123 protein-coding genes and 1 tRNA gene (1 of these 124 running past the window's edge) are annotated in these 107625 nt (G+C 57.4%); 63 read left to right on the top strand and 61 right to left on the bottom strand.

Annotated features, from left to right (window positions below; all coding sequences use genetic code 11):
• On the top strand, positions 1–504 hold the 3' portion of the coding sequence (locus tag EYC79_RS17795; protein ID WP_130978815.1) for a glycosyltransferase. 738 nt of this gene lie to the left of the window's left edge; only the last 504 of its 1242 coding nucleotides appear in the window; its start codon lies beyond the left edge, outside the window; its stop codon occupies positions 502–504.
• Between the two features lie 43 nt (positions 505–547).
• Here the strand turns inward: EYC79_RS17795 and EYC79_RS17800 are convergent, their stop codons facing one another.
• Entirely contained in the window at positions 548–1003 is a 456-nt protein-coding gene (locus EYC79_RS17800; RefSeq protein WP_130978816.1) for an NUDIX domain-containing protein, read from the bottom strand.
• Between the two features lie 247 nt (positions 1004–1250).
• Here EYC79_RS17800 and EYC79_RS17805 point away from each other — a divergent pair, with 247 nt between their 5' ends.
• Positions 1251–2552: an O-antigen polymerase gene (locus tag EYC79_RS17805; protein ID WP_130978817.1), complete on the top strand. Its 1302-nt coding sequence runs from the start codon at positions 1251–1253 to the stop codon at positions 2550–2552.
• Here the strand turns inward: EYC79_RS17805 and EYC79_RS17810 are convergent, their stop codons facing one another.
• From EYC79_RS17810 to EYC79_RS17850, 9 genes are all read right to left on the bottom strand, one after another.
• Positions 2553–3470, bottom strand: a complete 918-nt coding sequence (locus EYC79_RS17810; protein ID WP_165457070.1) for an ATP-grasp fold amidoligase family protein — start codon at positions 3468–3470, stop codon at positions 2553–2555. It lies immediately after the preceding gene.
• Positions 3471–3511: 41 nt separating this feature from the next.
• Complete coding sequence (locus tag EYC79_RS17815; RefSeq protein ID WP_130978819.1) at positions 3512–4786, bottom strand: lipopolysaccharide biosynthesis protein; 1275 nt, start codon at positions 4784–4786, stop codon at positions 3512–3514.
• A gap of 33 nt (positions 4787–4819) precedes the next feature.
• On the bottom strand, positions 4820–6961 hold the full coding sequence (locus tag EYC79_RS17820) for a GumC family protein (RefSeq protein ID WP_130978820.1): 2142 nt from the start codon (positions 6959–6961) through the stop codon (positions 4820–4822).
• A 267-nt stretch (positions 6962–7228) separates the two neighbouring features.
• Positions 7229–8272, bottom strand: coding sequence for a Gfo/Idh/MocA family protein (locus EYC79_RS17825; protein ID WP_062423962.1), 1044 nt, complete (start codon positions 8270–8272; stop codon positions 7229–7231).
• 6 nt (positions 8273–8278) lie between these two features.
• Positions 8279–9064 (bottom strand): ThuA domain-containing protein, encoded by a 786-nt coding sequence (locus tag EYC79_RS17830; protein ID WP_062423961.1) that lies wholly within the window; start codon positions 9062–9064, stop codon positions 8279–8281.
• Positions 9065–9120: 56 nt separating this feature from the next.
• Positions 9121–10149 carry an ABC transporter ATP-binding protein gene (locus tag EYC79_RS17835; protein ID WP_130978821.1) on the bottom strand — a complete coding sequence of 343 codons (1029 nt, stop codon included), beginning with the start codon at positions 10147–10149 and terminating at the stop codon, positions 9121–9123.
• A gap of 10 nt (positions 10150–10159) precedes the next feature.
• Positions 10160–10993 (bottom strand): carbohydrate ABC transporter permease, encoded by an 834-nt coding sequence (locus EYC79_RS17840; protein WP_112953046.1) that lies wholly within the window; start codon positions 10991–10993, stop codon positions 10160–10162.
• Positions 10990–11958, bottom strand: coding sequence for a carbohydrate ABC transporter permease (locus EYC79_RS17845; RefSeq protein ID WP_130978822.1), 969 nt, complete (start codon positions 11956–11958; stop codon positions 10990–10992). Before EYC79_RS17845 ends, EYC79_RS17840 begins: the two co-directional genes overlap by 4 nt.
• A gap of 63 nt (positions 11959–12021) precedes the next feature.
• A complete protein-coding gene (locus EYC79_RS17850) occupies positions 12022–13290 on the bottom strand; it encodes an ABC transporter substrate-binding protein (RefSeq protein ID WP_062445067.1) in 1269 nt (422 codons plus the stop codon).
• Positions 13291–13549: 259 nt separating this feature from the next.
• Here EYC79_RS17850 and EYC79_RS17855 point away from each other — a divergent pair, with 259 nt between their 5' ends.
• Positions 13550–14566 (top strand): substrate-binding domain-containing protein, encoded by a 1017-nt coding sequence (locus tag EYC79_RS17855; RefSeq protein ID WP_112953474.1) that lies wholly within the window; start codon positions 13550–13552, stop codon positions 14564–14566.
• Positions 14567–14720: 154 nt separating this feature from the next.
• Here the strand turns inward: EYC79_RS17855 and EYC79_RS17860 are convergent, their stop codons facing one another.
• The 5 genes from EYC79_RS17860 to argH all read right to left on the bottom strand — a co-directional run bounded on the left by EYC79_RS17860 (position 14721) and on the right by argH (position 21899).
• Positions 14721–15890, bottom strand: a complete 1170-nt coding sequence (locus tag EYC79_RS17860; protein ID WP_062444889.1) for a zinc-dependent alcohol dehydrogenase — start codon at positions 15888–15890, stop codon at positions 14721–14723.
• A gap of 162 nt (positions 15891–16052) precedes the next feature.
• Positions 16053–18740 (bottom strand): TIGR02302 family protein, encoded by a 2688-nt coding sequence (locus EYC79_RS17865; protein WP_130978823.1) that lies wholly within the window; start codon positions 18738–18740, stop codon positions 16053–16055.
• Between the two features lie 175 nt (positions 18741–18915).
• A complete protein-coding gene (gene lysA / locus EYC79_RS17870) occupies positions 18916–20184 on the bottom strand; it encodes a diaminopimelate decarboxylase (RefSeq protein WP_062444885.1) in 1269 nt (422 codons plus the stop codon).
• 12 nt (positions 20185–20196) lie between these two features.
• The gene (gene lptM, locus EYC79_RS17875) at positions 20197–20391 is read right to left on the bottom strand and encodes an LPS translocon maturation chaperone LptM (protein ID WP_062423954.1); all 195 of its coding nucleotides are present in this window, start codon (positions 20389–20391) and stop codon (positions 20197–20199) included.
• Between the two features lie 107 nt (positions 20392–20498).
• The gene (gene argH / locus EYC79_RS17880) at positions 20499–21899 is read right to left on the bottom strand and encodes an argininosuccinate lyase (protein WP_130978824.1); all 1401 of its coding nucleotides are present in this window, start codon (positions 21897–21899) and stop codon (positions 20499–20501) included.
• Between the two features lie 22 nt (positions 21900–21921).
• Here argH and tlpA point away from each other — a divergent pair, with 22 nt between their 5' ends.
• Entirely contained in the window at positions 21922–22590 is a 669-nt protein-coding gene (gene tlpA / locus EYC79_RS17885; protein ID WP_130978825.1) for a thiol:disulfide interchange protein TlpA, read from the top strand.
• On the opposite strand, the gene EYC79_RS17890 is transcribed toward tlpA, so the two are convergent.
• The 7 genes from EYC79_RS17890 to EYC79_RS17920 form a co-directional block, all read right to left on the bottom strand.
• Positions 22591–23472 carry a 3-hydroxybutyryl-CoA dehydrogenase gene (locus tag EYC79_RS17890; RefSeq protein WP_130978826.1) on the bottom strand — a complete coding sequence of 294 codons (882 nt, stop codon included), beginning with the start codon at positions 23470–23472 and terminating at the stop codon, positions 22591–22593. It lies immediately after the preceding gene.
• Positions 23473–23636: 164 nt separating this feature from the next.
• Complete coding sequence (locus EYC79_RS17895) at positions 23637–24566, bottom strand: electron transfer flavoprotein subunit alpha/FixB family protein (protein ID WP_130978827.1); 930 nt, start codon at positions 24564–24566, stop codon at positions 23637–23639.
• Positions 24567–24589: 23 nt separating this feature from the next.
• Positions 24590–25336, bottom strand: a complete 747-nt coding sequence (locus EYC79_RS17900) for an electron transfer flavoprotein subunit beta/FixA family protein (RefSeq protein ID WP_062423950.1) — start codon at positions 25334–25336, stop codon at positions 24590–24592.
• A 180-nt stretch (positions 25337–25516) separates the two neighbouring features.
• A complete protein-coding gene (locus tag EYC79_RS17905; RefSeq protein WP_130978828.1) occupies positions 25517–26293 on the bottom strand; it encodes a rhomboid family intramembrane serine protease in 777 nt (258 codons plus the stop codon).
• A 29-nt stretch (positions 26294–26322) separates the two neighbouring features.
• Positions 26323–26910, bottom strand: coding sequence for a cob(I)yrinic acid a,c-diamide adenosyltransferase (locus EYC79_RS17910; protein ID WP_112519508.1), 588 nt, complete (start codon positions 26908–26910; stop codon positions 26323–26325).
• A gap of 1 nt (position 26911) precedes the next feature.
• Entirely contained in the window at positions 26912–27109 is a 198-nt protein-coding gene (locus tag EYC79_RS17915) for a twin transmembrane helix small protein (protein ID WP_062423947.1), read from the bottom strand.
• A gap of 94 nt (positions 27110–27203) precedes the next feature.
• Complete coding sequence (locus tag EYC79_RS17920) at positions 27204–28037, bottom strand: SDR family oxidoreductase (RefSeq protein ID WP_130978829.1); 834 nt, start codon at positions 28035–28037, stop codon at positions 27204–27206.
• A 172-nt stretch (positions 28038–28209) separates the two neighbouring features.
• Between EYC79_RS17920 and EYC79_RS17925 the strand changes: the two genes are divergently transcribed.
• Positions 28210–29118 carry a YihY/virulence factor BrkB family protein gene (locus EYC79_RS17925; protein WP_062423945.1) on the top strand — a complete coding sequence of 303 codons (909 nt, stop codon included), beginning with the start codon at positions 28210–28212 and terminating at the stop codon, positions 29116–29118.
• Here the strand turns inward: EYC79_RS17925 and gluQRS are convergent.
• A complete protein-coding gene (gluQRS, locus tag EYC79_RS17930; RefSeq protein ID WP_130978830.1) occupies positions 29089–29970 on the bottom strand; it encodes a tRNA glutamyl-Q(34) synthetase GluQRS in 882 nt (293 codons plus the stop codon). The genes EYC79_RS17925 and gluQRS overlap by 30 nt on opposite strands.
• Positions 29971–30023: 53 nt before the next feature.
• On the opposite strand from gluQRS, the gene EYC79_RS17935 reads away from it, so the two are divergent.
• Positions 30024–30668, top strand: a complete 645-nt coding sequence (locus tag EYC79_RS17935) for a DNA-3-methyladenine glycosylase family protein (RefSeq protein ID WP_130978832.1) — start codon at positions 30024–30026, stop codon at positions 30666–30668.
• 99 nt (positions 30669–30767) lie between these two features.
• Complete coding sequence (locus EYC79_RS17940; protein WP_062423942.1) at positions 30768–31325, top strand: HNH endonuclease; 558 nt, start codon at positions 30768–30770, stop codon at positions 31323–31325.
• Positions 31326–31601: 276 nt separating this feature from the next.
• Here the strand turns inward: EYC79_RS17940 and EYC79_RS17945 are convergent, their stop codons facing one another.
• Positions 31602–32117 carry a disulfide bond formation protein B gene (locus EYC79_RS17945; protein WP_130978834.1) on the bottom strand — a complete coding sequence of 172 codons (516 nt, stop codon included), beginning with the start codon at positions 32115–32117 and terminating at the stop codon, positions 31602–31604.
• A 332-nt stretch (positions 32118–32449) separates the two neighbouring features.
• Here EYC79_RS17945 and EYC79_RS17950 point away from each other — a divergent pair.
• Positions 32450–32534: transfer RNA gene (locus tag EYC79_RS17950), tRNA-Leu, on the top strand.
• A 34-nt stretch (positions 32535–32568) separates the two neighbouring features.
• Here EYC79_RS17950 and EYC79_RS17955 read toward each other — a convergent pair.
• The 10 genes from EYC79_RS17955 to EYC79_RS18005 all read right to left on the bottom strand — a co-directional run bounded on the left by EYC79_RS17955 (position 32569) and on the right by EYC79_RS18005 (position 38827).
• Positions 32569–33714: a tyrosine-type recombinase/integrase gene (locus EYC79_RS17955; RefSeq protein ID WP_236769470.1), complete on the bottom strand. Its 1146-nt coding sequence runs from the start codon at positions 33712–33714 to the stop codon at positions 32569–32571.
• A gap of 297 nt (positions 33715–34011) precedes the next feature.
• A complete protein-coding gene (locus EYC79_RS17965) occupies positions 34012–34317 on the bottom strand; it encodes an HNH endonuclease signature motif containing protein (RefSeq protein ID WP_113176064.1) in 306 nt (101 codons plus the stop codon).
• A 29-nt stretch (positions 34318–34346) separates the two neighbouring features.
• Positions 34347–34907, bottom strand: a complete 561-nt coding sequence (locus tag EYC79_RS23625; RefSeq protein ID WP_205654422.1) for a hypothetical protein — start codon at positions 34905–34907, stop codon at positions 34347–34349.
• Positions 34904–35491 carry a hypothetical protein gene (locus tag EYC79_RS17975; protein WP_130978836.1) on the bottom strand — a complete coding sequence of 196 codons (588 nt, stop codon included), beginning with the start codon at positions 35489–35491 and terminating at the stop codon, positions 34904–34906. The genes EYC79_RS23625 and EYC79_RS17975 overlap by 4 nt, the downstream gene beginning before the upstream one ends.
• 2 nt (positions 35492–35493) lie before the next feature.
• A complete protein-coding gene (dnaN, locus tag EYC79_RS17980) occupies positions 35494–36618 on the bottom strand; it encodes a DNA polymerase III subunit beta (RefSeq protein WP_130978838.1) in 1125 nt (374 codons plus the stop codon).
• Positions 36611–36970, bottom strand: coding sequence for a hypothetical protein (locus EYC79_RS17985; RefSeq protein WP_130978840.1), 360 nt, complete (start codon positions 36968–36970; stop codon positions 36611–36613). Before EYC79_RS17985 ends, dnaN begins: the two co-directional genes overlap by 8 nt.
• A complete protein-coding gene (locus EYC79_RS17990; protein ID WP_130978842.1) occupies positions 36967–37248 on the bottom strand; it encodes a hypothetical protein in 282 nt (93 codons plus the stop codon). Before EYC79_RS17990 ends, EYC79_RS17985 begins: the two co-directional genes overlap by 4 nt.
• Complete coding sequence (locus EYC79_RS23935) at positions 37248–37373, bottom strand: hypothetical protein (protein ID WP_280956488.1); 126 nt, start codon at positions 37371–37373, stop codon at positions 37248–37250. The genes EYC79_RS17990 and EYC79_RS23935 overlap by 1 nt, the downstream gene beginning before the upstream one ends.
• 65 nt (positions 37374–37438) lie before the next feature.
• Entirely contained in the window at positions 37439–37633 is a 195-nt protein-coding gene (locus tag EYC79_RS17995; protein ID WP_130978844.1) for a hypothetical protein, read from the bottom strand.
• Between the two features lie 498 nt (positions 37634–38131).
• Entirely contained in the window at positions 38132–38827 is a 696-nt protein-coding gene (locus tag EYC79_RS18005) for an XRE family transcriptional regulator (protein ID WP_113265442.1), read from the bottom strand.
• Positions 38828–38912: 85 nt separating this feature from the next.
• Here EYC79_RS18005 and EYC79_RS18010 point away from each other — a divergent pair, with 85 nt between their 5' ends.
• The 34 genes from EYC79_RS18010 to EYC79_RS18165 all read left to right on the top strand — a co-directional run bounded on the left by EYC79_RS18010 (position 38913) and on the right by EYC79_RS18165 (position 67161).
• A complete protein-coding gene (locus tag EYC79_RS18010) occupies positions 38913–39131 on the top strand; it encodes a YdaS family helix-turn-helix protein (protein ID WP_245495314.1) in 219 nt (72 codons plus the stop codon).
• Between the two features lie 222 nt (positions 39132–39353).
• Positions 39354–39848, top strand: coding sequence for a hypothetical protein (locus EYC79_RS18015; RefSeq protein WP_130978849.1), 495 nt, complete (start codon positions 39354–39356; stop codon positions 39846–39848).
• The gene (locus EYC79_RS18020; protein WP_130978851.1) at positions 39845–40072 is read left to right on the top strand and encodes a hypothetical protein; all 228 of its coding nucleotides are present in this window, start codon (positions 39845–39847) and stop codon (positions 40070–40072) included. Before EYC79_RS18015 ends, EYC79_RS18020 begins: the two co-directional genes overlap by 4 nt.
• Positions 40072–40404 carry a DUF2312 domain-containing protein gene (locus EYC79_RS23845; protein WP_130978852.1) on the top strand — a complete coding sequence of 111 codons (333 nt, stop codon included), beginning with the start codon at positions 40072–40074 and terminating at the stop codon, positions 40402–40404. Before EYC79_RS18020 ends, EYC79_RS23845 begins: the two co-directional genes overlap by 1 nt.
• The gene (locus EYC79_RS18030; RefSeq protein WP_130978853.1) at positions 40401–41966 is read left to right on the top strand and encodes an MT-A70 family methyltransferase; all 1566 of its coding nucleotides are present in this window, start codon (positions 40401–40403) and stop codon (positions 41964–41966) included. The genes EYC79_RS23845 and EYC79_RS18030 overlap by 4 nt, the downstream gene beginning before the upstream one ends.
• A 41-nt stretch (positions 41967–42007) precedes the next feature.
• A complete protein-coding gene (locus tag EYC79_RS18035; RefSeq protein WP_130978973.1) occupies positions 42008–42709 on the top strand; it encodes a hypothetical protein in 702 nt (233 codons plus the stop codon).
• Positions 42706–43713, top strand: a complete 1008-nt coding sequence (locus EYC79_RS18040) for a phosphoadenosine phosphosulfate reductase domain-containing protein (protein WP_205654424.1) — start codon at positions 42706–42708, stop codon at positions 43711–43713. Before EYC79_RS18035 ends, EYC79_RS18040 begins: the two co-directional genes overlap by 4 nt.
• Positions 43710–44276, top strand: coding sequence for a hypothetical protein (locus tag EYC79_RS18045; RefSeq protein ID WP_130978855.1), 567 nt, complete (start codon positions 43710–43712; stop codon positions 44274–44276). The genes EYC79_RS18040 and EYC79_RS18045 overlap by 4 nt, the downstream gene beginning before the upstream one ends.
• Complete coding sequence (locus tag EYC79_RS18050) at positions 44273–44566, top strand: hypothetical protein (protein WP_130978857.1); 294 nt, start codon at positions 44273–44275, stop codon at positions 44564–44566. The genes EYC79_RS18045 and EYC79_RS18050 overlap by 4 nt, the downstream gene beginning before the upstream one ends.
• Positions 44563–45783, top strand: coding sequence for a helix-turn-helix domain-containing protein (locus EYC79_RS18055; RefSeq protein ID WP_130978859.1), 1221 nt, complete (start codon positions 44563–44565; stop codon positions 45781–45783). Before EYC79_RS18050 ends, EYC79_RS18055 begins: the two co-directional genes overlap by 4 nt.
• Complete coding sequence (nusG, locus tag EYC79_RS18060; RefSeq protein WP_130978860.1) at positions 45770–46423, top strand: transcription termination/antitermination protein NusG; 654 nt, start codon at positions 45770–45772, stop codon at positions 46421–46423. The genes EYC79_RS18055 and nusG overlap by 14 nt, the downstream gene beginning before the upstream one ends.
• Before the next feature lie 185 nt (positions 46424–46608).
• Complete coding sequence (locus EYC79_RS18065; protein WP_062600187.1) at positions 46609–47181, top strand: hypothetical protein; 573 nt, start codon at positions 46609–46611, stop codon at positions 47179–47181.
• A gap of 154 nt (positions 47182–47335) precedes the next feature.
• Entirely contained in the window at positions 47336–48070 is a 735-nt protein-coding gene (locus EYC79_RS18070) for a MerR family transcriptional regulator (protein WP_165457072.1), read from the top strand.
• A complete protein-coding gene (locus EYC79_RS18075) occupies positions 47985–49763 on the top strand; it encodes a phage terminase large subunit family protein (protein ID WP_062600189.1) in 1779 nt (592 codons plus the stop codon). Before EYC79_RS18070 ends, EYC79_RS18075 begins: the two co-directional genes overlap by 86 nt.
• 2 nt (positions 49764–49765) lie before the next feature.
• Positions 49766–49960: a phage head-tail joining protein gene (locus tag EYC79_RS18080; RefSeq protein ID WP_062600190.1), complete on the top strand. Its 195-nt coding sequence runs from the start codon at positions 49766–49768 to the stop codon at positions 49958–49960.
• Complete coding sequence (locus tag EYC79_RS18085; protein WP_130978862.1) at positions 49960–51495, top strand: phage portal protein; 1536 nt, start codon at positions 49960–49962, stop codon at positions 51493–51495. The genes EYC79_RS18080 and EYC79_RS18085 overlap by 1 nt, the downstream gene beginning before the upstream one ends.
• Positions 51482–52132, top strand: coding sequence for an HK97 family phage prohead protease (locus EYC79_RS18090; RefSeq protein WP_130978864.1), 651 nt, complete (start codon positions 51482–51484; stop codon positions 52130–52132). Before EYC79_RS18085 ends, EYC79_RS18090 begins: the two co-directional genes overlap by 14 nt.
• A 97-nt stretch (positions 52133–52229) precedes the next feature.
• A complete protein-coding gene (locus EYC79_RS18095) occupies positions 52230–53891 on the top strand; it encodes a phage major capsid protein (protein ID WP_130978866.1) in 1662 nt (553 codons plus the stop codon).
• A gap of 69 nt (positions 53892–53960) precedes the next feature.
• Positions 53961–54281, top strand: a complete 321-nt coding sequence (locus EYC79_RS18100; RefSeq protein ID WP_062600194.1) for a DUF2190 family protein — start codon at positions 53961–53963, stop codon at positions 54279–54281.
• The gene (locus EYC79_RS18105) at positions 54282–54659 is read left to right on the top strand and encodes a hypothetical protein (RefSeq protein WP_062600195.1); all 378 of its coding nucleotides are present in this window, start codon (positions 54282–54284) and stop codon (positions 54657–54659) included. It abuts the gene before it with no gap.
• A 1-nt stretch (position 54660) separates the two neighbouring features.
• Positions 54661–55404, top strand: a complete 744-nt coding sequence (locus EYC79_RS18110) for a hypothetical protein (protein ID WP_130978868.1) — start codon at positions 54661–54663, stop codon at positions 55402–55404.
• Positions 55401–55961: a phage baseplate assembly protein V gene (locus EYC79_RS18115; RefSeq protein WP_130978870.1), complete on the top strand. Its 561-nt coding sequence runs from the start codon at positions 55401–55403 to the stop codon at positions 55959–55961. Before EYC79_RS18110 ends, EYC79_RS18115 begins: the two co-directional genes overlap by 4 nt.
• Before the next feature lie 14 nt (positions 55962–55975).
• The gene (locus tag EYC79_RS18120; protein ID WP_130978872.1) at positions 55976–56356 is read left to right on the top strand and encodes a GPW/gp25 family protein; all 381 of its coding nucleotides are present in this window, start codon (positions 55976–55978) and stop codon (positions 56354–56356) included.
• Positions 56353–57306, top strand: a complete 954-nt coding sequence (locus EYC79_RS18125) for a baseplate J/gp47 family protein (RefSeq protein ID WP_130978874.1) — start codon at positions 56353–56355, stop codon at positions 57304–57306. The genes EYC79_RS18120 and EYC79_RS18125 overlap by 4 nt, the downstream gene beginning before the upstream one ends.
• The gene (locus EYC79_RS18130; protein WP_130978875.1) at positions 57303–57971 is read left to right on the top strand and encodes a phage tail protein I; all 669 of its coding nucleotides are present in this window, start codon (positions 57303–57305) and stop codon (positions 57969–57971) included. Before EYC79_RS18125 ends, EYC79_RS18130 begins: the two co-directional genes overlap by 4 nt.
• A gap of 7 nt (positions 57972–57978) precedes the next feature.
• The gene (locus EYC79_RS18135; protein ID WP_130978877.1) at positions 57979–60240 is read left to right on the top strand and encodes a hypothetical protein; all 2262 of its coding nucleotides are present in this window, start codon (positions 57979–57981) and stop codon (positions 60238–60240) included.
• Between the two features lie 8 nt (positions 60241–60248).
• Positions 60249–60419 carry a hypothetical protein gene (locus EYC79_RS23520; protein WP_165457073.1) on the top strand — a complete coding sequence of 57 codons (171 nt, stop codon included), beginning with the start codon at positions 60249–60251 and terminating at the stop codon, positions 60417–60419.
• Complete coding sequence (locus tag EYC79_RS18140) at positions 60403–61980, top strand: hypothetical protein (RefSeq protein WP_130978878.1); 1578 nt, start codon at positions 60403–60405, stop codon at positions 61978–61980. Before EYC79_RS23520 ends, EYC79_RS18140 begins: the two co-directional genes overlap by 17 nt.
• Positions 61977–62306 (top strand): hypothetical protein, encoded by a 330-nt coding sequence (locus tag EYC79_RS18145; RefSeq protein WP_130978880.1) that lies wholly within the window; start codon positions 61977–61979, stop codon positions 62304–62306. Before EYC79_RS18140 ends, EYC79_RS18145 begins: the two co-directional genes overlap by 4 nt.
• A 105-nt stretch (positions 62307–62411) precedes the next feature.
• Entirely contained in the window at positions 62412–63875 is a 1464-nt protein-coding gene (locus tag EYC79_RS18150; RefSeq protein ID WP_130978882.1) for a phage tail sheath protein, read from the top strand.
• A 13-nt stretch (positions 63876–63888) separates the two neighbouring features.
• Positions 63889–64404 (top strand): phage major tail tube protein, encoded by a 516-nt coding sequence (locus tag EYC79_RS18155; RefSeq protein WP_062600205.1) that lies wholly within the window; start codon positions 63889–63891, stop codon positions 64402–64404.
• Between the two features lie 214 nt (positions 64405–64618).
• Positions 64619–64903: a phage tail assembly protein gene (locus tag EYC79_RS18160; RefSeq protein ID WP_130978884.1), complete on the top strand. Its 285-nt coding sequence runs from the start codon at positions 64619–64621 to the stop codon at positions 64901–64903.
• Positions 64900–65025 carry a hypothetical protein gene (locus EYC79_RS23940; RefSeq protein ID WP_280956489.1) on the top strand — a complete coding sequence of 42 codons (126 nt, stop codon included), beginning with the start codon at positions 64900–64902 and terminating at the stop codon, positions 65023–65025. The genes EYC79_RS18160 and EYC79_RS23940 overlap by 4 nt, the downstream gene beginning before the upstream one ends.
• Positions 65026–67161, top strand: coding sequence for a phage tail tape measure protein (locus tag EYC79_RS18165; protein ID WP_130978886.1), 2136 nt, complete (start codon positions 65026–65028; stop codon positions 67159–67161).
• Here EYC79_RS18165 and EYC79_RS18170 read toward each other — a convergent pair.
• Positions 67158–67709 (bottom strand): DUF4339 domain-containing protein, encoded by a 552-nt coding sequence (locus EYC79_RS18170; protein WP_165457074.1) that lies wholly within the window; start codon positions 67707–67709, stop codon positions 67158–67160. The genes EYC79_RS18165 and EYC79_RS18170 overlap by 4 nt on opposite strands.
• Before the next feature lie 80 nt (positions 67710–67789).
• Here EYC79_RS18170 and EYC79_RS18175 point away from each other — a divergent pair, with 80 nt between their 5' ends.
• The 10 genes from EYC79_RS18175 (at position 67790) to EYC79_RS18225 (ending at position 72958) form a co-directional block, all read left to right on the top strand.
• On the top strand, positions 67790–68254 hold the full coding sequence (locus EYC79_RS18175; protein WP_130978889.1) for a phage tail protein: 465 nt from the start codon (positions 67790–67792) through the stop codon (positions 68252–68254).
• Between the two features lie 6 nt (positions 68255–68260).
• The gene (locus tag EYC79_RS18180) at positions 68261–68473 is read left to right on the top strand and encodes a tail protein X (protein WP_062423898.1); all 213 of its coding nucleotides are present in this window, start codon (positions 68261–68263) and stop codon (positions 68471–68473) included.
• A gap of 2 nt (positions 68474–68475) precedes the next feature.
• A complete protein-coding gene (locus tag EYC79_RS18185) occupies positions 68476–69639 on the top strand; it encodes a phage late control D family protein (protein ID WP_130978891.1) in 1164 nt (387 codons plus the stop codon).
• A 24-nt stretch (positions 69640–69663) separates the two neighbouring features.
• Entirely contained in the window at positions 69664–69939 is a 276-nt protein-coding gene (locus tag EYC79_RS18190; RefSeq protein WP_130978893.1) for a hypothetical protein, read from the top strand.
• 175 nt (positions 69940–70114) lie between these two features.
• Positions 70115–70918, top strand: coding sequence for a hypothetical protein (locus EYC79_RS18195; RefSeq protein WP_130978895.1), 804 nt, complete (start codon positions 70115–70117; stop codon positions 70916–70918).
• Positions 70919–71098, top strand: a complete 180-nt coding sequence (locus EYC79_RS18200; protein WP_130978896.1) for a hypothetical protein — start codon at positions 70919–70921, stop codon at positions 71096–71098.
• A 55-nt stretch (positions 71099–71153) separates the two neighbouring features.
• Complete coding sequence (locus EYC79_RS18205; RefSeq protein ID WP_130978897.1) at positions 71154–71399, top strand: DUF7940 domain-containing protein; 246 nt, start codon at positions 71154–71156, stop codon at positions 71397–71399.
• A complete protein-coding gene (locus tag EYC79_RS18210; RefSeq protein WP_130978899.1) occupies positions 71362–71949 on the top strand; it encodes a lysozyme in 588 nt (195 codons plus the stop codon). The genes EYC79_RS18205 and EYC79_RS18210 overlap by 38 nt, the downstream gene beginning before the upstream one ends.
• Positions 71946–72329, top strand: a complete 384-nt coding sequence (locus EYC79_RS18215; protein WP_130978901.1) for a hypothetical protein — start codon at positions 71946–71948, stop codon at positions 72327–72329. Before EYC79_RS18210 ends, EYC79_RS18215 begins: the two co-directional genes overlap by 4 nt.
• 257 nt (positions 72330–72586) lie before the next feature.
• Entirely contained in the window at positions 72587–72958 is a 372-nt protein-coding gene (locus EYC79_RS18225; protein WP_130978903.1) for a DUF1515 family protein, read from the top strand.
• Positions 72959–73046: 88 nt separating this feature from the next.
• Here the strand turns inward: EYC79_RS18225 and EYC79_RS24080 are convergent, their stop codons facing one another.
• The 6 genes from EYC79_RS24080 to EYC79_RS18255 form a co-directional block, all read right to left on the bottom strand.
• Positions 73047–73484, bottom strand: coding sequence for a BrnA antitoxin family protein (locus tag EYC79_RS24080; protein WP_130978905.1), 438 nt, complete (start codon positions 73482–73484; stop codon positions 73047–73049).
• A complete protein-coding gene (locus tag EYC79_RS18235; RefSeq protein ID WP_130978907.1) occupies positions 73481–73729 on the bottom strand; it encodes a BrnT family toxin in 249 nt (82 codons plus the stop codon). Before EYC79_RS18235 ends, EYC79_RS24080 begins: the two co-directional genes overlap by 4 nt.
• 388 nt (positions 73730–74117) lie before the next feature.
• Positions 74118–76436 (bottom strand): P-loop ATPase, Sll1717 family, encoded by a 2319-nt coding sequence (locus tag EYC79_RS18240; RefSeq protein ID WP_130978909.1) that lies wholly within the window; start codon positions 76434–76436, stop codon positions 74118–74120.
• 122 nt (positions 76437–76558) lie between these two features.
• A complete protein-coding gene (locus EYC79_RS18245) occupies positions 76559–76888 on the bottom strand; it encodes a hypothetical protein (RefSeq protein ID WP_130978910.1) in 330 nt (109 codons plus the stop codon).
• Complete coding sequence (locus EYC79_RS23855) at positions 76888–77082, bottom strand: dehydrogenase (protein WP_130978912.1); 195 nt, start codon at positions 77080–77082, stop codon at positions 76888–76890. The genes EYC79_RS18245 and EYC79_RS23855 overlap by 1 nt, the downstream gene beginning before the upstream one ends.
• Before the next feature lie 60 nt (positions 77083–77142).
• Positions 77143–77382: a hypothetical protein gene (locus EYC79_RS18255; RefSeq protein ID WP_130978914.1), complete on the bottom strand. Its 240-nt coding sequence runs from the start codon at positions 77380–77382 to the stop codon at positions 77143–77145.
• 329 nt (positions 77383–77711) lie between these two features.
• Here EYC79_RS18255 and EYC79_RS18260 point away from each other — a divergent pair, with 329 nt between their 5' ends.
• Positions 77712–78545: a glycosyltransferase family 2 protein gene (locus EYC79_RS18260; RefSeq protein ID WP_062444869.1), complete on the top strand. Its 834-nt coding sequence runs from the start codon at positions 77712–77714 to the stop codon at positions 78543–78545.
• Positions 78546–78620: 75 nt separating this feature from the next.
• Here the strand turns inward: EYC79_RS18260 and EYC79_RS18265 are convergent, their stop codons facing one another.
• From EYC79_RS18265 to EYC79_RS18320, 12 genes are all read right to left on the bottom strand, one after another.
• On the bottom strand, positions 78621–79397 hold the full coding sequence (locus tag EYC79_RS18265; RefSeq protein WP_062444867.1) for a cephalosporin hydroxylase family protein: 777 nt from the start codon (positions 79395–79397) through the stop codon (positions 78621–78623).
• Positions 79398–79411: 14 nt separating this feature from the next.
• Entirely contained in the window at positions 79412–80224 is an 813-nt protein-coding gene (locus tag EYC79_RS18270) for an NAD-dependent epimerase/dehydratase family protein (protein WP_130978916.1), read from the bottom strand.
• On the bottom strand, positions 80221–80709 hold the full coding sequence (locus EYC79_RS18275; RefSeq protein WP_062444862.1) for an acyltransferase: 489 nt from the start codon (positions 80707–80709) through the stop codon (positions 80221–80223). Before EYC79_RS18275 ends, EYC79_RS18270 begins: the two co-directional genes overlap by 4 nt.
• 50 nt (positions 80710–80759) lie before the next feature.
• Complete coding sequence (locus EYC79_RS18280; protein WP_130978918.1) at positions 80760–81977, bottom strand: class I SAM-dependent methyltransferase; 1218 nt, start codon at positions 81975–81977, stop codon at positions 80760–80762.
• Positions 81974–82534: a dTDP-4-dehydrorhamnose 3,5-epimerase family protein gene (locus EYC79_RS18285; protein WP_130978920.1), complete on the bottom strand. Its 561-nt coding sequence runs from the start codon at positions 82532–82534 to the stop codon at positions 81974–81976. Before EYC79_RS18285 ends, EYC79_RS18280 begins: the two co-directional genes overlap by 4 nt.
• Positions 82531–83592, bottom strand: coding sequence for a CDP-glucose 4,6-dehydratase (rfbG, locus tag EYC79_RS18290; protein ID WP_130978976.1), 1062 nt, complete (start codon positions 83590–83592; stop codon positions 82531–82533). The genes EYC79_RS18285 and rfbG overlap by 4 nt, the downstream gene beginning before the upstream one ends.
• 2 nt (positions 83593–83594) lie before the next feature.
• The gene (gene rfbF / locus EYC79_RS18295; RefSeq protein ID WP_130978978.1) at positions 83595–84365 is read right to left on the bottom strand and encodes a glucose-1-phosphate cytidylyltransferase; all 771 of its coding nucleotides are present in this window, start codon (positions 84363–84365) and stop codon (positions 83595–83597) included.
• 424 nt (positions 84366–84789) lie between these two features.
• Positions 84790–85164: a hypothetical protein gene (locus EYC79_RS18300; protein WP_205654426.1), complete on the bottom strand. Its 375-nt coding sequence runs from the start codon at positions 85162–85164 to the stop codon at positions 84790–84792.
• A gap of 130 nt (positions 85165–85294) precedes the next feature.
• On the bottom strand, positions 85295–86032 hold the full coding sequence (locus EYC79_RS18305; protein WP_130978922.1) for a YrbL family protein: 738 nt from the start codon (positions 86030–86032) through the stop codon (positions 85295–85297).
• Positions 86033–86205: 173 nt separating this feature from the next.
• Complete coding sequence (locus tag EYC79_RS18310; protein WP_130978924.1) at positions 86206–87159, bottom strand: acetyl-CoA carboxylase carboxyltransferase subunit alpha; 954 nt, start codon at positions 87157–87159, stop codon at positions 86206–86208.
• Positions 87160–87222: 63 nt separating this feature from the next.
• On the bottom strand, positions 87223–88176 hold the full coding sequence (gene xerD, locus EYC79_RS18315) for a site-specific tyrosine recombinase XerD (protein ID WP_130978925.1): 954 nt from the start codon (positions 88174–88176) through the stop codon (positions 87223–87225).
• 14 nt (positions 88177–88190) lie between these two features.
• Entirely contained in the window at positions 88191–88343 is a 153-nt protein-coding gene (locus tag EYC79_RS18320; RefSeq protein ID WP_130978927.1) for a hypothetical protein, read from the bottom strand.
• A gap of 287 nt (positions 88344–88630) precedes the next feature.
• On the opposite strand from EYC79_RS18320, the gene EYC79_RS18325 reads away from it, so the two are divergent.
• Both EYC79_RS18325 and aroB read left to right on the top strand, forming a co-directional pair.
• Entirely contained in the window at positions 88631–89212 is a 582-nt protein-coding gene (locus tag EYC79_RS18325; protein ID WP_130978929.1) for a shikimate kinase, read from the top strand.
• A gap of 4 nt (positions 89213–89216) precedes the next feature.
• Entirely contained in the window at positions 89217–90347 is a 1131-nt protein-coding gene (aroB, locus tag EYC79_RS18330; RefSeq protein ID WP_130978930.1) for a 3-dehydroquinate synthase, read from the top strand.
• A gap of 31 nt (positions 90348–90378) precedes the next feature.
• Here aroB and EYC79_RS18335 read toward each other — a convergent pair whose 3' ends face one another.
• Complete coding sequence (locus EYC79_RS18335; RefSeq protein WP_113180105.1) at positions 90379–90660, bottom strand: BolA family protein; 282 nt, start codon at positions 90658–90660, stop codon at positions 90379–90381.
• A gap of 165 nt (positions 90661–90825) precedes the next feature.
• Here EYC79_RS18335 and EYC79_RS18340 point away from each other — a divergent pair, with 165 nt between their 5' ends.
• The 4 genes from EYC79_RS18340 to EYC79_RS18355 all read left to right on the top strand — a co-directional run bounded on the left by EYC79_RS18340 (position 90826) and on the right by EYC79_RS18355 (position 95610).
• Positions 90826–91452, top strand: a complete 627-nt coding sequence (locus EYC79_RS18340; RefSeq protein ID WP_062427625.1) for a J domain-containing protein — start codon at positions 90826–90828, stop codon at positions 91450–91452.
• Positions 91453–91515: 63 nt separating this feature from the next.
• Complete coding sequence (gene cobS / locus EYC79_RS18345; RefSeq protein WP_062427624.1) at positions 91516–92505, top strand: cobaltochelatase subunit CobS; 990 nt, start codon at positions 91516–91518, stop codon at positions 92503–92505.
• A gap of 155 nt (positions 92506–92660) precedes the next feature.
• Positions 92661–94568: a cobaltochelatase subunit CobT gene (cobT, locus tag EYC79_RS18350; protein ID WP_130978932.1), complete on the top strand. Its 1908-nt coding sequence runs from the start codon at positions 92661–92663 to the stop codon at positions 94566–94568.
• Positions 94558–95610, top strand: coding sequence for an esterase-like activity of phytase family protein (locus tag EYC79_RS18355; protein WP_418123237.1), 1053 nt, complete (start codon positions 94558–94560; stop codon positions 95608–95610). The genes cobT and EYC79_RS18355 overlap by 11 nt, the downstream gene beginning before the upstream one ends.
• Here EYC79_RS18355 and EYC79_RS18360 read toward each other — a convergent pair.
• The 4 genes from EYC79_RS18360 to ftsE all read right to left on the bottom strand — a co-directional run bounded on the left by EYC79_RS18360 (position 95599) and on the right by ftsE (position 98949).
• The gene (locus EYC79_RS18360) at positions 95599–96387 is read right to left on the bottom strand and encodes a lysophospholipid acyltransferase family protein (protein ID WP_062427622.1); all 789 of its coding nucleotides are present in this window, start codon (positions 96385–96387) and stop codon (positions 95599–95601) included. The genes EYC79_RS18355 and EYC79_RS18360 overlap by 12 nt on opposite strands.
• 154 nt (positions 96388–96541) lie before the next feature.
• A complete protein-coding gene (locus tag EYC79_RS18365) occupies positions 96542–97228 on the bottom strand; it encodes a YdcF family protein (RefSeq protein WP_062427621.1) in 687 nt (228 codons plus the stop codon).
• A 67-nt stretch (positions 97229–97295) separates the two neighbouring features.
• Positions 97296–98297: a cell division protein FtsX gene (locus EYC79_RS18370; protein ID WP_062427620.1), complete on the bottom strand. Its 1002-nt coding sequence runs from the start codon at positions 98295–98297 to the stop codon at positions 97296–97298.
• Positions 98290–98949, bottom strand: coding sequence for a cell division ATP-binding protein FtsE (gene ftsE, locus EYC79_RS18375; RefSeq protein WP_062427619.1), 660 nt, complete (start codon positions 98947–98949; stop codon positions 98290–98292). Before ftsE ends, EYC79_RS18370 begins: the two co-directional genes overlap by 8 nt.
• Positions 98950–99157: 208 nt before the next feature.
• Here ftsE and EYC79_RS18380 point away from each other — a divergent pair, with 208 nt between their 5' ends.
• Positions 99158–99829, top strand: a complete 672-nt coding sequence (locus tag EYC79_RS18380) for a DUF3426 domain-containing protein (RefSeq protein WP_113326184.1) — start codon at positions 99158–99160, stop codon at positions 99827–99829.
• 73 nt (positions 99830–99902) lie between these two features.
• On the top strand, positions 99903–100448 hold the full coding sequence (gene hpt, locus EYC79_RS18385) for a hypoxanthine phosphoribosyltransferase (protein WP_062427617.1): 546 nt from the start codon (positions 99903–99905) through the stop codon (positions 100446–100448).
• A 64-nt stretch (positions 100449–100512) separates the two neighbouring features.
• Here the strand turns inward: hpt and clpB are convergent, their stop codons facing one another.
• Both clpB and EYC79_RS18395 read right to left on the bottom strand, forming a co-directional pair.
• Positions 100513–103131 carry an ATP-dependent chaperone ClpB gene (gene clpB, locus EYC79_RS18390; RefSeq protein WP_062427751.1) on the bottom strand — a complete coding sequence of 873 codons (2619 nt, stop codon included), beginning with the start codon at positions 103129–103131 and terminating at the stop codon, positions 100513–100515.
• Between the two features lie 301 nt (positions 103132–103432).
• The gene (locus EYC79_RS18395) at positions 103433–103792 is read right to left on the bottom strand and encodes a response regulator (RefSeq protein WP_062427616.1); all 360 of its coding nucleotides are present in this window, start codon (positions 103790–103792) and stop codon (positions 103433–103435) included.
• A 148-nt stretch (positions 103793–103940) separates the two neighbouring features.
• Between EYC79_RS18395 and EYC79_RS18400 the strand changes: the two genes are divergently transcribed.
• On the top strand, positions 103941–104405 hold the full coding sequence (locus EYC79_RS18400; RefSeq protein WP_130978934.1) for a group III truncated hemoglobin: 465 nt from the start codon (positions 103941–103943) through the stop codon (positions 104403–104405).
• A 146-nt stretch (positions 104406–104551) separates the two neighbouring features.
• Positions 104552–105655 (top strand): TRAP transporter substrate-binding protein, encoded by a 1104-nt coding sequence (locus tag EYC79_RS18405; RefSeq protein WP_111847403.1) that lies wholly within the window; start codon positions 104552–104554, stop codon positions 105653–105655.
• A gap of 229 nt (positions 105656–105884) precedes the next feature.
• On the opposite strand, the gene katG is transcribed toward EYC79_RS18405, so the two are convergent.
• On the bottom strand, positions 105885–107625 hold a 1741-nt coding region (katG, locus tag EYC79_RS18410), incomplete at its 5' end, for a catalase/peroxidase HPI (RefSeq protein ID WP_130978936.1).

Raw genomic sequence — 107625 nt, forward strand, 5'->3', positions numbered from 1 at the left:
CCCGATTTGATCAAGGCCTTCAAGGCTTTGCCTGCAGGGAGCAATGCCCGTCTGGTCCTCGCGGGACGCGGTCGCCCGGGTGAGGAAGACCGTATCAAACGTCTTGGCTCAGTGGCCAATGTCGAGTTTCGCGGCTTCGTCACACCTCAGGAAATCTATCGCATCGCCGATGCTGTCGTCGTTCCCTCTCTCTGGCACGAGCCGCAAAGCCGTATCCTCGTTGAGGCTGGGGTCTATGGTGTTCCCGTCATCGGCAGCACGAGAGGCGGAACGCCGGAAATCATCGAAGCAGGAAAAACCGGCTGGTGCTACGATCCGGAGCAGCCGGGCGCGCTTGCCGGACTGCTGGCGAAAGCAGTCTCGATCGGCCCGGAGCGTTGGTGGCAGAGACGCGACGAGCTGTTCCCAGGGATCGCCTCATTTGATGGCACGGCGGAGCAATCCGGTTATTATGATAAGCTCGAGAAAATCCTAATGACGGCTGCCACTGGCTCCGCCGTGTAGTTTCTTCGACAAGAGCTACAGGTAAACTGCACTTCGCCAGAGCTTAGCTTTCCTCTTGATCACGTCCAAACAGCGATGACTTTGGATATGGCAGCGCCAACGTCGGCAACGCTCCCGAGTGGAAATAACGTATCGATCTCGTCTCAGTGTCAGGGATCGGCGCCTGTGGAGCCGTAACCTTGCACTTGAACAGCGTCACAACGTATTCAACCTCATCGCCGTTTGGATAAGTGTAGCGGAAATGCTTTCCGCCAAAAAGGTCGACGATCTCTTCGACAGCTATCGACAGGCCCGTTTCCTCGAATACCTCTCTAACGATGGCTTCCCGCGGAGTTTCGCCGGGCTCAATAGCCCCTGCTGGCAAGCTCCACCCCTCTCCAGACGACTTTTCCTGCAGCAACAACCGACCGTTCGAATCGTGAATCACCGCTGCGACCGACGGGCAGAGCAATAAGCCTTGGCCAAGCTTTTCGCGCAAAATTTGAATGTGAGATGTCATCCTAACGATCTCTCAGCAAGAGGGCTCGTCAAGCCAGAAATGCCCCGAGCGCCCAGAAGAAATCAGTAGCACAAAATCGGCAGAGATCGGAAATCCGATCATGATTGGCTGTGGACGTCCAACCAACAAACATGGTCAACAATATCTTAAGAGATTTTGGGCATGGTGATGGCAATGAAACGTAGCCTGAACCGAAGCGGGTTCAGCTGGCCGATTTTGCAGCCCGGCACGTGAACAAGGCTTGGAAATGTCCAATCTCGCTTGGCTCATCCTCATTCTCGGCTGGTTGATCTTCGTCCTCTATTATATCAGCTCCTTCTTGCGATGGGGGGTGCTGACACTCTCCTCCTATTTCTGGCTTCGTTACACCGTCCTGCCAGTCCTCATCATGCCCATCTTCGCCGGCTCGGAGAAGAACATGGAGGCTGTTGGTGGTGCAATCTTTGCCATCCGGCAGCACCTCGACCAGGCCTTCTTTCTCTCGGTGCTTGGCGTCGTCTTTCTCATTGTCGGCATGGGCCTTGCGACATTCAGTTCAGGCCGAAGCTACCTCTTCGACTTCATTGAAAGCGGTTACTCTTTCTGGCAGACGCGTACCGGCGCTTGGCTGTCCTTCCTCATCATTCTTCTGGCAACGGCGGGGCTGTTCGCTCTGGGAGTGAGGCCCTTCGAGGGTCGCGAATTCGCGTTCGAAAACCCCTCGATCCGCCCGGTCATCAATCTCTACGCTGTCATTCTTCCGACCACCGCGATCAGCCTGCTGGTCTATGGTTTTGCCGGGGGCCGGAAATTCATTGCCATGGGCCTCTTCTGCAGCGTGCTTGGCTTGATGATCGGTACGCGCGGCGCCAGTATCGAAGCGCTCTTCGCCTTCGTCATTTGCATCATCATTGCCTACCGATACCGCAACCTCCTCGTCTTCGGTGCTTCCGCCTTCGCGTTTATCCTCGTCGCCGTAGGCCTCGGCATATTGCGCTCGTCTACAGATGGCCAGGCGGCGCCCGACTTGATCGACAGCCTGAGCGCCCAGATCTTCTACGGCAACAACTTCTCGGATTTTCGCGACTACGCGTGGATCCTGAGCGGCTTCAAAGGCCAGTTCTACCACGGCATGACCTATCTGGCCGGCTACACCGCACTGATCCCGGCCTTCATCAGCGAGTTTAGAAACGACTACCGCACCGGCGTCATCACCACGACGCTCGCAGGGCTCGATCCCGAATTCCATGCAGGCCTGCGCCCTACCCTCTTCGGCGAGGCCTACCTCAATTTCGGCATCCCAGGCATCATTTTTGCCGCAACGCTTTTCGGCTTCTACTTCGGCAAGCTGCATCTTTGGGTCCACACGGACCTGCCACGCAATGGCTTAGGGGTGAGGCGCGTGGCCTGCGGTTACATCGCGTTCCTGTTCCTGTTCAACGCGGTCTTCACCCCGAGCTTCTACTACGTCTATGTTGTGTCGGCGTGGCTCCTGGGCGGCATCATCCTGTCGTGGCTTCTCACTGTCCCAGATCGCACGGACACCAACGACCTCCCTTCGGCAGGCTGATCACCCCTCCACCGATGTGCGAAATCGCCCTTTGGGATTAGCGCGCCAGAAGGTGCCCAGCCAGGCATCTGTTGATGGTGGACGGAAGGCGCCAAATCCCGACGTTGGAGAGAAGGTCATTTCCCCGAAAACCGGTCCTGACGGCTTGTCGTAAAAGTCGATGCGAACAAATTCGAAGCCCTGCGCCAGGGTGCGGGCCGCGGCGAGAATGGCATCGAGATGCGGAGGACGCGGCAATTCCTTGTCTTCCATCGGGTAGTAGTGGCCGAAGGACAGCTTATTCCAATGTTCGTCATAAAAGCAGCGGCGGTGATCGCTGAAGCGCGCCGTATCGATCTGGATGCAGGGAATATCGTCTTCGAAACAGAACAGCTTGTAGTCCACCGGCGCTTCGCCGTTTTCGCCGATAAAGGGTTCGATGAAGAGTTCCGGTTCGATATGGTTGTACCATTCTTCCGCAAGACGCCAGGCGGTACGTCCCTGGAGCCAGAGGTCGCATTTCTCCTTGGCGCCGACGAGATCGTCGGGCCCATAGACGAAGATGTTCCGATCCGAACCGTGATTGACCTTGATGACATAGGGAAACGGCAAGGGCGGACAATCGTCGAGGTTCTTGCCCCGCCAAAGCGTCGGTGTCACCCATTCATCGCCAAGCACCTTGGCGACATGCGCTTTGACAGCGATCTTGTCGCTCAGCATGATCAATCGCGGATCGTCCGCAGGTTCACGCCACGCGATCTTGCGCGCAACCAGATGTTCGTTGAGTGTCTTGGGGTTATTGATGTTGGGCCAAAGCCGGTGATAGCGGAAATACTGCAGTTGGGTCGCCTGTTTGATCGGCAGGCTGTGTATGGTGGCGTGATAGAGCGCCTTTAGAAGCTTCCCCAACACGGTTTTCTGCGGTTGACCGACTGCCATGCCCATCCCCTTTAGCCTGCCCCCAGCAGGCATCAATTGCTTTAAATATTCCTTGAAGCTCGCCACAGCATGAGCGCCGAAACACTCGCCGTTATCAGGGCCGTCACAAGCGCTGCGAGCCCCGCTCCCATGAAGCCCAAGGCGCTGATGAGAAGAAAGCTCATGCCGATCGAGATAATAACGCTGGAAAGATTGACGACGGCGTAATGGCCGTCCTTTCTGAGGCTGCTCATGCCAAAACCCATGAGATCGGTGCAGGCGCGAACCGCAGCCGTGACCAGCAGCAGGGCAAAAACACCCTCGTGCTCAATAAGCGCAGGCATGTTCATAACCTCCACCACTACACTTCCCGCAACGAAAATCGCCACGCCGAGAATGAGGCCAGCCACGGCAGTCTTGGTAAATTGCCGGACCATCATCCGCCGCCATTCCCCGGCCGAGCCGTCGTTGTAAGCCTTGAATAATTTTGGGATGGCGATTTGCAGGACAGCCGTCGAGATCAGCGTCTGCAACGCATTCGCCAGCGACCAGTAAAAGGTGTAGACGCCCGTCAATGACAGCGTCAGCAACAGCGAAATGATATAGCGGTCGGCATAGACAAGCCCGACATTGCAAATCTCGCTGATGTGGATCATCCAGGAGCGGCGCATGCGGCTCTTGATCCAGTCATAGCGCACCGGCGCTTTGGCGATGCGCGCAAGCGGCCAGTGTCGCAGGGCGTAAAACAGGCCGATAAACATGCCGATATACCCAAGCGACCAGCCGACGAACACTGTTTCCACGTTGCGAAACGCTGGGAAGGCAAGACCTAGAGCAATCACGGGCAAGACCCAGGACGTCGTTCGCAGGAAGAAAAGGATATTGGCGGCGCTTGCCATCTCCTTGGAGATCAAGGGCATGTGGATGTCACACGAGATCGTCTCCAACCAGACGATGATCAGGATAACGACATATAGAGGTTTGATCGGATAATTGAAGATGAACGCTGCGGCGACCGCCAGTAGCGTCATCAAGAACAGGGACGCAATCGTCACCGCAAGCCGTGTCTTCATATAGGCGCCGGTCACGCCGTTCGATTTACCACTGACATCACGGGCGATGAAGTAGTTGAGTCCCCATCCAAGGATCGCCGGCGCGGTGGTGACGACGCCGAGCGCCAGGCCATAGATACCCGCCGCCTCCAACCCCATGAATTTAACGATATAGAAGGAAAGCGCGAAGCGCAGAACGAGCGTCGATCCGCGAAGTCCGGTATTGAAGAGAATACTGAGGCCTGTGGCTCCAAGGCCCTTCTGCCAGAATGGGATGCGCTTCATGGCGAGATGCCTACTGTCTGCCAAGACCGGGCCTCAATAATGCAGGCCGGTACGGTCTTGGCGAACCACCCGTGCCTGCTTCAGCCCACTTTCTTCGAGAGCCACGAGCGAGAGAACGGTGCTTCCGGCATCGTCCTCATTTTGCATGAGAACGACCTCGTCGACCATCTTGGCAATCGGTGCGGAGATGGGATGCGCACTGGCAATCCCGCCATCGACAACGATAAGATCGAAAGCCTCGTTTTCCTCGCTCACCATTTTGCCCGACAGATGAGCCTGAAGATCAGCACCAGCGGGCAGGAATTTCATCAGCACCGTGTCTTCGAAATCGACAATTCCCCCACGCTCATCACTATCTGTGACAGCGTTGTCTGCGGCGGAGGAGGAGGCGTCCAGCAACATGCGCGTCAATGCCGGATCACGGCTTGCGCCGTCCGCCAACAGCACGCGCCGTCCCAGGCGCGCGGCAGCATGGGCCAAGTTGAATGCCGTATGCGAGGCGCGATTTTGAGGTCCGACGGCTGCCACGAGCACCGCATATCCCTGTGCCAAAGGAACCGAAGAGCACAGTTCCTTCACAAGCCCCGCATAGTCGTCCTTCTCATTGGCCAGAAGCGCGCGGCTGCGCTTGGCAGGTATGATACCTGACGCAAAAGTTACGGGTTCGGGAACAGGCTCTGGCAAAGCAACAGGTGCAACCGTCGAAACCGGCGTCGATGGAACAGTCTGAAGCTTTTCTTCAGGCGGCGTGATCGCAGGCTTTTCCGGCTTCGCCCTCTTGAAGCGATTGACAATGGAAGGGGTAGCAGCGGCGACCGCTGGCCTTCGTCCACCGAACTGGTCGCGCAGCACCAGAATACCGGCTGCCAGGATCATGCCGAAGAGTCCGGCACCGGTGGCCAGCAAGGCTCTCGGCGGTCCAGCCTTTTTCAACGGCGCCTCGGCAACGGAGATGATCCGCGAATTTTCCGTCGGCGTTCCCTGCTGCTCGGAAAGCTGGCGCGTCCGCAGCAGGAAGGATTCGTAGACGGCACGGTCGCTGTCGAGCTTGCGCTGAAGCTCGCGCAGTTGCACCATCGTGCTTTCTTCGCCGTTTTGATTGCGCGTCAGCCGGTCAAGATTGGCCTGAAGAAGGGCCAACTGGTTTTTCAACCGGTCGAGATTGCGCGACGTGGTGGTGGAGAAATTGCGAAGCTGGTCGTCCAAAATTGTGGCAAGCGACTGGGTTCTCGCTCTTGCTGCTTGAAGCGCTGGATGCTGCGCGCCGAGCGAGGTTGCGAGAACGGCCTGTTCCTCCTGGCTTTGCTGGTACCGGGCTCTGAGCGAAATGATCGAGGGAGTCAGCGACGAATCCGGGATCGAGCGCAGATATTGCCGGTCGTTACGCGCCTGCCTCAGTTCGGAGACGAGTGCCTCGTTCTCCGCAATCGTGCCTGAAAGACGCGCTATCTCCCCATTGGTGTCGGAAATCTGCTGCTCGATATCGGGACGCCCGGCGACATTGGCGAGGTTGTGGGTTGCCCTGTAGGCCTGAACGGCACGGTCACCATCTTCCACGGCCTTGCGCAGTTGCTCTAACTGTGCGGACAGGCCACCGCCCGTGCGCTTCAGCGTGTCGGCATTCATCTCCGAACGGAGTTCCAGATAGGTATCGGCAATCGTATTGGCGAGCTTTGCCGCCTGCTCCGGGCTGCTGGATCTCACAGTGACATTGACGATGAAGCTCTTGCCGACGATCGCAACAGACTCGGCCTTGCGCAGTCTATCGACCGCAAGCTGCGTGCGGCTTTTGCTGTCGGTATATTCGGAATTGTATGCACCGAAGTCTGGATCGTTCTGCAGATTTTCCTTTTCGACGACGCGGGTCAGAAGCTCATTCGACGTCAGCAGATATTGCTGGTTCAGCACGTGGGAATCGACCGCTCGCGGCTGGGCGGTTAGATCGCTGTCCAAAATCCTGGAGCCTTCCGGATCAAGCAGGATTTGAGTTGTCGCAGAATAGTAATTTGGGATGAGCAGCGACACGCCGAAGGCGGCAGCTGCCAGAAGCAGTCCGCTCAAAAGGATGATGAGGATATTACGCCATAGAAGAGCGAAGAGCCGCAGCAGGTTTTCCGGTCCATGCGTGGGTTCGCGATAGCTCGCCCCGTCCATCACGCCCTGATTCATCGCCATCTCAGTTCACCGGCCCATAACGCAAACACATAAAAGCAGACGAGGAACTGGTGAGGACAACATCACCATGACCCGCGCGACAGAGATGTCCAAGCTTTAAAGATGGCCGCTTCAGTATATCGGCGCTCCAGCACAGACACTCTCTGGATCACCCTAGAACAGCACCTGTTAACATACCGTTTGTCGGGTGTTGGCGAGCCTTAATGCAAGAAGGCCGCGGAGCGGGCGGCTCCTCGGCCTTCAATGTCTGTGCTGACTGTCGAAACCTCAGACGGCGATTTCGCGTCGCTCGCGATCGGTGATGATCGAGAGGTCGAGGATCTTCTGCAGGTTGGCCGCGTGACGGAAATCAGGATCGGCGACCCCACCCTCCATCACGGCCTTGGCGAATTTCTCGTAATTGGTCGGCACGGGTTCCGGCTCGATATCCCGCCAGACCGCCTTTTCGATATCCTCGCCAAGGCAACCGCGCAGCGTCGAATATTCCGGCGTATGGACGACCTCAAGCGCGCCCTTGTCGCCATGCAGGCGCAGGCGAAGCTCGTTCAGGTGGCCGGTCGCCCAACGGGTAGCGTGAATGACGCCCATGGCGCCGTTCTGCAATTCCGCCGTCATGGTGAAGCTGTCATTTGCATCGAGATCATAGACGTCGATCCGGTTACCCTCATACTTGTCGAAGGTCTTCAGACGCGTGAAGATGCGCTCCACATCACTTCCCGCACCATAGGACGCAAAGTCGAGAATGTGGATGCCGACATCGCCCAGCACACCGTTTGAGCCGTGCTTGGTCGACAGGCGCCAGAGCCATTTGCTCTCCGTCATCCAGTCGCCCCAGGCTTTCGACACCAGCCAGCTCTGGAGATAGGATGCCTCCAGGTGGCGAAGCTTGCCGATGCGACCGTCCAGCACCATCTTGCGCGCTTCCTGTAGCGGAGCAACATTGCGATAGGTGAGATTGACCATGGCAACGAGACCGGCCTGTTCGGCGGCATCCGCCATTTCGGCAGCCTTGCCATAGGTTTCCGCCAGCGGTTTTTCGCAGAAGACGTGCTTACCGGCAGCAAGCAGCTTGAGGCTGGTTGGGTGGTGGATTGCGTCAGGCGTGACGTTCGCCACCGCATCGAACTCGCCCCAGGCAAGGGCATCATCCAGCGAGGTGAAGGTCAGCGGAATGTTGTGGCGTGCGGCAAAGGCGCGGACGATTACCTCGTCCACATCCACTGCTGCAACGGTTTCCACACCGGAAATCTGAGAGAAATGGGTGGCGTGCGTGTTCGCCATGCCACCGGTACCGAGAATAAGAAGCTTCATGATGGATTACCTGTAACCTGCTTCACCAGCCTGGTGCAGTTTGGGGCCGCGCTCTTCGATAGGCTCAAGCGCCTTGTCGACCGGCACGTTCGGGGCATCGTGGATGCTCTTCAGCGCGCCTGCCGGATTGTAGGCCCATTTGACCGAGTTGCTGATGACCGTCTGAATATTGGCGTCGTGGTAGGTGGGATATGTTTCATGTCCCGGACGGAAATAAAAGATGTTGCCCGCACCGCGGCGCCATGTGAGACCGGAGCGGAAAACCTCGCCGCCCTGGAACCAGGAAATAAATACGGTTTCAAGGGGTTCTGGCACGGAGAACTGCTCCCCGTACATTTCCTCGTTTTCCAGTTCAAAATGCTCCGGCAGGCCGGCGGCGATTGGGTGACGGGGATTAATGGTCCAGATGCGTTCACGCTCGCCGGCTTCGCGCCACTTCAAGGCGCAGGGCGTGCCCATCAGCCGCTTGAACGGCTTGGAGAAGTGACCGGAGTGGAGAACGATGAGACCCATGCCTTCCCAGACGCGCTTGGCGACGCGCTCGACAATTTCGTCCTGAACGGCGCCATGGTCCTTGTGGCCCCACCAGACCAGCACATCGGTCTCGTCCAATCTCGCCTGCGAAAGCCCGTGCTCGGGCTCCTGCAGGGTGGCGGTCGTCGCATTGATCTCCGGGTCCTTGTTCAAGGCATCGGCAATCGTGTTGTGCATGCCGTTGGGATACACAGCACGAACCGTCTCATTGATATGCTCGTGGATGTTCTCGCCCCAGACGACGGTATTGATGGTCATAGATATGCTCCTTGATGAACCAGCGCGGGTTGTTAACGCCGGTGAAGTGAAATTGATCAGGCGGCTCCGCGTGTTTCTGCTCTTTTCAGAGCAACACCTGCCTGATCGAAACGGTGAATGTGCTCCGGCAAGGGCGAGAGCTTTAGTTTTTCGCCGGGCGCTCGGTGCGAAACACCCTCCTCGCGCACGACAAGCGGCTCGTCCGCGCCGATATCGACGTAGATGTAGCTATCGGAGCCGAGCATTTCGGAGTGAACGATTTCGCCCGTCCAGCCACCCGCTCCATCGGAAACCACGATATGCTCCGGCCGAATACCGATCGAATGGGCGCCATGGCTTTCGGCGAGATGACCACTGATGAAATTCATCTTCGGCGAGCCGATGAAGCCGGCGACGAAGGTGTTGACCGGGGTTTCGTAAAGCTCGAGTGGCGTGCCGACCTGCTCGACACGACCGTCCCGCAACACGCAAATTCTGTCTGCAAGCGTCATCGCCTCCACCTGATCGTGGGTAACGTAGATCATGGTCGTGTCATGCATGCTACGGTGGAGCTTGGCAATTTCAAGACGGGTCGCGACACGAAGGGCGGCATCCAGATTGGAGAGTGGCTCGTCGAAGAGGAAGACCTTGGGATCGCGAACGATAGCGCGTCCGATCGCCACACGCTGACGCTGGCCGCCGGAAAGCTGTTTGGGCAGACGTTCGAGATAGGGCGTCAGCTGCAGCATCTCTGCGGCCGCTTCCACGCGCTTGCGCCGCTCTTGCTTGCTGGAGCCGGCGAGCTTCATGCCGAAGGCCATGTTCTCGAAAACGGTCATGTGCGGATAGAGTGCATAGGACTGAAAGACCATGGCGACACCGCGCTTGGCGGGTGTGAGGCGATTGACCACCTCGCCCTCGAAGGACAGTTCACCGCCGGTGATTTCCTCCAGGCCGCAGATGAGACGCAGCAGCGTCGATTTCCCGCAGCCGGATGGGCCGACGAAGACCATGAATTCGCCGGAGCGGATATCCATGTCGATGCCTTTGATCACCTCGAAAGCGCCAAAGGATTTGCGCACGTTGCGCAGTTGAATGCTGGTCATGAGATTTCTCCTAGCCTTTGACGCCGCCGGCGGTGAGGCCGGAAATGATGCGTCGCTGGAAGATCAGAACGAGGATGACGAGTGGAACAGTGACGATGACGGAGGCCGCCATGATCGTTCCCCAGGGAATTTCAAACTGGGAGCTTCCCGAAAGCAGGGCGATCGCCACCGGAACCGTGCGTTGATCGTTCGATGAGGTGAAAGTGAGCGCGAAGAGGAACTCGTTCCAGGCCGCGATGAAGGCGAGAAGCCCTGTCGTGACCAGCGCCGGCCACATCAGCGGCAGGAAGACCTGCGTGATGACGACCCACGGCGAGGCACCATCGACGATCGCCGCCTCTTCGATTTCCACTGGCAGATCCCGCATGAAGGTCGTCAGAACCCAGACGGTAAAGGGCAGCGTGAAGATCATGTAGGAGAAGATCAGTGCCAGCGGCGTGTTGAACAGACCCGCCCAGCGGATCAATTCAAAGAGGCCGGCCAGCACCGCGATCTGCGGAAACATCGAAACCGAGAGGATGGTCAAAAGCAGCAGCGCGCGTCCCCTGAAGCGAACGCGGGCAAGCGCATAAGCCGCCGTTACCGCCAGAAGCAGCGAGAGAGCCACGACGCAGGTTGCCACCATCAGCGAGTTGCCGAGATTGCGCAGGAAGCTGTCATTGGCCAGCACGTCGGCATAATTGCCAAAAGAAAAGCTCTTCGGCAGATAGTTGATTTCGAAAAGAGCCGTGCCGGATTTGAAGCTGGTCAGGATGGCATAGTAGAAGGGAAAGACCGCCACCACGATGATGATGGCGACGAGCGCATAAAAGGCGGTGTTTTTCACAACCGTCGAAGCTGTCATTTTGCGCCTCCATCGGTGTTGACGCGGCCAAGCCACATATAGACGATGGTGATCGAGGCGATGATGAGAAACAGCATCGTCGAGACCGCCGCACCATAGGCGAACTTGTCGAAATCGAAGAGGTTTTCACGCGCCAACACCGACAAGGTGCGTGTCTGGGCGTTGTTGGGCGTCAGGATGTAGATGAGGTCGAAGACGCGCATCGCATCCAGCATGCGGAAGATGACCGCGACCATCAGCGCCGGACGGATCATCGGCAGTGTGACGCGCCAAAACACCTTGATCGGGTGGATGCCATCGACCTTGGCTGCCTCATACATATCCTTCGGCACCATCTGCAGACCGGCGAGAATGAGGAGCGCCATGAAGGGCGTCGTCTTCCACACATCGACGATCAGCACGGCGGTCATAGCGGTCTCAGGATTGGCCGTCCATGCGATCTTCTGGCTGATAAGGCCAAGGCTCAGCATCATGTCGTTCAAGATGCCGAACTGATCGTTCAGCATCCAGGACCACATGCGTGCCGAAACGATGGTCGGAATGGCCCAGGGAATAAGGATCGCCGCACGCACGAGGCCTCGACCCCTGAATTCGGCGTTCAGCACCAGCGCAACGATGAGACCGAGGACCGTTTCAAGCGACACGGAGACGATGGTGAATTTCACCGTGTTCCAGGCAGCGCCCCAGAAGATCGGATCTGCCAGGAGACCACGATAGACGGTGCGGCCGCTGCTGAGCGTATTCCACGAAATGTAGTTCTTGAGTCCGACGAATTGGGCGCCGGAGAGATTGGTCAGAGAGGCGTCCGTCAGGCTGAACCAGACGGTTCTGACGAGAGGCCAGCCCGCGACAAGCGCGAGCACGAGAAAGGTCGGGGCGAGGAAAAGCCAGGCAGAGCGCAGCCGCTCGGACTGCAGGTCGGAGCCGACCATCGCCGCCTGTCGATCAGGGACAGTTGTTTTCATGAGAGCTTCCACCGATTGGACGGGAGGCGAAGCGGCGAGCGATGCCGCTTCGCGTTCACAGTGTTACCAGCCACTGCCCTTGAGATCGGTCAGCTCGACTTCGAGAAGTTCGAGGTTTTCGGCAGCCGTGCCGGAACCGGAGAGCGTGTTGTGCACGGCGCCCCAAAACTTCGACGAGACCTCGTTGTACTTCACCTTGGTTGCCGCGGACGGACGCGGAACCGCCGTTTCGAAGATCGGCTTCCACTGCGGCATGAAAGGCTGCGCTGCAGCCACATCCTTGTCGTCGTAAAGCGCTGCAATGGTGGGCATGTTAGAGAGTTCCACGGCCCGCTTCTTCTGCGTTTCGGCAGAGGTCAGGAACTTGACCAGTTCGATGGCTGCATCCTGGCTCTTCGAATATTTCGAGACAGCGACGTTCCAGCCACCCAGGGTCGAAGCAGGTGCCTCACCGTCTGCGCCCGCTGGCAGCGGCGCGACGCTGAACTTGCCCTTGATGGCGCTATCGGCGCCATTGCCCAGAGCATAGGCATAGGGCCAGTTGCGCATGAAGACGGAGTTGCCCGTCTGCCAGACGCCGCGGGCCTCCTCTTCCTTGTAGGCCAATGCGCCCTGGGGCGAAATCGTGCCGATCCAGCTTTTCGCCATATCGAGAGCGGCAGCGGCCTTCTCGTTGTTGATGGTGATGTCGCCATTGGTCTCGACGATATGCCCACCGCCAGCGGACGCCACCCATTCGAGCGCGTTGCAGGTCAGACCTTCATAAGCGCTGCCCTGGAACACGAAGCCCCACATATCCTTCTGGCCGGCTGCACGTTCCTTGTCCTGAATTTCCTTGGCAGTCTCTGCCATCTCTTTCCAGGTCTTCGGCGGCTGCTTGCCGTATTTGTCGAGCAGATCCTTGCGATAGAACATCGCCGGCGCATCGGTGTACATCGGCATGGCCACAAGCTTGCCGTCCACGGTTTGCGACGCGACCACGGATGGGAAATGCTGACCGATGACATCCTTGGCCGCAGCCGTCAGATCGACGAACTGATCGGCAAGTTGTGGCGCCCAGACGATATCGGTCTGGTAGACATCCACATCCGTGTTCCCGGCTGCAAGCCAAAGGCGATACTGGCTGAACTGTTCGCTGGACGATGGCGGCATCGTCACCAGCTTCACCTTGTGGCCGCTCTGCTTTTCAAACTCGGCCAGACGCTCGCGAATGAAGTTCAGATTCTTGCCGGTGGAATTGGCTGCCATGGCGATCTCGGCAGCTTGGGCCGACGCCGCAAAAGCCAAAAGGCTGCCGCACAGCAACAAGGCCCTCTTAGAAAAGTTCGTCATCATTCTCCTCCCTATGAAACTTTGACGATATGTAAATTGAAAACGCTTTCAATTTTTCGAAGCTTACAATTCCTCTTCCGCCTGTCAATAGCGGATGAAATGGTATTTTTCCGCGTTGACACGCGCGCGAGGGCACCATTGCAGAGAAGTCTCTGAATCTAAATGCTTCATCCTCCTTATCTAATTTTAAATCGCTTTCGATTTTTGTTGCTTGAAAAATTCGCTTTGAGCTAGCATGCAGATGAAAACGGCGGACATCATGAAGCTCAAGGAATTCGCAGAACAGGTCGGCCTTTCTCCGACGACGGTCAGCCGCGCCCTTGGGGGCTATCCGGAGGTTCGCCAGGAAACCCGCGAGCGGGTGATGGAGGCTGCCCGCAGGCTCGGCTATCGCCCCAATGCCAATGCAGTTAGGCTCGTGACCGGGCGCGCGGGCGCCATCGGCGTCGTCATGGGCCGCAGTGGCGGCGGACACTTCTTCTCGGAATTCATGGGCGGCATGGCCGCGCGTCTGGAAGGCCAGGAAACCGACATTCTTGTCAGTGTTGCCATCGACAACAATCTCGATGAGGAACTGGCGATCTTCAACCGTCTGGCGGCAAGCGGCAAGGTGGATGGCATCGTCGTCCACTCGCCCCGCCCTGCGGATGAACGCGTGGCCCTGCTGAACCGGCTGGGCGTGCCCTTTATCGTGCATGGCCGGTCGAAGACGTCGTTTCCGCATGCCTGGCTCGATATCGACAATCGCGACGTCACCTACCGTCCCACCATGCATTTTCTCGAGCGCGGACACCGGCGCATTGCCCTCATCAATGGACCGAAAGGCCGAACATTCGTCAACGACCGCGAACAGGGATTTGCGGACGCGCTTTCGGAATACGGGCTTTCACCCGACCCGAAGCTGATGATGAACGAGCATTTCAGCGAGGAGACGGCCTTTCGATTCGCCCGCGCACTTCTGGAGCAACCATCGCGCCCCACTGCCTTCGTTGCGGGAGCGATGATGACGGCTCAAGGTGTCTATCGTGCCGCGACACAACTGGGTCTCGTCATCGGCAAGGACGTGTCCGTCATCGCTCATGACGATGTGTTTCCCTATCTGACGCCTGAGAGCATGCTGCCACCGCTATCCACCACCCGCTCGTCCATGCGCATGGCCGGCATGCGCGTGACCGAACTTCTCCTCCAGATTATCTCCGGCAGACCGATTCAGGAATGCCAGGAACTGTGGCCGGTGGAGTTGATCCTGCGTCAGTCCACCGGCTCAGCGTCCTGAAAGACAATGGCAAAGCTCCTCTAGCTTTGCTGGGCTCAGCCATCTGTCGATGCTGTTTCGCCAGCGTCCAACCGATGACGATGTCCCGTCGTTCCTCACCATCGCATGGAGCGCGAACCCCTTCTCCGATTGTGGTCCAGACTCATCGCATTCCTTACGGCTTGATGACGACTTTGATGCAGCCATCGTCCTTGTTCTTGAAGGTCTCGTATAGGCCGGGCCCTTCCTCCAGTGTCGCGCGATGGGTGATGACGAAGGATGGATCGATCTCGCCTTTCAGCACGCGGTCCATCAACATCGGCAGGTAGCGCTGGACGGGCGTCTGCGCCATGCGAAAGGTCAAGCCGCGATTGATGGCAGAGCCCATCGGAATCTTATCGAGAAACCCACCATAGACGCCGACGATGGAAACAGTGCCGAAGTTGCGGCAGCAGTGAATGGCCTGACGCAGCACATGCGGCCGATCGGTCCCCATAAAGGTTGCGACCTTGATCCGGTCGATGCGGGAGTCCCAGCTGGCTGCAGGGTCTGCCTCTGTCCCGACAGCATCGATGCAGGCATCCGCGCCACGCCCGCCGGTCAGTTGCATGATCTCGTCATAGATATCGGTTTCCAGATAGTTCAGCGTCAGCGCACCGGAAGCCGCCGCAAGCGCGAGGCGCTCCGCCACACTGTCGACGGCAATCACGCGGGCAGCACCCAGCATGTAAGCAGAGCGGATCGCCATCTGACCGACCGGTCCACAGCCCCATATGGCAACCGTCTCGCCGGGTTGGATATTGCAGAATTCCGCCGCCATGTATCCTGTCGGGAAAATGTCGGACAGAAAGAGAGCCTGCTCATCGGTCAAGCCGTCGGGCACCTTGATTGGCCCCACATCTGCATAGGGGACCCGAAGATATTCCGCCTGACCGCCGCTATAGCCGCCAAGCATATGCGTATAGCCGAAAAGACCGGCGGGAGAATTGCCCCACATCTTCTTCGCTTTCTCCTTGTCGGGATTACTGTTCTCGCAACCGGAAAAGAAGCCGCGCTGACAAAAGAAGCAATGCCCGCAGGAAATGGTGAACGGCACAACCACCCGGTCACCGACCTGCAGCTTGCTGTTTCCTTTGCCCACTTCAACGACCTCACCCATGGCCTCATGGCCCATAACATCGCCGGAATGCATGTCAGGCACGGAGCCTTGATAAAGATGAAGATCGGAGCCGCAGATCGCGCAAGCGGTTACTTTGATGATGGCATCCCGATCATCTTCGATGATGGGGTCGGGCACGGTTTCGCATCGAATATCGTGTTTGCCGTGCCAGGTCAGCGCCTTCATAACATTCTCCTCTGGTTCGCTTGGTGTAGCGCTTCTTCGAACCAGAGCTTTTTAAGATTGTTCCTGACAGTGCGTCAGCCGGCAGCAATCAAGCCACTCGAAAAGACCAAGGCGCAACGACATATCGCGGCCTTGCTGTGGGGGATAACCCGTCCGTGAAGGTTACTGGATATCCAGCAGACGTTCCAGATAGCGGCGTTCCACATCCGCAGGCGGATTGTTACCGAGCTTTTCGCGGATTGCTTCGAGAATCTCACGTGCGCGCTGCACGTCGATTTCATCTGGTACCCGAACCTGTGAATCACCGAAATCCGGGCCGGAATTGGCGCGGGGACGGCCAAGCGGATCGCGGCCGTTCTGGTCGCCCTGCCCCATCATGCCCTGCTGACCCTGGCCAGGCTGCTGCCCCTGCTGGCGCATGGCCTGCATGATCTGGCCCATCATATCCTGCGCGCCCTGGCGCAGCGCATTCAGCGCATTGCCCTGACCTTCGACAGCCCGTTCGCCACGGCCCTGCCCCAGCGCTTCACCGGCGCCCTTCATTTCCTGCTCGGCCTTGCCGAAATTCTGACCTGGCTCCATGCCGAGATCGCGGAGGCCCTTTTGCAGGTCACCGAGCTGCTTGCCCAGTCCCTCCTGCTGCTGGCGCAGGTTCTTCAACGCCTCGCGAAGTTGCTGGGCGGTCATCTGATCGGGGTTTTGCCCCTGTCCATTCTGGGGCTGGCCATTCTGCTGCTCGCCGTTCTGGCCTTGCTGATCTTGCGGCTGCTGGCCGTTCTCGCCCATCTGCTGCTCGCCGCCCTCTTCGCCCTGCTGAGGATCGCCGCGCTGCATACGGTCGCGCAGCGCCTGGTCGAGCTTGAAGGTCTCGTCCATCAGCTTCTGTTGCTGCTGCATGATCTCGCCCAGCTTGTCGATCTGCTGTCGCAACTGGCTATTTTCCTGTTGCTGTTGGCCCTGCTGGCCGCGCTGCGGGCGGCCAGCCTGCAGGTTGTTCATCATCCGCTGCATCTGCGACAGCATTTCCTGCGCGGCATCGCGGTTGCCGGAACGAGCTAGGTTCTCGATCTGGTTCATCATGTTTTCCAGATCGCGCTGACGCAGCACGTTCTGCGCCTGCTGGTTCATATTGCCCTGTGGTGCATTTTGCATGCGCTGCGCGAGTTCCTTCATGAAGTCGTTCATCGCCTCGCGAAGCTCCTGCATCAGCTTGGCTATCTCCTCATCCGGTGCCTTGCGTTCCAGTGCCTGCGACAGGGCATCCTGCGCATCGCGCAAGCGCTTTTCCGCCTGCGACAGATCACCGTCTTCGATACCCAAAGCGATTTCCCAGAGATAGTCCGCCGTATTCTTCAGCATCTCCTCATTATAGGCGAGCTTCATGCGCGCCTGCGCCGATTGCAGCAGGAGGTAGTGCGTCTTGTTGGGGATGGTCTCTTCCGGACGCAGACTGACCGCCTCATTATAGGCGATCGCCTTTGGTATCTGGCGTGTATCGAGTGAGAAAATCTGCCGCTGTTCTGCGACCGAGGCCGCGAGTGGCTCGGAGAAATTGCGCCCCGGAAGGATCATTTCCTGCGGAGGGCTCTTGCCCGTCTGACCTGCGCCATCGGTTGCGACCAGCGTAATGCGGACGCGTTTTCCCGCCATCGGATGTTCGGTGAGATTGCGGCTCGTCACGCCCTTCATGTCACGCGGATTCTGGCGCGGAAGATCGAGCTTGTATTCCGGCGGCGGATAAAGCGGCGTGGCGTCAGCCTGAACATCGAGAGGCTCGATGACGGCATGGGCTTCACGCACGCCATAATCGTCCTTGGCGGTGAAGCCGATCTCCAGCGCACCATTGGCCGCACGGCGCGGCAGATTGTCAAAAGCGATGACCGGCGGCTTGTCCGGAATGATGTTGAAGAACCAGGACTGGCCGTTCGCCTCGATCGTGCCGCTCTCCTTGAACTCCATCGTAAAGGTGCGCGGCGCAACTGCGGTCTGGCCCTCGGGGCTTGGCTGGGCAGGCGCAACAGCGACGTTCGCCTTTTCCTGTGCGCCTTCCGGCGCAAGCTTTTGCAACTCGCCGGCCGCGTCAGGCTCGAAGGTGACCTCCTCCTGGCCTACACCACCCGTCATGCGGATCGTCAGCTTGGAGGATTGCGGAACGGAGACCGCGTCCTCGCGATCGGCATTCTGGCTGGTGAGAAAAATGGGCGCCCGACCGGTATAGGATGGCGGCGTCACCCAGGCATCGAGACGGATATCCGGGTTCAGCGGCCCGGAGGCCGGACGGCTGCGAAATGCATCGGCAATGCTGCCTGCACCGTTCGAATAGGAGAAGCCGAACGCAGCAACGAGAAGCAGTGCCGGGATAGCACGGAGCGCCATCCGGTCGTGGCGGGCGATATCCGGCCGCGGCAAACCTGCATCGAGCGCGGCGATCCGCTCGGCCATGCGCGTCTGGTGCTCTTTCCACAGAGCGCGCGCAATGGGAGTGTCGAAAGCGGGCTCGTCTTCCTGCACGCCGACCGGCTGGTGGGGAAGACCATTACGCTCTTCAAGCAGGCGCGAGGCTTCTTCCTTCGAGGGCCAGCGCAGACGTGCAATCGGCAGAAGCGCGCTGAGGAATGTAAAGACGACAATAAAAACGACAGCCCAGCGCAAAAGGTCAGGCATCTGCCGGAACAGGCCGAACCAACCAAGCGAGAGAAACACCGCGGCGACCGAGAGCGGCAGAAGCGTCTTCGGCGCAAGGCGCTCGGCAAACAGAACGAGTTTCGCAAAGAACCGTTTGGCCGCCACGCGCCGTGCCAGCTCAGGTCTCTTGTCGAAAGCGCCTTTTCCGCCTTGCCTGGTGGTCATCAATCCGTTCTCCCGGTCTGGCCACACGATCTCGCCGCCAGTCCCGCCAATGACGCAGCCGCGAAATCTTTCAGTGCAACAGCGTGCAGGATAGCATTGTTTGTGGCGAAGACGAGGGCAAGCCAGCGCTTGCTCTGCTTTTTTCGTCCAGTTCGCCTAATCGTGATAGACGCTCTCAGTCCAGCCAGGCCGGCACGGAGTCGAGCGCGATCAGTTCTTCATAGGTGCCGCGCGGGCGAATGACATGGAACTGGTCTCCACTGACCAGCACCTCCGGCACCAGAAGCCGCGAGTTGTAAGTCCCGGCCTGCACCGCGCCATAGGCACCGGCAGAGCTAACGGCAATGAGATCACCGGGCTCAGGTTCCGCCATCTCGCGATCAAGCGCCAGATAATCGCCCGTCTCGCAGACCGGTCCCACCACATCCGCCTTGATGCGCGGCGCATCTGCGGACGGCTGCACGACGGGGCGGATGCCGTGATAGGCTTCATACAGCGTCGGACGGATGAGGTCGTTCATCGCCGCATCTACGATGACGAATGACTTCTCCCCGCCATCCTTCACGTAGAGGACTTCGGTGACAAGGATGCCAGCATTGCCGACGATGAGGCGGCCTGGCTCGGTGACGATCTTGCAGTTGAGGCTCTTCAGCTCGTTCTTGACGATATGCGCATAGGCATCCGGCAGGGGTGGCGGATTGTTGTCGTCCTTATAGGGAATGCCCAAGCCCCCACCGATGTCCACATGGCTGATCGTGTGACCATCACCGCGCAACGACTCCACCAACTCGCGCAGCAGTCGGAACGCATCTTCGAAAGGCTGCAGCTCGGTAATCTGGCTGCCGATATGCATGTCGATGCCGCTGACATCGATGCCGGGAAGTGTCGCTGCATGGGCATAGACGGCCCGCGCCCGCTGATAGGAAATCCCGAACTTGTTTTCCTTCTTGCCGGTCGAAATCTTGGCGTGCGTCTTTGCATCCACATCCGGGTTGATGCGGAAGGAGACATGCGCCTTCTTACCCGCCTTCACTGCGCGCAGATTGAGAACCTCGAGTTCCGGCTCCGACTCCACGTTGAAGCAATAGATGCCGGCCTCCAGCGCCAGATCCATTTCGGCCGGTGTCTTGCCAACGCCGGAAAACATGATGCGGCTTGCCGGCACGCCGGCGGCCAGCGCACGACGAAGCTCACCGCCTGATACGACGTCGATCCCCGCGCCAAGTTTTGCCAGCGTCTTCAGCACGGCCTGGTTGGAGTTCGCCTTCATGGCATAGCAGACCATCGCATCCACATCGCTGAAGGCCTCGGAAAAGACCTTGTAGTGACGCTCGAGCGTCGCCGTCGAATAGACGTAGAAGGGCGTTCCAACAGCCTTGGCGATTTCGGGCACGGGAACGTTTTCGGCGTGCAGCACGCCGTCGATGTAATGAAAATGGTTCACGGCTGTAATCCGTTACAGAAGCTTGTCGAGGATGAAGGGGCGTTCCGGCGTCGTTTCCACCTTGCCGTTTGTGCGCTGGTTGCGCTGCTCGACCGGCGTGCTCGGCGCATCGAGATCGCCCTTGCGGCCACAGCTGGAGAGAGCAAGACCTGCAGCGAGCGCCACGCTGACCGGAATGATGATACTGCGAGAGGTTTTAAGGAGCATGGACCCGTCCAAAGGAAATCTTTGCATCTCTGATAACGAAAAACAGGGAGCTTGTGCACCCTGTTTCTTGTGATGGTGGCGTAACGCCAGATTGATCGGTTGCTCGATCAGTTGCGACCGCGCCACCAGGCGATCTGCTTGCGCACCTCAGACGGCGCCGTACCGCCGAAGCTGGTGCGGCTTGCGACCGACGCCTCGACGGACAGCACGTCGAAGACGCTGGCGGTGATCGCCGAATTGATTGCCTGCAATTCCTCAAGCGAAAGATCGGCGAGATCGCAGCCCTTCTTTTCCGCAAGCGCCACCGCATGTCCGGTCGCGTGATGCGCATCGCGGAATGGCAGACCGGCTTCACGCACCAGCCAGTCGGCAAGATCCGTCGCGGTCGAGTAACCGGAACCGGCAGCGGCGCGCATGCGATCGGCGCGCACTTCCAGATCGCGGATCATGCCAGTCATGGCGGCAATCGCAAGCTCCAGGCTCTCCGCCGCATCGAAGACCTGTTCCTTGTCTTCCTGCATATCCTTGGAATAGGCGAGCGGCAGACCCTTCATCACGGTGAGAAGCGCGACCAGCGAGCCGTTGATGCGGCCGGTCTTGGCGCGCACCAGTTCCGCGGCATCAGGGTTCTTCTTCTGCGGCATGATGGAGGAGCCGGTGGAGAAAGCATCCGACAGGCGAATGAAGCCGAATTGCGGTGTCGACCAGATGACGATCTCTTCCGCCAGGCGCGAAAGATGCGTGGCGCAGATGGAGGCAATCGAGAGGAACTCCAGCGCGAAGTCACGATCCGACACCGTATCGATGGAATTGCGCGTCGGCTCGCGGAATCCGAGCGCATTCGCCGTCATATGGCGGTCGATCGGGTAGCCGGTTCCGGCAAGCGCCGCAGCGCCGATCGGGCTTTCATCCAGATGCTCGATGGCGTGGCGAACGCGGGCACGGTCGCGGCCAAACATTTCGACATAGGCCATGCAGTGATGACCGAAGGTGACGGGCTGTGCCGTCTGCAGGTGTGTAAAGCCCGGCATCACCGTATCGGCATGCTGCTCGGCGCGGTCGAGGAAGGCTGCGATCAAAGCGCTCAACATGGCTTCGGTCTTCTGCAGTTCTTCCTTGACCCAGAGGCGGAAATCGAGTGCCACCTGGTCGTTGCGCGAACGCGCCGTGTGCAAGCGTCCAGCGGCCGGGCCGATGAGGTTTGCGAGACGCGCCTCGATGTTCATGTGAATGTCTTCGAGCTTGCGCGAAAACTCGAAGGTCCCTGCCTCGATTTCTGACAGGATCGTGTTCAGACCCCCGATGATCTTGTCTTTATCTTCGGCCGAAATAATGCCTTTTGCAGCAAGCATGGTGGCGTGGGCGATGGAGCCCCGGATATCCTGGGCGTAAAGCTTCTTGTCGAAGCCGATGGAGGCATTTATCTCTTCCATGATGGCTGAGGGACCGGAAGCAAAGCGTCCGCCCCACATCTGGTTGGAGGATTTTTGTTCTGCGCCGTCAGCCATTGTGCATGCCCTGGAGTATTCGATGACAGAAAAAAGACCTTTCAGACTTCCTTCCGTCAGACTTGTTGCAATTGCCGCCATCGCCGGCATTGTCTGCGGCGGGGGAGTGGTGTTGTTCAGGCATATTGGGTCTGAAGGACAGGTTCAAGGGGCAGCGGTGGCGGATGCGGCTTTATGTGAGGGTGCTGCCAAGCGCATCGCCGGCATCGAGCCCCTGCTGAAAGGCCAGATCGCGGCGATGTCGCCGACCGATAAGCCCCGTGTCATTCCGCTCTCCTTCAAATCGGCCGAAGGCACGGCGATGACGCAAGCGGATCTCAAAGGCAAAACCGTTCTTCTGAATCTCTGGGCCACATGGTGTGTCCCCTGCCGCGAGGAGATGCCCGCTCTCAACGCTTTGGAGAAGGAAAAAGGCAGCGACGCATTTGAAGTCGTGACCATCAATATCGACAATGGCGAGGACGAGAAGCCGAAAGTCTTCATGAGCGAATACAAGATCGATTCGCTGAAGCTTTACCGCGATAGCTCCATGGGCGTCTTCAATGCCTTGAAAAAGGAAGGCCTTGCCTTCGGCCTGCCGGCGACGCTGCTTCTGGATGACAAGGGCTGCCTGCTCGCTTCCATGAACGGCCCGGCCGCCTGGGACAGCCCCGACGCCAAGGCGCTGGTAACGGCAGCAACCTCCCCCTGATCAGCGTGTCGGGACCGGGATCTCGCCCCGGTAATCGTAAAAGCCGCGGCCGGATTTGCGGCCAAGCCAGCCGGCTTCGACATATTTGACCAGCAACGGGCATGGGCGATACTTGCTGTCGGCCAAGCCATCATGCAGAACCTGCATGATCGAAAGACAAGTGTCGAGACCGATGAAGTCGGCAAGCTGCAGTGGACCCATGGGGTGGTTTGCACCAAGCTTCATGGCCGTATCGATGGCTTCCACCGTGCCAACGCCTTCATAAAGCGTATAGATCGCCTCGTTGATCATCGGCAGAAGAATTCGGTTGACGATGAAGGCCGGGAAATCTTCCGCAACGGTAATCGCCTTATCCAGCGAGCGGACATAATCCTTGGCCGTCTCGAAGGTCTTTTCGCCGGTGGCAATACCGCGCACCAGTTCGACGAGCTTCATCACCGGTACCGGGTTCATGAAGTGAATGCCCATGAACTGTTCGGGGCGGTCGGTCGCAGATGCCAGGCGGGTAATGGACAGGGACGAGGTGTTGGTGGCAAGCAGGGCTTCACGTTTCAGCACCGGGCAGACCTGAGCGTAGATCTTGCGCTTGACCTCTTCGTTCTCGGTAGCGGCCTCGATGACGAGATCCATTGCCGCCAGATCGTTCAGATCGGAAGACCCGCCGATCAGGCCAAGCGCGGACTTGCGCGCATCGTCTTCAAGCTTGCCGTTGGAGACTTGTCTCGCCAGATTGCCGTTGATGGTGGCCAGCCCCGCCTCGATGCGATCCTTGGAGACATCGTAGATATGCACCTTGTAGCCTGCCAGAGCAGACACATGCGCGATGCCGCAGCCCATCTGACCGGCTCCGATAACACCGATGTTCTTGATTGGGGCTGTCATGCGTCTATCTCCTGTCGGGTTGGTCTCAGCGCTCATGGCGTCGAAGCGCGTCTTGGTCTTTCAGACTGACCCGGTCGCGCTTCAGATCTTCGTTGTTGCGCATATTGCCACAAAACGAAAGCGGCGCGTCGGTAAAAACGCGCCGCTTCCCATCATTGCGGTTATCAGATTGCTTTTTCAAGCTCTGGAAGGGCTTCGAAGAGGTCTGCGACCAGACCGTAATCGGCAACCTGGAAGATTGGTGCCTCTTCGTCCTTGTTGATGGCGACGATGACCTTAGAGTCTTTCATACCCGCCAGATGCTGGATGGCACCGGAGATGCCGCAGGCGATGTAAAGCTGCGGAGCGACCACCTTGCCTGTCTGGCCAACCTGCCAGTCGTTCGGCGCATAACCGGCATCGACGGCAGCGCGCGATGCGCCGACGGCGGCACCAAGCTTGTCGGCAACCGGCAGGATGACTTCCTTGAACTTCTCCGAAGAACCGAGCGCACGACCGCCCGAGATGATGATCTTGGCAGAGGTGAGTTCCGGACGGTCGGACGAAGCAAGCGCGTCCGAAACGAAGGAGGAAACGCCGGGGTTCTCGGCAGCCGAGACGGATTCGACGGAGGCAGAACCGCCAGCCTGAGCCGGAGCAAAGGACGCGGTACGAACGGTGATGACCTTCTTGGCGTCGGTCGACTGAACCGTCTGGATAGCGTTGCCGGCATAGATCGGACGCTTGAAAGTATCGGAGGACACGACGTCCGTGATTTCGGAAATCTGCGCCACATCGAGAAGCGCTGCCACGCGGGGCAGCACATTCTTGGCCGAGGCCGTCGCGGGGGCGATGATCACACCATAGGACGCAGCCAGCGAAACGATCAGTGCAGCCAGCGGCTCGGCCAACTGGTTGGCGTAGGATGCGTCGTCGGCAAGCAGCACCTTGGAAACGCCGGAAAGCTTCGCAGCTTCATCGGCTGCCGCTTTGGCGCCCGAGCCGGCGACCAGCACATGCACGTCACCACCAATTTGCGTTGCCGCCGTCAGCGTCTTTGCCGTCTGGTCGGAAAGGGTTGCAGTGTCGTGTTCTGCCAGAAGAAGAATGGCCATGGTTTATCTCCCTTTCACTTTCCTTAAAGGACGCCGTCGGCTTTAAGCTTGGACACCAGCTCAGAGACGGATCCAACCTTGACGCCTGCCTTGCGGCCAGCGGGCTCTTCGGTCTTCAAAACCTTGAGGCGCGGAGCGATATCGACGCCGAAATCGGCGGGCGACTTCTTGTCGAGCGGCTTCTTCTTGGCCTTCATGATGTTCGGCAGCGACGCATAACGCGGCTCGTTAAGGCGAAGGTCTGTGGTGACGACGGCCGGCAGCTTCAACTCGACAGTCTGCAGACCACCATCCACTTCGCGGGTCACAGCAACCTTGCCATCGGACGGCTCAACCTTGGAAGCAAATGTGCCCTGGCCCCAGCCCAGGAGCGCTGCCAGCATCTGGCCGGTCTGGTTGGAATCGTCGTCGATCGCCTGCTTGCCGACAATGACGAGACCTGGATTTTCCGCCTCGACGACGCCCTTCAAAAGCTTGGCAACAGCGAGCGGCTCAACGGTCTCGTCGGTCTCGATGAGGATGGCGCGGTCGGCACCCATAGCGAGTGCGGTACGCAGCGTCTCTTCAGCCTTTGCAGGGCCGATGGACACGACGATCACTTCCTCGGCCTTGCCAGCCTCTTTCAGCCGCAGGGCTTCCTCGACGGAGATTTCGTCGAAAGGGTTCATCGACATCTTGACGTTGGCAAGCTCTACACCGGAGCCATCCGCCTTGACGCGGATCTTCACGTTGTAGTCCACCACACGCTTCACTGGGACAAGAATCTTCATCGGCAGCCTTCTTTCAACTCCTGACCGTAAGCGCGTAGGCAAACGGTCCTCCTGACAATCAAGTTGAGCCATGGATACGCATTTTTCCAATGAGATCAACGGAACAATGCTCATGACGCGATGCACTCACGAAATATCTTACGTTGACGTGAACGTAAATACTCGCTCTCAGAATAATTTTCACGGAATACTATCGGATGGCCGTTCCGTTTGCGACACGCCAGCGTCTTGCAGCCCCTGATTTTTGTGCTGAACCGCCCGCGGCGTGACCAGTGTCCGGTCAAACAGTGGAACGCCGCTTCGACGAAAGAAAACGACAAGGATCGCCCCCGTCAGGATGCCTCCGACATGTGCCGCCCAGGAGACGCTTTCTTCCGGGCTCAGGAGCAGCATGACGAACTGCTGGCCGACCCATAACGCCAAGGGAATAAACGCTGGAAGCGGCACCGGAATGCGCATGAAGACCAGCACCCAGACCCGCACGCGCGGATGCAGCAGAAGGTAGGCGGCAACCACACCAGAGACAGCTCCGGATGCCCCGATCAGAGGACCTTGGGACTGTGGCGCGATAAAGCCGTGGAGCAGCGCGCCAGCGGCGGCGCAGGCAAGATAGAAGATCAGGAAGCCGAGATGGCCGAACGCATCTTCCACATTGTCGCCGAACACCCAGAGAAACACCATGTTCGTGGCGAGATGCCAAAAGCTCAGATGCAGAAACGCATAGGTAAAGATCGTCGCATCTTTCGGCACCAGCACCAGCGCAGGGTCGAGCGAAGCATAGTCGAACAGAACGGCGGGAATGAAACCTAGGCCCAGCACCGAAGCGCTCGCCTGCTGATCGCTCGAAAATGCGCCAACGACCAGCCAGACGAGAATGTTGATGCCGATCAGCGAAACCGTCACATATTGCAGCTTGATGTGCTTCAGCGAGTTCGCATCATGCAGCGGGATGAACATGGAATGCGACCTCTGCCTTTGCGCTCAACTCAGCGGTTCTTTCCAGGTACCCAAAGGACATCCGCCTTCATGGCATCTGCGTTGTGATTGGCGAAACGCGCGGCAACGAAGAGGAAATCGGACAGGCGGTTGATGTACTTCAGCGCAGCGGGGCTGACGATCTCGTCTTCCATCTTCGCAAGCTCCACCATACGGCGCTCCGCCCGTCTCGACACCGTGCGGGCCAGATGCAGATGCGCCGCGGCGGCCGAGCCGCCGGGCAGCACGAAGGAGGTAAGAGCCGACAGCGTGTCGTTCAAAGCATCGATCTCCTTTTCGATGCGGGTGACCTGCGATTCGACGATCCTCAGCGGCTCGTAAGACAAGGGCTTACCATCATCGGGTGTTGCCAAATCTGCCCCCAGATCGAAAAGATCGTTCTGAATGCGAAACAGCATCGCGTCGAGTTCGGTCAAATCGGCGGTATGTAGCCGCGCCATGCCGATGACCGAATTGGTCTCGTCCACGTCACCATAGCTTTCGACGCGCAGATCATATTTCGCCCGGCGCGGGCCGGAGACCAACGCCGTGGTGCCGTCATCGCCGGTTCGTGTGTAAATCTTGTTGAGTTTCACCATATCAGCGCCCGCCTCCCGTCAGCCACAAAGTCAGCATGATCAAAACGATTGCAACGGCCTGCAGAATAAGCCGCAACTGCATCAACTGGTTGGAACGGTTGGCATCGGTCCCCTTCAACATGTTGAACAGACCACGGATGAGAACCAGCACGACCAGCCCCATGACAATGACCGCAAGCACGGTGGTAAAGCTGGACATCCTATTGCCTCCCTCAGCATGTCGCGCAAAATGGTCAGCGTTTTTGCGATAACGACGACTGCAAAGCGTTCTAACGGATGAGATGGCGATTTAGCTAGTCGAACTTGCGAAGAAGTCGGTAAAATAGAGAAGCCGGTAGTAGACGCTTCAACAGCACACCCTGCTTTGCCGGGGTGGTGATGACGTAATGCGGGTTGGGACGGCGCGCTGTCAAAGCATGTTGCAGGTCCTTGTAAACCGCTTCGGGACCGAGCTTATGCTTGTTGACCGGTCCGCTGCCTTCCAGCCGGGCAAGCTGGCGTCTGTATTCCTGCGCATGCGCCGAATTCTCGATATCGATATTGGCCTTGATATGCTTCAAGGCCGTCGCCGTAAAATTCGAGGCGATCGGGCCGGGCTCGATGAGGCTGACATGAATGCCGCTGCCCTCCAACTCCATGCGCAGGGTGATACCGAGCCCTTCCAAAGCAAATTTCGACGCGTTGTAAGCGCCACGATATCGATAGGGCACCAGCCCAAGGATGGAAGAGCAATGAACGATTCGCCCCTGCCCTCGTCTGCGCATGAATGGGATGACACGGCAGGTCAGGTCGTGCCAGCCGAACACATTGGTCTCGAATTGCTGGCGCAGTACCGCGACAGAAATATCCTCCACCGCGCCGGCCTGCCCATAAGCGCCATTGTTGAAGAGCGCATCGATGCGGCCGCCCGTGCGGGCTGCGACCTCATCCACCAAGGCGGCAATGCTCTCCGGCCGGGTATAGTCCATGATTAGCGCTTCGATGCCCTGACCTTCCAATGCCGCCATATCCTCCGTTCGGCGCACCGTGGCAAAGACCCGCCAGCCATCACGGTGAAGCGCGCCGGCGCAATAAGCACCAATCCCGGTGGAGCATCCGGTGATGATGATGACGGGCTTTTCAGACATGGTATCCTCGACACTTCAACAAGCAGGTAAAGAAGCTTGCGTCCCGTTGAATAGCGCACAATTCTTGTCGGTAAAATGGAACCGATGCATGGTTTCGGGCGCTATACAATTCGAAACCCATTTCCCATATTTCATTGCTCGTTACGAATGAAATTCTGATCAAGGAGGTGACATGGCTGCCGCTTTAAGCCTCGCCCGCAAAGTTGCCTACGACGCCTATATTCACTTTGCCGAGGATGACGGCTGGGCCATGGCAAGCCATGTCGCATTGTCTGGCCTTTTGGCGCTTTTTCCCTTCCTGATTTTCGGAACCGCACTGGCGAGTTTCCTCGGTGCGGATCAGTTTTCGGAAACGGCGGTTCATCTGATCTTCGACACGTGGCCGGAGGCCATTGCCGGGCCGCTCGCGGCGCAGGTTCAGCAGGTTCTGACGATACCGCGTGGCGGGCTTTTGACCATCTCGGTTCTGGCCGCAGCTTACTTCGCCTCCAATGGCGTGGAAGCCATCCGCATTTCACTGAACCGCGCGTATCGCGTCACCGAAACCCGCTGGTGGTACATCACCCGTCTTCTCAGCCTATTTTATGTCGTGCTCGCCGTCATCATCTTTGCCGGCATCAGCATCGTCCTGGTTGCCGTTCCTGTCGCTTTAAAATTCGTCGAAACCCGCTCTTCCCTTCTGACAGAGGTGCTGCAACTGGTTTCCAATCTCGGCCTTTACGGGACTATCGTGGTCTTGACCGCGGGCTTGGTTGCCGCGCATTTGTGGCTGCCGGCAGGCCGCCGCAAGCTGTGGGACGTTCTGCCCGGTATTCTGCTGACGATGATTTTCTGGATCATCGGCGCTGCGATCTTTGCCTACTACCTGGCCACCTTCGCCAACTATGCCGCCACCTATGCGGGTCTGGCCTCGGTGATGATCGTCCTCGTCTTCCTCTACATGGTCGGCGTTATCTTCATGCTGGGTGCTGAGGTCAATGCGGCGCTGATGAAGTACCGCGTTCGCCGGGTGGTGAAGGCTGGCATCCGCACCGGCAGCCTCAGACGGGCGCTAGAGGCCGACGAAGCGGCGGACATCTGAGGGCGTGCAACCCGCGTCACGCAGGACCGTTAGCCCTGTGCTGCCTTCGCTCTTCGACAGCTTGCGCCCATCCGGCCCTAAAATCAGGCGGTGATGATGATACTCCGGCACCGGCAGATCGAGCAGCGCCTGGAGCAGCCGATGCATGGATGTGGCATGGAATAAATCGAGCCCACGCACGACCTTTGTCACGCCCTGCAGCGCATCATCAATGACGACAGACAGGTGATAGCTGGACGGGGCATCGGACCGGGACAGAACCACATCGCCCCAGGCGGCCGGATCGGCTTCGATCGATGTCTCACTGCCCTGCCCCAACTCCAACCAGACCAAAGGATCTGAAAGCTGCGCCAGCGCTCTCTCCATATTCAGGCGCCAGGCATGTTTTGCGCCCGACGCCAGCAAGGCTTTGACCTCCTGGGGGTCACGCTCCTTGTCCAGTGGCGGATAGAGCGGTGCGCCATCCGGATCGCGTGGCCAACTTTGACCGGCTGACTCGTACTCCGAAACAAAAGCCTTGATCTCGCCGCGGCTCATGAAGGCCGGATAGACCAGCCCCATGTCGATAAAACGATCAAGCGCCGCACGATATTCGAAAAAATGCTCCGATTGTCGCCGAACAGGCTCTTCCCACGTCAAGCCGAGCCAGCGCAAATCCTGATAGATACCCTGCTCGAAAGCAGGGGTGCAGCGCATCAAATCGATATCTTCGATACGCAGCAGGAAGAGCCCACCTTGCGCGACGGCCATGTCATGGTTCAGGAAAGCCGAAAGCGCATGGCCCAGATGCAGCGGGCCGTTGGGACTGGGCGCGAAGCGAAAGACTGGATTTTGACGAAAAGGCGAAGTCATGATGTCTTCTGCCACGTTTTGCGGCGAGCTGTCATTATGGACCGGGTTTTAAGATGAAGATCATCCAATCCACGACCGACATCGAAGCGGGCGTGTCCGCACTTCGCCTGATCGATCCACGGCTGGAGCCGGTGATCGAGCGGGCGGGTGAAATCCCGCTCAGGCTGAACGAGGCCGGATTTGCCGGATTGGCGCATATCATCGTCTCGCAGATGGTCTCCCGGGCGAGCGCCGATGCCATCTGGCGCCGCATGGTGGCGGGCACAGAAACCATGACGGCCGAGCGTTTTCTCGCCGTGGATGAGGCGACCCTCTCAAGCTTCGGCTTGTCGAATGCCAAACGGACGACACTCCTGTCACTCGCTGAGGCAGTTGCCGCAGGCGAGCTAGATCTGATCGAACTCAGCCAGCTGGAACCAACCGTCGCGATGCAACGATTGACGGCCCTGAAAGGCATCGGTCCTTGGACGGCTGAAGTCTATCTGATGTTCTGCGGCGGGCACGCCGATATCTTCCCCGCTGGAGATGTGGCGCTTCAGGCCGCCGTGATGCACGCATTCGCGCTGGATGTCCGTCCGAGCCGAAACGAACTCGCCGAAAAGGCGCTTTTCTGGTCGCCGTGGCAGTCAGTCGCCGCGCGCATTTTCTGGGCCTATTACGCTTCGATCACGCGGCGCGATGCGCTACCGATTGCCTGAAATCCGCCTTTCTTTCCGCGCTTCATTTAGAGGCTTCACAATCCTGTAACAACAGACCTAATATACAGATGTAGATGCAGAATCGCTCAGGAGACGCCCTTGACGATTGCAGTTTCACCACAGGCCCTGCCGGCGCTCGTCCTGAACGCAGACTATAGGCCACTGAGTTATTATCCCTTGTCGCTCTGGTCCTGGCAGGACGCGATCAAGGCAGTCTTCCTCGACCGTGTGAACATCATCGCGGAATACGACCACGCGGTGTGCTCTCCCAGTTTTTCGATGCGATTGCCGAGTGTCGTCAGCCTCAAGACCTATGTTCAGCCAACGCGAAACCCCGCCTTTACCCGCTTCAACGTGTTCCTTCGCGACAAGTTCGAGTGCCAGTATTGCGGATCTCGCGACGACCTGACCTTCGATCACGTCATCCCCCGCGCCCATGGCGGAGAGACGACATGGCACAATGTTGTCGCGGCCTGCTCTCCCTGCAACCTCAAAAAGGGCAGCAAGCTGCCAAAACAGGCCGGCATGTTCCCGCACCAGCATCCCTACCAGCCTACGGTTCAGGACCTGCACAACAACGGACGGTCTTTCCCGCCGAACTACCTGCACGAAAGCTGGATGGACTATCTCTACTGGGATACCGAACTGCAGCCCTGATTTTTCAGGACTGCCTCCGACGGCAAATGTAGGCACGAATTCTGTGTCCTTCGTACCGTTAGAGCGGACGAAGCGCTATGCAACGGCTACAGCATACGCCCGAGAATCGAAACCGATTTTCGGAAAGCATGATGCGTGCAGTCTCAGAGACAGAGCGCACTTTGCGGGTCGAATAGGACGCACGGCACTTTAAATAACGGGATTCACACCAAGAGCTTAAAGCGAACCGCGCGCTTGACACATCGCGTTGCGCTCTAAGTCCGCATCTCTCTTTGATCAAGCGCTTTTACGACTCGCACCCCAGAATGCGATGCCGGCAAGCACTGCGCTTGCGATCACGTTCCAGCCCGCAAATGAGAGCCCCAGAACACGCAACGCTGCCTCGTTGCAGGACGGCGCCTTAATGGCGTTGAGATCATTCAAGAGATTGCCGGCATTGGTGGTGATGGAGGGTGCGCCGGTCGCACAGGTCGTAGGACCCGGCCAAAAACCCCATTCAACACCCGAATGATAGACGCCAAGCCCAAGCCCAATGAGCATGGCGATGCCGATCACGACGAGCAGCACGCGCGTGAGGACAGTTGGCAGCTTGAAGATGCTGGCGAGGATGGCAAGAACGCCGATCGGGATCGCATAATAGTACGGCTCACGCTGCAACAGGCAAAGCGCGCAGGGCGTATAGCCGCCGATATGCTGAAATCCCAAAGCCGACCCAACGGTGAAGATCATACCCGCCGTGACAAGCAACGCCGAAACCATGCGGTTTTTTTCCGCTGAAACACCTACGCTCATCATCGTCCTCATAACGCCAAAATCCTGCAAACCACCTGAACAGGTGGAAACTAAGGCGCCCCGCTCCGAAGAAAGTTCAGCGTCTCCACGAACGAGGCCTTAAAAAACAACGCCTCAAAGCAAGCCAAGCGAAATTGAACGATCGCGACGCGCTTCAGGACGGAAAGCACCATCGCTCTAATCCAGTCCCACCCGAACTGCAATCCTCAGAACCGCCGCTCCAGCGGCAGACAAGCAAAGTTTCATCAAACGCAGTTTTCAGCAAAAACAGGTTGACCAAAGACCCGCGGTTCGTATAGTCCGCCGCATACCAACCGACACGCTTCGGAGTTGCCCCTTTGGCGGAATTGGTAGACGCGCCTGACTCAAAATCAGGTTCCGAAAGGAGTGCTGGTTCGATTCCGGCAAGGGGCACCATCAGCTTTTCCGCACCATTGAAAAGATTGAGCTTTTAGGCGCTTTTTGTCCCGCTTTTTGGCAACCCCTCAGACCGTGGGACAATTTCTGTGCTGTTTTGTTCCGGCATCAGCTTCTCAACGGCCTTCTTTGCGATGCGCTTCCTGTTCGCGTTTTTGGTATAAGTCGTGGTCTGCGCTTTCGTCACCCATCCATAAATTGCCATCAGCTCTTCATCGGTCGCGCCGTTTTCTGCGGCGATGGTCGCGCCTGCTTTTCGTAGTCCATGGGTGGAGCAATGGAATAGCTGGGCTTCATCGCACCAATCCCTCATTTTGTTGCCGAGGCCGTTGGCTGTGAACGGCTTGCCAAATTCGGTAATCAAGAACGTCATCTTTCCGGTTTTGCATTCGTCAATCGTTGCCTGGAGCGCGGGCAGCACTGGAAGGTCAACATTGACGCCGCTGGACTTGCGCGTCTTGCCGGGCCGTATCGATAGCCAGCCGTTGCGAACGTGTTGCCTGCCGATCTTCGACAGGTCGGCAAGGCGCAAGCCGGTATACATGGCGAGGTGCAGCATGAGACGCGCTCTGGTGCCTGGACCGTGCACGGACTCATACTGCCGGATTTCATCGACGGTCCATGTGTGGGTGGCCTTATTTACGTCAAGCTGCTTTATTTTCGTGGCTGGATTGATCTCGGCTAGACCCACTTCGATTGCCCAAGAGTAGAGGGCAGAAATGGTCTTGATAACGTGGTTGCGCGCGCCTGGCGTGTCTCGCAGCTCGTCGCGGATTTCCACGACATGCCGTCGCTGCATTTCGGCGTAGGGCAAGTCACCGCGTCTCGTCTTGCCGATTTTGCTTTCGCAAATCTCTTCAAACATTCTGGCGCGTCGGCCATACAGGCCGGGGTTGATCTTATCCCCGATACGGCGCTTGTACTCCGTTGCGAGCCATTCGAACGTGCCTTCCTTGGCCTTGCGGACCAACAAGGGAGGTCCTTCGACTGTGCCGGGCTTGACGTAGGCAACACCGAGGCGGGCGCATGCCACCTCGTCTTCGAATTCCTTTGTACCCGGCGTCTCTCGCAGCCGAACTTTCGATTTGCCTGGAGCGCGGAAATAGTAACGCGGCTCGCGAGTGCGGAAATCGCGATCAAGGCTCACGCCTTTCGGGAGCTTAATTTTCACTTCTGGCATTGTCCCACGCGTTGCCCTTACTCGTTTCGGGCTCTCGCTCATCCTCATCATTAACCCGATGCGGAATTGCTCGGAAGCTTGCCGTCAACTCTTCCGTGTCCCAAATGTTTCTAGCGCCTATAGATCTTGGGCGTGGCAATGTTCCGGCGTCAACAGCTTTATCGAAGAGCGACGGCGATACGCCGACATATGCCGCCGCCTGTTCCCGGCTAAGGCCGAGGACGGCGGGTAGAGGGCACGCTGTCATGCGCGGATATCCACCCGCCCTGCTTTGGACTGCTGTCCGTTCACGTACTGTCATGGTTGCACCTCTTCACAGCGCATCCGCTTCGCTTCTTCGCGGCGGATCGCATTACGCTTGCGCGTGACCATTTCCAGATGATCGGGGTTCGGGTTCACGCAAAGGCGGTTCCGGCATTTGTGATCAAGTTCCTTCTTGCCGGGGATATAACCATGCTCATTCGTCCACATGGCGATGTGCACGGCGACAGTTTGACCGCCAAGGGACATTCGAGGATAGCCGGCTCCCCGGCCCGTAGTACCTGACGTTGGGCCGGTCCAAATCCAGCAGCCTGTTTCGTGATCGATCCGAACGCGGCTCATGATCTTGTCGAAGATGCTTTGGCGGCGGGTCACGCGAGCCTCATTTGCGGTTCAGGCGCACCCTCAACAATCCGCTCCCCGCGCATGCTGAGCATCATGCAGAAATTTGCCACATCCACCGGATCACCCTTGCGGACATGCTCATGCAGCATGCGGGACAGGTCTTCGGCGGTGCATTGCTGCTTGCTGTGCCAGCCTCCGTGCCCCTTTGCCCGCGCGACCGCCATTTTCATCTTCATGCCGAGTGCAAACTGGTCAATTGCGTCGTCGTCAGGGTGTGGATTGCAACGCGCGATACGGCGGGAGAGAGGCCGTGATAGATCGCCGCCGCCCACCTCTATGGCGTGGTGTCGGCAAAGCCGTAAGCCCATCCGCATTTCGAAAATCTCTTCGGCAGGATGCAAGCACCCATCCTCGTCACCCGTAGTGCAGGCGCAAAGCTCGCAGGCGTAGTATTGTAGCGGTGGTTTGGCGCGGCCCGTATCGGTCAGACATTGAGCATAGCCCGCCTCATAGCCCTTGTTATACGTCGCAGCTCCACGGCGCTGCGTTGCCGATTTGCGAACAGGTGTCGGAAGGTGCTTGCTCATTGCGCGCACTCCCGCAAGGCGTGGTAGGTATCGAGAAACATGGTCGCCGCCATGTGCGGGTTTTCCCATGGGAAGATTTCGGTTTCGAACGGCTGGGCGCTCTCAATCCATTCTTCGCCATTCCACGGCATCAGGTCGCGGCGCTCTGTGATCAGCATGCGCGTGTCCAAATGCTTGATGTAAGCCGGATCGGTCATGGTGATGCCGAAGCGTTTCAGGCCCGCCGCCTCGCAGCGCTTTTCGACGCGCTTGTAATCGGGGCAGATGGCCTTGAGGGGTGAATTGAGGTCACCGCAGGTGGCTTCGCCCACTTCATGCAGCAGTGCTGCCAGCTTGTGCGGCGGATCGGCGTAATGGGCCATCAGGACGCAATGCTGTGCGATGGAGTAATAGGCGCGCTTGCCGGTTCTGCGACTGACGCATTGGCCGGTAAAACGGGATTGGAACGCGAGGCTGTAGGCCACGTCCTCAATCATCAGCTCGGCAGCTTCCGGGCTTTCGAAATCGAAATACGTGCCGGAACCGAGGAGGATGGTCGGGCCGATGATGCGGCGAATTGTGGCGGGCTGGGGCTGTGCGGTCATAGTTACACCCTCATAGGCATGACGACATAATCTTCGTCAGCGTCGTTATCTGGCGTGAAATGGCCGGGGGCTTCCCGGTCTCTGCCATAAAGCAGGAAAGAGGTGGTCGATATGCTTTCAAGCGTGTCCTTGACGAAGGACGCATTGAAGCCGCGCTGAAACTCTTCACCCTGATATTCGATGTCGAGCGTTTCGGTTGCGGCCTGACCGTTCTGCGTCACCAGCTCCACGCTGAGTTGGCCGGTGGAGAAAAAGAACTTGGTCGCTGACGTTTTGATGTCGCCGGAAATCGCGGTCACACGGTTGAGCGCCTGAATGACAGTGGCGCAATCGGCCCTGATGAATGTCCCTTGGCGGTCGGGAATGACCCGGCTGTAATCCAGAAAGACTCCATCGACCAGGCGCGAGGTGATGATGCAATCTTCGTTCTCAATGACGACCTTGTTTTCGCTAAGATAGAAGGTGCATGGCGCTTTGCTGTCGCCCATCAGCCGCTTGAAGATGTTGACCGTTTCCGTGGGGATCGTCGCCGCCTGGAAAGTAGCAACCTCCACCGCCGCGAGGCGCGAGACGGCGACCTTCAAGCCGTTGCACCCGACGATGGCAATCTTGCCATCGGGCAGATTGTGGATATGAGCGCCCATCAAAAACGGGCGATCCTTCATGTTGACGTTGAAGGCGAAAGCGACCTTGCGGAAGGCAACATTCAGCACCGCCGCGCCAATCGAGAAGGCAAAGGGCGGGCGCTCATGGCCCATTGATGGGAAGTCCGAAGCGGGTAAAAAGTGTAGGTTGTAGCGCGAACGGCCACTACGGATCGCCACCTGCCCCGGACCCTTCCCGGCCTCAATCGTAATTTCCGCGCTTTCGGGAAGGTTCTTCACAATGCTGTGGACTTCCTCGAAATTGATGGTCAACGGCAGGCCGTTACCAGCCTCTAGCAAATCGCACTGCGTCTGAACTTCGACACTCAAATCCGTGCCACGCAGCATCATGCGTTCGCCTTCCGGGTGAAGCAGGACGTTTTGCAGGATCGGGATTTCGTCTTTCTTCGGGATGGCGTCACGGACGGTGCCAAGCGCGGACAGAAATTGGGTGCGGTGAATGCGAAAATAGAGTTCAGCCATGAGCGCTTGTCCTGCCGGTCAACAGGTCAGCAAGGGCGCGCTCATGAGAGGGCGGCGCAAGCTGCGGGATTTCCGAACGCATGGCGTCCATGGCGTCTTCTGTGCGGCCTTCGGCGATCATCCGATAGACTTCGAAGGCCCACGGGTTTAGCTCAAGACCTTTCCCGTTCAGAGCCGCGACAAGTTCCGATGCGGAGAAATCCGCAGCTTCTTTTTCCTCCAAGCCCTCCTGCCACTCGCCTTTAAGCACTGAGACAAGCTCTTTACGGCGGCGAAATTCTGCGTCCAAGTTTTCATCGGACACGTCAGCGATATCGAAGCTGAACTCTCCCGTGCAATAGACCGTCGTCATGCGTATTTCTCCATGCTGGCGATCATGGAGACGCGCGGCAAGCTGATCACCCCTTCGCGCGTTCCAAGGAACATGATCGATATTTTAATGTCGGGCTTAGGTGTCCCATCGGCTGGCGCTTCAAGACCTAGCTCCTTTAAGCGCTCGCTAACGCGTCCGGGCGATACGTCAAAGCGCGCGGCGATCTGGTTGCGGCCATAGCCTTGCCGGATGAGCTTCTTGATTGCGCCTGGCGCTGGGAGCTTGGCCCCGGTCTTTGGTGGTACGAAGGACACCATCAGATGGCACCCATGACGAGGCATGCAGACAACAGCGCAGCGAAGCAGACACCGGCAATGGTCTGCATCATGCGAATGTCGTGCGCGGTGGGCGGTGTTTCAATCATAGGGGAAATGCGGAACACGGCGGGCTCTCCTTCATCCGTTCGGGAAACCGCCTCGGCGGGAGGCGGAAACCAGAGCGGATGCGTCAGGCGACGGCGCGCTTGACTTCCACGCTGATGGTGTGGGCACGGGCCGTGGCCGCTTCACCGCATCGCTTGATTTCAGCGTCAGTGAACCATTCACGCAGATTGTCTTTGGTGCAGCCCTCGCCCACGCGAAGGATGGCGTCGGCCATGGCCTGGGTGAGTTCGTTATCGTTTGCGGTTTCAACGTGCAGCATGCCGGTTTCTCCATCCTGTTTGAGAGAGGGCCGGGCGACTGCATCATGAGGGGTTCGTGCCGCCCGGCCTTTCATCCCGTGCCGCGAGGGTTTTGCGGGAGGGAATGGCGCGATAGTAAGCACGGCTTTAAAGTAAATGCAAGCTATACTTTAAAACGAAAAATTGGAGAAACGATTCGACAAGATCGAAAAAAGAATCAATTATGAGAACCAAAAGAGAACAAAGCGGAGAAAGTTAGATGGTATCGAGTTCAGCTCCGACGCTAGGACAGGTGTTGTCTTTGTCGATTGAATGCGCCGACTGCGGACGTAACCGCTGGAGAAAAACCCAAGAATTGTATCGGATAAAGGGCATCCATTCGGGAACCCAATTATCAGAGATCGGATCGCGGCTTGTTTGCTCTTCGTGTGTGGACGATGGCCTTCCCGGCAAAAACATCGTGATACAAGCTGCTTTCTCGTTTGAGGAAGACCGACTCCGCGCCGACGCTTGGCGGGTCAGTAACCTAGCAGCTCGCGCAGCGGGATGATGCGCCACATATTCTTGATCGCGTAAGGATCAAACTCCAGATCTAGAGGCGGATTGTATTGCTCACAGACGATTCGGTTTTTGCCACGGGACTTCAGTTTCTTGACGTACGCCTTGCCGACGGTCTGCCCCTCTTCGGGGAATGTCTCGATTACCACGTGATCGCCGGGCACGGCGTCTCTTCCGCCGCAGTATATCAATTCGCCCGGATCATACCGAGGAACCATGCTGTCGCTCAAAACATGCAGCGCAAAGACCTTCCGTAGATTAGCAATACCTGGTGGGCGGCGCACGTATCCAGAGACTTCGCCGTTAAGAGTGAAGTCTCCGTCGTCTCCGCCGACCGCAACCCCCAAGACTTCAATATCCATCGGACCAGCCGGAACGGGGCCGGGATCGGATACTATTTCGGCGTCCCCTAACGACTCACTGTCCTCAAGGTACTTCACATTTCCATGCATGAGAGCCGATGGATCGATTCGCAAAAGCTCCGCAATGGGGCTGATATGCTCGGTCGCAATGGTGTTTGCGCCACGCTCCCAATTCCCAACTGCACCTGTGGATACCTTCGCGGCCTCCGCAAGTTGACGCATCACTAAACCGCGACGTTTCCGTGCAGTTCTAATCGCTTGGCCCATTTTAATGGCTAAATCGTCCTGATCCATGGGCGGGATGAAAGGCGAACTTTCATCGTCCGTCCATTTAAGTATAGCTTGCATGGATTTTAAAGCTGTGCTTTTAATCGCGATCATGGAGACGAACCTAAATCATCATGGGCTAACGGCCACAAAAAGCGCAGCCAGCGGCGCAAGCGCTATTGCCCGTGTGGTTGGTGTTACGCCTCAAGCAGTGGCGCAATGGAAGGCTGTTCCGCCCGAGTATGTTTTGAAATTAGAAAAGGCGTTCGGCGTCTCTCGGCACATTCAGCGCCCGGATGTTTTTGGCCCTGCCGAAGCTGAAGGCCGCTAATGACAGAACCGTTTTTCTCTTCGCGCGGCCTAACCTCCCGGCCTGCTGCGACCCGCGCCGGAGCGGTTGTGCTGACAGGTTCCGGCGCGGGGCATTCTCGTTTCGCATGCGGGCCTCCGTAGGCGTCTGACTCCCGCCCACATTCACAAATTTCGCTTCCGCGTTCGATGGGAATTTTTCGACAAATTTCCCATTGCGCTTCCGTTTGTCTGGAGCTTGGCAATGAAGAAAGAGCAATACCACCAGCAGCCCTGGTTCCGTCCAATCAAAGGGGCGCAACGTGATCTTATTGAGGCAGTCGGCGGGATAGACCGCGCCGCTCTGCTGTTGGGTCGCTCAACCGCACAGGTTGGCCGTTTCAATGCTTGGAACGACCCTGACCTGATGTCGCAATGGGAAATCATTGTCCTTGAGGCCGACTTGGGTAGGCCAGTCGTTTCGCGAACCATGGCTGTCCTGACGGGTGCGAGCGTTCTTGATCCTGCGGGCGAAACGCGTGGACGTGATTGCCTCTATTCCGGTTCGGCAAAGCTGATGGCTGAACATGCGGAGTTCTTCGCGGTCTACTCGGAAGCCGCAAGTGACGGTCATTTCTCGGATCGGGAAATGCTCGAAATGCTGCCGAAGGCGGAAGACGTTCGCCGTTCTGCCGACAGCCTGGTGCAGAAGATTCACCGTCGCCTTGCAAAGGCGCTTTCGAACGGCGGTGACGAATGAGCGCCGCCCCTTCTCTTTTCGAAACTCCCATTTCCGACCGCGACCGGGGCTTTCTCCGCCGCCTGTCCGATGCAATCGTCTGGCGCGAGATTTGCTGGGGCGAAGCGCAGTCCGCCGCACAGTGCATGCGCGCTGGCTTTGCTCGCCTGTCGGCGGATCGGCGCTTCGCGATTATCACCAGCAAAGGCCGTGATTACCTTCTCCAAGTGGCGAGGGTGCATTGATGGCTGGCGATTACGACCCTTACGCCATCGGCGGCAAACCCTCAGACGAAGGCCCACGCGAGCGCGTTGGCGCATCGGTCGGCGCGGGAACCTCTGCCGCGAATGAGCTTCGCGCGATCATTGAACGCATGGAGCGCCTGGCGGAAGAGAAGAGCGCCATCGGCGATGACGAAAAAGCGGAAATGGCGAACGCCAAGGCTCGCGGCTTCGACACGAAGGCCATCCGAAAGATCATCAAGCTTCGCAAGCAAGACCCTGCGCAGAGAAGCAACGAACAAACCGTGCTGGAAACCTACATGGCGGCGCTGGGAATGCTGGAGGATGAGCAATGAGCGTCAACGGTCTTCCTCTTCCCGGCGAAGTCGGTCTTTCCATCGTTGCGGCGGCTGTTCGTGATGGTGAATACCGTTGCGAGAAGCCCAACGAGGTTGTCGCGGCGTGCAGGGCCGTGGCGAACCGCTACCTCACACGCGACCGAAAAGACGGCAACCTGTTCCGTCCCGGTGATAACGCAATCGAGTTGATCGACCGGGCGCGCGAGCTGGGTAAGTTGCCGCAGGCCGACGCGGTTGCTGTTCCTGCCCGCAAGGTCGCCCTCATGCGTGATCCGCAGACAATCGATGCGGGCGACCGGCTGCGCGATCTAGAAGAAAAAACCGTTCTGGCGCTGATGGACTCGTTCAAGAGCCACGGACAGCAGTCTCCCATCATCGTCTACGGCAAGGAAACGGATGCAGTAGTTCGGCTGGGGGCTGGCGGGCATCGGCTGGAAGCCTGCCGCCGCCTCGGCATTCATGTTCTCTGCTTCCACAGTGATGGCGACGAACTTGATCGGCAGCTTTGCGAGATTGATGAAAATCTCATTCGCGCCGACCTGACACCAGCCGACAAAGCGCTTTTTCTGGCTCGTCGAAAAGAAATCTACCTCGTCAAGCACCCGGAAACCGCAAAGGGTGTGGCCGGTGGCAAGGCGCGTCAGCAGTCAGCAACGGACAAATTGTCCTTTGCTGCGGCGACAGCAGAAGCCACAGGGCAAGACGAACGCACAATTAGACGCGATGTCGAGCGCGGCGAGAAGATATCAGTATCGGCTTTGCAGATGCTGCGCTCCACATCCCACAATAAAGGTGTCGTGCTTGATAAACTGAAGCGGTTGCAGACCGCAGAAGCGCAGGAACACTTCGTTCGCGACCTCGTAGCCTCCGATAAAGCCATTGCTGCGAAGAGCAAGGAAATCCGCACAATCCAGCAGGCAAGCAACCGTGAATCGCGGTTGCGAATGGTCAGTCTGATTGCAGAGCATAGCCGCAAGGCTGGCGAGGACATGCCCCGCGCCGCCTATCCCATCGGCTACGCCGATCCGCCTTGGGAGCAAGAGGCATGGAGTGACGAGACCGGGCAGGACAAAGGACTGCGTTATCCATCTATGCCCGTGGACGCCATCAAGGCGCTGTGCGCTGGCGAGAAATCGCCATTCACGCGTGACGCGGTGTTGCTGCTTTGGGTGACTGCCAATCGTCTACCAGACGGCCTTGCAGTGCTTGAGGCGTGGGGCTTTCAGTTCGTGACCTCCTTGGTGTGGGACAAGGTCAACATCGGCATGGGCCGCTGGTCCCGCGACCGTCACGAAAGCTTGTTGATCGGGAAGCGTGGCTCCCTCTCGCTTGCGCCTCTTATGGGAACGCAGCCGCCTAGCCTCTATTCCGAACCGAAGACGGAACATAGCCGAAAGCCTGTCTGGTATGCGGAACAGATTGACCGGCTTTGGCCCGACGTTCGCAAGCTTGAGCTTTTTCAACGCAAGGACAGTCTTGCGGAAGGCGATGTTCGCCTGAACGGTACGTGGGATTTTTGGGGTAATCAGGCTGGAACGCTGGAAGGCGGTGCGGAGTGAACATTGCACCCCCACCCGCCCCACTTGGGCCGGTCGCGCCGATGAAAATTCTGGTCGGCTGCGAAACGTCCGGTGTCGTTCGCCGTGCCTTCGATGCGCTCGGGCACGATGTGTGGTCCTGCGATCTGCTGCCTTCCGAAGACGGAAGCAATCGGCACATCATCTGTGATGTGCGGGATCTGCTGAACGAAAAATGGGACCTGCTTGCGGTCATGCATCCGCCTTGCACCCGCCTTTGCAATTCCGGCGTCCGTTGGCTCAACGAGCCGCCAAAGAACCCACCTAATGAGGCGACGGCGGAAGAAAAGACGGTTTGGCCTCTGCTGACGCGCGAAGAAAAACTCTCAGTGATGTGGCGGCTGCTGGACGAGGGTGCAGCCCTTTTTTCTGACTGCTGGAATGCGCCAATCAAACGCATTGCGGTCGAAAACCCTGTGATGCATCGTCACGCGAAAGAGCGCATCAGCAACTATGCGCCACCAGCCCAAACCGTGCAACCTTGGTGGTTTGGCGAGCGGGCATTTAAGGCAACATCCTTCTTTCTTCGCAATCTGCCCAAGCTCGTGGGCACAGAGCGTCTTGCGCCTCCAAAGGCCGGAACTGATGAACACAAGAACTGGTCGCAGGTGCATCGCGCCTCACCTGGTCCGAACCGCTGGCAACTCCGATCCAAGACCTATCAGGGCATTGCCGATGCCATGGCGATGCAGTGGGGCGGTCAGGCGCGCGAGGTGGCCGCATGACGATGACGCACGTCGTTTCCGTTTCGGGCGGCAAAGATAGTACGGCGCTTTACCTGCGGGCCATGGAACGCGGACTGCCATTTCGCGCCGTGTTCGCCGATACCGGCAATGAACACGAATGGACTTACGATTTCGTACGGGAACTGCCGAGGTTGACGGGTGGTCCGCAAATCGAATGGGTGAAAGCGGACTTCTCGGAAAAGCTGGCCCGGAAGCGGGAGTACGTCGCACGTGTGTGGCCGGAAGAGGGCGTTCCGTTAAGTCAGGTAGAGCGGGCGGTTAACCTGCTTCACCCTACCGGCAACCCCTTTCTAGACCTTTGTTTGTGGAAGACCCGTTTCCCCTCATCCAAAACGCGCTTCTGCACTGATGAGTTGAAGCTTGTGCCGATGTTCCAGACCGTGCAGCGCCCGATACTGGAGGCCGGTAACACATTGATTTCCTGGCAGGGCGTGAGGCACGAAGAGAGCCTTGCGCGGCGCGATCTGGCACGCCTCCAGCGCATCAACCCCGTGCCGTTCTCTCTTCCTGCGGCACTGCGGCGCACGGGCGAGGCTTGGACGGCTTATGCTTACCGCCCCTTAGTTGAGTGGCTGGAAGTTGAGGTGTTCGCGTTCCACCGGAAGCATTCTGTTCCCTGGAACCCGCTATATGATCACGGTATGGGGCGGGTTGGATGCATGCCCTGCATCATGTGCAAGAAGGACGAAATGCGCTCCATTGCAGAGCGCTTTCCCGAACACATCGACAAGATTGAGGAATGGGAAACAATCGTCTCTGACGTGAGCAAGCGGGGCAATTCCACATTTTTCAATGTCACGGACGATCCGTTTATAGCGAACGGCTGGGCCGGAGATGACTACGATTGGTCTCTATCACGCACCGGCATTCGCGCTCGCGTGGAATGGTCGAAGACCTCGCGCGGCGGGCTGCAATATGACGGCCTCTGTCTCATGCAAGCCGACTTCAACACCTCCTGCAATCAATGGGGGGCTTGCGAATGACGACGCCAGCGCAGGCCGCACGTGAGCGCGAGAAGCAAAGGGTAGCGCGCCTCGAGGACATCGTTCGGCGCGCCAAGGGCGACCGATGGTCTTTCGATGTTGACGGTAAGCAGACACACATTCTTTCGCTTCGCGCGACGGGCGAAAGCGTTGTCCTTTGCACGATCCATGACGAAGCCCTGCCCGATGAAATCGAACTGATCAGTGGAGCGCTGGCAAACATCGTTCTGCTGTTGGAGCTGCGTCAACGCGCCATCATAGCTTTGAAGAGCGGTAGGGCATCACAGCCGCAGCAACCGACACAGCAGCAGCGGCAAATGAGGGACGGCGATTTCGCGGCGAATGCGGCCATTCTCTGCGGACAGCCGTTATTTCACCGTTTCCTAGAACGGCGCGCGCGTGACTGTCGTGCGATCCACAACAAAGACCACGCCGACAAGGTCATGAAGCAACTGATCGGCATCACCAGCAAGACACAACTGAACAAGGAAGAGCGAGCGCAGGCGGCGTTTATCGATCTGCGCTCTGACTTCGAGGTATGGAAAGAAAGGGGACGAGCATGACGGGGATGCTGCCAATTATCGAGATATTGGAAGACTGCGAAACGGACGCGAAGCGGGCGCAATGGCTGCTTCATGTGCCAAGTTTCGTCTTTTATCGCAGTCAGGTGGATATCCGCCGCGTGTTGCGTGCGGCGGGCTTTATGCAAGGTGTTGAGCTTCTTGAACTGGAGCTTTCGCTCCTGCTTTCGACACGTGACGGCGACGGACAGCCGCCCGCACAGATCGCCATGACCGTAAACGCCATGCGTGGCTTCATGCGTTCGCTGGTGCGGAAAGGTGGCCTGCAATGAGCGCAGAAGCCACTATCCGGCGCGGCGTGCGCAATGCGCGCTACACGACCGTTCCAAACCACGTTTTTGAGGACACGCGGCTTTCAATGGATGCGCGGTGGCTTCTCGGCTATCTGCTGTCGAAGCCGGACAATTGGACCATCGTCATCGGCGATATCATCAAGAAGGGCAATTGCGGGCGCGACAAGGCCCGCAAGATGCTGACGGAGCTTGTTGACTGCGGTTACGCGGAGCGCGAACAGACGCGAGACGAGGGCCGTTTTAGCGCAACCGCGCTGGTTATTTTCGATGAACCGCGCGCGGCGGCAGACACCAGCAGCGCCGAAGGTGTTGCATCTTTACCGCAGCCTGAAATGCCGTCGCCGGTAAAGCCGTCGCCGGTTTTGCCGTCGCCGGGAAAATCGGCACATAGTAATAACTCATACTTAGAAAATACTGATAATCAGCAAGAGGGAGATGCGCGCGAAGCTGATTTGAAGAATGAAGAAGACCCGAAAGCGGTAGTGCGGGCCTTCAAGCGTTGGTACGGGGATTGGCCGACGCGGAAAGTAGACAGCGCCTATGCTGCCGAAAAGGCGTGGTTCCTGCTGACACCGGAACAGCGCGCCGAATGCATCGCCAAATCGCCCACCTACATCGAACGGGCCAACGCCACGAAGGGCGTCAAAGTCCCTTGGGCCGGGCCGTACCTGACGGGCCGGGATTGGGAGAAGCTGGACGATCCTAAGTCCGATGTGGCCGCACCTGTGGTGCATGGGCCTTACACACGCGCCTGGCACGCCGGACGATGCGCCGAACTGCTCAAGCCTATTTCGCAGACATTGCCGCAACTGCCTGGGATGCTGCGTCAGATTGTCGAGAGGGGTGGCGAAGACGCCGAACGTATCCTTGCGGATCGGCGCCGCAAGTATGGTTGGCCGAAGGTCAGCACAATGGACGAGCGTGCAGGCGACCGTAAAGGCTCGACAGTGCCGCCTCAAGTCTTCAGGGTTTCAGAAGACTTCGACACCACCAGACGCGACAGCGAGCTGACGGCAGCATGGCGGCGGTTCTTCGATAAGCAAGGCTTACCGTTCCCGGCAGTGCCGCAAGGCGTTGACTGGCTGTTCTTCCCACCTGTGCCAGCCGAAGTCACCGACTTGGATATGGCGGTTGTGGAAGCGTGGGCGCAATTCGAGCAACAGATAACCGAGGGGCGGACAGATGATGCAGCATAGGTTCAACGATATCTCCCGCCACGTCTCATTGAAGGGGCTTATGAAGCTGGACAGGATCGCGACAGAGGCCGCGCAGGTGGCGCGCGAACGCGAATCGGCAAGCAAGGTAGCAGCGGATGCGCACGGTGATTCTAGCTGGATCATCGTGCAGGTTGCTTTCGGTCGTGAGAACGCTGTGGAAAAAGAGCTGCTGGAAGCCGGTATCGAAGCATGTGTGCCTATGCGAATGGGGCCGGAACGGAAGCGTCATGGCAAGCGTATCCCACCATCAGCAATGCCAGTGTTTAATGGTCTAGTGTTCGTATTCTGCCGACGTATTGGCGAGGCAATGCGGGGCGTGATGAGCTTCGAACACGTCAGGAAGATCGTAATGCACGAAGAAAAGGCGGTGCCATTCTCTGAGGACGCTATCAATGAATTCAAGGACATGGCGCGGAGAGGCGATTACGATTGGGACCGTAACGCAGGCACGTTTAACAAGGGCGACAAGGTCCGTATTACCAGCGGGCCGTTCGTTGGATATGAGGTTCGCATTGAAGCCTTTGCAGGCGCGGGCAATGGTGATGCGGTTGTGAGCATTCCCATTTTTGGAAAGCCTGAGGTCTTCAACATGCCTCTTGTCACGCTTGAGAAAGTGTGAGTACAAGATGTGCATGGTCGATCCGGTTCTTAGTGGCGGTTGCGTTTCACGCCCGGACCCAGCCCTGACAGTCTCTCTCGAATGAGACACCGATTCAGGGTCAGTGCTACAGCTATGAGATTTCCAAGGCGACCCTAACCCGGTCGCCTTTTGCGTTTCTATAGGTTGGTTCTGGAGGCTCTGTGATGTCTGGTGTGTTGACCATGAAGTGGGCCGACAGAAACCTGTCGAAGTACGGCAAGCGCATCCTGACGCTGAAGACGAAGTTCCCGAAAGTTCTGCCTCGCATCGTCAACCAGGTGGGCGACCGCTCAAAGACGGTGGTTATTCGGGAATTGGTGCAGCAGACAGGATTGCAACGCGTCGTCATCGTTCGTGCGATTGGCGATCCTAGGCGGGCAAGTCCTGGTCGCTACATTTACGACATGACGACGAGGGGCGGAAACATCCGCCTAAAATACCTGAAGCCGAGGGAAACCCGCAAAGGGGTAATCGCAAGGCCATTCGGAAAGCCAACGCTGTTTGCTGGGGCATTCCTTCGAGGCGGTAAGTTCCCTGACCGCAAAGACGTGCCTGCCTTCAACGGGCATGCGTATGTCAGACTGAACAAGTCAGGGACGAAGATCACCTTCGCTCGGTCTGGCGTTTTCATTCCTGTCGAAATGACGAGCGGTGCAACTGTTGCTGCGTTTCATCGGGTTGCTGCTCCATTGCTTGATCAACGCATTTCAGCGGTTCTCGATAAGCTGGTCCCGTGACCCTCAGGCCCGACCCATCGACCCGTCACCACCCCCCTCGGTTGGGTCCTCTTCCCGAAGAAGCCAAGTAGCGGGTGAGCGCGACTGCGGGATTTCTCGCTGAGCAAAAAATTATAGGGGGATTCCCCCGCCTTTTCAGTGGAATCGGAATCAGATGGCAAAGAGCTATCCTGACGACCTTCGAAGAGAGGTCATCGCCTTCATTGACGAGGGCCATACAGTTCGCGAAGCGGCGGAAAAGTTCAGCGTCAGCCCCAGCTTTGCAGCCAAATCCCACAAAAGGCACGTTGATGCTGGGCAAAGCCAGCCTTTGGGTGAGGTTGAGCCTGCTGACGAGGTGCTGCCGACTGTAGACGATGGCGAGGTTTCCGCTTCTGAGCTTGCCGATCTGCTTGGCGTTTCAAAGCGTGCTGTCTCCGACTTCGTTGAGCGTGGAATCGTGGTGAAGACAGAACGGAATCGCTTCGACATGCGGCGCTCGATCCAGCTCTACTGTGAGCATCTTCGCACGATGGCTGCGGGGCGTAGCGGCGACGGCGCGGACGCCTTGACCACAGAGCGGGCGCGCCTGGCGCGTGAACAGGCCGACCAAACCGCCATGAAGAACGCGGTTATGCGGCGTGAAATGATTCCAATAACGGACGTGCGGCATGAATGGACTTCAATTGGACGGCGTATCCGCAACGGCATCATGTCCGTTCCCTCACGGTGTCGCCAAATGCTTCCGCACCTCACGACTTTCGATGTTGATGTGATCGACCGCGAACTTCGGTCGGCGCTTTCCGATCTGGGTGAACAGGACGATGACAGAAGCCTTGACGCTGCTGCGGAAAGCGTTGTGGGAGAGCCTGCAACCGCCTCCGAAACTGAAGCTGTCGAAATGGATTGAAGAGCACATTCATTTGCCCGAAGGCGTTTCCTCGCTGACTGGCAAGGTAAGGCTCTGGCCTCCGCAACACGAAATCGCTGATGCGATCGGTGACTCCGCTATCGAGCGTGTCACGCTGGTTAAGCCGGTTCGCGTCGGCTTTACCACGCTGCTGACGAGCGCGATGGCGAGTTTCTGCAGTAACGATCCGGCCCCCATCCTTGCGCTGCTGCCGACCGAGTCCGACTGCCGAGATTACATGGTCTCCGATGTGGAGCCGGTCTTTGATGCCTCACCTGCGTTGCAGGGGATCTTGTCGAGCGACGAAAAAAAGGGCGGAAGAAACACGCTGCTTTCACGGCGCTTTCCGGGCGGTTTTCTTAAGGTCATCGCCGCCAAGTCGCCGCGCAACCTGCGTCGTCATAACGTTCGCATCCTGTTTATGGATGAAGTGGACGGTATGACGCCGACGAAGGAAGGCTCGGCACCAATACTTGCAGAGCGTAGAACGCTTTCGTTCTCAGATCGCAAGATTGTCATGGGATCGACGCCTGTTTACGAGGCAACAAGCCAAGTCCTGCGCTCCTATGAACTGTCGGACAAACGGATTTATGAGGTGCCTTGCCCCGAGTGCGGTCACTTCCACGAAATCCAGTGGGCAGACATCCAATGGCCTGAAGGCGAGCCAGATAAAGCATATTACGTCTGTGTCGAGTGCGGCTCCGTGATCGATGAACGGCATAAGCCGGGAATGGTCACGAACGGCAGGTGGCGAGCGCTTAGACCGGAAATCAAGGATCATGCAGGCTTCCGCATGAATGCTCTGATTTCGCTTCTGCCGAATGCGTCGTGGGGCCGATTGGCGAAGGAATTTGTTTCGGTCAAAAACGATCCGACCACCCTTCAAACCTTCGTCAACACGATCCTTGCGCAGGGATGGAAGGATGAAGCCGACGAGTTAGACGATATCGCTATATCGGAACGCGCCGAAGACTTTGGTTTCGAGTCCATCCCTATCGAAGTGCTGATCATAACCGCAGGCGTTGACGTGCAGGATGACCGCCTTGAGGTGACATTCGTTGGCTGGGACAAAGAGGGCGTTCCGTACATTCTTGGTCATGAAGTTATTTGGGGCCGCTACGACGACACAGCGACATGGAGTGAACTAGATATCCTGCTTGCAACGCAGTGGGATCATCCGCTTGGCGGTCGCATCAAGGTCGATGCCACGTGCGTTGACAGCTCGGACGGTGAAACGATGGAGACCGTCTATCGCTTCGCGTTCCCTCGCTTCAGTCGCAAGGTTTACGCCATCAAGGGTGCTGCGGGAAACCGGCCTTGGATTGAGCGCTCCAAGACCAGCGTAAAGGGCGGGCGTCTTTTCATTGTTGGTGTTGATGGCATCAAAAGCAACATCATGGGGCGGCTTGTCCGGCCCAAGGCTATGCGTTTCTCCAAAGACCTCGCGGCTGTCTGGTTCGAACAGATTGCCGGTGAAAAAATGGAAGTTACCTACAAGCGTGGTCAGACGGTGCGGGAGTTCGTTCCCGTACCTGGTCGCCGTCATGAAGCGCTCGACTGCACGGTTTACGCCTTCGCTGCTCGCCAGATGGTGGTTGCCAATTGGGCGCACCGCGAAGGCGAGCTTTCCACGCCACCGGAAATGGCGCCGCCACCTTCCGGCCCTCAAATCGCAACATCGGACTGGTTGTAATCATGGCTCTTATCGATGATCAAATTACCGCGCTCGAAGAGGCTGTTGCCATGGGTGCGAAGAAAGTGATCTTTCATTCTGGCGGCACTCGCCGCGAGGTGGAATACCACTCGCTGAAAGAAATGCGCGAAGCTCTGGCGTCGCTCCAATCGAAGCGATCGGGCGGCTCGCGCATGATCCTGGCGGCGCTCGATTGATGAGTATCGGAAACGTCTTGGACCGGGCAATCGGTTACTTTTCTCCTGAAGCTGGGCTTCGTCGGATAAAAAACCGGGCCGCGATCGACGTCATGTCGCGCGGCTATGCGGGCGCGGAAACCAGCCGGTTGAAGACTGGCAGGCGCGCACCGTCAACATCGGCTGACGCGGAATTGCTCCGCGCTGGTCGCGAGCTGCGCAACCGGATGCGTGACCTGGTCCGCAACAACCCACACGCAGCCAAAGCCATTTCGGAGCTTGTCAGCCATGCGATCGGCGACGGGATCATTCCGCGCTCGAAAAACAAGAAGGCGATCAAGCTTTTTAAGGCATGGGCAAAGGTCTGCGACGCAGACGGCGATCTTGATTTTTACGGCATGCAAACGCTTGTCGCTCGCGAAATGTTCGAAAGCGGTAACGGCTTGGTTCGTCGCCGTCGTCGTAGACTTGAAGACGGCTTGCCAGTCCCATTGCAATTGCAGGTGCTGGAAGACGATCTGATCGACAGCACGAAAGAGGGTATGCTTTCGGGTGGCGGTAAAGTCATCCAAGGCATCGAATTTGACGCGCTCGGTCGCAAGCGAGCTTATTGGATGTTCGGCTCGCATCCGGGAAACAGCTTTTACGATCCGTCATCGACGATCGTCTCCAAGCCTGTGCCGGCCTATGACATCGCCCATGTTTTCGAAAAGCAAAGAACGCAAGTCCGGGGCGCTCCCTGGGGTGTTCCTGCGATGGACGACATGTACGGTCTTGCCAAATATGAAGAAGCTGAACAAACAAGAAAACGTTTGGAAGCTTGCATCGTTGGCGTCATGACAGGCGGCGAAGAGGCCGATAATCTCGGTGCGCCTGTTGCCATGGATGCTGGCGGGAAACCTCTTCCGGCTGGCATTTACGACGTCCACGGCCAACGAGTGGAAAAGTTTTCGCCTGGTTCGTTCTACAACGCCGTGGGCGGGCGTGGATTGACGTTCTCCCAACCAGCAGTGACCGACAGTTACGACCCTTACAAAGTGTCGATGCTGCACACGATCGCGGCGGGATGGCGCGTGCCATACGCCATCATGACGGGCCGGCTGGACAAGGTTAATTACTCATCCAGCAAGATCGGGCTTGAGGGTTTCCGGCGTCTTATTTCGGCACTGCAATGGCAGGTGATCATTCCCCAGCTCTGCCAGCCGGTATGGGACTGGTTCTGTGAGGCCGCTTACTTCGCGGGCTTGCTCGACACACCGACAGTGGAAGTTGAGTGGTCGCCTCCGCGCTTCTATTCAGCAGATCCGCTGAAGGATGCGACGGCACGCATCAAGGAAGTCCGCGCCGGCTTCCGGTCGCTCTCAAGCGCGATCGCGGAAACGGGTGAAAACCCGGACGACGTGCTGAACGAAATCGCCAGCGACGCCAAGAAGATCGATAAGCGGAAATTGATCCTCGACAGTGACCCACGTCGCATGTCGCAGGCCGGGCAAGTCCAGCAGCAAGACGACAACAAACCCGACGACGACAAGGAAACCGACGATGACGAAGATTGAACTTCGCAACGCGCCTGCGAACCTGCCCATGCAGATCCGTGGGCAGGGTCTTTCGGAAAGCAAAATTGACGCGGAAGCCCGCACGGTGACGCTGGTTTTCACCACAGGCGCTTCCGTTCGCAGGCTTCGTTACACCGGATGGGACACCGCAAAGCCCTTCGACGAAATCCTTGTGGTTTCTGAGCGGGCGCTTGATCTATCTCGAATGAACCTCGGCGCGCCTGTCCTCGACAGCCACTCGAAATATTCCACGTTCTCGCAGGTTGCTGTTGTCGAGCGCGCGTGGATCGAAGGTGCCGAAGGCTGGGCGACAATTCGCTTTCCGAAAGTCGGGATCGACGCCAGCGCTGATCGCATGTTCGGCCTGGTCGCGGATAAGATCGTCAAGAACGTTTCTGTCGGCTACTCGATCGATAAGATCAGGGTGGAAGAGCCACAGAAGAAAGGCGAGGTCGAAAAGATTTTTGTCGAGCGCTGGACGCCTAACGAAATCTCTTTCGTGACCGTGCCTGCCGATCCCGGTGCGCAAGTTCGCGCAAGTGATGCAACCTTCCCGCTTTCCATCATGGGCGCATCTAACGCGTCCATCCGCGCTGCTCGCATGCGCATGGCTGAAGCCGCTCTGAGCTGCGTCTAGGCCACTACCCAACATTCTAAAGTTCGCCACCTGCTTGCCACCGGGACGCAGGGCGACGGCGCTTGTCTACCCGGTAAATCAAAAGGAACTGCACACCATGAAAAAGGGTGCTTACTTTATCGCTGCTGCCGTCGCGCTTGTTTGCTTCGGTCTGGTTTTCGCCATCCTCTCTGCCGATCCTTCGCATGCCGCATCGCTAATTGGTCCCGATAGCTTGGTTCATCACGCCGGCAACTACATCTTCGAAGCCAACATTGCTCTGGTTGCTGCACGCAAGAAACTCGACGACCTTACCACCCGTGCGACTGCGAAGCGCGGCGAGCTGGTGGAGGGACTTTCTGAAGACGCGGCACGCGCGATCGAAAGCGATCATGAAGCCATCCTGCGGGAACTCGAACAGACGCGCGCCGAAGTCGCCCGCCTGGAAGTCGAAGAGCGCGCAAACCCTTCCAATCCCTCTGCTTCACAAGACGCCATTACCGCTGCACGCGCGGCGGTTGACGAAGAGCGCACACGCGTTCGCAGCATCGAAGAGATGTCGGCAAGGGCAGGCTGTGTTGACTTCGGTCGCCAGCACGCGCTTTCGGGAACATCGCTCGAATCCTTCCGTTCGCAGCTCCTGGAACACATGATGACCAACGAGCGGCAAACGCCGACCGACAGCCGCGTGCGGGTGCAGGTTGGTCAGGATGAGCGCGACACGCAACGCTCGGCGCAGATCGAGGCGCTGTCTTATGGCTTTGGCGCGCCTGTGCCAGAGGGTGGGCCGTCTGCTGCGGCGCGCCAGCACATGGGCCGGGGTTTGGTCGATCTGGCTGCGGACAGCATCGGACATTCGGGCCGTCGTATGCTCAACGCCCGTGACATCGACGACATTTTCACGCGCGCCTCGCATACCACTTCGGACTTCCCGGTGATCTTTGAAGGTGCCGTTAATCGCACTCTCGAACAGCGCTATGCCTTGGCGCAACCGACCTTCAAGCGGTTTGCCCGCAAGAAGAACTATCGCGATTTCCGCCCCGATACGACTGTTAAGGTCGGTGACTTCCCGATGCTGAAAAAGGTTCTGGAAGCCGGCGAAATCAAATACGGCACCTTCGGTGAAGGCAAAGAGGCAACGCGCGCTTTCAGCTATGCCATCGCGCTGAACATTAGCCGACAAATGCTGATCAATGATGATCTCGGCGCGATCGCGGAGCTGCTGTCGAGCTACGGTGCAACGGTGGCCTTGTTCGAGGAAGTGACGTTCTACGCCGACGCGTACAACGCCAAGCTTTCGGACGGCAAGGAAGTCTTCCACGCAGATCATTCGAACATCGCTGCGGCGGCAAACATCACGATCGACTCTGTGGCTGCGGGCCGCAAGTCGATGGGCCTTCAGAAGTCCAGTGACGGAAAGTTGCCGCTCCTTGCCAATCCTGCCCGCATCATGGTGGTCGGTCCCAACCAGTTGACGGATGCGGAAAAGCTGCTTGCGTCCATCACGCCTGCAACCGTGTCCACGGTCAACCTCTTTTCCGGCAAGTTCGAGCTGGTGGAGACGTCGCAGATCACTGACAACTCCTGGAGCCTGCACGCCGATCCGTCTGCCGGGTCAAACTATCGCTGGGGCTATCTCGAAGGCTACGAAGCGCCTCGCGTTCGCATGGACGAACCATTTGGCCGTCAGGGCTTCAGCATGTCGGTGGAACACGACTTCGGTTGCGGCGCGACGGACTTCCGTTTCGGCTTCCGCAATCCCGGCCCGGCGCTTCAGTAAAGGTACGACGAAAACAACGGGTGGGCTTCGGTCCACCTCTCTTTCACTTCGCGCATAAGGGAAAAGATCATGGCGAAGAATTTCAAGCAGCCGGGCACGACGCTGGATGTTCCAGCACCGGCAGACGTCAAGTCCGGCGACGGTGTTCTTATCGGCAAGCTGTTCGGCGTGTCGCAGATCTCCGCAAAAGCAAACGAGATGATCACGATCGACCGCGTGGGCGTTTGGGATCTGCCAAAGACCGAGGCGCAGGCGTGGGGCATTGGCGACGTCGTTTATTGGAGCGGCACGGAAGTGACGACCGTCGCAAGCGGCAACACGAAGATTGGTTATGCCGCCGCTGTGGCAATCAATCCTTCGAAGCGCGGCGACGTGGTTCTGAGCCAATAAATGGTTGACTGGCGCAAACTGGAGGCTGCCGTTGATCGCAAGATCGGCGGCGCTTTTGGCGAGCGTGTCCGCTTGTCGTTCATGAAGGGCGGCAAGACAGACCCGGATCGTCCGCAGATCATCGTTCATTGCGAAGCGCTTTGCGTCGGCGGTGATGAAGTCTCGACATTGGGCGGCGGTCGTTCCGGCCAGTTTCAAACTCGGCTTGCTACTGGCGAAGCCGAACTGTTTCTCGATCGCGCCTCGTATGACGGCCCGGCTCTTCAGTCCGGTGACACCGTTCGCGCGATCGACCGTGCTGGCCTGCCGGTTTGGGAGGTCGCCAACGTGAGCAGCCGCGACACAAGCATGATCGCGATCCGACTAAGGGAAAAATAGCATGTCGCTTGTTCGTATCGCTTTGCGGATCTGCGCGGTGGAAGCGCTCAAAGGCCGCACGCTTGTTGGTGATAACGTGTTGGACAGCGAAATCGGCGCGCTTGATCAGTCGCAAGACGGTTCCTTGCGATCCGACAAGCCGTTTATCTCCGTCTACGCCGATGACAGCAAGTTGCTGAACGGCCTTGAGCTTCGCTCGCTCATCAAAAGCGGGCAAGTGGATCTGAACTTCGAAGCTGGAATTGCCACGCCGCACACAGTCACAGATCCGGTCACGGATGAAACCGTGATCTATGAGGGAGTGCCGGCGACCGATGCGAATTTTGAGTTTCACCTTGATTTGACGATGCGTCAGATCGCGGACGCGCTTGCGGATCCTGATAATGAATGGGCCGTCTTGTTCGCTGGCCTGGTTACGGGATTTGATAAATCGCAGCGATCGCGAATAAGTGGCGACACGAATGGTGTTCGGCTTGCAGCTCACCAACTAAAGCTGACGGTTAGCGCGGTTGCAGAGCCTGTACGCGGTGAACCACTGCTAGACGTTCACCCGTTGGCGCGCTTCTTCGCCAAGTGTGATGCCGATTTTTTCCGACGCATGCCCGATATGGAAAAAAAGATTGCGCTGATGAAAGCGCAGATCGCCGGCAGCAATGATGATCTTACTGCCGCCATGCGGCGTTTCGGTATCGTCTACGATGAAGCCGATGCAATGCTGCTGACACCTTCGGGGTTTGAACCATGAGCGGCGCGAAATGGCTTGCTGACCACATTGCGGAAATCAATTTTCGGATTGCCGAACTGGAACGCAGAAATCGCAACCGGCGTCGCAAGGGCACGATCGCTGAGGTCAGCGATGACAATAGCAAGTATCGCGTCGCGCTGTCCCACCAGGGCGAGAAGCCATTTCTCACTCCGTGGATCAAAGCCCGCACGCTAGCTGCCGGGGGCGTGAAAGTCGATGTACGCTATAGCGTTGGTGAGCAGGTTGACGTGGTTTCGGAAAGTGGTGACCTCGCGGATGCTCAAATCGACTTCTCAACCTACAGTGACGAGAACGCCCGCGAAAACACTGACACGCCGCTTCATATCAAGATCGGAAGTACTGTTATCGAGGCCACGGGCGATCGGGCAAAAGTCACTGCCGATACCGTCATTGTACAGTCTTCAAACGTGCAGCTCGGCGGTGAAGGCGGAAAGAAGGTCGCTCGGATTGGCGACCTGGTCCACGTTCAAGGCGGCTCGTCATCTGGCAAGTGGCCGATCGTCGAAGGCTCCGAAACCGTCTTTGCCGTAGACTAGAGAGGGAAAAGCCGATGCCAAGTTCAACAGGCGTCAATGCCGTAACCGGCGCGCCCCTGTCTGATTGGGAGCATACCCAACAGTCGATCCGCAAGATCCTGAAAACACCGATCGGTGCACGTGTTATGCGACGCGATTTCGGCTCGGAACTGCCGGACCTGATCGACGCCAAGATGACGCCGCGTAATATCCTGAAGCTTTATTCTGCGGCGGCTACTGCAATTCAAAAATGGGAGCCGCGATTTCGAATGCGGTTCGGCAGAGTCGCGCGGGCCGATGTGGCAGGCGCTTTGTCGCTGGAAATCTACGGCATCTATTTTCCCCTCGGTCATCGCGGCGATTATTCCATTGCGGAAGATCAGAGCCTGCGCGTCGTCATCGAAAGATCACCATGACACTTGCTGTTTACGCGCCAACGAGCATCGACATTTCGCGGCTTCCAGCGCCTCAAGCTATTGAGGCGCTGGACTTCGAAGCGCTCTATGACGCCTTCAAAGTCCGCTTTCTGGCGTTTTGGGATCAGCAGCGCGCGATCAATCCCGCACTACCTGCCTACGACGTTCACAAACTGGAAACAGATCCTGCGGGGATTGTCGGGGAAGCTTGGTCCTATTTGCGGCTGATGGATCGCCAGCGCGTGAACGACGCGTTCCGCGCACTGCTTGCCGCTTATGCCAAGGGCGGCAACCTCGAAGCCATCGCAGCCGGGCGCAACGTTGCGCGTCTCGTGATCGTGCCGGCTACCTCTAGCGCCGCTGCGATCGTGGAAGGTGACGAGGCGTTGCTGCGCCGCTATCTCCTGTCCTTCGATGTTCCCGCTTCGGGTTCTGCTGGGCGCTATCTGTACGATGCCTGGACTGCCTGGCCGCAGTCCCCTGATAAGGCGCTGGGCCTTTGGGATGCGCGTGTGAATGGCCGTGCGATCCACGGTCGCCTCGGTGATACCGACGTTGTTGTGATCGGTCCCGAAGGGCGACTCCCCACCACTGCGGAGTTGGCAACTGTTCGGGCAGCAGTCACGCACCCGAACCGCGCGCCTGAAGCGGTGGCAATCTCGGTCATGTCCGCGTCGCGCGTCGAATATTCGGTTTCGCTGGTTTTGGAAGTCCCCGCGGTTGGGCCGTCGCCTGACGTGCTGCAGGCGGAAGCGATTAAGCGAGTGATCGCCGCGGCGAAAGATAGATCGCTGATCGGCGGCGAGGTACCAGAGGGATTACTTTCTGGTTCGGCCTTCGGCACTGGCATCATCAAGGTGCGCGATCGCGCGCCTGTCGTTATCGGGCCGGATCCTTACACCGTCCCGGTCATGACTGCGCTTGCAATCGACGTTGAGGTGCGACCGTGAGCAATGTTGCGACCCTTCTTGATCCGAACTCTGCCGACGAAATTGAGTACGCACTTGCTGCCGGCATGTCCGATGACTTGCCTATCCCTTATGCGGAAATCATGGATCCTTACCGGACGCCGGCGCGGTTCCTTCCATGGCTTGCCGCGCATCACTCGGTCGATTTGTGGTTCGATGATTGGCCGGATGACCGGAAGCGCGAAATGATCGCGCAATGCGCCGGCGTATCGACGCTCTATCCCGCGTCGCCACTTGCGGCGCTGAAAGGAACACTGGTGGGCCTCAAGCGCTATCTGGCGTTTGTGGATGCTGAAATCATTGACCGGGTCGCGCACCCGTCACGTTTCACTTTCGGTCGGGCCGTGATCGGGCTAACGCCGATCGCGCACAAGGCTTTCGTGGCGCACTACTTGGTCAAGCTCAAGCTGACCGCGCCTAAAAACCGATGGCAGATTGGACGTAGCGCCTTCGGGCGATCCGCCATCACGTCGGTCGATCTCGAACCGATCCGCCGCGCAATGCGTGCCATGACCACGGCCAAGAGTCCGGAAACGCTCTATTCCGTTACCTTCGCCTGGCGACGCGGCATCACCTTTAACGACAACATCACAATTGACGGCAGTAGCGCATTTGGCGGCTACCGCGACCGTCAACGTTTGGATTGAGGACACTATGAAGCGCACTCTCTTTAACGAAGCGGAAATTGCCGAACACGCCGATTTCGAAGCGATCGGCGCGCAAGCGCAAGCCGCGACCGATCGTGTTTGGGGTGACGCTATCGGTTACCCCGCCCATTGGGCGGCGTTCACGGTCAGCCGCAAATCTGCTCAGACGATCACCGTTTCATCTGGTCGCTATGTGAATGGCGAAGTGGTTTATGATCATGCGCAGCCGAAAGACATGAACTTGCAGCTTTATATTCCGGCTGCTGCCTCAGATCAGCGCTGGGTTGCCATCCTGCTGCGCGGCGAGGAAATCACCGAAACGGCGAACCGTCCTTTTGAGTCTTCGACCGACCCGGAAACCAGCGTCATCGTGCAACGCACCACGCCGAAGACGATCAGCCGTGTCGTCAATTTGCTCGTGCAGCCCGGTGAAGCCAATCCGGTTCCGGCAAAGCCAGTCGTCGCCGATACGGATGCCTGCATTGCCTTCGTGCTGCTGAAGTCCACGGGCATCGATGTGATCGAACCGGGCAATAGCGACCGTGTCAAAACCCTCTTCGAAGTTGAGGGGCGTGTAACGGCGCTGGAAGTCGATCTGGATAGCCTTTTCCTGCGCACCTCGACCATCGAAACGCAGATCACAAACATCGTCGGCAGGCTCGGCGAAATTCCTCGGCCGGAAATCATCCGACAGATGCAGCGTGATGTGGGTGCGGCACGCCTTCAACTCAACCTGCCTGACGATGCACGCGCCTATAGGTTCGATCCCGGCTTGACTTACGACCAGTGGGACAACCTGCACGCGGACTGGCTGGCGCGTGTCAATGAGGGCGTTCGCTTCCCATTTGCGGCGACGATCGAAGCGCGCTTGGAAGTGCAAGCCGAAGACGACCCGAACATCATGTTCCGCAATCGGCGCATGGTTCCTGCCTTCGACGAGGTGACCCGGATCGCCAACGCGTCGCTCGATAGCACGCTCAATATCTCGCAGCTTGTGCATACGCAGATCACGGCGGTGCTGAAGGACGTGTCCCGCACCCGCATCATCTACGGCCCGACGCAAGAGGTCTGCGAAAATAACGCCTATTGGTCGGGAGTTGTTTCTGGCGCGCGCGTCGGGATGACGTTCGCGATCGGCGGCGAGACCTTCGAAGTTGTCGCCGAATATGGCGGTCGCGGGGGGCATCGACGCTATGGCGTGCGAACCATCCGCTACGAGTCTTACACGGAAAGCTATTGGGACTATGTGAGCGAAGAGGTCGGTCTTAATGGCTCGATATACGCGCAAACGTTCCTCGTCGCGCAGCCCATGCAGATGACCAGCCTGGAGTTGGCATTCGCCCGTGTCGGCAATGATGGTGATGTGCACGTTCTCATCACCGAAACCACGCCTGCAGGGACGCCGAAGTTTGATTCCGTGCTGGCGCGCGGCACGCTGAAGCATTCGGATTTGGTGGTCGGCTGGAACAAGATCGCTTTGCCGATCACGCTGCTCGAAAGCGGACGTCGCTATGCTTTCGTGACGGTCACGACCGGCGCGCATTCGGTGCATATCTCGGGGGCAAACAAGTTCACAGGTGGTTCTCAGTTTGTCTGCACGGACGGTGCTTTCGCGCAGGGGTCAACAGAAATCGACTTCTGTTTCCGCATTAACGCAGCTCGTTTCCGCAGCCCGCGCACGGTCATTCCGATGCACGCGCTCACCCTGCAGAACGGCATGACTGAAATTGACATGCTGTTTGCAGGATGGACTCCATCTGGTTGCGCATTGGCCTTTGAAATCCGGCCTGCCGGACAAACCGTTTGGACGGAACTGGACGACGGCGACCCGGCAGCAAATCCGCTGGTCGGCCTGCCGGCATCTGTAGAACTGCGCATGGTGATGATGGGCACGGTCGATCTGCAGCCGATGATCCAGCTTGACGCCAAGGCGATTTCCCGCGTCTCGCGCAATCGCACCGAGATGAAGGGCGTCAGCAAGGAATTCGACTTCGGGATTTCTACGTCGGCCATCATCACGCAATTCACTGTCGATCGGTTCGATCCTGACGCTCACACCTTCAGCCCGGCGATTAGGGTGGGAAATACGGTGATACAGCCGACCGCGACCACGGTCACTGTCGATCCTAACGAGCCGAAACGCCGGACCTTCCTTTCGACTTACGCGCTCGGCGCAGCAACCAATAAAGCCCGGTTGCGCCCTGCGGCCACCACCAACAACGCTGTGTCCGTGCCGTTCGTGCAGGATGCATTCATTGCCGCTCTGTGAGGTGATCCATGGCGACCTATGCCGCAAAGAAGAAATACGCCGTGAAGCTTACTCGGTCCGTCAAGCACGGTCCGTTCACTTACAAGCCATTGGATGAAATCGAGATGGCGGGCGCAATGCTTACCGCCATCATCGAGGCCAATGGCGAGGAGGTTGTTGACTATGCCAGACCGGCTTAACAACTATCAGCTCCCGTCATGGCCTCCGACGAAGATCACGCGTGAAATCTGGAACGCTGTTCTCGGCGATATCGGCGTCCGTTTACGGGACCGGGAAACGCTGGAAGCGTCCTTCGAGCGTCTTCAGCAGCAGGGCATTCAAGCGGCGCTGGACTACATTCAGGTGAGCATCGCTCCGCAGCTCTCAGCCCTTCAGCAAACAATTCAGCAGTCGAAAGACCAGATTGACGACTTGTTGCAGGGCAACGCCCCGAACGCGCATAAGCTCGGCGGTCAACTGCCGGCCTACTATGCGAAATCATCTGAGCTGCAAAGCCTGCTTCAGGTCGTGGGGGAAAAGGCCGATACGGATGATGTGACTGCGATGATTCAGCAGCGCATTGCAGCACTGGTCGATAGCTCTCCTGCCACGCTCGACACACTGAAGGAATTGGCACAGGCTCTCAATAACGACGCCAATTTTTCGGTAACGGTTACGAATGCGCTCGCCGAGCTGGAGACGAAAATAAAGCAGGCCGGCGCGCCGATCGGCACCACCATCATGATGCAGGGCAACGGCAATACGCCGCCGCCTGGATATCTTCTGCACAACGGCGCGCCGTGCACTTCTGCCTACCCACAGCTTCGTGCTTGGCTGTTGGCAAATGGCGCAACGGTAAACGGCAATGGCGATCCGATCATCGAAGACATGGGCGGCTATTTCCCGCGTGGTTGGCGCTCCGGTCAGGTTGTCGATAGCGGACGTGCTTTTGGTAGCGTGCAGCAAGACGCCTTTCAGGGGTTCCATATCGGCAATAGTGGCAACAAGAAGCTCGGCGATTTCTTGACCAACATCAGCGGCGGGAGCATTACACAAGGTGCTCTCCGATCTGACGTCACGGATCCTGCAAAGCCTGTATCGGACGGCACTAACGGTGCACCTCGCATGGCTGGTGAAACACGGCCATCGAACAAAACATTCACCTACTGGATCAAAGCTTATGCCCCTGAGCAAGTTGCGGGCGCAGCCGATCTTGCTGCGCTCCTGAATAACGTTCAGGCATTGCAAACGAAGGTGAATTCGGCTGGTCTACGCAAAGGTGCAAAGGTCGTTCCTTCCGGCGCGGCGGTGCTTTACTCCGGGCTTCCTGCTAACATCAGCCGGGTGCGACTGAAGCTCAAGAACGTCACCTTCAGCCCTAACGCAGCCCCTATCATTAGGCTTGGGACTAGCGCGGGAATTGTGTCATCAGGCTATTCCGGTGGCATAGGCGCGTTTGCCAGCAACGTCGGATATGCCAGCCAGCCGATAGACCCAAGCGGCATTGTGCTGCTTGGATCGCCGAACGTGAACCCGACAATTGATGGCGAACTTGAGTTTTCCAGAGTGCCTGGGGGCAACGACTGGCAGTTTACAGGGCAGTTCTTCCTGCCTGCCGGTAGCTATCACATGTCCGTCTTCGTGACGGGTGGAGTTTCGTTACCGGGTGAGCTGGACAGAATTCAGCTTTCGACGGCAGCACCAGGCACAGCGGTAATCGGTGGCGCAGCGATGTGGGCCGAATGGGAGTTCGCGGTATGACAAAGCAAATCATCGTCGATGCCATGACAGGCGACGTTAGCGAAGAAGATTTCACGCCGGAGACCTTTCCCATCGTTACCGCCTTTCTCCCGATAGAGCCAACGCCGTTCTGGCTTGCTGCGCATGAGCTGCTACAGCTAAAGAAATCCGACGTGTTGAACGCCATCGCCGATCCCGATGAACGCTATGAAGCGGAGTTGGAAATCGAGGGGCGTAAAACTTATCGCCGCGATGATCCAATGGTCATTAAGCTTGCGCAGCTCAAGGGCTATCCGCCTGCGCAGATGGATGACCTTTGGCTGTATGTGCAGCAGCACTACAGATAGCAATTCAACGAACATGATCCGCACTCGGTGCGGGCATTGAGACAACCAGGCGCATTGCCGCCGCCCCTTCCCTCACATCGCTGGTTATTTCCAAAGGAGACCATCATGGCCGACCTCGCCTATGCTCATGGCGTGACACTTAATGAAAGCGCGGCGACCCCGTCGCTTCTTCGTGTCCAGCGCCAAGGCATTACTTTCGTCAACGGCTTCGCGCCCGACGCAGATCCCGCCGCCTTCCCGCTCAACTATCCAACGCTTGTCACGTCGCCTCAACAGGCTGCGGCGCTGGGCGCGACTGGCTCGCTGCTGGAAGATGTGACCACCGTTTTCGACGAAGGCGGATCCTGGTGCACCATCAACAGGGTGGAGTATTCCGCCGACGCGGCTGTGCTTCAGGCCAACTTGATCGGCGACCCGGTCGCGCGCACGGGCATCTATGCGGCGCTTCGTGCCAAGGGACTGACTGGCTATCAGCCGCGCGTCGTCATCACGGCTGGGGACACAGGTGCATGGGTTGAAGGTGGTGTGGTCTCCGTGACGGTCACAACGCAAGGTGCGAAGCTGACGGAAGCGCCGATCGTCACGGCGAGCGGTGGCGGTAGTGACGCCGGCAAGGTTCTCCCCACACTCGTTGCGGTGCTGGGTGACGGTGCCAACGCCGGCAAGGTGGTTGCGGTCCGCGTCGTTACGCCCGGTAAAAAGCTCTCGCAGGCTCCCGTTTTGACCTTCACGGGTGGCGGCTCTGATTCCGGCAAGGTTTTGCCGCAAGCCGTTTCGAATGTTGGAAACCTTGCCAATCCGTTCATATCGGCGCTCAACGCCATCCTGCCGAAAATTCGCGCTCGCGCTTACATCAGCGGCCCGAACACGACGAATGCCGAAGCTTTGCGCTTCCGCGATACGGTCAGCGGCGGTCGTATTCTGATCATCGATCCAAAGGTGATCAGGAACGTCAACGGCATTCCGGTAGCAAAGCCCGTCGCGCCTGTCTTCGCAGGCGTCCGCGCTCGCGTGGTGGCGTCTGATGAGGGCGTTTCCGGTTCGGTTTCGAACAAGATCATTCGCACGATCGACGGCGTTTCTCGCACGATCATGTATCCAGACGACAGCAATTTTCTCAACGAAAAGCAGGTTGCGACGGTCCTTAACGAGCGCGGCGGCTTTCGCACATGGGGTAGCCGCCTGGCGACCGATGATCCGCTCTGGCAGTTCGATAGCGTTCGCGCGACCGCCGACATGATCAACGAGGCTCTGGAGGATGTTTACTTCCAGTTCGTGGACCGCAAGTTCACGAAGGCCAACATGAAGCTGATGCTGGAAGCGGGCAATGCAGCTATCCGCGTCTTCAAAAACAATGAAGACATTCTCGGCGGTCGTTGCTGGTTCCCTGCGCTGAACGATCCGACGCTGATGGCAAACGGCAAACTGTTCCTCAATGTGGAATTCGAGCCGGTCGGCATCATGGAACAAATCAACATCACCACTCACCGGAACATTCTCTACTACCGGCTTTTGCTGGAAGAAGTGAATGGCCTCATCGAAGCCGGCCCGCTTTCGGTTGCCGCATAAGGAGTAGCCAGACATGGCAGAAAAAACACTTCCCCGCTTCATCCTGCGAGACTGCATGGTGTGGGCGGATCGTGAAAGCAAGCTGGGCCAGATCGGCGACGTCACCTTGCCCGTGCCAGAGGCGAAGCGCGAAGCCATGCGCAACGCCGGCATGATCAAGGAACGTAACGTCCACCTCGGCTACAACGCGCTTGAAATGGGCTTCAAGATGCCGGGTTTCGATCCGCAGATCCTCAAGCTCTTTGGCTTGAAGCCCGGCGTCGATACGCCGTTCCTGGTAACGGGCGCGCTGGTCGATGAAGACGGCACCACGCATAGCGCCGTCGTTTCGATCCGGGGCAAGATGTACAAGCCCGACGCGGGAACGTGGAAGGGTGGCGACCTGGCCGAAAACGACTACGCCGTTGATGTCAATTACTACAAGCTGGAAATCGACGGCGCGGAAATCTACGAGGTCGATGACTTCGACTTCAAGGTGGGTGGCGTCTCGCAATACGCCGATATCCGCAACGCCCTAATGCTGAACTGACGCCATCAAGAGGCGGGGTTGCTGGAAAGCATATGATTAGCCCCGCCCCTTTTTCGTTGGCGCGGGGCGATCGCCACCTCTGGCTTCGTTTTTCTTCGCGCGAACTTTTCTGACGAGCTGCCGCGTGATCGCGGCGGGCCGTCTGTTTTCACAAAAACCAGTCCATCAATAGCGCCGGCGCTCTGCGCGCGCTTTTTCCTTTCGAGGTTCCGTTATGTCCGACACTGTCACTGTTTCGCTCTCCAAGTCCGTCATGCACGGCGACCAGACTTTTACCGAACTCACTTTCCGCGAGCCGACCGTCGGCGATCTGATCCTTGGCGACCAGATCGGGACCGGGCAGCTTGCCAGAATGTCCGCAATCCTCGCTTCCATTTCCGACATTCCGCTTCCGGCTTTCAAAAAGATCGGCGCAAAAGATTTCTCAAAGATCGTTGATGCAACGTCTGAGTTGCTGGGAAACGACACAAAAAAGAAGAAACCCACGACTGGCGATTGATCGCCGTCTACGTCGCCCATTTCGGCCATACGGCCCTTGATGCCATCGAGCTTTGGTCGCCTGAAAAGCTGCTGGCTTATTTCCACAAAGTTTCCGAACTGAAAAAAATCATGGGGCAGTAAATGTCTGTGACGCAAAGCACGCTGCGCATCTCCCTGCTGGAAGATGTCGTTGCCAAATCCGCCCCGATCTTTCGGACACTCGACCGGCTGCAAAACCAGCAGATGAAGGCGTTTGCACCCATGCGCGGGCTGATGGGCCAGGCTATCGCCCTGGGTGCCGGCTATTTCGGGGCGCGTGAAGGGATATCGGCGACGGCAGGATCCGCGATCGAATTTGAAACCGCCTTCGCCGACGTGAAAAAAGTCGTTGAAGCCACGGACGAACAGTTCGAAAACATGCGCCGCTCGATCCGGCGCATGTCGAACGAAATCCCCCTCGCCTCAACCGAGATTGCCGCGCTATTCGCGGCGGCTGGCGAGTCCGGTATTGCGACCGAGGATCTGACCAGCTTTGCCGAAATGGCGGCGCGTGTTGGTGTCGCGTTCGATATGAGTGCAGCCGATGCGGGCGAAAGCCTCGCCAAGCTGAAAACGCAGCTCGGCTTGACTGTGAGCGAAACTGGCGACATGGCCGATGCCATCAACCACCTTTCGAACAACATGGCATCGAAAGCCAAGGACATTACCGATTTCATGCTGCGCGTAGGCGCGATCGGTGAAATGAGCGGCTTCGCAAAGGAAGACGTTGCGGCCATGGGTAGTGCCATGATCGCGGCAGGTTCCGACGCCAGCACCGCTGGCACGGCGATGAAAAACGTCATCCGTGCCTTGGCGAAGGGCGATTTTGCCAAAAAGTCGCAAAAGGATGCCGCCAAGGCGCTCGGCCTGCACTTGCCGTCGATCGCAAAGGACATGCAGAAGGATGCGAAAGGCACTCTGCGGAAGGTGCTGACGGCGATCGCCAAGGCACCGAAGCATCAACAGACGTCTTTGCTGTCAGAGTTTTTCGGTGATGAGGCCAGCGCCTTCATGCCGCTTGTCGGCAACATAAAGCTGCTTGATGACGCGCTGGGCGCTGTCGCCGATCGGACGAAATATTCTGGTTCGGCCTTTCAAGAGTATGTCCAGCGCGCCAACACGACGCGCAATGTTCTTGATCTGCTCGGAAACAAGATCTCGAACAAGTTCTCGGAAATGGGTGACGCGATGTTGCCTTCAATCCGTGAGGGCGCGTTAGCGATCGGCGAAATCATCGACACGCTGGGAAATCGCGTGACGATCCTCGACCAGTTCACGACTGCAATGAAAGGCTTTACGCAGGGGCTTGGTTACGACGGCGGTGTTCGCGAGCTGGTGAATGATATCGGCGATCTTCTCCTCGGTCCGGTCGATCCCAACGCCGCCGATCGTATCGGCAGCATATTCATGCAGGCCAAGGAATGGGGCGCTTCCATCCGCGAATTGAACGATGCAATGCAGAACAATCCGCTTGCGCAGTTCATGACCGAGATGGCGGGTTACGGTTTCAAGTTCTTCCTTTATGCCGCTGGCATTGCGATGCTGGCGGGAACGGTAAGGAAACTTGCCTCGGCGCTCATGTTGCTCTCGGGTGCCGGAGCTGCTGTATCTGTTCTTAAGGCAATCGGAAAGGCGACTGACTTTCCGGGCTTGGGTGGCGGTAGTGGAAAGGGAGGACCAAAAGTCCCGAAAGGTGGGGGCGGCATTCCTGGTGCTGCGCCTGTGGCGGGATTGGGGACTTTTTTTTCAGCGGCTACATGGCAGTACTTGGTTGCGCGGTTTGCTCAATCTCTTGGTGACACGCCCGGCGAGACGTTTGATGACCAGCTAAAGTACCAGCAAGACTCTAAAGACAAGCTGGCGCGCTTGCTGGGTTTAAGTGGCGGACCGACAAAGCCGGACCCTCAATCAACGGCTCTTGCGTCTAGTGTGGCGTCGCAATCGGCCATGGACAACGCTACAAGGTCGCGCGCTGCAGGTTTCGGTGGAACCACTGACACCCTGCCCGGAAAAACCGCTGATGATATCGTTCGTATCGATGCGGCTTCGATCGCAGAAATGACCAGGCCGAACGGGACGCAGGATGTCAGGGTTACGAACCAGCAACCTGTCAGTGTCGTGGTGAATGCTCCCATCACCATCACGGGCGTTGCGGATCCACAAGCGGCAGGAAGTGCAGCGGCTGCACAGCTTGGTGCTGAAGTCCAGCGGGCGACGGAGGGGAATTTAAGCGACTAGGTTTGACTAATAATCACCACAGCAAGAAGTATGGGTAGTGTGATGAGCGCTATCCATACATAACCGAGAGCTGGATTTTTCCCCATGCGCTTTGAGCGAGCGATTAGATATGCGGCGGGCGTCATCAGCATCCATGCCCCAGCCCCTCGCATTCTCCTACCATATCCCGCTCTGGCGACAACGCGGTTATCGTAAGCAAGACAGCTCAGATAGACGATCACGCTCAGTGTCAAATAGGTGGCTCTGTTGAAGCCACTCCCTATGCTGGCAATTAATCCGAGGTGGATGAAGAGAAGAGGCGCAGGTGTCAGCGCCATAATCCACGCCCATAGGTCACTCACCTCAGAAGGCGGAAGGGGCGGCGGCGCGTTGCTGGCTGTCGGCTTGAATGTCTCGACTTCGACAAACCTTTTCCAATCGCTACCCGCTCCTGCGTTCCAGACGAGCGTTTCGCCGGAAATGGTGCCGTCTGCAAAAAGCGATTTGAGTTCGCTTTCAGTGACCGGCCCAAAGCGCCTGCCGCCCATATTGTAAAACCAACTGTCCACCCGACGCCCCTCATATGCTCGAAGCCGAAAATACAGATCGGTCGGAGGGAGTCGAGTCCTCTCATTTTGGAGAACCATCCATGTCCGGCAACACGTCAATGATGCTCGGCGATTTCGCCTTTGAAGCGCTGGGTTTCGGTTACCAAGGGGTCAAGCGATCGGTGAACACGTCCTGGGCGGAAATTCCAGTCGGGCAAACGCTCAACCCCATGCAGTGGACTGGTCCGACCTCGGACGAAATTACCATTTCGGGGGTCATCTTCACCGAAGAGTTTGGCGGGCAATCGCAGCTTGACGGCATTGTGGCGCGGGCGGGTGCCGGTGAACCGATGATGCTGGTTACAGGCAATGCCGCCGAAGGCGTCATTCAAGGCGTCTTCACCGTTCAAGGCATTGAAGAAGACAGGTCGCACCACAATGCGCGCGGCGTGGCGGCACGCAACGCGTATTCCATCAAATTGAAGCGGCAGGCAGACACCCTGCCCTTATCGGGCGGCAGCATTCTCGATCGCGCTACTAGCTTCCTCTCCGACCTTTTCCGGTGATTTTGTATGTCAGATATCTACACGACAAAGCAGGGAGAAACCGTCGATCTCGCCTGCCAGTCTCATTACGGGCGCACGGCGAAAGTCGTTGAAGCCGTCATCGAAGCTAATCCCGGACTCGCCGCGCTGGGTGCGGTGCTGCCGATCGGCACGAAGATCCTCATGCCGGCGCTCTCTTCCACCACGACGCAACCGCGTCTTGTCAGTCTTTGGGACTAGCCATGAAGCCACGTGTCGAAATCACCATTGATGGCGCGCCGGTCGCCGGCGGATTCTATGAGCGGCTTAAATCCGTGACCGTGACCGACAAAGAAGGTCTGAAGTCGGACACGGTCGATATCGAACTGAACGACGGCCCGCCTAACTTCCTCGCCCTTCCCCGCAAAGGTGCCATAATCGGCGTCAGGATGGGCTACGACAGCGATCTTGCTTCGCTTGGCACCTTCACTGCCGACAAGATCAGTTGCGATTGCCTACCCTACAGCATGAAAATTTCCGGCAATGCCGTGGACTTTCGAAGTGGCAAGCTGAAGGAGCGGCAGGAGCGCGCGTGGGACAAGAAAACCCTTGGCGATATTGTCTCACAGATCGCCGAAGAAAGCGGCCTGACGCCCGCCATCGATCCCGAACTATCCAAGTTCGTTTACGACTGGATCGGCCAACAGGATGAAAGCAACATCCATTTTTTGCGGCGGCTTGCGGAGCGACATAATGGCTTGTTCTCGATCAAGCAAAGTCGCTTACTTTTCTCCAGCCTCGGTTCGGGCAAAGCCGCAAGCGGCAGGAATATTGGCAGCGTGATCGTCACGCCTGAAATGGTGCAACTAGGCACACTGAAATTCGAGGTCGGCGATCGGACGAAATATAGCAAGGTCGTTGCCTACTATCAGGACAGCGACAAGGCGCAGCGCGTCGAAATCGAGGCGGATGCGAAAGCGGATGGCGATAGCGTCTATCGCATTCCAGAACCATTCTCTTCGCCAGATGAAGCGGACAAGGCGGCGCAGGCGAAAGCCAGAAGCCTGAAGCGTGGCGAAGGCAGCACGTCGGTCACGGTGATCGGTGACACTTCGATTTGCGCCGGTGCGCCGTTGCTCTACGCCCGCATCCGTCCCGGCCTCGATGGCGTCCCTTATGTCATCGACACTGCTACGCACAAGTATGCGGCGAAAGGCAGTTTCACCACGGACATTTCCGCCAAGCTCTACGACGGCAAATCGTCATCCTCTGACGATGATGAGTCGGGCGCAGAAAGTTCTTCGGGCGGCAGCTCGTCGACGAAATCGAAGGACGACGGAAAGGTCGCGCCGAATAGCGCGCCTGGCACGCCTAAGACGCCGTCGCAGTGGCTCACGCCCCGGCTGGGGCGCACGGACGAAAACTAAAATCATCAAACAAGGAAACGACTGATGGCTAACACCTTCAAAGCGGCTGGCGCTGTCCAGTGGCAACAGATTGTCGATGGCGGGCTTTACTCCCGGTTCGGCATCCAAGTTGACTGCCGCCAGCGCGTCTACGTCTGCATTTCGCAGGGCGCTCCAGATCAAAACACGGATGATTACATGATCCTTGAAACGGAGCGCACCCGCGAAATCGTGTGCAATCTCGCCAGTACCGACAGGGTCTCGATCAGAACCGGGGATGCTGTCACTGTAGCCGTGCGTGGCTTTAGGGATAACCGCTAGTCGCTCTCCGTGGCAGAAAAAGAGGATCTAATATGAGTGGCTTTTCACTTGGCTTTGGTCTCGCTGAGAGCCGGTCCGTAGCATTACGGCCCACGGTTCTTTGGCTTTTAGCGAGCGGCTTATGGGATGATGACGGCGCGTGGGACGATGCCGCAATTTGGAAGGATGCTGCCTGATGGCTATCGGAACGATCGGCAGTAAAGCCACTGGCGCTGATGCCCGCGCCAAGATCAATGCTGGATTGGAGGCGATCGACGGCCTCCCGAAAAACGCGATATCAACAACTGTCCCCACCATGTCCGATGATGAGGACGATGGGTTTTCGGTTAACTCCAAGTGGCTCAACTCTGCGACGGGGATCGAGTACATTTGCCGCGACGCTACGGCAGGCGCTGCTTCATGGGTGCGGCAAGATAACGCCGACTTCTTCGGCTACACGTCTGGGAACTATTATCAAGGGATCAATACGATTGTTTCTGGCGGGGCCGCAGTCGTTGGCGGGCAGATCAAGTTTCATCCGATCGTTATCAAAGAGCGGGTTACGATATCGGAATTAGCGGTGCGCGTGACCACTTCGGAAAGCGGTAAGGCTTTTCAATTAGCTATTTATGCTGCCGATCCCGTCACGAAGCTCCCCTCCGGCAATGTTCTTGGCGCTACTGCCAATATGTCGGCTGGCACTACCGGCGCGATGAGTGGCGCTTTGGTCGGTGGAAACGTAACACTCAATCCCGGCCTCTACTGGATGGGCATAAACGGCGACACCACAACAGCCGTTTTCCAAGCCTTTGGTTCTAACTCGACCTTTATCGCCGCCCTTCTTGGCGGTACGGCATCACAGGTGGCGTCAGGAACGGCATCATCGGTTTCGTTCTTGGGAAACACTCAAGCTTTCGGCGTTTGGCCTGATCTAACCGGCCAAAACTTTAGCAGAGGCAACAACAGCGGTTACGCTGGCATATTCTTCAAGGTGGCGTGAATGGACGAAGTCGAGCTTTACTTGCAATACGACGCGCAAGGCAACATCACCGTCTCCGTTGTGTATCCAGAGGGAAACACGAACACGCTGCATGTTCCGCATGATGTCCCGCCAATCGAGCGCGATGACCGGATCAATGCTTTCAAAGCAGAGCAGACGGCGTCGCCACAGGCGGATTAACAGGCCGACCTCTAGGGACGCTCTTAGCGTTCATCTCTAACAATCCGGAAGTCCCATGTTTATTGCCAATAAGTGGCAGGTGCTGAAACGCGCCTGGTCCATTCGATGGATCCTGCTTGCCGGTCTCTTGTCCGGCCTCGAAGTCTTCCTACCCCTCATCGACGGTTACTTCGAAATCCCGCGCGGCTTGTTCGCTGCGTTTTCGGGCGGCGCGACCTGTGCCGCCTTCATTTCCCGAATCCTCGTTCAGAAAGGTATGATCGATGCCGATCAACAAGATCACGCCGACGAAGCGCGGTAGAGCTGCAATTGCTTCCGTCCTCCTTGGCATCGCCAGTGGCAGCTATGCGATCTACGATCGCTACGCCACAGAGCAGAAGATGGACCCTGCCGTTATTCTGGCAGTCGAAAAAGCAATCATGCCCTGGGAGGGGCTGGTTCTGAAATCCCATTGGGACCCCTTCGCCAAGATTTGGGATATTTGCTACGGCGAAACGAAGGGCATAGGTCCCGGCATGTCGAAGACGAAAGCACAATGCTTCGACATGCTGCTTCGCCGCGTCCATGACGACTATTATCAGAAGATCATGGAATGCTCGCCAAACCTTGCGAAAGCGCCGGTCAGCGTCCGGGCCTCCATGATCACCGGCTCTTACAATTTTGGCGTCGGTGCATGGTGCCGATCGACCGCCAAGGGCCGCATCGAAGCGGGAATGTGGCGCTTCGCTTGCGAGGCTCAAACGGCATTCAACAAGGCGGGCGGTCGGATCGTGCGCGGTCTCGTCAACCGTCGCGAAATGGGCGACGCGTGGCGGATCGGTGAAGCCGAACTTTGCGTGAGCGGCCTATGAGCTTCCTTCTCCCGACGTCGCTCACAGGGCGAGTATGCGCCCTCATCATCTGCGTCTTGCTTTCTGTTGGCGGCTTTCGGCTGTGGCTTTCGTTTCACGACGCGGCGCTGCTTGAAGGCTACGTCCTGCTTTCAGAAAAGACCGCCGCTGAAGCGAAAGCCGCCGAGATGGAACGCCAGCGCAATGCCGCTGCGCTGGCGCTCGAAGAGAACCGCAAACGGGCGTTGGCCGATGCCCTCATTCAACAGCAGGCCGAAGCCAAACAGGAACAGGCGATCAAAGATGACAATCAAAACATGGATGACGGTGATTACCGTTGGAGCGATGATGATCGCCGCTGGCTGTGCGAGCAAAGAGGCGAGGCTTATTGCCGCCGCTGATACGCGGGGCAGAGCATCGGCGGGTGTCAACCTTCCCGATCTACCGGAGGAATGCCGAAAGAAGATGGACAGGGTGATTCCGAAGTATGGAACTGAAAAGCCACGCAACACACAACTGAGGTGGGACCTTGCGGCGGATTTCGTAGACCGTCGCACTACCCGATGCGCCGCCTTTTACGACGACACCAAAACCTCTTTCGGTTCTGGTCATCTGTCATGTGCCAAGGGCCGCACCTGTAACGGGGGTGGTTTGAGCTATGGCACCTGGTGAATTTGATCCGTCTATTCATCAGCAGCTTGGGCGACTGGTAGAAGGGATGGAGGGACTAAAGGACTCGATACGACGAATGGAAGATCAGTCCAGACGCTCTGAAGACAAGGCGGCTGAAAGTCGTGCCGTCGTACATAGGCGGCTTGATGAGATGGTAGATCGCGTCGGCGACGTCGAACAGACAGTGGCGCTCGTAAAAGATGACGTGACAGACATGAAGCCTGTTACCGACGATATGAAACGCTTGCGGCTGATGGGGACGGGCGCACTTGCAACCATGGGCTTTGCGGCCATGGCCGTAGGTGTGACATTTGCGGACGCTTTGAAGCGGCTCGGCGATTTTTTCATTGGACGGTAAACAAAAGCCGCACGGAGCAATCCGGGCGGCTTTTTGCGTTTAGGCCGCGTTCAAGCTGGGCCAACGCAGGTCCGCGACACTTGAAGGCTTATTGAAGCCCTGCTAATTTTCTCAGATCGTCATTCATGCGGGATTGCCAGCCCTTCCCCCTCGCCTTGTAGTGATCAACAATATCGGGATCGAGGCGGATGGTGACTGGCTTTTTCGTCGTTTCGGCTTTCGGCCTCCCGCGTCGCGCGATTTCCTGGTCGATGCCGTCAGCCAATTCGGGAAACACTTCGCGGAATGGTTTGACGGACGTGTCTTCATCCAGTTCGGTGGGGCGCTCGATAGCTGGGTCGGGGCCGACCAGATCGCCAGTTGAAGTTTCCACCCACCAACCGTCCGCGTCCTGATGAACGCCACCCTTTGCGATCAAGTCTTTCATGGCTCGATCATACTCATGCCAGCGGCGCGTTCTTTCCGCGTCGTCGGCTTTGCTGTCTCCCAGGTCGGCGGTGATGAACTGCGGCCATTTCCGTGTCATAGGATCTTCCTTTCTGCCTTGCTCGCCCGCCGCATGGAAATGACGGAAAGTGCCTCCGAACCGACCGGGCGGAACACTACGGCGATAATGGTTACGCCATCCAATTCGCCAATCGCTAGGAAGCGCCCTTCCTTGGCGTCCTTAACCGCTGCGGATGCGAAAAATTCAAGAGACAAGGCCGCAAAGTCCAGACCGTGCTTGGTCAGGTTGGTCTGTCGTTTCGGTTCGTCCCAAATGATTTTCATATATTGTATGTACGATAAATAGCCGGAAGGCGCAAGTCTTTTTTGTACGCACAGAAAATAAATTAGTCGCCTCAAAAAATCAACGGTTATGGGTCAGTTTTCTCGGTCCGATCAGCAAAACGCATTTCGACCGACTCAGTTTTTCTTCTATGCGATCGAACCGAAGTGCTCAGGAAGGGTTAGATGAGGGCATTCGTTAACACGGTCGTTGACATCGGTCGTTTAGATGATAATCATTGTGCCCATAGCGCGCGTTGGCATTTCGAATGTGGTTCGCGCGATGTGATGCGATGGCAGGGGGAAGTCATGTAATCGCTTTTATCGTAGTCTTGCGGCGCTGGTCGCAACAGAAGAATTTAAAAAGGCCGCTTATGCGGCCTTTTTCTTTTCATGCTTCTAGAGCGACATGCATCGCAGGATTAATAGCGTATAGCCCGGTGCTACCATCCAGCGTTGTCTCAGCAAATATCCTCTTGATGTTGTAATCGTAGTCATAAATGAATTTGTCGCGCCCATCACTCTTTACGACGCCTAGCACGCCATACCAAACCATCAGTCTAAATGCCTCGTCAAGATTGGCGTCGGCTATACCGTTGGAGGAAAACCGGGACAGTACATCCGCCTTCGTTATCCTGCTTTCAGTTCCAATGAGAGAGTAGAGAATGTCTGCCGACAGGCCTGATGCGTCTCGGATTTCATAACCAAACTCAGAAATGAGATAGTTAGAGTGCTGCCGGACAGCGTCGACAATATCTACTTCTTGAACGATGGTGTTCCCGCGATTAATTGCGTTTGCAATAGCGTTTTCGACGATTGTGATCAAAAATCTGGGTCTCATCAGGCAATGGTCGATGCAATATTCAAAAGAGTCCTTTGCGCCAACCGTGGGCGTAAAGTACTCAAGCCATAGCTGTGTGAAGTTCGCAGAATCTTTCTTTGCCGAGGACTGCAGCCGTTTGTGAATGACCTGCCTAAGCTTACCTCTGTCGTTCCAGTCGATCCGGATCTGTCCGGCTTTACCGCGATCGGGAGTCTGCTCAACAAGCAGTTCATAGATATCGTTACGCAGAAAGACCGTACTTGTGAAATTACGGTCCGCCGCATCAAGGTCCCTCCTAATCTTGTCCAGACTTTCGATCATTAATCTGACCAGCCGGACGTCGATCTCCTCCACACCGTTAGTGGGCCAGCCCTTGTCAATGTTGTCGAATAGCAAGAGCAGTTGGGTCCGTTCATTCGATAGCTGAACGACCATATTTTTGATTTTGGTAATCCCGCCCCTGAAGACGATGTTAGTCAGTTTTTCAGGTGACAACGGTTGTTTAGCGGCCTTGGTCGAAGTGATCTCATTGATGATGGATTTGCTTAAGCGATTGATACGAGCGGTGAAGTCGCCGCTATCGAACACGCCAAACTCTTTTAAGATATTATCTATCTCTTCAAGAGCAAACAATGCTTTGCCATCAAATTTTGAGCGATAGACGTAGTCTTTCCTGATCGTGAAAAGCATTTCAGACAGAAAGACAAAGTACCAAAAAGCGGCCAGGGTATGATCGAACACGCCCAAATCAACCAGCTTTAGAAGCTCTTGCCTAAACAAAGTTAGCTGATGCGACTCTGGCTTCAAGTCAGTAACTTGAGCGTTGTTACGGTTGCGGACAGCATCTCTCACCATGAAGAAAATAGCTGTTTTACCAGACCCTTTTCGGCCAGATACAACTGTCGCTTCCCCACGTAAGGTTCTCACGAACTCAGCTGTCTCAACAAAGTAGTTGTCCAGGGAGCGAAATTCGTTTTCAGCAGCAGACGCACCGAGATACAGCGTTTGTAGTTTAGTCCGAGACCCTTTACGCGCTTTCTTCTCTTCTTGCAGAGATCTTAGGGCAGTGCCGCAAAACTCTGATAGCCGCTCGCCAATCTCAAATTCGCTCGCTAATGTTTCAACGAACTCTCGGTAGTCGACAGGCACCGGGTTGTTTGACACAGCTTGTTGTAGAAGGAGCGTGTGCTTACCCATCCCATGGCTCATCCCAGCCAAAAACGCCGCTCTGAGATTATGTCGATCCGCATCCTCGATCGAACTGGAGAGAAGAGGGATGACAACCCCTGCGGACGCGCTCACCTCGCCGATTGTATGGATGGTTGAAAAGCGATACGTCTCGACCGGATCGAAGCTCCGATAAAACACTTTTGTCTCTTTTATTGCAGAGACCACGGCGTTACGGAAATCTGTTTTTTTAGATGTATCTAGTAGGAACAGCGGTTGCGAAGTGTTGCGAGACTTCCCATAGAGCTCCAACAGGTTGGTCGTCGACAAATCTTTGAACGTCTCGAGCAATTGCTCGGCGTTCTCATAACTCTTATAGCCAATTGTGTCGAAGAAACCCTCAGACTGCACATTCTTTGATGCGCCTGCAAATGACGAGTTCAACACAGGCGCCACAGCTTTCCCTAGGCCTATGGCGAAGCCAATCTCGTAGTACACATTGTAATTGGGAAACGTAATGTCCGCTATCAAGACGTCTGCGGACACGATGTTCTTGCGCACCTCGTCCGATATATTCGCCCCAAAAATATCCATTTGAGGCCACTGAACAATTTCAGCGGTGGTTACCGCAGCGCGCGATCGGTCACACGCGTTTTTTATTGTATTGTATAATTCAATGGGCTGTGAGGGGAACGCGAAGAAAGCTTTACGGAATGCCAATTTGTCCCCCACCTTATTGCCGCTGAAGCGGTCAGAATTAGGAAACACTTACTAAAGATTTGGGCAACTGCATAGATGTCGGTATCACCAGAAGTTGCTACGTCAAAAAAAGGTTGTGAACCTCATCGATGAGCACCTAGCGGTGAAAGATACCAGCCTCCAACTGGCGCGGAAGTCATGAATTTTTCAGCGCGCCGATCCAAAACCCCGATGGCCTTTTCTTTTGCTTCAGGCGCAGTCTTCGCGATGACAGTTACTTTCCAGCGGCCACACTGAAAACGATACTGCCTGCCGCGTCTGTCCGGTATCTGCTTGGGCAGAGCTTTCGTCATCACTCGACATCCAGCCACAAACGCCATGCGCGCAGTTTGCTCGTCGAGCGCAGCTCTGCTTTGCTCTCCGATGCTGCTCCACCACATGTCAAAGCGCGCAAAAAGATCTTGCTTGGGCATCACTGCCGGTCCTCATTCGGCGCCCATCCTCTGGTGTATCCAGCACTCATAGCGGCAGACGCTAAAGCCAGCTGCTCCCTCAAGTGCCGCACATCTTCCATCAATGTTTCAATCGCAGCTCGGTGGTCGCCATCGTGCCAAGCGACAAGATGAGCGACTGGGTCAGCTTCGGGTTGTTTCTGTGTAGGCCGCAAGTTTCCGATCTCCCGTCTAAGAGCAATCAAAATGAAATAGTGGTAATTTCGATTTGCGCGTCAGTCAGGCATTAGGTCGGCGATCTGCCCGTGCGAGACCAAAAGTCGAGGGCTTGCCATGTCTCCGCTTTCCTCATCCACAGTGACGGCATACGCCGCTACACCGATGTACCGGGGAGCCATAGCTGCGGCAATCTTTTCAGCGGAAGCCGCGTTTGATGCTTGACGAATATCGCCGGGCACAATTCCAGCGCGGTTCTTTTTGAATTGGACGACGATGATTTTTTCAGCGGCTGACATTTCATGCTCTCTCGTTTGTTCTATAAATGTTCTCCTTTTATGAAAGAGTCAAGTGTCAGGCAAATTCCGGCAGCACCGAAAAAGTGTGGGACAATTCAGAAAAAAGCTATAATGATTTCAGCGCTTGATTTCTTGCCCCACAAAATTGTAAGTCGTTGACGCAGCTAAGTTCAGGGACTTCGGCAAGGGGCACCAATAATCTTCTCTTAGCTATCACAGCTTGGTCTTCTCCAAAGCTTTGGTATCTGCTTAGTGTAAGGGCGGAGCGATTCCGAGCGAGGAATTGATATCCTGTATAGGAGTCGCAGTCGGTTTCGAAGGACTTATGAATGGCCACACTCAGCATCGGACTGCCTATCTACAATGGTGCAGCCCACGTTAGAAACTGTTTGGATTCGGTTCTTAATCAAACCTTCCAGGATTTTGAAATCTTCATTTCTGACAATGCCTCTACCGACGGCACCCAGCAAATATGTGAAGAGTTTACGCGTAAAGACAGTCGCATCAAGTATGTGAGGCAAACAGAAAATATTGGGGCTCCCGGAAATTTTCGTTTCGTTTTTGAGCAGACATCTTCCCCGCTTTTCAAGTGGATGGCACATGACGATTGGATCGATCCTGATTGGCTATCTAAACTCGTGCCGCTTGCGCTTGAACAACGCGCCATAGTGTTCGGTCACCTGCAGATGGCGACCTATGATGGCGTGGATATGGCCCATCAGGCGAACTGCAGGAAGATGGAATATAAGGGACATGCGCTCAGGCGGCAGATCACATATGCCATCGAGCCAGCGAACCTCGGAAAAGCCAATATAATTTACGGAGTGTTCCCTCGGGACGCGATAACCGAACGTAGTTTTGAAATATTTTCAGGATTTGGTGCTCCTGGCGACGTCATGATGCTCACGGATTGTCTTCGCCAGTTTCCCATTCTTTTCGCCGGGCCAACACGGCTTTACAAACGAGCCGCACAACCCCGCGCTCCTGGCGCCATTAAAGAGAAGCGGCCTTCAGTCTTTGAGCGCACCATGGTCAGTCAATTCATGACGCTTGAGCCGCCCTCTTTCCGAATAGCATTTTTGGCTTGTTACCCGGTAGCAGTAGCTAGAATGAAGTTCGAGAGAAAAATACGCAGAATCTTGTCGCGACGTTTTGAAAGTTGAGCCAATTAGCGTCAGCATGACGCACTGAAAAGGCGACACATCGGCCGCCTCTTCAATATCACCACAGGAAGAGCCCTAAGCGCGCTTGAGGAAGCCGTCAGGCGCGACGGTGATAAGCAACTTACCTTCGACCTCTTTGTCGACCTGAAAATCCGGATGTCGGCTCAAATAGTCGGCGACGGCGCTCTTCGGACTATCCCCAGGGTTCCACGGTCGATCCTTGAAGAAGTCTTTCGGAAGATCCTCTACGAACGTGTCGAACACGACGCAATAACAACCAGAAGTAACCAAAGGAGCGTAGGCCTCCAATTCTGCCAAGACATGGTCATGCGTATGCATGGAATCGAGGCACACCATCACACGACCATAGGAAGCCGCAGCGTCAGAGACCACTTCAACGATATCTTTCGCAACTGATGATCCCTGAAGCATTTGAATGCGACTGGCCATGGGATGCCGCTCGATCGCATCCCGATTGTGGGGCCGGATGTCGATATCCACGCCAATGACCTTACGCTTTGACTCAGCAGGATTGATCGAGGTTCCCGCTTCTATAGCTTCGCACATATCGAGTAACGCCAGCATAGAAGCGCTCAAGATAAGCGAACCACCATGCGCGATGCCGGTCTCGATAATAAGATCCGGCTTAGTCGACCAGATTATCTCCTGCATCGCCTGTATGTCTTGCGGATACTGAATGATTGGTCGGCCGAGCCAGTCGAAATTATAGACATACCGCTTAGCCATCGACGATTCTCGCCAAGCATAGCTCAGCGACTGAAACTCGGCATCGTTTCGGTAGCCGTCGACGGTCGCTTTACGTTCTTCTTCAAATAGATCTATGGCATTCATTGCGCACGGGTCCTTCAATTATCAGTGTTAACTTGCCGATTGAGAATAGCTGGTAGGTGGTTGAGTACTGATGAGGGCTTGATTCCAAATTCGCTGGCTATTCTCTTGACCGAAATTAAAGGGAACGTGACCTGCGGAGCTTCCTCATTCACTGCAACGGTGCATCCACTTATAGCCGAAATCGCATCGACCCACGATTGATGAGGAAGATTGACACCACTAGCTACGTTGTAAATTGAATGTTTGCCTTCCACAGCGATCCGTGTGAGCACCTCGACGACGTCCTCTATCCAGACGTAATCTTTTGAGGACGCTAAATCAGTTCTCAATTGGATGTGACCGCGTCTTGCCTCGCGGCATAGGTCCCCAACGAACGTGTCTGCGTCAAGCTCATGCAAACCGATGACATTCGACAACCGCGCCACGCGTACAGCGGCCAATCCAGAAGAAAGGCAGATCGCTTCGCCAGCCAACTTCGATATATTGTAAAGGTCCGATGGATCCGCGCTGCTAACAGGCAAGCAAGCGTCTTCGTCGCCTCGGCCAGACTTAGCGTATACCCGCGTTGATGAAAGGTATAGAAGCGACTGGAACTTGGCATCACGCAGTATCTGATTTAACAGCGAAACATGTGCCTCGATTGTATCAAACGGACGTGTTCGAAAATCAGACGTCAGGCCGATTGCGTAGATACAGTGGCCTAGGTCGTTCCGTCGTTCGTTTAGATTTTGACGTGAAACAGCGTCAACCTTGTGCCCCTTCGACTTAAGGTAGCTGATGAGGCTGGCGCCAATGAATCCAGATGCACCATAAACGGTGAATTTCATTTTCGACTGCCAAGTATTTTGAGTGGGTTCCCGCCCATAATCGCATAACTCGGAACTTCACCGCGGACAATCGACCCCGCACCAATGATGCAGCCCTCTCGTAAGTATGCACCATCCAGGATGACACTATTCGCTCCAATCCAAACGTCATTCTCTACCCTGATGCCGCCTTTGCTCGGAAGAAAGCCTTGCTCTCGAATAAGTCTATCAGGGTCGCGAAAATCATGATTGACCGGAGCCAAGGTGCAGTTTGCCGCGATTAGAACATTATTTCCTATCGTGATCCCCGAGCCAGAGTATAAGACGCAGCCACTATTAATATAGGAGGACGACCCAATCACCACATCACCGTTGCCACCTGCGGGCTTTATTTTTACAAAGCTATCAACAACGCAGTTTTCACCAATGATAATTCTTGTGCCGCGGGTTGAATCCTCAATATCGCAGAGATCACTGATTTTGGCTGATGGATGAATTTCAATCATGGGGGGAATCCTGCAGCAGCAAAACGAGACACGAAATTCTTAGGTTTAAGTTATCGTAATGCCAAGTGCGGCACACAGGTGACGAACTTCGTCTCCGTGAGAAAGGCTAGTTGCTGGCCAACCTCTTCGAAGATGTTCCACGGCAGAATAACCACGTAATCCGGCCCCCGCTCTTTCATCTCATCTGGATGAACGACAGGAATATGGCTTCCGGGTAGGTACTTATTCTGCTTGGCTGCCGCTGCGTCGCAAACGAAGGGCAGCAAATCCGGTTTGACGCCTGCAAAATTCAAGAGCGTATTACCTTTCGCCGCGGCACCGTATGCTCCTACAGTCTTGCCATCCTGCTTGGCTTGCAGCAAGAAGCGCAACACGTCGTTCTTCACGGCCTCAGCTTTCTGCTGGAAGCCAGCATAAACAGTCTTGGCTCTCAGACCCCGAGCCGCTTCTTCATCGATAATCTGCTGAACCGATTCTAGGGTAGGTCTCTGATCAGTGTCGTGGCACCCGTAAACTCGCAGGCTGCCGCCATGCGTTGTCAGTTGCTCAACATCGAAAACTCTTAGTCCTGCCTGCTCGAAGATTCTCTGCACGGTAAAGAGCGAGAGGTACGAGAAGTGCTCGTGGTAGACGGTATCGAACTGGTTGTGCTCGATCAATTCCATAAGATGAGGGAATTCGAGTGTGATCGTTCCTTCGCTTTTGAGGGCCGCCTTGAGGCCTCGCGTAAAATCATTGATGTCCGGAACATGCGCGTACACGTTATTACCGAGAATGAGATCGGCCGTACGACCTTCCGATTCCAGGGACTTCGCCAGTTCCTCCCCAAAAAACTTTCGCAGAACCGGTATTCCCTGGGCTTCTGCGGCTTCAGCCGTACTGTCTGTCGGCTCAATGCCAAGACAAGGGATGCCGGCGGCGACAAAATTTCGGAGCAGGTAACCGTCATTGGACGCAACCTCAATCACCATGCTTTCGTTACTTAGGCCGAGGCGCTTCGTAATCATGTCAGTATATCGAGATGCATGGTCAAGCCAGCTTCTTGATGCGCTTGAAAAGTAGGCGTAGTCGGAGCTGAAGAAGGTCTCTGCTGAGGCATAATCCTCCGTCTGCACCAACCAGCATTCTTCACACACTTTCAGGCGCAGCGGAAAGTACACTTCCGGCTTCGAGAGCGCGTCTTTTGTCAGGTACGCGTTTGATGGCGGGGCAAAGCCAAGATCGAGAAAGTCACAGCGAAGCTCGCTGGCGCAATGGCGGCACTTCATAGAATCAGTCCTGTGAATTGATCGGTGAGACGCGGATGCAAGCGGTCGCGTTCAGACATTTCAGTAATCTCTAAAGGCCAACAGATATTCAGCCTTGGATCAAGTGCGCTCAGTGCACCTTCAGACCCCGGGACATGTGTCACAGAATGAAAGTAGAGAAGCTCGCAGTCATCGGTCAAAGTTTGAAAGCCATGAGCGAAACCTTCTGGGATCAGCATCGAACGCCGATTCTCCGCAGAAAGTTCTTCGGCCTGCCATTGCAGAAACGTTGGCGATCCGCTTCTGAGATCAATCGCGACATCAAGCACGGCGCCGCGCAGACAATTGACGAGCTTCATCTCCGCATGCGGTGGGTGCTGATAGTGCATACCGCGCACTGTCCCTCTCCGAAGTGTCCTGGTCAAATTGATCTGGGCAATTGGAGAGGCCCAACCCGCTACTGCAAGTTCCTCTGCGCAGAACATGCGAGAGAGAAAGCCGCGCGGGTCACCCAGATTTTGTCGCTCGACGACCTTGAGACCCGGCAGCGGCAACTCGTGTATCGTGAAGCGTGTCATGCCGCGGCCTCATAACATGAAATTTCCGCCTCGCAGAGCGCGTATACATCTGCACCTTGTGCTTGATTTCGGTACCATGTCATCGTGCGCGTAATGGCCTGGTTCAATGTCCACCTCGGGGTCACGTTGAGGACATGTCGCGCCTTCGCGGTTTCCAATGCAAGCCATCCCGCCTCGTGGGGACCTTCTGTACCTTCGCCGTATACGACGTCCCCTCGCCCGAAAGCGGAGCGAGCGATTTCGATCACCTCATGCACCGACGCCGCTTCATGGCTCACGGGGCCGAAGTTATAGCTGCCAGCAAGTTGAGGTTCTTCCCATAGACGTTCAGCCAAGACCAGATACGCCGAAAGCGGTTCCAAGACATGCTGCCAAGGCCTTCTGGCTTCGGGACGCCGTACGTGAAGAGGGGTGTTTGACTGCCAAGCCCGAACGGCATCCGGCAAAAGACGATCGACCGACCAGTCGCCTCCACCTATCACATTCCCGGCGCGCGCGGTCGCAACTGCAACCTCGGCTTCCTTCAGAAAGCTCTCCCTATAGCTCGCAACAACGAGTTCGCAAGCCGCCTTGCTCGCACTATATGGATCGTGCCCGCCCAGGTGATCGTTCTCACGATAGGGGAATGGATGCTCAAGGTTCTGGTAAACTTTGTCGGTTGTCACTACCACGACAACGCGTGCGGACGGCAGGTGCCGGGTGCACTCCAACAGATTGGCTGTGCCGATCACATTCGTCTCGAAGGTTCCAACAGGATCATCGTAGCTTGGTCTCACGAGTGCCTGCGCGGCGAGATGCAGGATGATATCCGGCGACGCCGCTTTTCCAATCACGAGAAGCTCTGACTTGTCGCGAATATCCTGAAGATAACTGTTCGACGGAGCAGGCAAAAGTGAGTGGAGACTTGGCTCAGCGGTCGGCGGCAAGCCGACGCCTGTGACATGTGCTCCCATTTTGGCGAGCCAAAGCGACAGCCACGCACCTTTAAAGCCGGTGTGGCCCGTCAGTAAGACATTTTTGCCACGCCAGAAACCGTGATTGGGGAGCGCACCGTTCATCGTCACCAGATTTTCCAAGGCGCCTTGTTAGAGGCCCAAAGTTCTTCCAGAAGATTCTTCTCTCGAAGAGTGTCCATGGGCTGCCAGAAACCATCGTGTTCGTAAGCCATGAGATCGCCTTGAGCTGCCAGATTGATCATGGGCACGCCTTCCCATGGAGTGCTGTCCCCCTCGATAAAATCCAGGCATTTCGGAGAGAGAACGAAGAAGCCTCCGTTGATGAGGCCGCCGTCTCCACGCGGCTTTTCGACAAACCCCGTCACCTTGCTGCCATCAAGGTCCAAAGCACCGTATCGTGCGGGTGGATGAACGGCTGTCACCGTCGCAAGCTTCCCGTGTTCTGTGTGAAACGCGATGAGGTCAGTCACATTAACGTCGCTGAGACCGTCGCCATAAGTGAAGCAAAAGCTCTCTTCGCCTTCGAGGTATTCTCCGACGCGCTTCAGACGACCGCCGGTCATTGTGGTTTCGCCGGTATCAAGCAGCGTCACCTTCCACGGCTCAGCGTTGCGTCGATGAACCTGCATTTCATTGTGGCTCATATCAAAGGTGACGTCGGACATGTGAAGAAAGTAATTGGCAAAGTATTCTTTGATCACATAGCCTTTGTAGCCGCAGCAGATGATGAAATCATTCACCCCATGCGCTGAGTACAGCTTCATAATGTGCCAGAGAATGGGTTTACCACCGATCTCGATCATCGGTTTCGGACGAAGGTGAGTCTCTTCAGAAATGCGAGTTCCGAGGCCACCGGCCAGTATCACAGCTTTCAAGCTCAATCCGTCCTGTTTCACAAACTCTTCGCCAAATAGCTCTCTTGCACACAATGGCATCTGGAGAACATGAGGGCCGGCCAAGTAGCGCCTCCCCGACGCCACCCACCACATGGGCAACCTGTTACATCAGCCAAAATAAAATGTACATGCTCATGAGTGGAAGCATTGAGGAGAACGAAGCCATACGCGAAGATGAAAGACCGAGTAGATCGGCCGACGACGAAAATGGCGCTTAGTCCGCCACTCGGTCCCGGCAATTCACCCGCATCCCAAGTCGTTCGAAATGGAGCGACTTCGGCTATCATGAAAAACGAAGACCCGGGATTCAGATCGTTGGAATGATCTGTCGTGCGGCTTTTCAATCTCTTCTGCTACGCTCGGTGAGCGATTGGTCAACCAATCCAGGCGTCGCTCATCTCATTCATCTCGCCGACTTTTTGCTTCCCGGTTTTGTCACCGCCGGAATGTTGCAGCCTTTGCTTCTTAGGTTGGCTTCTAGCGCGTTGACTTTGCCTTTCGTGACCGCCACCTGACCTTCCTTATCACCACCAAAGGTGCTCGACATCGGAACACCTATTAGAAAGACGCCGAAAGCATCGCCTGTTGCGGCATCGTTCTGTTGCTTGGAGACGGCCAATAGAGCGGTTTGCTCCTTCAGGTATTCCTGCGCCAATGATTGGCAGTCCATGTTGCCATAAGCGGCCATCGGCACATCGACTGGAACAATAGCATCTGGTCTTTTTGCACAGGCAGTCACGGCCAGTCCTGCGACCAGCAGCGTCAAAATCTTTTTCATGATGTCCCTTTACCCCTCGAAGACGCCCCTACGTCCCTTGATCAACGATACAACGTAAGATCGAGATCGAGTCAATAGTTTGCTGGGGTCAGATGCAGGTGTCCACGGGCTTATTGGAAACGACGAAGATTCATCCATCAATCAACTGACCGTCTGAGATATCGATACCCAACATCGTACCTGCGAATACGAAGAGCAGAAGAACAGTCCGGTTGCTCAACGCCGTTCTCATAAAGCGCTGCGCCACTTCTGCATAAATCGACTGGGCCAGTCGCTTCTTATAACTTCTGTTCAACCAGGAAAACCATGACCGGACAGGAAGGAAGGTCTTGTCTCCGATGCCGTCGATCAGGACGAGTGCACCGTTCTTCTCGTCCACGACGATATTCTTCAGGTGCACGTCCACGGCAACAATCTCGCTCTTGACCAGCCAGTCAAGGAATTCCGAAAGCGCAGCATCCGTCTGCTGGCTGTATTGCCCGCTCTCGATCGCGTCCTGAAGGGTCATCGCAAGGGCACCGTTCCTCCGTCGCACAGCCTTCACGAGAATTCCCGTGCCCCTGTCGGTGGAAACGACGCCTGCAAAATGCTGGAGATGGCGCGCGGTTCTCGGGCCTTCCTGTGCGACCCGCTCATACTCCCGCAATTCGCGCCGCAGTGGCACGATGGCCTTATAAAAACGCCGCACTAAATACAGCAGCCGGATGTTCTGGAAGTAGCGGCGTGGCGGTATCTTTGTCTGCACCTTCACGAGCATGTTGGTACCGGGAAGAGCGTAGACCTCACGCGACATGCCGGACGCCAGCGGCTTTTCCAGAAGTCTTAACGGGGATCGGGAATTATCGCTTACCGACGCCGATATCGACATCACTGTCTCCTGTTGTCATAAATATGATATATTCCTCATATTGCATATTATTGCGAGACAAAAGTGTCGTTTGCGAGAAGGCAGGCCTATCGCGTGGCAGTGTGAACCACAGATAAGCAAAAGGCGCACCGCGAGCGGCGCGCCTTTGCAAACAGAAAACAGGGTTGAGCGAATTACAGGCTGCGGCCGATATCCAGGAACTTCTGACGACGTTCGGCGCGAAGCTGGCTGCCGGTTTGCGCCGTCAGTTCTTTCAACGCAGATTCGATTGTTTTCCCCGTTGCGGCGATCACGCCTGAAGGGTCGCGATGGGCGCCGCCGATCGGCTCAGGGATGATACCGTCGATGACGCCGAGCGCTTTCAGGTCATCCGAAGTGATCTTCATGTTGGTCGCGGCCTCCTTAGCGCGGGTCGAATCGCGCCAGAGGATGGAGGCTGCGCCTTCGGGGGAGATCACCGAGTAGATTGCGTGTTCAAGCATGTAGACACGGTTGCCGGTGGCGATCGCGATGGCGCCGCCGGAGCCGCCTTCGCCGATGACGACGGACACGATCGGCACCTTGACGTTCAGGCACATTTCCGTCGACCGGGCGATGGCTTCCGCCTGGCCGCGTTCTTCCGCACCAACACCCGGGTAGGCGCCGGCGGTATCGATGAGCGTCACGACGGGTAGAGAGAAGCGGTCGGCCAGTTCCAGAACGCGGATCGCCTTGCGGTACCCTTCCGGACGCGGGCTACCAAAATTGTGCTTGAGCCGCGACTTCGTGTCGTTGCCCTTTTCCTGGCCGATGATGGCGACTGGCTGGCCGTTGAAACGAGCAAGGCCTGCCTGGATGGCGGCATCTTCGGCAAATTTGCGGTCGCCGGCCAGCGGCGTGAAGTCGGTGAAGAGCGCGCTCGCATAGTCGATGAAGTGCGGACGCTGCGGGTGACGGGCAACCTGCGTCTTCTGCCAGGCATTCAGCTTGGAATAGATGTCCTGCATCGCGTCGTTGACGCGCGCTTCCAGACGCGAAATTTCTTCGGACGTATCTATGCTCTCGTCTTCTGCGGCCAGTTTCTTCAGTTCAAGAATCTTGCCTTCCAGGTCCGAAATGGGTTTTTCGAAGTCGAGATAGCTGAGCATGAGATCCGTTTCCGATCGTTTTGCGCAAGGTTTGACCGGGCTCTCCCGGCGGTTCCGGTCGCTCTAATCAAGGTTTTTGCCCTGTTTGGCAAGAGGGTGGTGCGTTTGTACCAACTCTTGGAGGCGTTCTTCCAACACATGTGTGTATATTTGTGTCGTTGAAATGTCCGAATGGCCCAGCAGTTCCTGCACTGCGCGCAGATCCGCGCCGTTCTGCAGAAGATGGCTGGCAAAGGCGTGCCTCAGCACATGCGGCGAGACAGCCGACGGGGTGAGCCCGGCGCGGATGGCGATATCCTTCAAGTCGCGGGCGAACACCTGACGGGGCAGATGCCCCTCCTTGCCGGCGGAGGGAAAAAGCCAGGGGCTTTCTTCGTCTGACTTGCCCTTCGGCGCAAGCGCCTTGCGGGCTTCATCATATCTCTCCATCGCCTCGATCGCCGTTCGTGACAGCAAGACGACGCGATCCTTATTGCCCTTGCCGCGGATCATCAGGAAACGGCCTTCGTGACGCAGGACCTTGGCCGGCAAGGAGACGAGTTCGCTAACGCGCATGCCCGTTGCATAGAGCAGTTCCAGCAGAAGATGCATGCGGATGCGCCCCAGTTGCCCCGGCCCTTCCAGGCTCGCTTCTTCCGCGGCTTTGGCGAGAAGTGCTGTGACGCTGGCAACGCTCATGGTTTTAGGAAGAGATCGACCTTTGCGTGGCGCGTCCAGTATTCCGGTCGGATCGTCAGTGCGAACACCTTCCGAATAGAGAAACTTGTAAAACTGCCGGAGCGCAGAAAGGCGCCGTGCCTGCGAGGATGCAGCAAAGCCTTGGGCGGAGAGATGAGCGAGATAGGCCGAGAGGTCGGCTGTGGTTGCCTCGGTCAATGACGCCTGGCGCGATGAGAGAAACGCCATCAGGTCGGTGAGATCCCGCTCATAGGAAGCAAGCGTGTTCATCGCCGCACCGCGCTCGGCGCTCATCATTTCCAGAAAGCCTTCCAGTCGTGCATGATCCTGGCGAGACATGCCTTGCCTGCTCCTCAAGGTGTGGGCGGGTTGAGGCGCTCGGAAGGAACGCGCACCGTGACTTCCCGTTCGCGCGGTTTCACCAGCGACACAAGCGATACCATGCTCCCATAGATAATGCCGGCGATGGCCGCGAGGATGAAGATGAAACGGAAAAGGGTGGGCATGATCACTCCGCAGCACTTGGTCGCCTTGCCTGTGGGAACATCTTGGCAAGGGCATGGCGTCGCTGGCCTTCCCGCATGACAATCGGTGTCATCCGATCAGGCTGTTTCTATGGCCTAAAGCGCGCCGCGATCCTTCGGATTCGCGCTTTAGGCTTTAGGTTCTTGTTTCATCGCATGTCGTTATCGCAAAACCGCTGCACACTTTTGCGCGACATGCTTATAAGGCGCGATTTGGCTTGACGCTTGGTAAACATTTGAAGATACCGAAGCCAAATGGGCCATCATTCATGAGCGAAACCAACTTATCTCTTCCCCAGAGCCTGGGAGAAAAAGCGCGTGCCGCCCTTGGCAGGCGCAACATCGTCTTCGTCGGGCTCATGGGTGCGGGAAAATCCGCAATCGGCAGGTCGGTCGCGCAGCAGTTGAGGATCCCCTTCGTCGATACGGATGACGAGATCGAGCGTGTCTCGCGCATGACGATCTCGGAGCTCTTCGCCAGCTATGGCGAAGAGGAATTTCGGGCACTGGAAACGCGCGTGATCAAGCGCCTGTTGCGTGGTGGACCCAAGGTCGTCTCCACCGGTGGTGGGGCCTTCATCAATGAGAATACCCGTAGACACATCAAGCGTGGCGGCGTTTCGCTCTGGCTGAAAGCCGATCTCGAAGTGCTATGGGAACGCGTCAACAAACGGGATCATCGCCCCTTGCTGAAGACCGAGAACCCCAAGGCGACGCTGGCTGCACTGATGGAAAAGCGTTACCCCATCTATTGCGAAGCCGACATCACGATCGAATCCCGCGATGTTCGCAAGGACATCATCGCCACGGAAGTTCTAGAAGCCATCGCCAGCCTCACCAAGAAAGCCTGATGCCATGCCCTCTGCCATCCAGACCGACGAGCGCCTTGTTCATGTTCCGCTGGGTGAACGTGCCTATGATATCCTCATCGGACCTGGCCTGATCGGCCGCGCCGGTGGAGAAATTTCCTCAAGGCTGAAAGGCAAGCGCGCCGCCATCATTACCGATGAGCATGTCGCGCCGCTTTATCTCGAAACCCTAATGGATGGTCTGCAGACCGACGGCATCGAAGCCGTATCGCTGACGCTACCGGCAGGCGAAAAGACCAAGAGCTTCGATCACCTCGTCACCGTGTGCGATGCCATCCTTGCCGCGCGGATTGAGCGGAACGACGCGGTCATCGCGCTCGGCGGCGGCGTCATCGGTGATCTGGCGGGCTTCGCAGCCGGCATCGTTCGGCGAGGAGTCCGTTTTGTCCAAATTCCAACCTCGCTTCTGGCGCAGGTCGATTCCTCCGTTGGCGGCAAGACCGGCATCAACAGCCGTCACGGCAAGAACCTCGTCGGCGTCTTCCATCAGCCGGATCTGGTGCTGGCCGATACCGCCGTTCTCGATACGCTGAGCCCCCGCGAGTTTCGTGCAGGCTACGCCGAAGTGGTCAAATACGGCCTGATCGACAAGCCGGATTTCTTCTCCTGGCTTGAGAAAAACTGGGCGGAGATCGAGAAGGGCGGCCCGGCCCGCATCGAAGCGATCGCCACCAGCTGCCAGGCGAAGTCGGACGTCGTTGTCGCGGATGAGAAGGAAAACGGTGTCCGTGCGCTGCTGAACCTCGGCCATACCTTCGGCCACGCTCTGGAAGCGGCAACCGAATATAACAGCGAACAGCTGGTTCACGGAGAAGGCGTTGCCATTGGCATGGTGCTGGCGCACCAGTTCTCCGCCCGCATGAGCCTTGCAAGCCCGGACGATGCAACCCGCGTCGAAGCGCATCTGAAAGCGGTGGGCCTGCCCACCTCGATGAAGGATATCCCAGGCACACTTCCGCCGGTCGAAACGCTGATGGCGGCGATCGCCCAGGACAAAAAGGTCAAAGGTGGCAAGCTCACCTTCATCCTGACCCACGGCATCGGCCAGTCTTTCGTGGCGGATGATGTTGCGGCATCGGAGGTGCAGAGCTTCCTGTCGGAAAAGCATCCGGGATAAAGCTGCAATGGCTTACGGTCGCTGTAGACAATCAAAACCGCGTCGGTTCGCCCGGCGCCGCTGCTTCGATGGCCAGCGCATGCAGGCCGGCATCCAGTTCGGGCTTCAATAGCCCATTAATGGCGCGGTGGCGGTCCACGCGAGACTTGCCTGAGAACTGCTCAGACACTATCTGAACACGCATATGCGTCTCGCCTGTGCCGGTCATATCCGGCTGGTGTCCGGCATGCATGTGGCTTTCATCAATGACATTCAGGCGATCCGGCAAAAATGCTTCCCGAAGCTTGTTTTCCATGCGTTGGCGCAGGGACATGGCATCCATCTCCTGATTCTCACGTTGGTTAGAGGCTGTCTGGCAATTCGGCGACGGAGAGCCGATGGGTAGCAAACAGGCCTAAAGGGGCTACCTAAAAGCCTGCAACATTCCGCTTTGTCAATTCTTGTTGTGCACCCTTTTGCGCACCATAATTGGGATATCATGAAACTGGATTCGAAATACTTCGACCGCATCCGCACGCGTCGCAAGAGAGACCAACCGCCCGAGGCTCAAGCCCCCGTGTGTCAGTGGGACGGATGCGACAAGCCTGGTAATCACCGCGCACCCGTCGGCCGCAATGCCGAGGGGCAATTCTTCATGTTCTGTTTTGAGCATGTGAAGGAATACAACAAGGGCTACAATTATTTTTCGGGCCTCTCCGACAGCGAGATCGCCCGCTACCAGAAGGAAGCAATCACAGGCCACCGCCCCACATGGACGGTGGGGGTGAACAAGACAGCGCGCGACAGCCCTCTTCATTCGACCTTGCGTTCGGGTGCTGCAAATGCGCGCATCCGGGATCCTTTTGGCTTCACCAATGGTTTTGGCGACGGAAGGGCGGGCGGCCAGCGCATCCAGCCGGACCGCAAACTGAAAACACTGGAAGCGAAGGCCTTCGACACGCTCGGTCTGGAGGCTGGCGCCAAGCAGGAAGACATCAAACGACGCTATAAGGAGCTTGTCAAAAAGCACCATCCTGATGCTAATGGTGGCGATCGCGGTTCGGAAGAGCGTTTTCGGGCTGTCATTCAAGCCTACCAATTGTTAAAGCAATCGGGTTTCTGCTAAGCCCCTTTGGTAATTGCCTTATGAAGATGTGGCCGGGTGGTTGCTACCCGCCTTGGAGACGTGATGAGCAAAATTGACCTTGATATTACCAACCTGCCGGATACGACTGTTTCTGTCCGTGAGGTCTTCGGTATCGATACGGACCTGCGTGTTCCGGCTTACAGCCAGGGCGACGCCTACGTGCCCGATCTGGATCCGGATTATCTTTTCGACCGCGATACGACACTGGCGATCCTTGCAGGCTTTGCTCATAACCGACGTGTCATGGTGTCCGGCTTCCATGGCACCGGTAAGTCCACCCATATCGAACAGGTCGCAGCGCGCCTCAACTGGCCGTGCGTTCGCGTCAACCTCGACAGCCATGTCTCTCGTATCGACCTCGTCGGCAAGGACGCCATCGTTCTGAAGGACGGCAAGCAGGTCACCGAGTTCAAGGACGGCATCCTGCCCTGGGCTTACCAGCACAATGTCGCGCTCGTCTTCGACGAGTATGATGCGGGCCGCCCGGACGTCATGTTCGTTATTCAACGTGTTCTGGAATCGTCCGGTCGCCTGACGCTGCTCGATCAGAGCCGCGTGATCCGCCCTCACCCGGCCTTCCGTATCTTCGCAACCGCCAACACCGTTGGCCTCGGCGATACGACCGGCCTTTACCACGGCACGCAGCAGATCAACCAGGCGCAGATGGACCGCTGGTCGGTCGTTACGACGCTGAACTATCTACCGCATGAGCAGGAAGTGAACATCATCGTTGCCAAGGTGAAGAGCCTCGACACCGAGAAGGGTCGCGAAACCGCATCGAAGATGGTCCGGGTTGCCGATCTCACCCGCTCGGCCTTCATCAATGGCGACCTCTCGACCGTGATGAGCCCGCGTACCGTCATCACCTGGGCAGAGAACGCAGAAATCTTTGGCGACCTCGCCTTTGCCTTCCGCGTTACCTTCCTCAACAAGTGCGATGAGCTGGAGCGGACGCTCGTGGCAGAACAGTACCAGCGCGCTTTCGGCGTCGAGCTGAAGGAAAGCGCGGCAAACATCGTTCTCAGCGCCTGATCCTTCCGGCGAAAGCCGGGAGATCACTAGAGCATTTCCAGCAAAAGCGGCATCGGTTTTGCGTCCGGAAATGCGCAGATTAAGCGTGAAGACGAAGACGCTCCAGCGTGACTTTCAAAGTCTGCGCGGAGCGTTCAGAATCGACAGGAAAGACCATGGCAGCGCGCGGCGACAATGTGAGACCCAAATCCGGCACGGTGATCGACACCGAACCGTTGCGTCAGGCGATCACCGGCTGCGTGCGTTCTGTCGCGGGTAGCTCCGAAGTCGAAGTGGTTTTCGCCAATGAGCGCCCGGGCCTTGCCGGCGAGCGCATGCGGCTGCCGGAAATCTCCAAGAAGCCTACGTCACAGGAAGTGGCGATCACCCGCGGACTTGGCGATTCCATGGCGCTTCGCCTCGCCTGCCACGATAGCGATGTGCATGCCACGATGTCGCCGCAGGGTGCCGATGCACGGCAGATATTCGATGCTGTCGAACAGGCACGTGTCGAATCCATCGGCGCGCTTCGCATGCCAGGCATGGCGAACAACATTCGTGCGATGAACACGGAGAAATACGCCAAGGCGAACTTTGGCGCGATCAACACCCAGGAAGATGCGCCGATTGCCGAGGCTGTCGCGCTGCTGGTCCGCGAGAAGCTGACCGGTGAAAAGCCGCCGGAAAGTGCGGGCAAGATTCTCGACGTCTGGCGCCCCTTTATCGAAGACAAGGCGTCTGGTGATCTCAAGGATCTCTCCTCCGTCATCGAAGACCAGAAAGCGTTTTCCAAGCTTGTTCGTAAAATGCTGACCTCCATGCAGATGGCGGAGGATTTTGGCGACGAGAATGACGAACCGGAATCGCAGGAAGCCGAATCCGACGAAGACCAGCCGCGCAGCAACGAGCAGCAGGAAGAACAGGTCGAGGAAGACGCAGGCTCCGATGCCGCCCCTGCGGAGGAGAGCGAAGCCTCCCAAGAGCAGATGGAAGATGGCGAGATGGATGGCGCCGAGATGTCGGAGGACGAAATGTCCGACGATCTCGATGAGGATTCCGAAACGCCCGGCGAAACCCGCCGCCCGAACAGCCCCTTCGACGATTTCAACGAGAAGGTCGACTACCGCATCTTCACCCAGGAATTCGACGAGGAAATTCACGCCGAGGAACTCTGCGACGAAGCGGAGCTGGATCGCCTGCGCGCCTTCCTCGACAAGCAGTTGGCGCACCTTCAAGGCGCCGTCGGGCGCTTAGCAAACCGCTTGCAGCGCCGTCTGATGGCGCAGCAGAACCGCTCCTGGGATTTCGATCTGGAAGAGGGCTACCTCGATCCGGCGCGTCTCGTGCGCCTCATTATCGATCCGATGCAGCCGCTTTCTTTCAAGAAGGAACGCGATACGAAATTCCGCGACACGGTCGTTTCGCTGGTCATCGACAATTCGGGCTCCATGCGCGGTCGACCGATCACTGTCGCCGCCACCTGCGCCGATATTCTGGCGCGCACGCTGGAACGCTCCGGCGTGAAGGTTGAAATCCTCGGCTTCACCACCAAGGCCTGGAAAGGTGGACAGTCGCGCGAACAATGGCTTGCCAGCGGCAAGCCGCCATCGCCCGGCCGTCTGAACGACCTGCGCCACATCATCTACAAGAGCGCGGATGCGCCGTGGCGCCGTGCGCGGCGCAATCTCGGCCTGATGATGCGCGAGGGCTTGCTCAAGGAAAACATCGACGGCGAAGCACTGATGTGGGCGCATAACCGCCTGATCAACCGCCCGGAGCAACGCAAGATCATGATGATGATCTCCGACGGCGCGCCGGTGGACGACTCAACGCTGTCGGTCAATCCGGGCAACTATCTCGAACGGCATCTACGCGCCGTCATCGAGCAGATCGAGACGCGATCGCCTGTCGAACTTTTGGCGATTGGTATCGGCCACGACGTGACACGCTACTATCGCCGTGCTGTGACCATTGTGGACGCGGACGAACTGGCGGGCGCCATGACCGAGCAACTTGCCGCTCTCTTCGAGGATACCAGTACAAGCTCCGGCAAGCCGTCGCGCAGGATGCGCCGTGCGGGATAAGACACGTCGCAGCGGGGGCGTTTTCCCCCGCCGATCGTTCGCACGCCCCGTCGCTACGCTGGCTTTTGTTCTTGCCATTCTCAGCCCCGCAGCAATCGGCGCCTCCTCTCCTGAAGTTGCTGTGACCTCTTCGCCAATCCGGGATTTTCTGACCGGATCGACTGAAAGGCACTTCGGCAAGCTCGAATTTATCGGCGGACTGTCCATGCGCTCGTCCGACCCCGATTTCGGGGCAATTTCGAGTGTTCGCTTTCGAGCGAACGGACGCAGCTTCGTTGCGGTTCTGGATACCGGCCACTGGATGACTGGCGAGATTGAGCGCGATAACAAGACCGGGGCTCTTTCCGGCGTGTCGATGTTGCATATCGATCCGATGCTGAACGAGAATGGAACCGCCGCGCGCAGAAAGGTGGACATGGACGCGGAGGGCTTGGCAGTACGCGGCGATCGTCTCTATGTCAGCTATGAACAGTTCCACCGCATCGGCATTTATTCCGACAAGAATCTCGCCGGTGCCAAGCCACGCGGCAGGCTTCCCCATCTCATTCCCAACAACGCTCTGAAACGCAATGCCGGGCTGGAGACACTTGTTGCCTCGCCGGAGAACTCGCCGCTCAAAGGCGCACTGGTTGCGGTGGCGGAAGACAGCGTCGACAGAAACGGCAATCTTTACGCCGCCATACTGGATGGGCCGCTCAAGGGGCTGTTTGCCGTCAAGAAACATGGTGATTTCGCCGCGACGGACGGCGCTTTCCTGCCCAATGGCGACCTGCTTTTGCTGGAGCGCCGCTTCAATTTCAGCGACGGCGCGGGCATGCGTATCCGTCGTATTGCTGGCGGAGATATTCGTCCAGGCGCTGTCGTCGATGGCGAAACGCTGATCGAGGCCGGCCCGTCCTATCAGATCGACAATATGGAAGGCATTGACGTCGTGCCTCAGCCGGATGGGTCCACCCATCTCATCCTTGTCTCGGACGACAACCACTCGTTCCTGCAACGAAACCTGATGCTGGAATTCAAGCTGAATTCATCAGACTCTTGAGAAACCCAACTCAGCGAGCCGCTTCTGCGCGGTCGGCGGCATGGGCAGGTCGGGATTGTTGCGCGCCGTCTCGATGAGCAGTTCGTCGCTCGCCTTTTCCGTCACCTCGATCAACGTCTTGAAGAAGGTATCCGGATCGAGACCGGGCTGGATCGGCGGCAGAATGCGCACCTTGAAGTGCCCTGGGTAGCGCATGGTGGACCGGCGTGGCCAGAAAAGGCCGGGATGCATTGCCACCGGTACCACCGGCACTTTCAGATCGCGGTAAAGGCGCGCAATGCCGTAACGATATTCCGGCTCCGCCCCCGGTGGACGGCGCGTGCCTTCTGGATAGATGATCAACTCGCGACCCTTCGCCATCTCCTCCTTGGCGCGGTCCATGACTTTCAGCATTGCCTTGCCGCGCGCGGCACGATTGACCGGGATCATGCGCTGCTTGGCGACGTACCAGCCAAAAAGCGGTATCCACATCAGTTCACGCTTCAGGATATAGACCGGGTCTTTCAGGTCCGGCAGCAGCGCGTAGGTGTCCCAGAAGGACTGGTGCTTCGGCGCGAAGATGCAGCCGGTTTGCGGAATATTTTCCAGACCCTCGACCTCGAAAGTCGTTCCGACGATCGTCTTCATCAGCCAATGGTTGGAACGTGCCCAGTTCTTCGGGATCTCATAGGCAAGCTTGCGCGGCACGATGAAGTAGATCGGCGTCAGCACGATCATGCGTAGGATGAGATTGAGATAGAAGAAGGTGTTGAACAGAACCGAACGTAGTCTGAGCATGTGTCTGGCGTCTCCGGGCGCTTGAGCCGAAGACGGGTGCCTCTTCACGCCAGCGCAGATGGGCAACGCCTACACGAAACCGGGGCCATGCAGCAAGAGCTATCCAGCGAGAAGGTCGTGGCCGAGACGGCACAAGGTTTTCCGGATCGACCGTTCAGTCTCTCAGGCCATTGCCCTTGCCGATGCCCGTCAGGTCGCGAAGTGCGGCGACGACGAATTTCGCGTATTCGGAGATCATGGTGCGCAACACGTCGGGATTGGCGAACCAGTTGGTGCGGCTCAAATCCGAGTTGATGACGGGATAGGCGATGAATTCCGTATTGGGGCTGGCGCTTCTAAGCTCATGCAGGCTCCGATGCATATGGTAATTATTGGTGACGACGACGATCGAGGTGTAGCCCTTGTCGCGTATCCACCCTGCGGCCTCATTGGCATTGCCAATCGTGTCGATCGCCTTGTAGCCCATGTCGACGCAGCAGGCGAAGAGATCGGGAGAACTCTGCGTCATCCTCCTGATTTGCGCGCGCGTCGTCGATGGGTTGACGCCTGAAATGAGCAGCCGCTTTCCGACCTTATCGCGCAACAACCCGACCGCCTGGTCAATCCGCTGGTAACCTCCGGTCAGGACAATGATGGCATCGGCTCTCGCGCCTTCCGGCGGTCGCATGGTCGCAACGGAATCGGCAAACCACAAAAATCCGCCGAAAACGGCACCGGCAGTGACGACGAAAACGAGGATGGCTATACGGATGAAGCGGCGCAACGGCCCGCGTCGCGAGAACATTCGGTTCCGCGGCGAATCAGCCATATGATCATGCCGGTCTATGCGACTCATTGCCATGAGTTACCATAAGCAGGGACTATGGCAAGGAACAGGCGGTTGTGCCCGGTCCTCTACCACCAACGCCCTATAAGCCATCGCTCTTCGACGGGTCGGAACGGATGCGGTCGATCTCATCAATGGTGCGGATGACCGTCATGCGCGCCGTGATCGTCGTCAGCAGCGAGATGATGATCATCGTCATCAGGATACCAAGATAACCGTCGATGCCGACCGAGAATGAGCCGAACAAGGCGGTCGCCTGATCACTTTGCGGCGTTGCAAGCGAGCGCGACTGCCAGAAGCCTGCCGCAAGGAAGACGAACGCCGCGACAGCACTGCCGGCACCCGAACCCTTGAGGCTGATCTTCAGAAAGTGCTTCTGGAATTCGCGCGCGACGAAGCCGCTTTCGGCGCCGACGAAATGCAGCACCTCGACAATGTGCCGGTTGCCGGAGAGTGCACCGCGCGTGGCAAAGATCACCGTCAGCACCATGGCGGTAAAGACCAGCACCAGCACGCCAACACCGATCATCACCGTGGTATGGGCCATGGAGACCAGTCGATCCACCCAGGTGCGATGGTCGTCCAGAAAGGCCTGCGGGATTTCGGTCTTCAGCATTGCCCGCATGGCTTCGAAATCCGGCGGGTTGTTTTCATCGATGGTAATGATGACAAGACGCGGCACCGGCAGTTCGGACAGATCAAGCCCCGAGCCCAGCCACGGCTCCAGGAGGCGGCTCGTCGCGGCATCGTCCATGATCGTGCCTTCGCGCGTGCCGACGAAACCCAGCGCCAGATTGCGGGCCTTGTTGAGCGCCGCATTCATATCGAGCCCGTCTTCGGGCTTGATCTGAATGGTGATCTCCCGCGAGATCTGGCTCTGCCAGCTGGCGGCGGTGGCGCGTACCATGCTGACGGCACCGAGCGTCAGACAGGCGAGAAAGGCCATGATGGCGATGACGACGATCAGCGCGTTGCCCTGAATGTTGGATGGCGGCAGGATCGGCGCCATCGGGCGGATGCGCATCTGCGGTGCGCCCTGCTGCGGCGCTCTCGGTTTCAGCGTCTTGCGGTTCATCTCATTCATAGATGTCGAGCCGCCCTTCGGTCAGGATCATCCGGCGCGCATCGACCTGATCCATCAAGCCAAAATCGTGCGTGGCGATGACGACGGCGGTGCCCAGCCGGTTGAGTTCCAGAAAGAGATTGAGCAGCCTCTTGGCCATGGGCGGATCGACGTTACCGGTCGGCTCATCGGCCAACAGGATCTCCGGCTGATCCATCAGCGCGCGGGCGATCGCGGCACGCTGCTTTTCGCCGCCCGAGAGAATGGCGGGAAGAACGTTGACGCGCTCTCCCAGACCGACCCACTTCAAAAGCTCGATGACATCGTTGCGATAGGCGCTTTCTTCCTTGCCGCGGACACGCAAAGGCAAGGCGACATTCTCATAGGTGGTCAGATGATCGAGCAGGCGAAAATCCTGAAAGACGATGCCGACGCGTCGACGCAGCATCGGAAGCTCGCTTCTCGGGATGCGGGAGATATCGCGGTTGAACATGCGGATATGACCGCGCGTCGGCTGCAGCGACATAAGCAGCAGGCGCAGAAGCGTCGTCTTGCCCGCACCGGACGGCCCGGTCAGGAACTGAAAGGAACCCTTGGGAATATCGAAGGTCATGTCCCTGAGAATTTCCGGGCCCATGCCGTAACGCAGCCCGACATTTTCGAAATGGATCAACGCTTTTCCAGTCTCTTTCTTTTCCGATCCGCTTGAGCGTCTTCAAATCTCCGCCCTGCCGCTTTTTGCCCGCAAACGGCGGGAAATGCGGCTCGACGCAGTCGATCTTTGCGAAGCGTTAACCAATTAAATTTACGACTGGTCAAGATTCCTTTCAATGCCCGGGGTGAACTCGGGCTGAAAAACTGACCAAGGGAACTTCATGGCTATGTTCCGTCCATTTCGCAAACAATCGGCACATGATTACGACCTTTTGATGCCAGATGCGCCTGCTGCCCGGCCAAAGACAAGAGCCGTGACGCGACAGGAAACGATTGACGCCGACTTCGTGACCGTAAAGGAAACGGTCTTTCGTGACTACGGAAACGACAATCGACGCGCGGCTTATCAACAAGGCAAGCGCAGGACCGTCGGTGCGCTCGAGACATTTCAGGCGATGATCGCGTGGATCGATCGCAAGCTTTCCTCGCTTTCGGTCGACGGCTATTCGGCCGTCGTCGCGGCAGCAGCCGTCGGCATGTTCTTTATGTCCGGTGGATTTTCCGTGCTTCCGACGGAAAGACCGACCGTCGAGGCACCGCCTGAACCACTTGCCATCTCGCATATCAGCATTACCCCGCAGGATGCTGGCGGGATGGAAGTCCTGGTCATCAATGGCATTGTCGATAACAGAACCGACAACATTCAGGAGATTCCGTCCATCCGTGCCGACCTTTTCGCCGCCAAGGGAGAGAAGGTCGCCAGCATGCTGATCGAACCGCCCATTACCGAAATCGGTCCCGGCCAGAGCCATGGCTTCTCGGCAAAACTGCGCCATCCCGGTGGAAAAACGCCAGAAATCAAGCTTTCCTTTATCGAAACGGATGCTTCCGCCCGCTGACTGTGCTACCGCAGCCCCTTCATTTCATCCGCCGGCAGCTTCTGTCTGGCTGCGAAGCAATGCAGGAGACACAATGCCCGTCGTTCGTGGAAAAAACATCGAGCCGCTTTACACCGCCGACCAGATCGCCGAGCGCAACCGCGACATGGCAAAGCACATCGCCCAGGGCCCTACAAAGGACCTGCTGGTCATTGCGGTGTTGAAGGGCTCCTTCATTTTCGCTGCCGACCTCATCCGCGCGCTGCACGATAGCGGCCTTGCCCCGGAAGTCGAGTTCATCACGCTTTCCAGCTACGGCACCGGCACCGTTTCGCAAGGCGTCAAGATCGTCAAGGATATCGACAGCGACGTGAAGGACCGCGATGTTCTTCTGATCGACGACATTCTCGAATCGGGTCGCACGCTGCGTTTTGCCAAGGAACTGTTGTTCGAGCGTGGCGCCCGCAACGTCTCTATCGCCGTGCTGCTGGACAAGAAGGTCAAACGCAAGGAAGATCTGGAGGCTGATTTCGTCGGCTTCGAATGCCCGGACTACTTCGTCGTCGGCTACGGCATGGATGTGGCCTATGCCTTCCGCGAATTGCCTTTCGTCGGCGTCGTCACTGGTGACGCAGAGTAAGTCTGTCTCGTCTCGATAGAACCGCAACAACAAAAAAGGGCTCCCGAAGGAGCCCTTAACCACATCACGCGGCGTCTGCCACGCCATCATGCGCAGATGGCTGCTTGACCTTGAACAGCAGCCTGTCGGTACCGGAGGTCACCTTGACGGTGGAACCGTCCGGAACCTCGCCACCCAGGATCATCTCGGCCAGCCTGTCCTGAACGGACTTCTGAATGACACGCTTCAACGGGCGTGCACCATAGGCAGGGTCGTAACCCTTGTTGGCAAGCCAGATCCGGGCATCCTCGTCCAGGTCGAGCGTCACCTTGCGATCGCTGAGCAGCGAAACGAGGCGGCGAAGCTGGATATCGACAATCGCACCCATCTCATCGCGATGCAGGCGATGGAAGAGGATGATGTCGTCGATACGGTTGAGGAATTCGGGGCGGAAGTGACCGCGCACGCGCTCCATCACCATTTCGCGGACCGACTCTACCGTGTCGCTGTCGCCCATCTGCGTCAGGAACTCCGAACCGAGGTTCGAGGTCATGATGATGATGGTGTTCTTGAAATCGACGGTGCGGCCCTGACCATCGGTCAGACGACCATCATCCAGCACCTGCAACAGGACGTTGAAGACGTCCGGATGCGCCTTTTCAATCTCATCGAACAGCACGACCTGGTACGGGCGGCGGCGAACCGCTTCCGTCAGAGCACCGCCTTCTTCATAGCCGACATAGCCGGGAGGCGCACCGATCAGCCGGGCAACGGAGTGTTTCTCCATATATTCCGACATGTCGAGGCGAACCATCGCGGTTTCGTCGTCGAAGAGGAAGCGCGCCAAGGCCTTGGTCAGCTCCGTCTTACCCACGCCCGTCGGGCCGAGGAAGATGAAGGAGCCGATCGGACGGTTCGGGTCCTGGAGACCGGCACGCGCACGGCGCACCGCCTTCGACACGGCCTGAACCGCTTCGCCCTGGCCGACCACGGACTTGCCGAGTTCGTCTTCCATGCGCAGCAGCTTCTCGCGCTGACCTTCCAGCATCCTGTCGACGGGAATGCCCGTCCAGCGGGAGACGACATGGGCAATATTGTCCGCCGTCACCACTTCCTGAACCATGGAGGCGGCACCGTTGCTGTCGCGCTCTTCCGCCGTCGCCAGTTCCTTTTCCAAGCCTGGAATGATGCCATAGGTCAACTCACCGGCGCGCTGGAACTGACCGTTGCGCTGGGCAATCGCCAATTCGTTGCGTGCTTCGTCGAGCTGCTTCTTCAGATCCGCAGCATGTCCGAGCTTCTGCTTTTCCGCCTGCCAACGGGCCGTCAGGGCATCCGCCTTTTCTTCCGTATCGGTCAGCTCATCCTCAAGCTTCTTTAGCCGGTCGGCCGAAGACGCATCCGTCTCCTGCTTCAAGGCTTCGCGCTCGATCTTGAGCTGGATGATGCGACGATCCAGTTCGTCCAGCTCTTCCGGCTTGGAGTCCACCTGCATGCGAAGACGCGACGCGGCTTCGTCCATCAGGTCGATGGCCTTGTCCGGCAGGAAGCGATCGGTGATGTAGCGGTTCGAAAGCGTCGCAGCCGCAACCAGGGCCGAATCCGAGATACGGACCTTGTGATGCTGCTCGTATTTCTCTTTCAGACCACGCAGGATCGAGATCGTGTCCTCGACCGTCGGCTCGTCAACCAGAACCGGCTGGAAGCGACGGGCAAGTGCCGGATCCTTTTCCACATGCTTGCGATATTCATCGAGCGTGGTTGCACCGACGCAGTGAAGCTCGCCACGGGCAAGAGCAGGCTTCAGGAGGTTGGACGCATCCATTGCGCCATCCGCCTTACCGGCACCAACCAGCGTGTGCATCTCATCGATGAAGAGGATGATGCCGCCTGCTTCTGCTTGAACCTCGTTCAGCACAGCCTTCAGACGTTCCTCGAACTCACCGCGATACTTCGCACCGGCAATCAGCGCGCCCATATCGAGCGCCATCAGCTTCTTGTCTTTCAAGCTTTCCGGCACGTCGCCATTGATGATGCGCAACGCCAGGCCTTCGGCGATGGCCGTCTTGCCGACGCCCGGTTCACCGATCAGCACGGGGTTGTTCTTGGTGCGGCGCGACAGAACCTGGATCGTGCGGCGAATTTCGTCATCGCGACCGATCACCGGATCGAGCTTGCCTTCGCGCGCTTCCTCCGTCAGATCACGGGCGAATTTCTTCAGCGCATCAAAGCCCTGTTCGGCATTGGCGCTATCGGCCGTGCGGCCCTTGCGGATATCATTGATCGCCTGATTGAGCGCCTGTGCCGTTACGCCCGCCTTCTTGAGCGACGACGAGGTGGACGCGGAGGTCTCGATCGCCAGCGCCTGAAGCAACCGCTCGACGGTCACGAAGCTATCGCCTGCCTTTTTCGACACGTCTTCAGCGGTCGCAAAGACCTTCGCAAGCGGCGCTGTCAGCGAGAGGCCGCCATTGCCGCCGGAAACCTTGGGCAGTTTGGCCAGCGCCGCATCATTGGCAAGCCGCGCTTCCTTAGCATCCCCACCTGCGCGCTCGATCAGCGAGGACGCCATACCCTGGTCGTCATCGAGCAGCGCCTTGAGCACATGCTCAGCTGCGAACTGCTGGTGGTTTTGCGCCAGCGCATAGGTCTGGGCGGATTGAAGAAATCCGCGGACCCGCTCTGAGTATTTTTCAATGTTCATATTCATAGCCTCCTTTGCCGGCCTGCCCGCTTTCGGCACAGATCGGAACGTTGGGATTGGAGCCCCCGTAAGCGGCAGACCCCTTTTCGGCATCTCACATCTTGGATTTGCAAGTGCCGCGAAGCCTTGGCGCATTTGATCGCCGCAGCTTGCTTAGCCAGAATATGGTGGGTGTTTTCATGCCTTTAAAGAGCATGCGGCAGTTACGCATGCAAAATACTGCGGCCTGCTTCAGGCAGACGGCGAAAGCCGCAGAAGCGACAGGTTCGCAAACCCATCGCGCAGTGTGTCCGCTGTCTGATCAGGCCGCGAGAGCGCGAGCCACGGCAAGGCGGATATCCGGCAGTGCGAAGGGCTTGGGAACGACGTCGATGATCTTGGTAACGAGATCGTCCGCACGCTCACGCTGTTCGGCATATCCCGTCATCAGCAGGATTTTGAGGTTGGGATATTGCGTTGAGGCACGATGCGCCAGTTCGATCCCGTCCATCACCGGCATGCGGATATCGGACAGGAGAAGATCGAAATCCTGTTCGCTCAGTTTTTCGAACCCCTGCTCGCCATCGGCGGCCTCATGGGTTTCGTGTCCATCCAGGCGAAGTGCCCGGGCGACAAACGTACGCAGAGCGTCTTCGTCTTCGGTAATGAGAATTCTGGCCATCTTCCATTGCTCCTGGTATTCATTCCAGCGAGCCCAAACTCGGTCATTTCCCTTTGCAATAAGTAAATGACGGCGAGGCCACCGGTGGCATGGTTAACAACCCATGCCACAATGCGTTCCACCCCATCCAAGGCAGACCCGATAACTGATGAGTGAAGACATGGCAGCAAAAGCTGCGCACAGCGCGGCAATGCAGGAACGCGCCGAAAGGGATATGGCCCGCATGGGTGTCGATGCGGCATTTATTTCCAGACTGGTCGAGACCTTTTACGAGCGTGTCCGCGCGCATGACACGCTCGGACCTGTCTTCGACAACCGGCTTTCAGGCCGCTGGCCGGAGCACATGGAAAAGATGAAGAGCTTCTGGTCTTCCGTCGCATTCAAGACCGGGGCCTATGGCGGAAAGCCGGTCCAGGCGCATATGGGTGTCGGCGGCATGAGCGCCGATCTTTTTCCGCAATGGCTGACATTGTTTTCGCAGACGCTGGATGAGATCGCGCCCACCGGGCAAGCGCATGAATGGTTCATGCAGACCGCCGACCGTATCGCCAGAAGTCTGACACTCTCGCTCTTCTACAACCCCGCTTTCGACGATCCGGCACGCGGCACCTGACGAATTTGCAGATCTCAACTTGGGGTTACCCAAGGCTGGCCGAAATATCACCACTATTGTCTTGAAGGCTGCAATCGGACGTGGTTATTACATCGGCGGGAGGCGTACCAAGCGGTTCGCCGAAGCTTCAGTCAAGGCAATCAGTGATGGATCGCAGATCGTTTATCAGAAACGCGGGCGCCGCCGGCGCAGGCGTTACAGCAGCAGCCCTCGCAGCACCCGCTATCGCGCAGGAAAACCCGCAGATCACATGGCGCATGACATCCTCTTTCACCAAGGGGCTGGATATTCTCTTTGGCGCGGGGCAGCTGGTTGCCGATCATGTGAAAGAAGCCTCGGGCGGCAACTTCGTCATCCAACATTTTGCCGGCGGTGAAATCGTCCCGGCGCTCCAGGCGGCAGATGCAGTCAGCGCCGGAACGGTCGAGATGGCCCATACCTGCTCTTACTATTATGTCGGCAAAGACCCGACTTTCGCACTTGGAACCGCCATTCCCTTCGGTCTCAATGCTCGCCAGACCAATGCCTGGTTCAATCAGGCCGGCGGCAACGATCTGCTGAACGCGTTCTTTGCCAAGCACAACATCTATTCCATCCTGCTCGGCAACACCGGCGCACAGATGGGCGGTTGGTTTCGCAAGGAAATCAACACCATCGATGATCTGAAGGGTCTGAAGATGCGCATCGCCGGACTTGCTGGCCAGGTCATGCAGAAGGTTGGCGTCACACCGCAGCAGATCGCCGGCGGTGATGTCTACGCCGCCCTTGAAAAGGGCACGATCGACGCCACCGAATTTGTCGGCCCCTATGACGATCAGAAGCTTGGCTTCTATAAGGTCGCCAAATATTACTACTATCCCGCCTGGTGGGAAGGCGGCCCCGCGGTTCACGCCTTCATCAATCTGGAAAAGTACAACAGCCTGCCGGAAAACTACAAGCGCATCCTGAAAGACGCCTGCGCCGCGGGTAACGCCTACATGCTGGAGCGCTACGACGCGCAGAACCCGAAGGCGCTCAAGGAACTCGTGGCTCAAGGCGCGATCCTTCGCCCGTTCAGCCAGGAAATCCTCGATGTCTGCCACAAGGCAGCGGTCGAAACCTATGCCGGCATTTCCTCGGTGAACCCGGACTTCAAGACCATCTACGAGAGCCAGCAGGCCTTCAAGAAGGACGCCTATCTCTGGGCGCAGATCGCCGAATACACCTATGATACTTACATGATGATCCAGCAGCGCAACGGCACGCTGTAAGCATCTTCAAGTCAACACACGCGTTAGGCCATCCGTAGAGTGCGGGTGGCCTTTTTATTTTCCGGCTACACCATCGGCCCGAAAATCGGACTCGATTTTCGGAAAAGCACGATGTGTAGATTCAAAAAGGCAAAGAGTCCTTTGCGGGCCCAATAGGACGCACGGCGCTTTAAACGAAAAGGGGCGCGACATTCATCGCGCCCCTTTCATTGTGTGCCAGCTTCAGAAATCAGACGAGATCGAAGCGATCGGCGTTCATCACCTTGTTCCAGGCAGCAACGAAGTCCTTGGTGAACTTGCGGCCGGCATCGGCGGAGGCATAGACCTCGGCGAAGGCGCGCAGCTGCGAGTGCGAACCGAAGATCAGGTCGACGCGCGTACCGGTCCACTTCACCTCGTTGGTGTTGCGGTCACGGGCCTCGTAGATGCCTTTCTCGCCAGCGACTGGAGCCCACTGGGTGCTCATGTCGAGAAGGTTGACGAAGAAGTCGTTCGTCAGAACTTCGGGACGATCGGTGAAGACGCCATGCTCTGGCTTGCCGACGTTGAGAACACGAAGGCCACCCAAGAGCGCCGTCATTTCAGGACCGGTCAGGGTCAGCAGGTGCGCACGGTCGATCAGTGCTTCCTCTGCCTTCATGAACTGATGGCGCTTCTCGTTGACATAGTTGCGGAAGCCATCGATGCGTGGCTCGAGTGCGGCGAAGGAGGCAACATCGGTCTGCTCCTGCGAGGCGTCGGCGCGGCCAGGCGTGAACGGTACGGTCACATCCTGTCCGCCAGCCTTCGCGGCCTTTTCGATTCCGGCAGCACCCGCCAGCACGATGAGATCGGCAAGCGAGATCTGCTTGCCGCCCGTCTGAGCCGCGTTGAAGTCACGCTGGACGCCTTCCAGAACCGAGAGAACCTTTGCCAGCTGCTCAGGCTGGTTGGCTTCCCAGTTCTTCTGCGGCTCCAGGCGAATGCGTGCACCGTTGGCACCGCCACGCTTGTCCGAACCACGGAAGGACGAAGCGGACGCCCAGGCAGTGGACACCAGTTCCTGCACCGAAAGACCGGTCGCCAGAACCTTTGCCTTCAACTCGGCAATGTCCTGATCGTCGATCAGCGGATGGTTCACAGCCGGAACGACGTCCTGCCAGATCAGGTCTTCGGCCGGAACTTCCGGACCGAGGTAGCGAACCTTCGGACCCATGTCGCGATGGGTCAGCTTGAACCATGCGCGGGCGAAAGCATCGGCAAACTGTTCCGGATGCTCCAGGAAGCGACGCGAAATCTTCTCATATTCCGGGTCGAAGCGCAGCGACAGGTCCGTCGTCAGCATGGTTGGCAGCTTCTTCTTCGACGGATCGAAGGCATCGGGAATGGACGGCTCTGCATTCTTCGCCACCCACTGCTTTGCACCAGCCGGGCTCGTGGTCAGTTCCCACTCGAAACCGAAGAGGTTTTCGAAGAAGAAGTTGCTCCACTGGGTCGGCGTCTGCGTCCAGGTGACCTCCGGCCCACCGGTAATGGCATCCTTGCCGACGCCGGTGCCGAACTTGCTCTTCCAGCCGAGACCCTGATCTTCAAGCGCGCCACCTTCCGGCTCTGCACCGATCAGCGACGGGTCGCCGGCACCATGCGTCTTGCCGAAGGTGTGGCCGCCTGCAATGAGAGCAACCGTTTCTTCGTCGTTCATCGCCATGCGGGCGAAGGTTTCGCGGATATCGCGGGCTGCGGCAACCGGATCCGGATTGCCGTTCGGGCCTTCCGGGTTGACGTAGATGAGACCCATCTGCACCGCGCCGAGCGGTTCGGAGAGCTGGCGCTCGCCGCTGTAGCGCTCATCGCCGAGCCATGTGCCTTCCGGGCCCCAGTAGAGCTCTTCCGGTTCCCACACGTCTGCACGACCGCCGGCAAAACCGAAAGTCTTGAAACCCATGGATTCGAGCGCGACATTGCCCGTCAGGATCATCAGGTCGGCCCAG

The organism is Agrobacterium cavarae, assembly GCF_004310285.1.
Taxonomy (GTDB): Bacteria; Pseudomonadota; Alphaproteobacteria; order Rhizobiales; family Rhizobiaceae; genus Agrobacterium; species Agrobacterium cavarae.

Coding starts and splice junctions, on each gene's coding strand:
- EYC79_RS17835 (WP_130978821.1), bottom strand. CDS start 10,149: ATGACCAGCATTCAACTGCGCAACGTGCGCAAATCCTTTGGCGCTTTC.
- EYC79_RS17865 (WP_130978823.1), bottom strand. CDS start 18,740: ATGACCACCAGGCAAGGCGGAAAAGGCGCTTTCGACAAGAGACCTGAG.
- xerD (WP_130978925.1), bottom strand. CDS start 88,176: ATGTCTCGCCAGGATCATGCACGACTGGAAGGCTTTCTGGAAATGATG.
- EYC79_RS18365 (WP_062427621.1), bottom strand. CDS start 97,228: ATGGCAATGAGTCGCATAGACCGGCATGATCATATGGCTGATTCGCCG.
- EYC79_RS17925 (WP_062423945.1), top strand. CDS start 28,210: ATGGCTGCCGCTTTAAGCCTCGCCCGCAAAGTTGCCTACGACGCCTAT.
- EYC79_RS18395 (WP_062427616.1), bottom strand. CDS start 103,792: ATGGCCAGAATTCTCATTACCGAAGACGAAGACGCTCTGCGTACGTTT.
- EYC79_RS17955 (WP_236769470.1), bottom strand. CDS start 33,714: ATGCCAGAAGTGAAAATTAAGCTCCCGAAAGGCGTGAGCCTTGATCGC.
- cobS (WP_062427624.1), top strand. CDS start 91,516: ATGAGCAAAATTGACCTTGATATTACCAACCTGCCGGATACGACTGTT.
- EYC79_RS18225 (WP_130978903.1), top strand. CDS start 72,587: ATGGCACCTGGTGAATTTGATCCGTCTATTCATCAGCAGCTTGGGCGA.
- EYC79_RS17860 (WP_062444889.1), bottom strand. CDS start 15,890: ATGAAGGCGCTGACCTGGCACGGCAAACACGATATTCGATGCGAAACC.
- EYC79_RS18135 (WP_130978877.1), top strand. CDS start 57,979: ATGAAGCGCACTCTCTTTAACGAAGCGGAAATTGCCGAACACGCCGAT.
- EYC79_RS17965 (WP_113176064.1), bottom strand. CDS start 34,317: ATGAGCCGCGTTCGGATCGATCACGAAACAGGCTGCTGGATTTGGACC.
- EYC79_RS18030 (WP_130978853.1), top strand. CDS start 40,401: ATGAGCGTCAACGGTCTTCCTCTTCCCGGCGAAGTCGGTCTTTCCATC.
- dnaN (WP_130978838.1), bottom strand. CDS start 36,618: ATGGCTGAACTCTATTTTCGCATTCACCGCACCCAATTTCTGTCCGCG.
- EYC79_RS18005 (WP_113265442.1), bottom strand. CDS start 38,827: ATGGATCAGGACGATTTAGCCATTAAAATGGGCCAAGCGATTAGAACT.
- EYC79_RS18120 (WP_130978872.1), top strand. CDS start 55,976: ATGCCAAGTTCAACAGGCGTCAATGCCGTAACCGGCGCGCCCCTGTCT.
- EYC79_RS18325 (WP_130978929.1), top strand. CDS start 88,631: ATGAGCGAAACCAACTTATCTCTTCCCCAGAGCCTGGGAGAAAAAGCG.
- EYC79_RS18310 (WP_130978924.1), bottom strand. CDS start 87,159: ATGCTCAGCTATCTCGACTTCGAAAAACCCATTTCGGACCTGGAAGGC.
- EYC79_RS18050 (WP_130978857.1), top strand. CDS start 44,273: ATGACGGGGATGCTGCCAATTATCGAGATATTGGAAGACTGCGAAACG.
- EYC79_RS18105 (WP_062600195.1), top strand. CDS start 54,282: ATGGTTGACTGGCGCAAACTGGAGGCTGCCGTTGATCGCAAGATCGGC.
- EYC79_RS24080 (WP_130978905.1), bottom strand. CDS start 73,484: ATGACACGGAAATGGCCGCAGTTCATCACCGCCGACCTGGGAGACAGC.
- EYC79_RS17810 (WP_165457070.1), bottom strand. CDS start 3,470: ATGGCAGTCGGTCAACCGCAGAAAACCGTGTTGGGGAAGCTTCTAAAG.
- EYC79_RS18185 (WP_130978891.1), top strand. CDS start 68,476: ATGAAGCCACGTGTCGAAATCACCATTGATGGCGCGCCGGTCGCCGGC.
- EYC79_RS18085 (WP_130978862.1), top strand. CDS start 49,960: ATGAGTATCGGAAACGTCTTGGACCGGGCAATCGGTTACTTTTCTCCT.
- EYC79_RS17995 (WP_130978844.1), bottom strand. CDS start 37,633: ATGCTGCACGTTGAAACCGCAAACGATAACGAACTCACCCAGGCCATG.
- EYC79_RS17915 (WP_062423947.1), bottom strand. CDS start 27,109: ATGTCCAGCTTTACCACCGTGCTTGCGGTCATTGTCATGGGGCTGGTC.
- hpt (WP_062427617.1), top strand. CDS start 99,903: ATGCCCGTCGTTCGTGGAAAAAACATCGAGCCGCTTTACACCGCCGAC.
- EYC79_RS17910 (WP_112519508.1), bottom strand. CDS start 26,910: ATGGTGAAACTCAACAAGATTTACACACGAACCGGCGATGACGGCACC.
- EYC79_RS17825 (WP_062423962.1), bottom strand. CDS start 8,272: ATGAAGCTTCTTATTCTCGGTACCGGTGGCATGGCGAACACGCACGCC.
- EYC79_RS18205 (WP_130978897.1), top strand. CDS start 71,154: ATGTTTATTGCCAATAAGTGGCAGGTGCTGAAACGCGCCTGGTCCATT.
- EYC79_RS17990 (WP_130978842.1), bottom strand. CDS start 37,248: ATGGTGTCCTTCGTACCACCAAAGACCGGGGCCAAGCTCCCAGCGCCA.
- EYC79_RS18115 (WP_130978870.1), top strand. CDS start 55,401: ATGAGCGGCGCGAAATGGCTTGCTGACCACATTGCGGAAATCAATTTT.
- EYC79_RS18155 (WP_062600205.1), top strand. CDS start 63,889: ATGGCAGAAAAAACACTTCCCCGCTTCATCCTGCGAGACTGCATGGTG.
- EYC79_RS18360 (WP_062427622.1), bottom strand. CDS start 96,387: ATGCTCAGACTACGTTCGGTTCTGTTCAACACCTTCTTCTATCTCAAT.
- EYC79_RS18335 (WP_113180105.1), bottom strand. CDS start 90,660: ATGTCCCTGCGCCAACGCATGGAAAACAAGCTTCGGGAAGCATTTTTG.
- EYC79_RS18175 (WP_130978889.1), top strand. CDS start 67,790: ATGTCCGGCAACACGTCAATGATGCTCGGCGATTTCGCCTTTGAAGCG.
- EYC79_RS18075 (WP_062600189.1), top strand. CDS start 47,985: ATGACAGAAGCCTTGACGCTGCTGCGGAAAGCGTTGTGGGAGAGCCTG.
- EYC79_RS18210 (WP_130978899.1), top strand. CDS start 71,362: ATGCCGATCAACAAGATCACGCCGACGAAGCGCGGTAGAGCTGCAATT.
- EYC79_RS18125 (WP_130978874.1), top strand. CDS start 56,353: ATGACACTTGCTGTTTACGCGCCAACGAGCATCGACATTTCGCGGCTT.
- EYC79_RS17820 (WP_130978820.1), bottom strand. CDS start 6,961: ATGGCGATGAATCAGGGCGTGATGGACGGGGCGAGCTATCGCGAACCC.
- EYC79_RS18010 (WP_245495314.1), top strand. CDS start 38,913: ATGGAGACGAACCTAAATCATCATGGGCTAACGGCCACAAAAAGCGCA.
- EYC79_RS23520 (WP_165457073.1), top strand. CDS start 60,249: ATGGCGACCTATGCCGCAAAGAAGAAATACGCCGTGAAGCTTACTCGG.
- EYC79_RS18095 (WP_130978866.1), top strand. CDS start 52,230: ATGAAAAAGGGTGCTTACTTTATCGCTGCTGCCGTCGCGCTTGTTTGC.
- EYC79_RS18055 (WP_130978859.1), top strand. CDS start 44,563: ATGAGCGCAGAAGCCACTATCCGGCGCGGCGTGCGCAATGCGCGCTAC.
- EYC79_RS17935 (WP_130978832.1), top strand. CDS start 30,024: ATGAAGATCATCCAATCCACGACCGACATCGAAGCGGGCGTGTCCGCA.
- EYC79_RS18255 (WP_130978914.1), bottom strand. CDS start 77,382: ATGTCAGCCGCTGAAAAAATCATCGTCGTCCAATTCAAAAAGAACCGC.
- EYC79_RS18100 (WP_062600194.1), top strand. CDS start 53,961: ATGGCGAAGAATTTCAAGCAGCCGGGCACGACGCTGGATGTTCCAGCA.
- EYC79_RS18405 (WP_111847403.1), top strand. CDS start 104,552: ATGGATCGCAGATCGTTTATCAGAAACGCGGGCGCCGCCGGCGCAGGC.
- EYC79_RS18260 (WP_062444869.1), top strand. CDS start 77,712: ATGGCCACACTCAGCATCGGACTGCCTATCTACAATGGTGCAGCCCAC.
- EYC79_RS18090 (WP_130978864.1), top strand. CDS start 51,482: ATGACGAAGATTGAACTTCGCAACGCGCCTGCGAACCTGCCCATGCAG.
- EYC79_RS18165 (WP_130978886.1), top strand. CDS start 65,026: ATGTCTGTGACGCAAAGCACGCTGCGCATCTCCCTGCTGGAAGATGTC.
- EYC79_RS18400 (WP_130978934.1), top strand. CDS start 103,941: ATGAGTGAAGACATGGCAGCAAAAGCTGCGCACAGCGCGGCAATGCAG.
- EYC79_RS18160 (WP_130978884.1), top strand. CDS start 64,619: ATGTCCGACACTGTCACTGTTTCGCTCTCCAAGTCCGTCATGCACGGC.
- EYC79_RS17845 (WP_130978822.1), bottom strand. CDS start 11,958: ATGAAAACAACTGTCCCTGATCGACAGGCGGCGATGGTCGGCTCCGAC.
- EYC79_RS18305 (WP_130978922.1), bottom strand. CDS start 86,032: ATGTCGATATCGGCGTCGGTAAGCGATAATTCCCGATCCCCGTTAAGA.
- EYC79_RS18190 (WP_130978893.1), top strand. CDS start 69,664: ATGGCTAACACCTTCAAAGCGGCTGGCGCTGTCCAGTGGCAACAGATT.
- EYC79_RS18380 (WP_113326184.1), top strand. CDS start 99,158: ATGTTCCGTCCATTTCGCAAACAATCGGCACATGATTACGACCTTTTG.
- EYC79_RS17815 (WP_130978819.1), bottom strand. CDS start 4,786: ATGAAGCGCATCCCATTCTGGCAGAAGGGCCTTGGAGCCACAGGCCTC.
- EYC79_RS17805 (WP_130978817.1), top strand. CDS start 1,251: ATGTCCAATCTCGCTTGGCTCATCCTCATTCTCGGCTGGTTGATCTTC.
- EYC79_RS18195 (WP_130978895.1), top strand. CDS start 70,115: ATGGCTATCGGAACGATCGGCAGTAAAGCCACTGGCGCTGATGCCCGC.
- EYC79_RS17840 (WP_112953046.1), bottom strand. CDS start 10,993: ATGACAGCTTCGACGGTTGTGAAAAACACCGCCTTTTATGCGCTCGTC.
- EYC79_RS18080 (WP_062600190.1), top strand. CDS start 49,766: ATGGCTCTTATCGATGATCAAATTACCGCGCTCGAAGAGGCTGTTGCC.
- EYC79_RS17890 (WP_130978826.1), bottom strand. CDS start 23,472: ATGACAGCCCCAATCAAGAACATCGGTGTTATCGGAGCCGGTCAGATG.
- EYC79_RS18200 (WP_130978896.1), top strand. CDS start 70,919: ATGGACGAAGTCGAGCTTTACTTGCAATACGACGCGCAAGGCAACATC.
- EYC79_RS18265 (WP_062444867.1), bottom strand. CDS start 79,397: ATGAATGCCATAGATCTATTTGAAGAAGAACGTAAAGCGACCGTCGAC.
- EYC79_RS17850 (WP_062445067.1), bottom strand. CDS start 13,290: ATGACGAACTTTTCTAAGAGGGCCTTGTTGCTGTGCGGCAGCCTTTTG.
- EYC79_RS18370 (WP_062427620.1), bottom strand. CDS start 98,297: ATGAATGAGATGAACCGCAAGACGCTGAAACCGAGAGCGCCGCAGCAG.
- EYC79_RS18320 (WP_130978927.1), bottom strand. CDS start 88,343: ATGCCCACCCTTTTCCGTTTCATCTTCATCCTCGCGGCCATCGCCGGC.
- cobT (WP_130978932.1), top strand. CDS start 92,661: ATGGCAGCGCGCGGCGACAATGTGAGACCCAAATCCGGCACGGTGATC.
- EYC79_RS18020 (WP_130978851.1), top strand. CDS start 39,845: ATGAGCGCCGCCCCTTCTCTTTTCGAAACTCCCATTTCCGACCGCGAC.
- EYC79_RS18040 (WP_205654424.1), top strand. CDS start 42,706: ATGACGATGACGCACGTCGTTTCCGTTTCGGGCGGCAAAGATAGTACG.
- EYC79_RS18140 (WP_130978878.1), top strand. CDS start 60,403: ATGCCAGACCGGCTTAACAACTATCAGCTCCCGTCATGGCCTCCGACG.
- EYC79_RS17830 (WP_062423961.1), bottom strand. CDS start 9,064: ATGACCATCAATACCGTCGTCTGGGGCGAGAACATCCACGAGCATATC.
- EYC79_RS18110 (WP_130978868.1), top strand. CDS start 54,661: ATGTCGCTTGTTCGTATCGCTTTGCGGATCTGCGCGGTGGAAGCGCTC.
- EYC79_RS17855 (WP_112953474.1), top strand. CDS start 13,550: ATGAAGCTCAAGGAATTCGCAGAACAGGTCGGCCTTTCTCCGACGACG.
- EYC79_RS17975 (WP_130978836.1), bottom strand. CDS start 35,491: ATGACCGCACAGCCCCAGCCCGCCACAATTCGCCGCATCATCGGCCCG.
- tlpA (WP_130978825.1), top strand. CDS start 21,922: ATGACAGAAAAAAGACCTTTCAGACTTCCTTCCGTCAGACTTGTTGCA.
- EYC79_RS18045 (WP_130978855.1), top strand. CDS start 43,710: ATGACGACGCCAGCGCAGGCCGCACGTGAGCGCGAGAAGCAAAGGGTA.
- clpB (WP_062427751.1), bottom strand. CDS start 103,131: ATGAACATTGAAAAATACTCAGAGCGGGTCCGCGGATTTCTTCAATCC.
- EYC79_RS23625 (WP_205654422.1), bottom strand. CDS start 34,907: ATGAGCAAGCACCTTCCGACACCTGTTCGCAAATCGGCAACGCAGCGC.
- argH (WP_130978824.1), bottom strand. CDS start 21,899: ATGGCTGACGGCGCAGAACAAAAATCCTCCAACCAGATGTGGGGCGGA.
- EYC79_RS18245 (WP_130978910.1), bottom strand. CDS start 76,888: ATGCCCAAGCAAGATCTTTTTGCGCGCTTTGACATGTGGTGGAGCAGC.
- EYC79_RS17900 (WP_062423950.1), bottom strand. CDS start 25,336: ATGAAGATTCTTGTCCCAGTGAAGCGTGTGGTGGACTACAACGTGAAG.
- EYC79_RS18180 (WP_062423898.1), top strand. CDS start 68,261: ATGTCAGATATCTACACGACAAAGCAGGGAGAAACCGTCGATCTCGCC.
- gluQRS (WP_130978830.1), bottom strand. CDS start 29,970: ATGACTTCGCCTTTTCGTCAAAATCCAGTCTTTCGCTTCGCGCCCAGT.
- EYC79_RS17920 (WP_130978829.1), bottom strand. CDS start 28,037: ATGTCTGAAAAGCCCGTCATCATCATCACCGGATGCTCCACCGGGATT.
- lptM (WP_062423954.1), bottom strand. CDS start 20,391: ATGCTCCTTAAAACCTCTCGCAGTATCATCATTCCGGTCAGCGTGGCG.
- EYC79_RS18070 (WP_165457072.1), top strand. CDS start 47,336: ATGGCAAAGAGCTATCCTGACGACCTTCGAAGAGAGGTCATCGCCTTC.
- EYC79_RS18285 (WP_130978920.1), bottom strand. CDS start 82,534: ATGACACGCTTCACGATACACGAGTTGCCGCTGCCGGGTCTCAAGGTC.
- EYC79_RS18340 (WP_062427625.1), top strand. CDS start 90,826: ATGAAACTGGATTCGAAATACTTCGACCGCATCCGCACGCGTCGCAAG.
- EYC79_RS17800 (WP_130978816.1), bottom strand. CDS start 1,003: ATGACATCTCACATTCAAATTTTGCGCGAAAAGCTTGGCCAAGGCTTA.
- EYC79_RS18065 (WP_062600187.1), top strand. CDS start 46,609: ATGTCTGGTGTGTTGACCATGAAGTGGGCCGACAGAAACCTGTCGAAG.
- EYC79_RS17985 (WP_130978840.1), bottom strand. CDS start 36,970: ATGACGACGGTCTATTGCACGGGAGAGTTCAGCTTCGATATCGCTGAC.
- EYC79_RS18270 (WP_130978916.1), bottom strand. CDS start 80,224: ATGAAATTCACCGTTTATGGTGCATCTGGATTCATTGGCGCCAGCCTC.
- rfbG (WP_130978976.1), bottom strand. CDS start 83,592: ATGAACGGTGCGCTCCCCAATCACGGTTTCTGGCGTGGCAAAAATGTC.
- EYC79_RS18300 (WP_205654426.1), bottom strand. CDS start 85,164: ATGAAAAAGATTTTGACGCTGCTGGTCGCAGGACTGGCCGTGACTGCC.
- EYC79_RS23845 (WP_130978852.1), top strand. CDS start 40,072: ATGGCTGGCGATTACGACCCTTACGCCATCGGCGGCAAACCCTCAGAC.
- EYC79_RS18280 (WP_130978918.1), bottom strand. CDS start 81,977: ATGAAGTGCCGCCATTGCGCCAGCGAGCTTCGCTGTGACTTTCTCGAT.
- EYC79_RS18145 (WP_130978880.1), top strand. CDS start 61,977: ATGACAAAGCAAATCATCGTCGATGCCATGACAGGCGACGTTAGCGAA.
- EYC79_RS18235 (WP_130978907.1), bottom strand. CDS start 73,729: ATGAAAATCATTTGGGACGAACCGAAACGACAGACCAACCTGACCAAG.
- EYC79_RS18275 (WP_062444862.1), bottom strand. CDS start 80,709: ATGATTGAAATTCATCCATCAGCCAAAATCAGTGATCTCTGCGATATT.
- aroB (WP_130978930.1), top strand. CDS start 89,217: ATGCCCTCTGCCATCCAGACCGACGAGCGCCTTGTTCATGTTCCGCTG.
- EYC79_RS17905 (WP_130978828.1), bottom strand. CDS start 26,293: ATGTTCATCCCGCTGCATGATGCGAACTCGCTGAAGCACATCAAGCTG.
- EYC79_RS18215 (WP_130978901.1), top strand. CDS start 71,946: ATGAGCTTCCTTCTCCCGACGTCGCTCACAGGGCGAGTATGCGCCCTC.
- EYC79_RS18015 (WP_130978849.1), top strand. CDS start 39,354: ATGAAGAAAGAGCAATACCACCAGCAGCCCTGGTTCCGTCCAATCAAA.
- nusG (WP_130978860.1), top strand. CDS start 45,770: ATGATGCAGCATAGGTTCAACGATATCTCCCGCCACGTCTCATTGAAG.
- EYC79_RS18035 (WP_130978973.1), top strand. CDS start 42,008: ATGAAAATTCTGGTCGGCTGCGAAACGTCCGGTGTCGTTCGCCGTGCC.
- EYC79_RS17945 (WP_130978834.1), bottom strand. CDS start 32,117: ATGAGCGTAGGTGTTTCAGCGGAAAAAAACCGCATGGTTTCGGCGTTG.
- EYC79_RS18150 (WP_130978882.1), top strand. CDS start 62,412: ATGGCCGACCTCGCCTATGCTCATGGCGTGACACTTAATGAAAGCGCG.
- EYC79_RS17895 (WP_130978827.1), bottom strand. CDS start 24,566: ATGGCCATTCTTCTTCTGGCAGAACACGACACTGCAACCCTTTCCGAC.